This is a genomic window from Capnocytophaga sp. oral taxon 863 str. F0517 (assembly GCF_000466425.1).
Taxonomy (GTDB): domain Bacteria; phylum Bacteroidota; class Bacteroidia; order Flavobacteriales; family Flavobacteriaceae; genus Capnocytophaga.
Window position 1 is genome coordinate 1 of the sequence record NZ_KE992152.1, and the last position, 82,994, is coordinate 82,994.

The 82,994-nt window shown below is 42.1% G+C and carries 73 protein-coding genes and 4 tRNA genes; 46 read left to right on the plus strand and 31 right to left on the minus strand.

Annotated elements, in window-relative coordinates:
* A partial coding sequence (locus HMPREF1551_RS06365) for a SusC/RagA family TonB-linked outer membrane protein (RefSeq protein ID WP_021628254.1) occupies window positions 1-2,551 on the plus strand: 2,551 nt, incomplete at its 5' end.
* 11 nt (window positions 2,552-2,562) lie between these two features.
* Complete coding sequence (locus HMPREF1551_RS06370; RefSeq protein WP_021628255.1) at window positions 2,563-4,056, plus strand: RagB/SusD family nutrient uptake outer membrane protein; 1,494 nt, start codon at window positions 2,563-2,565, stop codon at window positions 4,054-4,056.
* A gap of 49 nt (window positions 4,057-4,105) precedes the next feature.
* On the opposite strand, the gene HMPREF1551_RS06375 is transcribed toward HMPREF1551_RS06370, so the two are convergent.
* The 10 genes from HMPREF1551_RS06375 to HMPREF1551_RS06420 form a co-directional block, all read right to left on the minus strand.
* Window positions 4,106-4,177, minus strand: a tRNA-Arg gene (locus tag HMPREF1551_RS06375).
* 97 nt (window positions 4,178-4,274) lie between these two features.
* Window positions 4,275-6,995, minus strand: coding sequence for a calcium-translocating P-type ATPase, PMCA-type (locus HMPREF1551_RS06380; RefSeq protein WP_034544418.1), 2,721 nt, complete (start codon window positions 6,993-6,995; stop codon window positions 4,275-4,277).
* Window positions 6,996-7,045: 50 nt separating this feature from the next.
* Window positions 7,046-8,554 (minus strand): helix-hairpin-helix domain-containing protein, encoded by a 1,509-nt coding sequence (locus HMPREF1551_RS06385; protein ID WP_021628257.1) that lies wholly within the window; start codon window positions 8,552-8,554, stop codon window positions 7,046-7,048.
* A gap of 3 nt (window positions 8,555-8,557) precedes the next feature.
* Window positions 8,558-9,940: a PP2C family serine/threonine-protein phosphatase gene (locus HMPREF1551_RS06390; RefSeq protein WP_021628258.1), complete on the minus strand. Its 1,383-nt coding sequence runs from the start codon at window positions 9,938-9,940 to the stop codon at window positions 8,558-8,560.
* Window positions 9,940-10,983: a TerY-C metal binding domain-containing protein gene (locus tag HMPREF1551_RS06395; RefSeq protein ID WP_021628259.1), complete on the minus strand. Its 1,044-nt coding sequence runs from the start codon at window positions 10,981-10,983 to the stop codon at window positions 9,940-9,942. The genes HMPREF1551_RS06390 and HMPREF1551_RS06395 overlap by 1 nt, the downstream gene beginning before the upstream one ends.
* A gap of 11 nt (window positions 10,984-10,994) precedes the next feature.
* Window positions 10,995-11,633 carry a vWA domain-containing protein gene (locus HMPREF1551_RS06400; protein ID WP_034544420.1) on the minus strand — a complete coding sequence of 213 codons (639 nt, stop codon included), beginning with the start codon at window positions 11,631-11,633 and terminating at the stop codon, window positions 10,995-10,997.
* A gap of 3 nt (window positions 11,634-11,636) precedes the next feature.
* Window positions 11,637-12,275 (minus strand): vWA domain-containing protein, encoded by a 639-nt coding sequence (locus HMPREF1551_RS06405; RefSeq protein WP_034544422.1) that lies wholly within the window; start codon window positions 12,273-12,275, stop codon window positions 11,637-11,639.
* A 1-nt stretch (window position 12,276) separates the two neighbouring features.
* Entirely contained in the window at window positions 12,277-12,948 is a 672-nt protein-coding gene (locus HMPREF1551_RS06410; RefSeq protein ID WP_021628262.1) for a TerD family protein, read from the minus strand.
* Between the two features lie 18 nt (window positions 12,949-12,966).
* Window positions 12,967-13,521 carry a TerD family protein gene (locus HMPREF1551_RS06415; protein ID WP_021628263.1) on the minus strand — a complete coding sequence of 185 codons (555 nt, stop codon included), beginning with the start codon at window positions 13,519-13,521 and terminating at the stop codon, window positions 12,967-12,969.
* 9 nt (window positions 13,522-13,530) lie between these two features.
* Window positions 13,531-14,106, minus strand: coding sequence for a TerD family protein (locus HMPREF1551_RS06420; protein ID WP_021628264.1), 576 nt, complete (start codon window positions 14,104-14,106; stop codon window positions 13,531-13,533).
* Between the two features lie 132 nt (window positions 14,107-14,238).
* On the opposite strand from HMPREF1551_RS06420, the gene HMPREF1551_RS06425 reads away from it, so the two are divergent.
* On the plus strand, window positions 14,239-14,616 hold the full coding sequence (locus HMPREF1551_RS06425) for a helix-turn-helix domain-containing protein (protein WP_021628265.1): 378 nt from the start codon (window positions 14,239-14,241) through the stop codon (window positions 14,614-14,616).
* A gap of 20 nt (window positions 14,617-14,636) precedes the next feature.
* On the opposite strand, the gene HMPREF1551_RS13450 is transcribed toward HMPREF1551_RS06425, so the two are convergent.
* The 5 genes from HMPREF1551_RS13450 to HMPREF1551_RS06445 form a co-directional block, all read right to left on the minus strand.
* The gene (locus HMPREF1551_RS13450) at window positions 14,637-14,774 is read right to left on the minus strand and encodes a hypothetical protein (protein ID WP_021628266.1); all 138 of its coding nucleotides are present in this window, start codon (window positions 14,772-14,774) and stop codon (window positions 14,637-14,639) included.
* Entirely contained in the window at window positions 14,774-15,016 is a 243-nt protein-coding gene (locus HMPREF1551_RS06430; RefSeq protein WP_021628267.1) for a hypothetical protein, read from the minus strand. The genes HMPREF1551_RS13450 and HMPREF1551_RS06430 overlap by 1 nt, the downstream gene beginning before the upstream one ends.
* A 41-nt stretch (window positions 15,017-15,057) precedes the next feature.
* Window positions 15,058-15,498: a hypothetical protein gene (locus tag HMPREF1551_RS06435; RefSeq protein WP_021628268.1), complete on the minus strand. Its 441-nt coding sequence runs from the start codon at window positions 15,496-15,498 to the stop codon at window positions 15,058-15,060.
* A gap of 63 nt (window positions 15,499-15,561) precedes the next feature.
* Window positions 15,562-16,236, minus strand: a complete 675-nt coding sequence (locus HMPREF1551_RS13455; RefSeq protein WP_021628269.1) for a hypothetical protein — start codon at window positions 16,234-16,236, stop codon at window positions 15,562-15,564.
* 50 nt (window positions 16,237-16,286) lie between these two features.
* The gene (locus HMPREF1551_RS06445; protein WP_021628270.1) at window positions 16,287-16,532 is read right to left on the minus strand and encodes a helix-turn-helix domain-containing protein; all 246 of its coding nucleotides are present in this window, start codon (window positions 16,530-16,532) and stop codon (window positions 16,287-16,289) included.
* Between the two features lie 189 nt (window positions 16,533-16,721).
* Between HMPREF1551_RS06445 and HMPREF1551_RS06455 the strand changes: the two genes are divergently transcribed.
* Window positions 16,722-17,027 (plus strand): hypothetical protein, encoded by a 306-nt coding sequence (locus tag HMPREF1551_RS06455; protein ID WP_155851613.1) that lies wholly within the window; start codon window positions 16,722-16,724, stop codon window positions 17,025-17,027.
* A 146-nt stretch (window positions 17,028-17,173) separates the two neighbouring features.
* Here HMPREF1551_RS06455 and HMPREF1551_RS06460 read toward each other — a convergent pair whose 3' ends face one another.
* On the minus strand, window positions 17,174-17,869 hold the full coding sequence (locus HMPREF1551_RS06460; protein WP_034544424.1) for a DNA alkylation repair protein: 696 nt from the start codon (window positions 17,867-17,869) through the stop codon (window positions 17,174-17,176).
* Between the two features lie 163 nt (window positions 17,870-18,032).
* Between HMPREF1551_RS06460 and HMPREF1551_RS06465 the strand changes: the two genes are divergently transcribed.
* From HMPREF1551_RS06465 to argS, 9 genes are all read left to right on the plus strand, one after another.
* On the plus strand, window positions 18,033-18,278 hold the full coding sequence (locus HMPREF1551_RS06465; RefSeq protein WP_021628274.1) for a hypothetical protein: 246 nt from the start codon (window positions 18,033-18,035) through the stop codon (window positions 18,276-18,278).
* Window positions 18,259-18,561, plus strand: a complete 303-nt coding sequence (locus tag HMPREF1551_RS06470) for a type II toxin-antitoxin system RelE/ParE family toxin (protein ID WP_021628275.1) — start codon at window positions 18,259-18,261, stop codon at window positions 18,559-18,561. Before HMPREF1551_RS06465 ends, HMPREF1551_RS06470 begins: the two co-directional genes overlap by 20 nt.
* A 36-nt stretch (window positions 18,562-18,597) precedes the next feature.
* On the plus strand, window positions 18,598-19,170 hold the full coding sequence (gene msrA, locus HMPREF1551_RS06475) for a peptide-methionine (S)-S-oxide reductase MsrA (protein ID WP_021628276.1): 573 nt from the start codon (window positions 18,598-18,600) through the stop codon (window positions 19,168-19,170).
* Entirely contained in the window at window positions 19,142-19,369 is a 228-nt protein-coding gene (locus HMPREF1551_RS06480) for a DUF2007 domain-containing protein (RefSeq protein WP_021628277.1), read from the plus strand. The genes msrA and HMPREF1551_RS06480 overlap by 29 nt, the downstream gene beginning before the upstream one ends.
* A complete protein-coding gene (locus HMPREF1551_RS06485; protein WP_021628278.1) occupies window positions 19,366-20,169 on the plus strand; it encodes a Cof-type HAD-IIB family hydrolase in 804 nt (267 codons plus the stop codon). Before HMPREF1551_RS06480 ends, HMPREF1551_RS06485 begins: the two co-directional genes overlap by 4 nt.
* A 202-nt stretch (window positions 20,170-20,371) precedes the next feature.
* Entirely contained in the window at window positions 20,372-21,031 is a 660-nt protein-coding gene (locus tag HMPREF1551_RS06490; RefSeq protein ID WP_021628279.1) for a hypothetical protein, read from the plus strand.
* Window positions 21,032-21,253: 222 nt separating this feature from the next.
* Entirely contained in the window at window positions 21,254-21,847 is a 594-nt protein-coding gene (locus HMPREF1551_RS06495) for a hypothetical protein (protein WP_021628281.1), read from the plus strand.
* Complete coding sequence (locus tag HMPREF1551_RS06500) at window positions 21,840-22,130, plus strand: winged helix-turn-helix domain-containing protein (RefSeq protein ID WP_021628282.1); 291 nt, start codon at window positions 21,840-21,842, stop codon at window positions 22,128-22,130. Before HMPREF1551_RS06495 ends, HMPREF1551_RS06500 begins: the two co-directional genes overlap by 8 nt.
* Before the next feature lie 120 nt (window positions 22,131-22,250).
* Window positions 22,251-24,029, plus strand: coding sequence for an arginine--tRNA ligase (gene argS, locus HMPREF1551_RS06505; RefSeq protein WP_021628283.1), 1,779 nt, complete (start codon window positions 22,251-22,253; stop codon window positions 24,027-24,029).
* A gap of 83 nt (window positions 24,030-24,112) precedes the next feature.
* Here argS and HMPREF1551_RS06510 read toward each other — a convergent pair whose 3' ends face one another.
* Entirely contained in the window at window positions 24,113-24,649 is a 537-nt protein-coding gene (locus tag HMPREF1551_RS06510; protein WP_021628284.1) for a DUF3575 domain-containing protein, read from the minus strand.
* Between the two features lie 58 nt (window positions 24,650-24,707).
* The gene (locus HMPREF1551_RS06515; RefSeq protein WP_021628285.1) at window positions 24,708-25,523 is read right to left on the minus strand and encodes a hypothetical protein; all 816 of its coding nucleotides are present in this window, start codon (window positions 25,521-25,523) and stop codon (window positions 24,708-24,710) included.
* A 137-nt stretch (window positions 25,524-25,660) separates the two neighbouring features.
* On the opposite strand from HMPREF1551_RS06515, the gene HMPREF1551_RS06520 reads away from it, so the two are divergent.
* From HMPREF1551_RS06520 to HMPREF1551_RS06560, 9 genes are all read left to right on the plus strand, one after another.
* Window positions 25,661-28,063 carry an efflux RND transporter permease subunit gene (locus tag HMPREF1551_RS06520; RefSeq protein ID WP_021628286.1) on the plus strand — a complete coding sequence of 801 codons (2,403 nt, stop codon included), beginning with the start codon at window positions 25,661-25,663 and terminating at the stop codon, window positions 28,061-28,063.
* Complete coding sequence (locus HMPREF1551_RS06525) at window positions 28,060-28,665, plus strand: DUF502 domain-containing protein (protein ID WP_021628287.1); 606 nt, start codon at window positions 28,060-28,062, stop codon at window positions 28,663-28,665. The genes HMPREF1551_RS06520 and HMPREF1551_RS06525 overlap by 4 nt, the downstream gene beginning before the upstream one ends.
* A gap of 25 nt (window positions 28,666-28,690) precedes the next feature.
* Window positions 28,691-29,380, plus strand: coding sequence for a 5'-methylthioadenosine/adenosylhomocysteine nucleosidase (locus tag HMPREF1551_RS06530; RefSeq protein ID WP_034544426.1), 690 nt, complete (start codon window positions 28,691-28,693; stop codon window positions 29,378-29,380).
* A 6-nt stretch (window positions 29,381-29,386) separates the two neighbouring features.
* On the plus strand, window positions 29,387-30,397 hold the full coding sequence (asnA, locus tag HMPREF1551_RS06535; protein ID WP_021628289.1) for an aspartate--ammonia ligase: 1,011 nt from the start codon (window positions 29,387-29,389) through the stop codon (window positions 30,395-30,397).
* Between the two features lie 24 nt (window positions 30,398-30,421).
* Entirely contained in the window at window positions 30,422-30,949 is a 528-nt protein-coding gene (locus HMPREF1551_RS06540) for a methyltransferase (RefSeq protein ID WP_034544427.1), read from the plus strand.
* Between the two features lie 97 nt (window positions 30,950-31,046).
* Entirely contained in the window at window positions 31,047-32,891 is a 1,845-nt protein-coding gene (glmS, locus tag HMPREF1551_RS06545) for a glutamine--fructose-6-phosphate transaminase (isomerizing) (protein WP_021628291.1), read from the plus strand.
* 143 nt (window positions 32,892-33,034) lie between these two features.
* A tRNA-Met gene (locus HMPREF1551_RS06550) sits at window positions 33,035-33,107 on the plus strand.
* Window positions 33,108-33,258: 151 nt separating this feature from the next.
* The gene (locus HMPREF1551_RS06555; protein WP_034544428.1) at window positions 33,259-34,587 is read left to right on the plus strand and encodes a TrkH family potassium uptake protein; all 1,329 of its coding nucleotides are present in this window, start codon (window positions 33,259-33,261) and stop codon (window positions 34,585-34,587) included.
* Window positions 34,588-34,589: 2 nt separating this feature from the next.
* Entirely contained in the window at window positions 34,590-35,240 is a 651-nt protein-coding gene (locus HMPREF1551_RS06560; protein WP_021628293.1) for a potassium channel family protein, read from the plus strand.
* On the opposite strand, the gene HMPREF1551_RS06565 is transcribed toward HMPREF1551_RS06560, so the two are convergent.
* Both HMPREF1551_RS06565 and panC read right to left on the minus strand, forming a co-directional pair.
* The gene (locus HMPREF1551_RS06565) at window positions 35,237-36,025 is read right to left on the minus strand and encodes a TrmH family RNA methyltransferase (protein ID WP_021628294.1); all 789 of its coding nucleotides are present in this window, start codon (window positions 36,023-36,025) and stop codon (window positions 35,237-35,239) included. The two genes, HMPREF1551_RS06560 and HMPREF1551_RS06565, sit on opposite strands and share 4 nt — an antisense overlap.
* Before the next feature lie 2 nt (window positions 36,026-36,027).
* Window positions 36,028-36,873, minus strand: coding sequence for a pantoate--beta-alanine ligase (gene panC, locus HMPREF1551_RS06570; RefSeq protein ID WP_021628295.1), 846 nt, complete (start codon window positions 36,871-36,873; stop codon window positions 36,028-36,030).
* Window positions 36,874-36,964: 91 nt separating this feature from the next.
* Between panC and HMPREF1551_RS06575 the strand changes: the two genes are divergently transcribed.
* Window positions 36,965-37,771, plus strand: a complete 807-nt coding sequence (locus HMPREF1551_RS06575; RefSeq protein WP_021628296.1) for a glycogen/starch synthase — start codon at window positions 36,965-36,967, stop codon at window positions 37,769-37,771.
* A gap of 19 nt (window positions 37,772-37,790) precedes the next feature.
* On the opposite strand, the gene sppA is transcribed toward HMPREF1551_RS06575, so the two are convergent.
* The 3 genes from sppA to HMPREF1551_RS06590 all read right to left on the minus strand — a co-directional run bounded on the left by sppA (window position 37,791) and on the right by HMPREF1551_RS06590 (window position 42,174).
* Window positions 37,791-39,581, minus strand: coding sequence for a signal peptide peptidase SppA (sppA, locus tag HMPREF1551_RS06580; RefSeq protein WP_021628297.1), 1,791 nt, complete (start codon window positions 39,579-39,581; stop codon window positions 37,791-37,793).
* Between the two features lie 21 nt (window positions 39,582-39,602).
* Window positions 39,603-40,928 carry an anaerobic C4-dicarboxylate transporter family protein gene (locus HMPREF1551_RS06585; RefSeq protein WP_021628298.1) on the minus strand — a complete coding sequence of 442 codons (1,326 nt, stop codon included), beginning with the start codon at window positions 40,926-40,928 and terminating at the stop codon, window positions 39,603-39,605.
* A 73-nt stretch (window positions 40,929-41,001) separates the two neighbouring features.
* Entirely contained in the window at window positions 41,002-42,174 is a 1,173-nt protein-coding gene (locus tag HMPREF1551_RS06590) for a 5-(carboxyamino)imidazole ribonucleotide synthase (RefSeq protein WP_021628299.1), read from the minus strand.
* A gap of 459 nt (window positions 42,175-42,633) precedes the next feature.
* On the opposite strand from HMPREF1551_RS06590, the gene HMPREF1551_RS06595 reads away from it, so the two are divergent.
* The gene (locus HMPREF1551_RS06595; RefSeq protein ID WP_021628301.1) at window positions 42,634-44,010 is read left to right on the plus strand and encodes an anaerobic C4-dicarboxylate transporter; all 1,377 of its coding nucleotides are present in this window, start codon (window positions 42,634-42,636) and stop codon (window positions 44,008-44,010) included.
* Between the two features lie 162 nt (window positions 44,011-44,172).
* On the opposite strand, the gene HMPREF1551_RS06600 is transcribed toward HMPREF1551_RS06595, so the two are convergent.
* The 3 genes from HMPREF1551_RS06600 to HMPREF1551_RS06610 are packed head-to-tail and all read right to left on the minus strand — an operon-like array spanning window position 44,173 to window position 47,636.
* A complete protein-coding gene (locus HMPREF1551_RS06600; RefSeq protein ID WP_034544429.1) occupies window positions 44,173-44,925 on the minus strand; it encodes a succinate dehydrogenase/fumarate reductase iron-sulfur subunit in 753 nt (250 codons plus the stop codon).
* A gap of 7 nt (window positions 44,926-44,932) precedes the next feature.
* Entirely contained in the window at window positions 44,933-46,960 is a 2,028-nt protein-coding gene (locus HMPREF1551_RS06605) for a fumarate reductase/succinate dehydrogenase flavoprotein subunit (RefSeq protein ID WP_021628303.1), read from the minus strand.
* 4 nt (window positions 46,961-46,964) lie between these two features.
* On the minus strand, window positions 46,965-47,636 hold the full coding sequence (locus tag HMPREF1551_RS06610; protein ID WP_021628304.1) for a succinate dehydrogenase cytochrome b subunit: 672 nt from the start codon (window positions 47,634-47,636) through the stop codon (window positions 46,965-46,967).
* A gap of 253 nt (window positions 47,637-47,889) precedes the next feature.
* Between HMPREF1551_RS06610 and mfd the strand changes: the two genes are divergently transcribed.
* The 12 genes from mfd to HMPREF1551_RS06670 all read left to right on the plus strand — a co-directional run bounded on the left by mfd (window position 47,890) and on the right by HMPREF1551_RS06670 (window position 63,534).
* Complete coding sequence (gene mfd / locus HMPREF1551_RS06615; protein WP_021628305.1) at window positions 47,890-51,219, plus strand: transcription-repair coupling factor; 3,330 nt, start codon at window positions 47,890-47,892, stop codon at window positions 51,217-51,219.
* Window positions 51,220-51,294: 75 nt separating this feature from the next.
* A complete protein-coding gene (locus tag HMPREF1551_RS06620) occupies window positions 51,295-53,328 on the plus strand; it encodes a M13 family metallopeptidase (protein ID WP_021628306.1) in 2,034 nt (677 codons plus the stop codon).
* Window positions 53,329-53,429: 101 nt separating this feature from the next.
* Window positions 53,430-54,008 carry a flavin reductase family protein gene (locus HMPREF1551_RS06625; protein WP_034544430.1) on the plus strand — a complete coding sequence of 193 codons (579 nt, stop codon included), beginning with the start codon at window positions 53,430-53,432 and terminating at the stop codon, window positions 54,006-54,008.
* Window positions 54,009-54,081: 73 nt separating this feature from the next.
* Window positions 54,082-56,553, plus strand: a complete 2,472-nt coding sequence (locus HMPREF1551_RS06630; protein ID WP_034544431.1) for a M1 family metallopeptidase — start codon at window positions 54,082-54,084, stop codon at window positions 56,551-56,553.
* Window positions 56,553-57,104 carry a GNAT family N-acetyltransferase gene (locus HMPREF1551_RS06635; protein ID WP_021628309.1) on the plus strand — a complete coding sequence of 184 codons (552 nt, stop codon included), beginning with the start codon at window positions 56,553-56,555 and terminating at the stop codon, window positions 57,102-57,104. Before HMPREF1551_RS06630 ends, HMPREF1551_RS06635 begins: the two co-directional genes overlap by 1 nt.
* Window positions 57,105-57,130: 26 nt before the next feature.
* Window positions 57,131-57,712: a hypothetical protein gene (locus HMPREF1551_RS06640; protein WP_021628310.1), complete on the plus strand. Its 582-nt coding sequence runs from the start codon at window positions 57,131-57,133 to the stop codon at window positions 57,710-57,712.
* A 372-nt stretch (window positions 57,713-58,084) separates the two neighbouring features.
* Window positions 58,085-58,639, plus strand: a complete 555-nt coding sequence (locus tag HMPREF1551_RS06645; protein WP_034544436.1) for an RNA 2'-phosphotransferase — start codon at window positions 58,085-58,087, stop codon at window positions 58,637-58,639.
* 56 nt (window positions 58,640-58,695) lie between these two features.
* Window positions 58,696-59,646, plus strand: coding sequence for a DUF4300 family protein (locus HMPREF1551_RS06650; protein ID WP_034544437.1), 951 nt, complete (start codon window positions 58,696-58,698; stop codon window positions 59,644-59,646).
* A gap of 31 nt (window positions 59,647-59,677) precedes the next feature.
* Window positions 59,678-60,790 carry a hypothetical protein gene (locus tag HMPREF1551_RS06655; RefSeq protein ID WP_021628313.1) on the plus strand — a complete coding sequence of 371 codons (1,113 nt, stop codon included), beginning with the start codon at window positions 59,678-59,680 and terminating at the stop codon, window positions 60,788-60,790.
* 102 nt (window positions 60,791-60,892) lie between these two features.
* The gene (locus HMPREF1551_RS06660; RefSeq protein ID WP_021628314.1) at window positions 60,893-61,153 is read left to right on the plus strand and encodes an addiction module antitoxin RelB; all 261 of its coding nucleotides are present in this window, start codon (window positions 60,893-60,895) and stop codon (window positions 61,151-61,153) included.
* Complete coding sequence (locus HMPREF1551_RS06665; RefSeq protein WP_021628315.1) at window positions 61,146-61,457, plus strand: type II toxin-antitoxin system YafQ family toxin; 312 nt, start codon at window positions 61,146-61,148, stop codon at window positions 61,455-61,457. Before HMPREF1551_RS06660 ends, HMPREF1551_RS06665 begins: the two co-directional genes overlap by 8 nt.
* Before the next feature lie 40 nt (window positions 61,458-61,497).
* Entirely contained in the window at window positions 61,498-63,534 is a 2,037-nt protein-coding gene (locus tag HMPREF1551_RS06670) for a M13 family metallopeptidase (RefSeq protein WP_034544432.1), read from the plus strand.
* A gap of 101 nt (window positions 63,535-63,635) precedes the next feature.
* On the opposite strand, the gene HMPREF1551_RS06675 is transcribed toward HMPREF1551_RS06670, so the two are convergent.
* The 5 genes from HMPREF1551_RS06675 to HMPREF1551_RS06695 form a co-directional block, all read right to left on the minus strand.
* Entirely contained in the window at window positions 63,636-65,342 is a 1,707-nt protein-coding gene (locus HMPREF1551_RS06675) for a DUF4302 domain-containing protein (protein ID WP_034544438.1), read from the minus strand.
* Between the two features lie 2 nt (window positions 65,343-65,344).
* The gene (locus HMPREF1551_RS06680) at window positions 65,345-66,403 is read right to left on the minus strand and encodes a substrate import-associated zinc metallohydrolase lipoprotein (RefSeq protein WP_021628318.1); all 1,059 of its coding nucleotides are present in this window, start codon (window positions 66,401-66,403) and stop codon (window positions 65,345-65,347) included.
* An 11-nt stretch (window positions 66,404-66,414) separates the two neighbouring features.
* Window positions 66,415-67,956 (minus strand): RagB/SusD family nutrient uptake outer membrane protein, encoded by a 1,542-nt coding sequence (locus HMPREF1551_RS06685; protein WP_021628319.1) that lies wholly within the window; start codon window positions 67,954-67,956, stop codon window positions 66,415-66,417.
* A gap of 20 nt (window positions 67,957-67,976) precedes the next feature.
* A complete protein-coding gene (locus tag HMPREF1551_RS06690) occupies window positions 67,977-71,135 on the minus strand; it encodes a SusC/RagA family TonB-linked outer membrane protein (protein ID WP_021628320.1) in 3,159 nt (1,052 codons plus the stop codon).
* Between the two features lie 231 nt (window positions 71,136-71,366).
* Window positions 71,367-71,437 (minus strand) — tRNA-Gln (locus HMPREF1551_RS06695).
* 146 nt (window positions 71,438-71,583) lie between these two features.
* On the opposite strand from HMPREF1551_RS06695, the gene HMPREF1551_RS06700 reads away from it, so the two are divergent.
* The 10 genes from HMPREF1551_RS06700 (at window position 71,584) to HMPREF1551_RS06745 (ending at window position 82,447) form a co-directional block, all read left to right on the plus strand.
* Window positions 71,584-74,823 carry a DUF2723 domain-containing protein gene (locus HMPREF1551_RS06700; RefSeq protein WP_021628321.1) on the plus strand — a complete coding sequence of 1,080 codons (3,240 nt, stop codon included), beginning with the start codon at window positions 71,584-71,586 and terminating at the stop codon, window positions 74,821-74,823.
* 131 nt (window positions 74,824-74,954) lie between these two features.
* A tRNA-Gly gene (locus HMPREF1551_RS06705) sits at window positions 74,955-75,027 on the plus strand.
* Window positions 75,028-75,273: 246 nt separating this feature from the next.
* Window positions 75,274-75,516 carry a hypothetical protein gene (locus tag HMPREF1551_RS06710; RefSeq protein WP_021628322.1) on the plus strand — a complete coding sequence of 81 codons (243 nt, stop codon included), beginning with the start codon at window positions 75,274-75,276 and terminating at the stop codon, window positions 75,514-75,516.
* A 2-nt stretch (window positions 75,517-75,518) separates the two neighbouring features.
* A complete protein-coding gene (locus tag HMPREF1551_RS06715; RefSeq protein WP_021628323.1) occupies window positions 75,519-75,935 on the plus strand; it encodes a type II toxin-antitoxin system VapC family toxin in 417 nt (138 codons plus the stop codon).
* 152 nt (window positions 75,936-76,087) lie between these two features.
* Window positions 76,088-77,233 (plus strand): PD-(D/E)XK nuclease family protein, encoded by a 1,146-nt coding sequence (locus HMPREF1551_RS13135; RefSeq protein WP_021628324.1) that lies wholly within the window; start codon window positions 76,088-76,090, stop codon window positions 77,231-77,233.
* A 16-nt stretch (window positions 77,234-77,249) separates the two neighbouring features.
* Window positions 77,250-80,102, plus strand: coding sequence for a carbamoyl-phosphate synthase large subunit (gene carB / locus HMPREF1551_RS06725; RefSeq protein ID WP_021628325.1), 2,853 nt, complete (start codon window positions 77,250-77,252; stop codon window positions 80,100-80,102).
* A 16-nt stretch (window positions 80,103-80,118) separates the two neighbouring features.
* Window positions 80,119-80,472: a hypothetical protein gene (locus HMPREF1551_RS06730; protein WP_021628326.1), complete on the plus strand. Its 354-nt coding sequence runs from the start codon at window positions 80,119-80,121 to the stop codon at window positions 80,470-80,472.
* A 44-nt stretch (window positions 80,473-80,516) separates the two neighbouring features.
* Window positions 80,517-81,005: a hypothetical protein gene (locus HMPREF1551_RS06735; protein ID WP_034544442.1), complete on the plus strand. Its 489-nt coding sequence runs from the start codon at window positions 80,517-80,519 to the stop codon at window positions 81,003-81,005.
* A 39-nt stretch (window positions 81,006-81,044) separates the two neighbouring features.
* The gene (locus HMPREF1551_RS06740) at window positions 81,045-82,190 is read left to right on the plus strand and encodes a DUF2931 family protein (RefSeq protein WP_021628328.1); all 1,146 of its coding nucleotides are present in this window, start codon (window positions 81,045-81,047) and stop codon (window positions 82,188-82,190) included.
* Window positions 82,191-82,201: 11 nt separating this feature from the next.
* Window positions 82,202-82,447: a hypothetical protein gene (locus tag HMPREF1551_RS06745; protein WP_021628329.1), complete on the plus strand. Its 246-nt coding sequence runs from the start codon at window positions 82,202-82,204 to the stop codon at window positions 82,445-82,447.
* Window positions 82,448-82,994: the final 547 nt, after the last annotated feature.

An 82,994-nucleotide genomic window follows, 5' to 3' on the forward strand; every position in this document is an offset into this window, starting at 1 on the left:
AAAAGTAACTTTCTTATATCGAACTCACGTTAAGATAGGGTTCAACTCACGTCTTTTGCCTCGCTATGAGGTAATCAGCAGTCCAGAGGAATACGTAGAGATAGGCTGGAGTGCGATGAGCCAGCGTGGAGTTTTGGAACAACAAAGAAATAGACGAGGCTTTGATCGCAATTATTCCAGTGTGGAGGACTTTGCTAACAAGAATTTCTTTGGAGATGATGGCTTTGCTCCTAAATATAATATGTGGAATGTAGCTACCGAGCAGCTTATAGACCCTACGACAGGGAAGATACGCTCAGGTGTTACCCGCAAATATACGCCTGAAAAATGGTCAGATTATGCTTATCAGGCATCGGTGCGTTCAGAATACAACCTTAGTGTCAGTGGCGGAAATGACAAGACCACTTACTATACCGGTTTGGGCTACTTGGATGATGTAGGGTATGCGCTCAACACCCATTTCCAACGTTATTCAGGACGTGTGAATGTCTCTCACCAAGCCAAACCTTGGCTCAAAGGAGAATTTAACTTGGGTTATGCTCATTCCAAGAGTAGAGAGAATGGCCAGACTGAGGATGTGGATAACCTCTTTTGGGTAACGGATAACATGCCACCGCTCTATCCTTTATTCTTACGCGATGAGAATGGGAATAAGATAGCCGATAAGTATTATCCAGGCAATTATGTATATGACTTTGGAGATGATCGAGGCTTCTCTGGTACCACCAATGCGGTAGCCCAAGGGATGTATGATAGAAAAGATAGAACTCGCAATGAGCTGAATGCCAATGTGTTTTTCAAGATAGACTTTCTTAAAGAACTATCCTTCGAGACCCGCTTGGGAGGACAGTACTATAATAAGAATAAGGATAATATCACCAACCCCTATTATGGAGCAGAAAAAGGGGAGAAGGGACGTATCGTAAAGTATCGTCAGGAACTTTTGAACTATACCTTCCTACAGCTTTTGCGCTATACCCAATCCTTTGGAAGCCACAATCTACAAGCCTTTGCGGCTCATGAAAGTACCACCTATGATTGGACTACCTTAAGTGGAAACAAGAGCGGCTTGATAGACCCCAATGGGACAGAGCTTAACAATGCCATCAAGTTGGCAGGACTTAACTCCTATACCATAGGGTATCGCTTGGAGAGCTACTTTGGCCAGTTGATGTATGACTATGAAGGTCGTTACCTCTTCTCTGCCTCTTTACGTCGCGATGGTTCCTCTCGTTTCCTTAAGGATAAATGGGGTAATTTTGCTTCAGCTGGTATAGGCTGGGTAGTGAGCCGAGAAAAATTCTTGGAGAACAACAAATATGTACCTTACCTTAAGCTAAAGACCAGCTATGGAACTGTAGGAGACCAAAATACCAACTATTACGCTGGTTATGATGTCTATAATATAGACAATTTCATGGGGCAACCTGCCGCGAGTTTCCGTCGTATAGGTTATCCAAACTTGACTTGGGAAAAATCAAAGATCTTCCAAGTAGGAACTGAGTTCAGTTTATTAGAAAAGAGAGCGGTAGATATACAATTGGATTACTATCACAAGACTACCGATAACCTCATCTTTGATAGTACCTTGGCGCCTTCTTCAGGTAACAATGTATATAAGGTTAATGATGGCTTGCTCATCAATCAAGGATTGGAGTTCACCCTTACCAGCCACTTGGTTAATCGAGAAGACTTCAAGTTAGACTTGGGGCTTAATGGGGAAGTACTTTCCAACAAGCTCACCCGTATGCCAATAGATAATACTACAGGGAAGCCTAAAGTATTGGATAACTTAGGGGGCTACGCTCGGACAAAGGATCATTCTATCTTTGATTTCTATATGCGAGAATACAGAGGGGTGAATCCTGATACAGGAGCTGCTCAATATACCTTGCACTATCAGGATCGCAACAACAACCAGCAGTATGATACAGGGGAAGAAATAGCCTCTCTCTATGAGTTCGAACACGCCAATCCAGGGGTAGCGGTACAGGAGACTACTACAGAGACCTATGCTTTGGCTACTCAAAAATATGTAGGAAAATCCGCTATACCCGATGTACGTGGAGCGGTGACCCTAAGGGCTGCTTACAAAGGCTTTTCTTTCAGTACCCAATGGCTCTATGGCGTAGGAGGCTATGCATATGATAATATCTACGCGAGTATGATGACCAATGGAAATATAGGTAGTAACATATGGCATGTGGATGTGCGTAACCGTTGGCAAAAGCCAGGCGATCAGACCGATGTGCCACGTCTTTCCTCTAATTTTAGTGCCAATGAGAGAAATTCCTCCAGCCAATCTACACGCTTTTTGACTAAAGCCGACTATTTGGCCTTGAATAACATCACTTTAGGTTATGACTTGCCCAAGGAAGTATGTGAGAGTGTAGGATTCTCAGGGCTTACCTTTACCTTATCAGGAGATAATCTATGGATACTTACCCATCGCCGTGGGTTCAACCCTACCACCTCAGAGATAGGTAATTCCGGACGTTACCAATATGCACCTCTTTCAACCTTTACCTTAGGGGTAAAAGCTAATTTCTAAAAACAACAACCATGAAAAAAAAGATATATATAGGATTATTGGCAGTGAGTATGGCGCTTGTCGGCTGCCAGAAAGATTTTTTGGAGACCACCCCTACTGAGACTCTCTCGGATGCTGCGGCACAAGCGAAGCTCAACGGGCTGTATGTACTGCTGGCCAAGCCTGGTTCGGCCAATACCCGTCCAGGGAAGGCCTCTCCCAGGGCGGAGGACTTCGGACAGAAGAGTTATGACATCTATATGGATATGCTCTCGGGCGATATGGCCTTTGTGCGTACCTACTATCGTTGGTTCTCCAATGTGGCCAACTTGCAAACCGCACAGGACTTTACTGTATCGGAGAACTATACGCCTTGGCGCTATTACTACAAGGTAATCTATACTGCCAATGAACTGATCCAGCAGGTAGGTACGCCTCAGGATGATGAGCAGAAGTATATTGTAGCCCAAGCCCATGCCCTTAGGGGATATGCTTACTTCTATTTGCTACAGCTCTTTACCACCGAATATGACCCTAATGCGCTCTCTATTCCTATCTATACCCAAACCGGAATGGCGGGAGCCTCCAAAGCACGCCAATCAGAGGTATACGCCCTTGTGGTAAGTGATCTTACCCAAGCCATTAGAGATCTTGAGAATTTTGTTCGCCCCAATAAAGGCGTGATCGATAAGTACGTAGCCGAAGGACTTTTGGCCTATGTATATGGAGCGATGGGACAGACAGAGGAGATGACCAATTTGGCGTTGGATATTGTTCGTAGTGATAAATACCCCCTTACCACTCGTGAGCAAATCTGCTATAATCCAGATACGAAGTTAGGAGGAGGCTTCAATGATCTGAGTACCCCTAGCTGGATGTGGGGCTTGGATATCACCGCAGAGAGTGATATATCCGAGGTTTCCTGGTGGTCACAGGTAGATGTCTTTACCTATGGTTATGCGGATGCCAATGAGATCAAGGCAATAGATAGCCGCCTCTATAGTCAGATAAGAGACAGAGATTTGCGCAAGAAACAGTTCAATGATAACGATGTGGATGTTAATCCATCACTTAATAATCGTCATCGCCCAGTGAATAAGTTCTTTGCTCCAGGGCGTAAGCGCAAGGGACAGATGGTGGTGACCACCGACTATATCTATATGCGAGTGGATGAGTTCTATCTTTTGGCTGCCGAAGGATTGGCCAAGGCAAATAATCTATCAGAAGCTAAGCGTTACTATAAGCAACTACTTACGCTGCGCTATCCAGAGGCTACTGCTGATGCCGATGTGGCCTATGTAGATGGGCTATCGAAGGAAGCCCTGCTGGATGATATCTACCTTAACACTCGTATAGAGCTATGGGGTGAGGGAAAGAGTTATCTCTCGCTCAAGCGTAATCACAAGAGTGTCACCCGAGGGGACAACCATATGCGCTACAAAGGGGAAACCTTCCAGTACAACGATCCTAAGATCACCCTACTGATCCCTGAAGATGAAATCAATAACAATCCTAATATCAGATAACCCAAGAAGATGAGAGGCTGCCCGCAAGGACAGCCTCTTTTTTGTAAAGTGGTCTCACCAAGAATCGAACTTGGATCAAAAGTTTAGGAAACTTCTATTCTATCCGTTGAACTATGAGACCCCCTTTGAGTTTGCAAAGATACAAAAAATAATGATTAATGGTTAACGGCTAATTGTTAATTGTTAATGGTCAATTGTTAATAGGAATCCTGATGGAATTAAGAGCGAATGGCTCTTCGGAGCTCACCAATCCAAAGTACAAAGCTGGTGGCACCGATGATAATTGCCCAATCTACTAATTGTAAGGGTCTTACGCTGAACATATCTCCACCGAAGGAGGTGATAAAGAGCTGTCCTAAGATGATGGCAGCAGCAATCATCAAGAATCCTTGGCTCTTGCCTATGTGATGGAAGGCGCTCTTGCCAGTACGGTAGGCCTTGGCATTGAACATATTCCAAAATTGTAAGAATACAAAGATGGAGAAGAACAACGACAATTCATAAGCCGATAGGCTTCCTTGTGGGGCACCAAAGTGGAAGAAGTGGCTAAAGTAATCCCCTAAGGAGAACTGAGTTAGGCTTGTAATATCTTCATTCTTAAAGTATTGTATAAATCCAAAGAGCAAGAGCACGAAGAATCCACCTACCCCAAAAATTCCTTTGGCCATGGGTTGGCTGATGATATTGGCCTTTCGCGGACGAGGTTTGTCATACATCACACTATGGCTTGGCGGTAAGGAAGCCAAGGCTAAGGCGGCAAAAGTATCCATGATGAGGTTCACCCAAAGCATTTGAGTTACGGTCAAGGGTGATTCCACGCCTAAGAAAGCCCCAATGAGCACGATAATACAAGCGGCCACGTTGATGGTCATCTGGAAGAGGATAAAGCGCTGGATGTTCAGGTAGAGCGAGCGCCCCCACATGACTGCCTTTCCGATACTGCTAAAGGAGTTGTCCAAGATGGTGATATCGGAGGCTTCCTTGGCCACAGAGGTACCATCACCCATGGAAAGACCTACCTGAGCAGCCTTAAGCGCAGGGGCATCGTTGGTACCATCACCGGTTACAGCTACTACTTCGCCTTTTTGTTGGAGCAAATTCACCAAGCGTGCCTTATCGAGCGGACGTGCACGAGAAATTACGCGTAGGTCACCCACACGTTCTAAGAGGTCGGCATCGCTCATAGCGGCAAACTCAGCCCCAGTGATATGGTTACGGTCGGTACAGCTCTCATCCCATAGGTGTATCTGTCGGGCAATCTCCTTGGCGGTACCTGGGGTATCACCTGTTACGATTTTCACCTGAATACCCGCCTGCATACATTCCTCAATAGCTGCAGGTACATCGGGGCGAACAGGGTCAGAGATAGCAGTGATACCGATAAAGTGTAATCCCTTGACTACCAACTTGCCATTTTCGGAGATAATAGCTTTAGGATCGTCTATTTCCTTGTAGGCAAAGCCGATGGTACGCATGGCTTGGTTTTGGTATTGGAGTAGCTTGGCTTCGAAATCCGCTTGGGAGATAGTGGAGTTTAGTTTTCCTTCTCTCTGACAGAAAGTCATTACAATCTCAGGGGCTCCTTTTACGTATAAGATATTCTTTTTCAGGGTAGGCGAGTAGATGAGGGTCGCCATATATTTGCGTTCGGTGGAGAAGGTAAGTTGTTGTAATACTTCACTTTCCTCACGGATAGGCAGGTAGTTGGTACCCTTGCTATAGAGCCAAAGCAGGAGCGCCCCTTCGGTAGGGTTGCCCAGCACACTGGGTTTGTCCTTCTCGGAGAAGTCAAGGTAAGCGGTGGAATTGACCGCCATAGACTCTGTAATGAGTCGGTCGGCTAAGGAACTATCCGCAAAGGAGTTGAAATACGTCTCGTAGATAGTCATTTGGTTTTGGGTAAGCGTACCTGTTTTGTCGGTACAGATCACTGTAGTAGCCCCCATAGTCTCGCAGGCGTGCATCTTGCGCACGAGGTTGTTGGTAGCCATCATACTACGCATGCTATAGGCCAGGCTCAGGGTCACACTCATCGGCAATCCTTCGGGAACAGCTACCACCACCACTGTAATGGCAATCATTACGGTATTGAGCAGATATCCTCCGAAGGACACCCAGTCAATACTGTCAAAACTATGGGTAGGATTCGCGAAATAGACGATCAATCGGCCTACAATCACAAGGGCTGCAATCCCATAGCTTACCTTGGTGATGAGGTCGGCTAAGTTGTCCAACTGTTCGTTAAGGGGTGTTTTCACCGAATCATCGATCTGTACCCCCTCGAAGACTTTTCCGTATTCGGTCGCATCGCCCACCTTTTTCACCTCAAAGATACCATGTCCGTCGGCCACGGAAGTGCCGCGACATACATAGTTGGTAGGGTAGGTGGCTTCGGCCTCGAAGTCTTCAGGGTGCGTACTTTTGTGCACCAGAGGTTCGCCGGTGAGGGTGGATTCGTTTAGGTGTAGAGATACCGCTTCCAGCAGCTCGCCGTCGGCAGGGACTTCCTCACCTGTTTCGATAATCACAATATCCCCTACGACGATGTCCTTTTTGAGTACTTGGGTAATGCGCTCATTGCGAATGACTTTGTAGTAAATATCGTCATTGACCTGATTGAGGATTTCAAATTGTTTGTTAGCTTTTTGCTCAAAGTAGAAAGCGACTCCGGTGGCTAAGAGTACCGCAAAGAGGATACCCACCGGCTCCAAGAAAGCATGGAGCCCTGTATCATGGACGGTATATTCGTAGAAGGAAACACCAAAGGAGAAGACAAGGGCTACCAGCAGAATGATGATGATAGGGTCTGTAAATTTCTCCAAGAACTGCTTCCAAAGCGGTTCGCCCTCCACGGCAGTGAAGGTGTTTTCGCCATACTTTTGACGGCTTTCAACAACTTGGGCATCAGTAAGCCCTTTGTAGTGATGTTTTTCAGACATAGTATTCATTTGAAGATGCAAAGTTATATTTTTTTGTCGATATAAAAAAATTAATTCAAAAGAGTAATATATAATAATCGACTACCTTCCTCATCAGAAAGCATAATTTTTTTCTCATTAGTCAATTCTACCATAGAGTTTATGGGGATATCTTTGTTAAGAGTTAGGTCTTTCATTTTTCTAAGAGATTGATTAACAAGAACCCATTTGTCTTTATAAATTGTGAAGTATCCTACAGGTTTTTTGTCGTCATCAATAAGATTCTCATTCCTTAATACTTTTCGGGATACATGCCATTTGAAAAGATATTGGTTATGATATATCATAATTCTATGGTTTTCTGGTTTCCATATATTTTTACCTGAGTTATAATATAAATCAGCGATAGGGAGACTTCCTTTATGAGGAGTTCCACAAAAAGGACATTTAGGACGAGCTGTATTATCAAAAACATACCACTTTTCATTGCAATTGGGATTATTGCAAGGTTGTATTAGGTCAACGGTTTTCAAGAGTGCTGTTTCCCATTCATTAGCAATAGGGCGGAGCATAGGGTTATGTAGTCCATCTACAAAAGCTCTTTTAAATAAGTCTGTCAAATAAGGTCCTGCTATAGTATAAGGGAGTTTATTAGGATCTCCCCAAAATAGATCCCACTTACGGAGTTGGCTAGATTTTACTCTATTGATGGAATTATTGGGATCTTCAATAAAGACAGCTTTTTCACCCATAGATAAGCGGTCATCCTTGAGAGGATCTAAATCCCAAACTTTACTACCTTTGAGAGGATGCCTCCTAAATAAATACATGTATATTAGTACGGCTAAAGCATGTAAATCAGTCCTTTGATTAGGGAGATTTTTATTCTTATCCTTGAAATCCAAGTGCATTGTTTTGAGTACTTCAGGAGCAATAAAATCAGGCGTACCATATACTTCAGGAGGGAATAGTCCAGGAACGACTAATCCATCTAAATCAATAATATTGGCTGATTTAGTGATAGGATCAATTAATATATTGTTGTATGATAGATCAGAATGGGCAAGTCCCATTTGATGCATTTTTTTAACACCTCTACATATATTAATAGCTATTTGGAAATAGCTTAGCCAATCTCCTAATTCAGATTTGTCTAGACAAAGAGGGTATTTAGTATCTCGAAAAGAAGGAGTAGTGTACCATTTTCCCTTTTTTTCCTCTCCTTTTAATCCATCATCAGCAATACGTCCTTTTGTAAAGAAGAATTTTTTATCATAGATGGGTACAATGACACCTGTTTTACCCTCTTTTTCTACAGTATCATAAGGCCAACGAAAAATATCATTGAGGAAATAGTTGGGAGCATTTCCTTTTTTTATATTCTCTAGATATAGGGATACAATACGTTTTATACGTTCCTTTTGATTAAAATCCAAAGTCTCTCTGAAGAAAGCAACAACATATTTACGATCAGGAGAAAAATATACATCTTTAACGCCACCTTGTTTGGGATTACCATCATCTATGTATTCATAGCTTTTTGAATTATCAATAGTAGAATATACTTTTATAGTCTTCATATGTTAATAAATTATAGCTAGTGTTCTATCATCTGAATTTCCTTTGCTCCAAAAATCTAACCAATGGAGTAATTGTTCTGCTATATTTTCATCATTTTGAAAATCAACTTTTGCAAGATCTTCATTTTGTCCATTCAGATCATTTAAGAAGTCTTTCCATTTATCTATTTGGGTAAGATTATTTTCAACTACAAATTTAGGATCATAAATGCCATCTGTCATTAGAAATAATTTTGAAAAGTCTTCAAATTTATATATACCAAACCTCTTTCCTATAGGGATACTAGCTTCATTGGAATATATTTCAGGCATTGTGACAAAGCGTGTTCCACCTCCAAATTCTCCAATATCTAGGGTATTTAATAGTTCTACTTTATTTTCTTCCTTGTCAAGAATACAGATAGGACAATCTCCAACTCCGAAAGTTAAGAAGACATATCCAAAGGAGAATTTCTTAGATAAAGAAAATATAAGAGTAGTGTGTAGGTCTTTGATTGTAATATTTTCGTTTTCAGAGATACCCTTTAGATGTTTGTACAAAAGATCTCTAACTTTAGGAAAGATAGTATTTATAAGGTCATTCTTACATTTTAATAATTCTTCTTGAGTCAGTTCCTCTGAGAAATATTTTATGACAAGTTTATTAATGGAGGATATAAAAATTTCATCATTGAAGCTATTACAAATATACTTAGTAGCCTCCTCAGAACCTTTTCTAGCGAACTTAGCAGATCCAGCACCATCAGCAACAGCTATAGTTTCCCACTCATTAGGGAGTTTTAAAGAGTAAAAATCATCATCTCGAGAAGTTCCTTGATGTGCATGGGAACGTCCTCTTTTAGAGGCTATTACGATTTTTTTATCTAAGAAAGTTCCTGAGTAGGAATCTTCATCTTTTTTATAAAAAAGAGAATCCTTAGGGAAAGGTGTATTTTGCCATAAATCCTTAGGATCAGCATTGATTATAAATGGAATAGTCTTTCGATATATTGTTTTTGTATCATCGGTTATACAATAGAAATAAATCTCTAATTGAGTAGTTGCCGCAATTAGAGGTTTTCCAGTAATGGTATTGCTTTGATTATCAAAAGATAAATTAAATACTTCAATATTATTTATTTTTGTAATTTTTATATTAGGAAATTCTTGTAGATCGAAGGTAAAAGAATAATCTTTTTTAGCATTAGCATTTGTTATAGGAAAATACTTTTCTTGGAAAGATTCTATTTCATAATTTATATTATATTTTTCTTTCACTTGTTCACTAAAAAGGTTAAAGCTATCTTTGATCTTTTCTGAATTTGTGAGTATGGAAAGTATTTTATCAAAAATCTTACCATGTTTCTCGTTTTCTTTTTTTAACATTGTTTTTATAATCTCTTCCATTATCCTAAAGTTCGATTAATATTAAAATCTTCGTCTGTTGCTCCATAATAAGCTGTAGTATTACACCAAGGACAAGTATTTTCACCTTCTCCAGATATACAATGTACTCCTCCACAAGAGCAAGTAGCTAATGCATAATTATTTTCACAATAAGGACAAGATGGATTTCCTACAAGTGCTTCAGCTGATATTTTTAAATTATAATTAGTTCTCTCTGAGAATTCTTTATAAGTTTTTTCTTCTATCTTATAAGTACCTTCTATGGTATATATAATCGTTTTCATACCATGGAAAAAAGAATTTTTTAAATTTTTTTTGAACTTAATAAGATATAGTTTGTCTGTATTAGTGCATTTTCCACATACAACAACAAAATTTTCATCGGGTATTTTATGTTTTTTATTTAAATCTATAGTTTCTATAGTATCATCAACTGTTTTAACAATATTAATTCCTTCTCTATTTGTATGGTTTATCTGTTCACTAGTTGTTTTTATAGATGTTGATATCCATTTAAAAAATTCTTTATATGAATTGGAGTCTGAATTATTAAATTGAAGTACATTTTCAGAAAGTTGTCCTATAAGGTTATAATTTGTATTATTACCTATGGAGATTATAATCAAATTATTATTCTTTCGATAATGATCATTCCAACGCTTGATAGCATTAGAAGTATCATCTGTAGGAACTCCATCTGTAAGAAGGAATATAAGAGGTTTCCAATCCCCTTTACGCCCTAGAGTTGTTTTAGTAACCTCTTTATCAATAGTATTCATAAGTGTATCTAATCCTTTTGATAAAGAAGTACCACTTCCGATAGGTATTTTAGGAGGATAGAAGGTAATAATATCTTGTAAAGGGGAAATCACTTTACTCTTACCTGCGAAACCAATAATTGAAATCCAAACAGTCTCTAAGGCAAAAGAGTCTGTTTTGAGTTCTTTGATAATGGTGGCTATACCTTCCTCTATCTGTTCAATAGGCTCTCCGACCATTGAATCAGAAACATCTATTAGGAAAAAAACAGGTAACCGTCTCATACTTTATATTTTTATACGATCAAATTTAATTCAGAGGGAGGGGGAGGAAGAGGCATAGCTTGTCCTGTTCCTTGAGATTTTCCTCCCATTTCAATAGAAGAACTTACCCATTTAAAAAAAGAGGTAAGCATATTGGCATCAGTGGTATCCAACTTTACTACATCATGAGTAAGTTCTTGTAAATAAGATATCTCTGCTTTAGGGCCGGCAGCACAACCTACTATGACACCAAAATCTAAAGCTTTTACCTTAGGAATATATTCTCTATATTTTTGAATGTCAGAAGGTTTCCCGTCGGTAAATATAAATAGTAATGGTTTCCAGTCTCCTTTTTGATTAACAGAACCTTTGACGAGATCTCTATTAACTAGCTCACAAAGTATTTTCAGAGCTTCTCCTGTATGAGTAGGGCCACTTTCAGGGCATGTGATTTCTAAAGGTTGGAAAGAGGCTAAATCAACTAAAGGTATTAGGTTATCTACTTCTCTATCAAAAGTAATGACACTTATGTATAAAGAATCCATAGCCTGAGGATCTGTTCTAAGCATATTGATGAGCCCATAGAAGCCATTATTTAAGGCTTGTATAGGCTCACCACTCATTGAACCAGAAGTGTCTAACAAGAAGTATGCTAATAAGCGTCTATTCATTGGTTAAGCAATAATGACCAATTCACTTGGAGGAGGAGGTAGTTGATCTTTTTTAGTAAGATCTATACCTGTTTCTTCTACTTTAGTAGAAGAAGTAGCAATAGAGGCTGATACCCATTGGAAAAATTTGGCTATACTCTCAGCATCTGTATTATTAAGTCGCACAACAGAGTCTGAAATTTGTTTTAAAACTTGATCATCAGCTCCATTTCCTGCCGCACAGCCTACCACAAGCCCTTTATTTACTGATTTTAGTTTATTTAAGCCAAGTTGCCAATCGTCTGTTGGGACTCCATCTGTCATGATAAAAATAATAGGCTTCCAATCTCCCTTTTGTTCGAGGGTAGTCTTAGTTACTTCGTTTTCAAGTTTGTCAGCTAATAGATTAAGAGCTGCTCCTAAGGAAGTCATGCCACTAGCCTTGATATCAACCATCTGAAAAGAAGCTAAATCAGTAAGAGGTATAATCTGCTGAGCATTTGAATCAAAGGTAATAATACTTACAAAAGCAGTCTCAATAGCCTGTGGATTTTGACGTAATGAATGTATCATCATCTGTACTCCATTCTTTACAGCTTCAATAGGTTCACCAGACATAGATCCAGAAGTGTCTAGTAATAAATATACGGGTAATCTTCTCATTTTATAAATAATTTTTTAGTATACGTTGAATAGTCTGTCCAATAAAAATGTCATCAGTAGGATCTCCTATAGCATCAAACTTCCATTCATCATTCTTTTTGTATAGTTTGGCTAAAATAAGAGATCTTTTTCCCTTAAAAGAAGGTTCTGCTGATACATTATAAGATGCAAAAACAGAATTAACACGTTCAGGAGATCCTTCAAACATACGTATTTTAGCATAGGGAATTTGAGAAAAATCTTCTTTTCCAACATTATTAAGAAAGAAAAAAATCTTAGAAACTCGAGGGTTGACTCGTTTTAAATCAACAGTAATAATTTCATTATCAAGTTCATCATCACCCCCTTTATCTCCTTCTAAGTCATCTCCTGTGTGATGTAGTGCCCCATCATTGGTTGTCAATTTACCTTTTGGTAAGTTGTAGTTCCTAAGAAGAGCTGTGTTGTATAAAGGGGAATATAGATGATCATAAAGTTTATTATTTTCATCAATAACTATACAGCTGAGATCTAAGTCTACATCAATAGTTTCTTTTTTGGATGCTAGGCCAAAAAGAATTTTAGAAGTTGTTTCTATGGCACCCCAATTGGCCCCAATACAAAAGTTCTGTAATCGATCTCCTGTATCTTTTCTTAGGTCTATTTTTTGACCTTTTTGTAAATTAATTGCCATACCTAAAATATTTTGTTTTTAGTTATACTTGTTTAAGTAATCTTTTAGTCCTCCTTTCATACCCATACCTACAGCTTCAAATTTCCATTCTCCATTACGTTTGTAAATACGTCCAAATTCTACAGCAGTTTCTATAGAAAAATCTTCTTCAAGTTCGTATTTTAATAACTCTTCATTACTATTTGTATCAAAAATTCGTATAAAAGAATTGCGCACTTGCCCAAAATTTTGTCCACGTATATCTGCTTCATGAATTGTAACAACAATACATATTTCAGAAGTTTCACTTTCTATCTTTGATAAATCCACAATAATTTGTTCATCATCACCTTCGCCTTCTCCTGTACGATTATCTCCAGTATGTATAACAGCTTCATTAGGAGATTTTAAATTATTATAGAAAATAAAATGCTTATCTGAAAGAATTTTTTTATTTTCACCTAGGATAAAAGCAGAGGCATCTAAGTCAAACTCACTTCCTGTAGAGGTGTTGTTGGTATCCCAGCCTAATCCTATAGTAAATTTGGGAGCTTTGATACTTTCTCTTTGTCCTTTTTGTAAGTTGATAGCCATAGTTTTGGATTATTTAATAATCTGTCCTTTATAATATTTAGACAAGAAGAAAGCTAAATCTTCTTTATAACCAATACCTGAAGCTTCGAATTTCCATTTGCCATTGTGTTTGTATAAACGGCCGAATTCTACAGCGGTTTCTATGGAAAAATCCTCTCCTAATTCATACTTAGCAACTTCTTGCCCAGTAGTGTTATCTACAATACGAATATAGGAGTTGCGTACTTGCCCATAATTTTGTTTGCGAGTCTGCGCTTCATGAATAGTGACAACAAAGAGAATTTCTTGAATACGATTGTCTACCTTAGATAGATCAATTTCAATACTTTCATCATCCCCATCTTCACTATTTCCTCCTGTTGGGTCATCCCCTGTATGGTGTAAAGCGCCATCAGGAGAATCTGTGTTGTTATAAAAAACAAAGAAAGCTTCTGCAGGCATGAGCCTTCTGTTATCAATCATAAAAGCAGAGGCATCCAAGTCAAAATCATATCCTGTTCCTTCATTAGGATCCCAACCTAAACCAATAGTCATACTTTGTAAACCTATATCGATTTTCTGACCTTTTTGTAAATTAATTGCCATAAAATTTTATCTGATTTTGAAAGTACAAAGTTAAAACATTTAACAAATTATTGAATAAACTTTTACGAGAAAATTTTTACTTTTTCATTATTTTTTTATACTTTTGCCCTTGAAATATTAACTTTAAGTGTCGTGGAAATAGAAAATGTAATTAATAAAATTGTGCAAGGGAGATTAAGGAAGGGATATTCCTATGAGAATATGGCGGAAGAATTGCACCTTTCGGTACCTGCGTATCGTAAATTGGAGATAGGGGAGACTAAATTGTCAGTAGAGCGGCTTTTTCAAATATCAGTTATTTTGGAGATGCCCTTGAGTGAATTGTTGGACATTGATGACGAATGTATGGTGCAGCATAATTATCATAATGATACAGTCTACCAACAAAAGATAGAACATTTTTATCAAGAAAATAAGGAAATAACGGAGCAACTTATCAAGGCCAAAGATGAACTGATTCTTCAGTTACAGAAAGAAGTGGAATTTCTAAAGAGTAAAATCTTATCATAGAGCTTATAGAGGGACTCAATTTACTTAGCTATGATTTCTAAGAACTGTTGCGGGGATAGTACAGAGAGGTCGTCCACGGCAAAGTCTTTGATATTGCGAGTAATGAGAAAGGGTATATGGTGATCAAGAATATTTGTATCTATAAACACTTGTTTCATTACGCTAATTCTTTCTCTTCAAGATATTTATATCGTTCAACTTCTAAGTCCATTCCTTTTAATAGTCCTTTTAGTTTTCTAAAAGCAACCATTCTATCAGCATGATTTAATTTTGGAGTGTGAATAGATATGAATTCCTCCAACTTTTCTATTATATATTCATTCAAATCAAAGTCATTTTCCTCAGCACATTGTTGAGCCTTTTCAAGTGTAACGGGGTCTATGTCTATAGTGTATTGCATGATTTCAGTTTTTAGTTTAAATATGGTGTAAATATACGATTTTAATCATCATCACCCCACCAGAGTTCATGACTAGATTCACTATGATGATTCTCAGACGTATAGTTCTGGTGATAGTCAATAAATTTTTTGATAGAAATCCCTGTAGCAGCTACAGAAGCCAATAGAGAAAGAATAAGGACTCCCTTGGCTAAGCCATAAATGAAAGCAAAATATAGCCCTACTCCCGATAATAAAATGACTACAACCCCTCCTACAAAAGCTATTTCTCCTAAGAAAGGCAATAGAGAGGCTACAAAAACAAATAAAGCCAATATCCCTACGATAACCCCTAAGAGCGCTACAAGGGTTTTCTTCGTGCCTTGAGCACGAGAAGGGGTAAGCTGTTTTTCCACGTATTTGTTGAAGTCTATGCCTTTTTCCTGCGCATAGAGCTGTGCTTTCTGGAGAATAATAGGGTCTATGTCAATAGTATACTGCATATCTGTAAATATTTGTGGGGCAAATATACCACTTTTTTAGGAGATATAATAGCAAAAAAAATCTTATTTCACTTCAGACTCACTGCGAATACCTTTTTCATCAATTTGGCAACACCATTTCACATAGGGATAGTATCCTGTTCTGTTTGCCGTTACATAGCCACTGGCAACGAGGTCATCACGGTTACCCTTGTCGTCTCCGTCGCCCATATAGATATCTACTTTCAATCCTTCGTATAAGGGTATAGGCTCTCCGCATACATTCTCTCGCTCATCTTTTTGAGAAAACAGTACTAAATCATGCGCCATTAGTTCGTTGAAATCTACAGAAAAAAGCAGGCGAGTGTCTGTCTTTTCCCATAAGTTTTTTACAAAGGGATAAGCTACTTCATTCTCAGGTTTTATCTGTTGGAGCGTAGTGGGCAGATACCAGCCACGACCGCCTATTTTTAGGTGGTCATAGTAGGCAAGGGGCTTTACCCGACAGCCATGGGTAAACCAGTGCAAGGGGTGCTTTTCATAATCCTGCAACAAGCGGGGCATATCCTCCACTGCTGCCAAGGCTACTACTTGCGCCCCATAACGTACCAACACCAAATCACCTACAAGGAGTTTGCCAAAGGTTTGTACGACCTTGCCCGAGCAACCTATATAGCCTGTGGCGATGATATGGCGGCTATCTTCTGCTGTCCAAGTAGTAGCCCCTGTGGGGTGTAGCTGCATATGCCAGAGATTCATAAGGTGGTTTTTGGGCAAAGTTAAGGCTTTTTTAGTAAATAAGCAATGCTTTATTTTTCCACTATTTTTACCATATTGTTTGCTACCAAATCGCTTAGAGACACTTCCAAGGCTTGAGCTATGCGATAGAGGGTTAGTAAGGTTGGGTTGGTGCGGCCTTGCTCTATGCGGGAGATATTGGTGGTATCAATATTTCCCTCGATACGCCCTACCAAATCCACCTGGGAGAGGCCTTTGCCGATGCGTATTTGCTGGATATTACGGCCTACTTGTTTAAAAATTTCTAACTTTTCCATGTTTTTGTTTGGTAGCTTCAAAAAAAGTGTTATTTTTTCAATTCATAAATTAGCTATATTTTTATCTAAGAAGATAGATAATCAAGGTGAAAAAATACTATTATTACAAACTTTTAATATCTTGAAGATATTTATTATAATTTGCAAAAATACAAAGATTATTTGTAATAGGCAATGAATTTTATGATTATGGAACTTATACACACACTTTATTTCTTAAAAAAAATAAAAAATAAGGATTTATTACGAGATATTTGGAAACGTTATATTGATGTGCAAGAAAAACTATTACAAAGGAGGTCAATTCCAATAAACATCATTCCAGAATCAGTTAGAATAGTTGATAAAAAATTGAAAATAACAGTTGATGAATATGATAAAACATCTGAAATTCTTGATGTAATCAGTGAAAAATTTTATTTACAGGAAGATGAAATATGTATAGAAAAATCATATTTTTTAGCAGATATAGATATTATAGTCAATCATATTTAGAATGTGAATAAAATACCAATAAATAAGGCAAGGGATTCAACTCTAATATACTCTTTTTCAAGGGCTAATTGCCATTAGCCCCTACACCTGCTCATGCTAATTTTTCGCAAACCATTTCTGTTTGACTATAAATGGAAGCAATAATTTTATGAAACCCTCCACCTGACCAGCATCTCCTTCACTTCCTGCGTAATTCTCCTGCTTTCACGGGCTTTTTGGATGGCTTTGTTTTGGACAAAAGGGGAGAGGGTTTGGCTTTGGATAAGGGGTAGAGTCGCTTCGTACTGCTTGGCCAAGGCAGTGGCCAGATACCAAGCAATCATCATATTGACATAATATTCGTCCGACTGGATGTCGGCCACCAAGGAGAGCATCTCGCTCTCAAAGTAGTCATCTAAGTAGTTGGACAGCAGCAGCCCTATACCATAGCGAATGGTATAGGGCTGCGGGCTTTGGAGCCACTGGAGGATATGGGTATAGGTCTCTTTCGGATGCTTTAGAAAAAGCTTAGGGGAAAAGGTATCACACACCGCCCAATTGTCTATATAGGGTAGGAGGGCTTCGGTATAGGCGATGGCCTGGTCGAAGGTTTTGATTTGTTCTATGAGAAAGCCATGTAATAGGTTTTCCTCATGATAGTGGTGGGGAAGTGTATTGAGGAATTGCGCTACGGCTTCGGGTTGTTGCTTGGTGAGGTCTTTGGCTAACTTGCGTAGTGCAGGCAGGCGTACCCCAATGATACGCTCGCGGGAGAGCGTAGGGATGAGCTTATGGGTAAAATCGCCATAGGGGACATCCTGCAAGGCAAATAACAAAGAGGTAAAGGAGTTGTCTTGGAGCATGATACGGGGGTTAGTTATAGCAGACAAAGGTATAAAAAAATAAGGACTTTTTGGGGATTGTTTACTATTAATTTCGTACATTTGCCGAAAGTTTAGAGATTAAGGGGCAGTGATTGGCTTTTGAGAAACTTTATTATTTTGATAAAACTATAAAGATAGAGTAATGAGTACAAATACAATACAATTAAAAGAAAAACTAAATTTCCATCAGTATCAGATGATTGTGAATTTTCTAGAGGAGATAGGTATTGAAGTATTACCTCCACAAGAAGATCCTTATGATGGTCTTTCTTTGGAAGAATTACAAAAAATAGAAGAGTCTAGAGAACAGATTAAGCAAGGTCTTTTTTCTACTAATGAAGAAGTTCTAAGAAAAGTAAAAGAGAGATATGGAGCTAATTTGGTCTAAAAATGCAGAAAATAGTTTTCTAGAAACACTTGATTTTTGGTATGAACATAATGGTTCTTATGAATATCCTAGGAAAATAATCATAGAAACAGAGAAAGCAATAGAGGAGATTAAGAAATATCCTTATTCAGTCAGATATTTGGCTGAATTAGGGTTACATAAAAAAGCAATAATGAAAGGAAGATTTCTTCTATATTATCAAATTAGAGAAGCGGATGCAATGATAGAACTTCTTTACTTTAGGAGTTCTAAACAGCAGCCTTTGGAAGAGATTTTAAGTTGAGAAGATAATAAAAAATAGCATAAGGAAGAAAAATTGATGGAACAAGCGATTATAGCAGCAGGTTGTTTTTGGTGTACAGAGGCGATTTTCAAGCGGCTGATAGGTGTGGAGCAGGTGGAAGTGGGTTTCACAGGGGGTACTGTACCTCATCCTACCTATAAGGAGGTATGTACAGGGCAGACTGGTCATGCGGAGGCAATTCGTATCACCTATGACCCGAAGGTATGCTCTTATTTGGATATATTGGAGGTCTTTTGGCAAGCGCACGACCCTACTACCCTGAACCGCCAGGGGGATGATGTGGGTACCCAGTACCGCTCGGCTATCTTTTACCTTAATGAAAGCCAACATCAGGCTGCTTTGCTTAGCCGAGAGCAGGTAGCTAAGCTATGGGAGGCACCTATAGTGACCGAAATTGTGCCAGCGTGGGAGTTTTATCCCGCTCAGGAGGATTATCTGATCAATTATTACGAAAATAATACCGACAGAGGTTATTGTATCTTTACCATTGCCCCGAAAATCAATAAGATACATGATCTTTTTATACAAAAAATAAAACCTATTTATCAAGCCTTAGAACATGAAAACAGAACTCAAGAAACTCTATGAGGGTGACCTTTCCACGGTAACCCTATTGAAGGCCGCTTTGGAAGCGGTGGAGATTACCCCTATTGTCAAGGATCCTATGGCTTCGGCTACCATCGCAGGTTATGGAGCCTTGGGAGGAGCGCAGCAGGTCTTTGTCTTCGAAGACCAATGGGAGCAAGCCACGACAATACTGAGAGAACTAAACCTCAACGAAGGATGATCAAACTTATTATTTCCGATATGGACGGGACACTCCTTAATAGTCAGCATGAGTTGCCCCGGGACTTTATGTATGTATTCGAGCAATTGGAGCAGCGAGGTATCTATTTCTGTGCGGCCAGTGGGCGGCAGTACCTGAGTTTGCTACAGTTCTTTGCTCCGGTGAAGGATCGCATGGCCTTTATTTCTGAAAATGGTGCCTTTGTCAATGTAAATGGAAAGGAGGTCTATCAGAATGCTATTGCGCCTTATCATATACAGTTGGCTTTGGAGCGTAGCAAGAGCTTTTCTGGTATGGCGATAGGGCTTTGTGGCAAGAAGGCTACTTATCTCTTTCCTACAACCCCTTATGCAGAGCAGCAGGTGCGCATATACCATCATACGGTGGTGAAAGTGACTGATTTCTCTGAGATTCAGGATGATATATTCCAAATTACGCTTTTTGATCCTCAGGGGGCACGCGAGCGTTCTTTCCCTGCTTTTGCTTCCTTTTCTCAAGAGGGACTTAAGGTGACCATCTCGGGGGCTTATTGGATTGATATCACCAATGCAGGGGTCAATAAGGGAGTAGCGGTAGAAGCGCTCCAAGCATCCTTGGGCATCACTCCTGATGAGACGATGGCTTTCGGGGACTATCTCAATGATTTAGAGATGCTTACAAGAGCTACCTATAGCTATGCTATGAAGAATGCCCAAGAGGAAGTCAAGCAAGTGGCGGCTTACCAGACGGAGGAAGACAATAATAATGATGGGGTGTTAAAAACTATTGTCAAAGAGTTAAAAATTACTTTTATTTCCTAAGGAGATAAAAGGAATTTCTTTTTTGAATTTGTTGTTTTTATTAATAAATTCGTTTTTCCAAACAAAATTAAGGGATTAACTAAACTTTAATCAGCTATATTGCTTTATTACTGAAAAAACGTACTTTTGCCCCTGTGAAATTTTAAGCACTTCTTGCTAACAGTTTTTAGCAAGGAGGTCAGTCTTAAAGAAAAAACAGAAAATGCTTAAGAACAAGAAAAAGTACCTTTCTATGGCCAAGGATTTTCTCTTTCCAATGGGAATATCTGCTGTAGTAGCCACCCTTTTAACACCCTCTTTAGGCACTCAAAAAGACCTTCACGCCAGCCTAAGGGTAGAAACGTCTCAACAGGTGAGCGTAAGCCCAGTAGCCGACAACTCACCAAGGGTTTCTCCTATGAATCATCGCAATGATTTTATAGGTTTTAAAGAAAAAATGGGCTATCGAGAGTCTCGCAACAACTACTTTATTACCAATCCGTATGGACATGTAGGCAAATACCAGTTTGGCAAATCAGCCTTGAAGTTTTTCGGTGTTTCCCAATCGGAGTTTCTCAACAATCCTGCCTTACAGGAGAATGTTTTTTATGCTAGCTTGGCACACAATAAGTGGAAGCTCCAGTATGAGATACGTACCTTTGCCGGTAAGAATTTTGCCGGTATCCCGATCACCGAATCAGGGATTTTGGCCGCTGCTCACCTCTTAGGTACCGGTAGTGTGAAGTCCTTCTTCAAGTCCGATGGGAAAACGGAATTCGCCGATGCCAACGGCACCAGTATCATTAATTATATGAAGAGCTTCCAGCACTTCGACCTCTCTGGGATTAAGCCCAGCAAATACGATGGACGAAAACTCATATAATTAGTGACTAACGACGAGCGACTAACAATTAGTGACTAATAACAAGCACCAATAATGAACTATCATTATTGGTGCTTTTCTTTTTATTACGGTATAGACAATTAATAATCAATGTATTGAAAAAATCAATTAGAAATAAAAAATATTTCAAAAAATATTTGGTTTATAAGATAAACTTGTTTATCTTTGCGGTGTATTTCAAACCTTATAAATTATATCATCATGGAACTACAACCCGCCGATAGCTTGAAGCTCATTCAGGCTATCATTCGTCAAAGGAAACAAAAGTATGAAGAAAATGGTTTCTTCTTGATTTTTTGGAGTGTATTGGTTTCCTTCTCTGGAATCATACAATTTGTAATGCTTGCCACGGATTACTATCCTCGCTATTCTTGGATAGGCTGGGGCGTACTGATGCCCTTAGGGTTTCTTATCACGTTCTTTACCAAGATGAAAGAGGGAATCAGAACCCGAAAAGAGAAAAAAAGTACCGACTCGCTCGACTGGCTTTGGCTGGTAGCTGGTTTAGGGGCTATCTCTTGTTTTTGCTTGCCTTTTAGTAATTGGAAGAATTATGAGATTGCGATGCTGGTGATTTATCTACCGTTCTCATTTGTATCCTTGGCGATCGCCCTATACCTAAAGGCGTCCTTATGGGTGGTTACTTCTATAATAGGAATCATACTCACTTATAGTGTGTTGTTCTTCCATTATGGGATAGCCTTACCGCTACTTAGTGCCGTATTGGCCTGCTTGTTATTCCTTATCCCAGGGATTCAGTTCTATACTAACTACAAAAAGCAAATGAATGTTTAGTGATTTAGACCCTATCTTGCACTCCCAGCTTAGATTGGCGATAGTCTCCTTGCTTATAGCAGAAGAAAAGGCTGATTTTGCACGGATAAAGCAAGCTACTAAGGCCACTTCAGGAAATATCTCGGTACAGATACAAAAATTGGAAACCGCAGGCTATATCTCAGTCACCAAGTCCTTCAAGGATAATTACCCCAATACCGAAATCACCCTCACCCATAAGGGACTGTTAGCCTTTGAGAGTTATGTGGAGGCGCTAAAGAGTTATTTGGTTATTAATAATTAGTGCTTAATTTGTCAATTTGCTAATGAACTCATTGGCAAATTGACAAATTATTCTTATCTTTGCAACTTAATTAGCAAGCGGCAGATTTCGTGCCTTTGCGCTCTTTAAATTAAGTACCTCATGTCATTACAGGAAATTCTTTTAGAAAAAACCCAAAAGGCGATAGCTGAGCACTATGGCCAATCAATAGAAAATATAGAAATCCAGCTTACTCGTAAGGAGTTCGAGGGGGATTATACCATTGTACTTTTTCCTTTGTTAAAGCTCATTAAGGCCAAGCCCGAACAAATAGGGGAGGTCTTAGGTGTTTATCTGACTGAGCATGTGGCGGAGGTTACAGCCTACAATGTAGTCAAGGGCTTTCTAAACCTGAGTATTGCCGATAGCTATTTCCTTTCTTTCTTTGGCGAAATAGCCGCCCAAGAGCGCTATGGCACCACTCCCGTTACAGCCGAATCGCCGGCGATGATCGTGGAGTATTCCTCTCCCAATACCAACAAACCTTTACACTTAGGGCATATCCGTAACAATCTCTTGGGCTTTGCCATGGCTAAGATCTTGGAGGCTACCGGTAAGCGAGTGTATAAGACCCAGATTATCAATGATCGAGGTATTCATATCTGTAAGTCCATGGTGGCTTGGCAACGCTTTGGAGAGGGGGAAACCCCAGAGCGCACGGGCATAAAGGGGGATAAACTGGTTGGGAAGTATTATGTACTTTTTGACAAGGCTTATAAGGAGGAAATCGCACAGCTTATAGCCGAAGGGAAAAGCAAGGAGGAGGCCGAACGTGAAGCCCCTATCTTCTTAGAAGCACAGCAGCTACTCCGCCTATGGGAACAGGGAGATGCGGATACCTTAGCCCTTTGGAAAAAAATGAACCAATGGGTGTATGATGGTTTTGAGGTTACTTACCATAACTTAGGGGTGAGCTTTGATCGTAACTATTATGAGAGTGAGACTTATCTTTTAGGGAAGGATATCGTGCAACGAGGCTTAGAACAAGGGGTGTTCTACCGCAAGGAGGATGGTTCCGTATGGATAGATCTTACTGCGGATGGCTTGGACGAAAAGCTCGTACTCCGTTCCGATGGTACTTCTGTCTATATCACCCAAGATCTCGGTACAGCTACTAAGCGTATAGAGGAGGACTTCCCCAAGGTGGAGGGCATGATCTATACCGTGGGCAATGAACAGGATTATCACTTCAAGGTGCTCTTCCTTATCTTACAGAAACTGGGTTTTGCTTGGGCTAAAAAACTTTACCACTTAAGTTATGGTATGGTGGAGCTACCCAATGGCAAGATGAAGAGCCGAGAGGGTACCGTAGTCGATGCGGATGACCTAATGGAAGAAATGGTACAAGTAGCTGAGGAACTCTCCCAAGAATTAGGCAAGCTCGATGGTTATACACAACAGCAGAAACAACAGCTCTATAGGGTGATAGGTTTGGGGGCACTTAAGTACTATATTCTCAAGGTAGATCCTAAGAAGAAGATTGCTTTTAATCCACAGGAGTCTATTGATTTCCAGGGAAATACAGGCCCTTTTATCCAATACACCTATGCTCGTATTCAGTCTATCTTACGCCGAGCTGGGGAGCTACCTCAGCTGCCTACCATAGGAGACTTGCATCCAAAGGAAAGGGAGCTTATCAAGCAATTGTCTCTTTTTGCAGGAGTGGTACAGCAAGCAGCCGATACCTATAGTCCGGCTCTTATCGCCAATTATGTCTATGAATTGGTCAAAGAGTTCAATTCCTTCTACCAGAATGTCTCCATACTTGGAGAAGAAGATGCTACAAAGCGTGCCTTGAGGATTCACCTCTCCCGCAAGGTAGGGGAGGTCATCGCTACGGGCTTTGGCCTATTGGGGATAGAAGTGCCTGAAAGAATGTAATTATTTAAGTTGTTAATAAAAAATAAGCTATATCCCCTCGGGGGTATAGCTTATTGCTTATAAAAAAATAAAACTATGAATGACTAAAAACGGAAACCTAAGCGAACACCAGCGTTAGGTTCTACAGCCCAAAATCTTTCATTAACTGCAGAACTGAAGTTACGCCCAATATTTGCATAAGGAGCGACCACGAACTTGCTGTTGAATACCCAAGTGTATCCTACCCCAACCCCAATGATAAATGCACCTAAATTAGTCTCTTCATCATACTTTGTATTATCCTTTGTTTTCTCTTCAGTGTATTTTCCAAAACGGGTTTTTAGGAAAGGATTAATGTAAAAACCTACCGCATCCGAAGAGTCAAAGTAGTAATTGTACCCTACTTTAATACTGGTAGCAGAGAATTTACCATCTCCCTTAGGCCAATAAGAGAATTTGTCCAAGATCACAAGTTCTCCATCTACAGATTGGTTGTCATCTAAGTAATATTCGTATCCTAATTCTATAGAAGGACGCGCTATTACATTGAGGATGTTGAGCTTAATCTCATTCTTGTAAGTCTGTGCAAAGGCCCCCAAAGATACCAAAGCCATTGCTATACTCAAAAACATTTTTTTCATAAGTAAATGATTTATATTATCGGCGCAAAAGTAATACTTTTCTAATTAATATGCAAAATTATAGACGGAAAATCCAACCTACTGATAGCATTGTTTCAAAGAAGAAGAAATCATGGTGTGCTCGGTCTGTTTTACTTATAGTAGTGCGAACATCGTACATGTTGAGATAACCTCCACGGAGCTCACCTACCATCATAAAGTGCTTGAAGAGGAAGAGGTGTAAGCCGGCTTTGGCATGCATACCCACTCCTGCTACATGGAACTCATCATAACGCTCACGGTTGAGTATCTTGGTATTAGTCTTAGGATATACCACTCCGAAACCAGCCCCTTCGGTAAGGTTTACTTGGAAGATATCCGTATTGCGGATTCCAAAGAGGGAGGAAATGTCATCCACACGAGCTCCTTCTAAGAGGACATAGTTGAGTCCATCGGTATGTTCGAAGGTAAGGAAGTCTTCGGTAAGGGTTTTATTTACCCCATTGTAGATTCCGTCATGGGAAGTGCCCGCATTCACCTGTCCATTCATTTTGACAGTTTGGTCTTGTACCATCACATACTTCATATGATCCACTCCAGCCGAGAGTGTCCAGTTTTCTCCTAAGTAGTACCCTAAGCGGAAGTTCGTCTGTGGGATAGTCATTCGAAGCGGGTTGATATAGTCGATATGCCAACCTTTCGGCTTATCCACGGCCTCTACATCGGAGAGTGTGAAGTTGTAATCGCTACCTCTGAAGGTAATATCGGAGTTGGTATAGTACCCGCGATTTCCACCCCAGAAGACGAAGATTTTGCCCTTATTATTTTTGGTATAGTCCTGTGCGTAAGAGGCTATTCCACAGAAAAGGGCTACAAAAAGCAATACTTTTTTCATGTGTAAAAGTTTATAAAATCGGGGTGCAAAATTACTATTTTTATGCTTAAATACAAATAAAATAAAAAAAAGAAAATTCAGGCCTAAAAATTGTGTATCTTTGCAGCGGGTTAAGCCTATAACTGAAAGAAAAGAAAGTGAGAAAGTTATTAAATAATTTTTGGGTATTTGTAGCGCGCCTAGTGCTGCGCAATCGCTATATATTTTTAGGGGTATTCTTAGGAATTACGGTGCTTTTGGCCATGCAATGGAAGTATATCCGCATGACTTATTCCGAGGCCAATATGCTCCCTAAAGATAGCCCTATCAGCAAGGAATATGATAAGTTCCTTAGTATATTCGGGGAGGAGGGCAACCTAATTGTCATAGGGGTAGAGGCTGATAAAATCACCCAGGCGGGAGGTTTTAACCGCTGGAATCAGCTGGCAAGCGAGCTACAGAAATTCCCACAAGTGGAGGGAGTACTCTCCCTCAATACGATTAAGGAGTTGTACAAGGATACAATCCATCAGCGCTTTGCAACACGTAACTTTTTTCCTCAGGAGGTAGCCACCCAAGGGGAAGTGGACAGCCTTTTTCCGAAACTGTTCAACCAAACCCCAGTCTATGAAGGACTGTTATATAACAAGGCACATACTACCCTGCGTATGGCTATTTCTCTGCGAAAGGATATTGTCAATACTGCTATACGTAAGGATTTTATTCTCAAGGACTTAAAACCACTAATTGAGCAGTGCCAAACAGACTTGGGAGTGCCTATCCATGTATCGGGTATGCCCTATATACGCACACTTAGCACTGAGATTATTACCGGAGAAATAGGCTTTTTTATTGTCGGAGCGCTGTTGGCGACCTGCTTGGTATTGCTCTTTTTCTTCCGTTCGTTCAGGGCTATGTTTATTTCCATGTGTACAGTATTGGTGGGTGTGATGTGGGCTTTTGGTTTCTTAGGGCTATTCCATTATGAGATTACGATACTTACAGCAGTCATTCCGCCACTGGTGATCGTTATAGGAGTGCCTAACTGTGTATTCCTTATCAACCGTTACCAACAAGAAATACAAAAGCATGGTTACAAGGCTATGGCGCTCCAGCGAGTCATTACCAAGGTGGGTAATGTCACGCTGCTGACCAACCTGACTACGGCAGCGGGTTTTGCTACCTTCATCATCACCGAGAGTAGTATCCTCAAGGAGTTCGGGATTGTCTCCTCCATTAGTATCATGTGCTTATATGTGATTTCGCTCTGTGTGATTCCTATCATCTATAGCTTTATGCCATCTCCTAAGCCCCGCCACCTCAAGCACTTGAGTAAGCAATGGATAGGGGGACTTTTGGAGGGAATTGAGCGTATTGTTAAGAAACATCGCTTTGCCACCTTCTCAGTAGCAGTAGCTCTTTTGGTGGCCAGTATCATAGGGATTTATCGTATCCATATCTCCGGCAGCGTGATTGAGGATATGCCCAAGGGGGAGACCTTCTATGACGATATTCTTTACTTTGAAAAAGAGTTCGGTGGGATTATGCCTTTGGAAATTACCATCAATATAGGTAAGAAAAACGGAGTGATGCGTCCCTCTACTTTGCAGAATATGGCCAAGCTGGAGGAATACTTGGCCGATATACCCGAAATATCCCAACCCATCTCGGTAGTAAGGCTTGTGAAGTATGCCCGACAGGCTTTTTATAATGGCAAAGCAGAATATTTTGACCTGCCAACAGCTCAGGAACGGCCTTTTGTGCTCTCTTATGTTAAAAATTCGGATGGAAAGGCTGATATGCTACGTAGTGTAGTAGATAGCACAGGTCAAATAGCTCGTATTACCGTCTTTATGAAGGATATCGGTACCGAAAAGATGCATCATATAGAGGAGACTATTGCTAAGCAGACCGACAAACTCTTCCCTTCGGATCAGTATACCGTACGCCTTACAGGTAAGGCCTATATGTTTACCAAAGGAACCGACTATTTGGTAGGCAACCTCATTCAGTCCTTATTGCTTACTATAGTGATTATCGCTGTGATGATGTTCTATATGTTCCGATCTTTCAAGATGGTAATTATTTCGCTGATACCCAACTTGCTACCTTTGGCAATTACCGCAGGGGTGATGGGGTATGTGGGGATACCGCTCAAGCCCTCAACTATATTGGTCTTTGGGATAGCTTTTGGGATTTCCATAGATGATACCATCCACTTCTTAGCCAAATATCGTCAGGAACTGATGGCCAATCACTGGAAGGTAAAGCGTTCGGTCTATGCTGCTTTGCGAGAGACGGGCATTAGTATGTTCTATACCTCGGTAGTGCTGTTCTTTGGGTTCTCTATCTTTACCTTATCCAGCTTTGGGGGGACTAAGGCCTTAGGCGGGCTTATCTCCACTACCTTGTTCTTTGCCATGTCCAGCAACCTGATTTTGCTTCCTTCCTTGCTCATTGCCTTGGAGAAGAGCATAGCTAATAAGAAAACCCTGATAGAACCTCATATAGACGTCCTTGGAGAAGACGAAGAGGAAGAAGTGAAAAATGAAAAACGATGAATAACTATATACGTTCCTTATTAAAATATTTCCTACAAGGAGTAGTCATCATAGGTCCTTTGAGCACCACCATTTGGATTCTTTGGTCTATCTTCTATAGTGTAGACAACCTGATTCCACATCTCTCGGAGCGTTTCCCTGGCTTGGTCTTTGCGATCATCTTGGTGGGGACGACACTAATCGGCTATTTGGGAAGTCGCTTTCTTATAGGAAAATTTGTCGTAGAAGGGCTGAACTATATACTGGAACATACTCCAGGGATTAAGTTTATTTACAAGACCATACGTGATGTGATAGGTTCCTTCGTGGGCGATAAGCAGAAGTTCTCCCATCCGGTGTGGGTCAAGGTACAAGAGGCGCCTGAGCTATGGCGTATAGGCTTCTTGACCCAAGAGGATATGTCCTTTGCTTCTTTTGCAGATAGTGTCAGTGTCTACCTACCACACTCCTACGCCATATCAGGTTGGGTGATTGTCGTTCATAAGGATCAGATAAAGCCCGCCGAAGGCTTCACCGCCAAGCAAGCTATGGAGTTTGCTGTAAGTGGAGGAACTGTAGGGGTGAGGAGTGAAAAGCGAACCATGAAAAGTGAAGAATCCTAAACACAAGAAATTAGAACTTAAAACTATGAAAATTGGAATTATAGGAGCTATGGAGAGTGAGATACAGCTCCTTAGAGAATATTTAGGAGATCCTGTCCCTACCCAGCTGCAACGTTATGCCTTCTATGAGGGGCAGATAGGAGCCCACCAAGTGGTGGTACTTCTCTCGGGTATTGGGAAGGTGAGTGCTGCCGTGGGTACGGCCTTACTGATAGATCACTTTGCCCCTGATTTGATTATCAATACCGGTACTGCAGGCGGACTACAACACAGCAAGGTTTTTGATATGGTATTGGCCACAGAAGTAGCCTATTATGATGTTGATGTAACTGCCTTTGGCTATGCCTTAGGACAGCAAGCCCAAATGCCTGCCAGCTATCTACCATCGGAGCGATGGTTTGCCCAGGCACAAGCCTCCGTGGCGCGGTATACGAATCAGCTGCATTGTGCTCCTATTGTCAGTGGAGATGCTTTTGTTAGCGATCCCAAGAAACGTCAATGGATAGAGGCGCATTTTCCTAAGGCCGTAGCAGTAGAGATGGAAGCCGCCGCCATTGCCCAAACTTGTTATCTGTTGAATATCCCTTTTTTGATCCTTCGTGCCGTCTCGGACAATGCAGGAGAGGGAGATACCATCTCCTATGATACCTTTGTAGCCCAAGCCGCAGCCCTCTCGGCTCAAATGAATATTGATTTTATAAAAAACTTAGTATAACCACTTATGTCAGCATGCAGAATTCCTCAAGGCTATGACCCTAAATATGGTATCATGGATACCGAAAGAGCCATCAAGCGCATCAAAGATTTTTTTGAGACGGAGCTATCCAGAGCACTCAACCTCTCCCGTATCTCGGCACCTCTCTTTGTAAAGAATACCACAGGACTTAACGACAATCTCAATGGCGTAGAGCGACCAGTCTCTTTCCAAATGAAAGATGCTCCAGAGGATACCATAGAGATAGTACATTCCTTAGCCAAATGGAAACGCTTGGCACTCAAGCGCTATAATATTCCAGTAGGAGAAGGTATCTATACCGATATGAACGCCATCCGTCGCGATGAAACCTTGGACAATACCCATTCTATCTATGTAGATCAGTGGGATTGGGAGAAAATTATTACCAAGGAGCAACGTACCTTGGATTATCTGGAACAAACCGTTCGGAAGATATACCAAGTATTCTTGGCTACCGAGGCCGTTATCACTCTTGAATACCCGCTACTGACACCCTTCTTACCCAAGGAAATTACCTTTATTACCTCTCAAGAGCTGGAACATAAGTACCCGACACTGTCTCCAAGCGAGCGTGAACAGCGTTTTGCTAAGGAGAAAGGGGCTATTTTTATCATGCAGATAGGTGGCGCCCTGCTCTCTGGCGAGAAACACGATGGCCGTGCCCCTGACTATGACGATTGGCAGCTCAATGGAGACTTGATTCTATGGAATCCCGTTTTGGAAAGTGCCTTGGAACTCTCCTCCATGGGGATCCGTGTTGATGAGGTCTCTCTTATGGAGCAGCTCAAAATAGCCAATTTAGAAGAACGCCAACACTTAGACTACCATCAAATGCTCCTTCAGGGCAATCTTCCGCTTACCATAGGGGGAGGGATTGGGCAATCCCGCATCTGTATGTTCTTCCTTCAGAAAGCCCATATAGGGGAGGTACAAGCCTCTATCTGGACAGAGGAGATACTCGACCTATGTGCTCAACATCATATCGATCTATTGTAAAATAATCGACGAAAGATGGAATCCATGTACCGTATTTATCCCGAAAAGCGCTATAGGAAAACCTTGGCTATCCTCAAGCAATTCGTTTCCTCTGGTACCACCATTTTGGACTTAGGGGTTCGCAATCCTTTTTCCGAAGTGATGGAAAAAGAAGGCTATAGGGTTATCAATACCCAAGGAGAGGATTTAGATCTTTTCCCTGAAAAACTAAGGAGTTACCAGGGAGAAATGGTTACCGCCTTGGAGATATTAGAGCACTTGGTCAATCCCTTTGGAGTACTACAACAGCTTCCAGCGCAGCGCCTCTTGGTAACAGTCCCTCTACGCTTATGGTTTGCGACAGCTTATCGCAATGCTAAAGATCCAAGAGATTGTCATTATCACGAATTTGAGCCTTGGCAGCTTGATATGCTCTTAGAGAAAGCAGGTTGGCAGATAAAATACCGAGAGAAATGGACACATCCCGTAGGGAAAATAGGACTTCGTCCGCTGCTTAGGTATTTTGTACCTAGATATTATGCGGTATACGCCGAGAGAATGACCAATGACTAATTCTATGGTTAGTCATTAGTCACTAAAGAGTTTTTTTTCTGAATAAAAAAAGGTATATTTGCACCGAATTTTGTAACTAATAGAAACCATATAAATTATGTGTGGAATTGTAGGATATATAGGAAATAAAGAAGCATATCCCATTGTGATCAATGGGCTAAAACGCTTGGAATACAGAGGCTATGACAGTGCAGGTTTTATTGTCAATGCCGAAAAATTTGTCTGTGAAAAGACCAAGGGAAAAGTATCTGACTTGGAAGAGAAAGCCGCAAAGGATACGATTCCTGCTGCTACCTTTGGAATGGGACATACTCGCTGGGCTACTCATGGAGTGCCTAATGATAAAAACTCTCATCCACACCTATCCAACTCCGGTAAGTTGGCTATCGTACACAATGGGATTATAGAGAACTATCTGCCTATCAAAAGACGTCTTCAGCAAGAAGGTTATGTATTCCATTCCGATACGGATACCGAGGTACTTGTCAATTTTATAGAGTATATCAAAGATAAGAAACAACTTCCCTTAGAAGAGGCGGTACGCTACGCCCTCAATGAAGTAGTAGGCGCCTATGCAATCGCAGTGATGGAGGAGGCCAACCCTTCAAAAATGGTAGTAGCACGCTTGGGAAGTCCTTTGGTGATAGGGGTGGGAGCAAATGAGTTCTTCATAGCCTCCGATGCCACTCCTTTTATAGAATATACCCAAAATGCCCTTTATCTTGAAGATGGGGAGATGGCTACTATAGAACTCAACAAGGACTTACAGGTGCGTAAGATATATAACAATGAAGAGGTAGACCCCACCATACAAGAGCTAAAACTTAGTATAGATGCTATAGAAAAAGGAGGTTATGAGCACTTTATGCTTAAGGAAATTTTCGAGCAGCCACTCTCTATCCAGGACACCATGCGTGGCCGCCTTTTGGAGGATGGAACTACCAAGATATCAGGTATCAATAACAACCTTAAGCAATTCCTTAGTGCCGACCGCATTATCATTGCGGCTTGTGGTACCTCATGGCATGCAGGTTTGGTAGGGGAGTATCTATTTGAGGAGCTAGTGCGTATCCCAGTAGAGGTAGAATATGCCTCAGAGTTCCGCTATCGCAATCCGGTGATCAACCCTTCAGATATAGTGATGGCAATCTCTCAATCAGGAGAAACAGCCGATACCTTAGCTGCCCTAAAATTGGCTAAAGAACGTGGCGCCTTCATCTATGGGATATGCAATGTAGTAGGCTCTTCCATAGCGCGCCTTACCGATTCGGGTACTTATACCCACGCAGGGCCAGAGATAGGAGTGGCCTCTACCAAGGCTTTTACAACTCAACTTGTTGTACTAACGCTTTTAGCCTTGCACTTAGGTCATAAAAAAGGAACCATAAACCATGACACCTATAAAAAACTTTGTAAGGAGTTGGCTCGTATCCCTGATTTGGTAGCCAAGACCTTGGAAATGAACAAAGATAAGGTCTTAGAGATAGCCAATGTATATAAGGACGTATCCAACTGCATCTACTTAGGAAGAGGCTATAACTATCCAGTGGCCTTGGAAGGCGCCTTGAAGCTCAAGGAAATCTCCTACATACATGCTGAGGGCTATCCAGCTGCTGAGATGAAGCATGGCCCTATTGCTCTAATTGATGAGAATATGCCAGTGGTATTCTTGGCACCCGCCAAAGGGCATTATGAAAAAGTGGTTTCCAATGCCCAAGAGATAAAAGCCCGCAAAGGAAAGATCATAGCTGTGGTAACTGAGCATGATACTCAGATGAGTGCTTTGGCGGATCATGTCCTAGAGATCCCAGAGGTAGAAGAGGTATTCTCTCCTATACTTAGTGTGATACCATTACAGTTGCTTTCCTATCATATCGCTACTATGCGCGGATGTAATGTAGATCAGCCTCGCAATTTAGCCAAATCGGTAACAGTAGAGTAAGAAAATTTGATTCATATAGAGACATTGCTAAAGATTTTTCTTTAGCAATGTTTTGTTTTTCAGAGAGTTGAAATAAAAAGAGAATAAAAAGTGATTTTTATTTTGCCAATTGGAAAAAAAGTTGTACCTTTGCACCTGTAAATCGCGGGATAGAGCAGTAGGTAGCTCGTCGGGCTCATAACCCGAAGGTCACTGGTTCGAGTCCAGTTCCCGCTACTTGATAAGCGTAATTAATTGTCATTCAATTAATTGCGCTTAAATTCTTTAAAATTACGAGCCAAATATCATACCATATTGTTATGGGTTAGGATCAGCTAACGTAAGAATAGAACAGATTATAGAAGCCTTATTCAAAAACTAAACGATTGTGCTGCGAAATTGCTCTCCTTATACCATTATTATAATCTCTTTCCTCTTTCTGATATGTGTAGGGGCGGGGCTGTTGATGATGCCTTTTACGCATAGCACGGGGAGCGGGTTTACTTTCTTTGAGGCACTTTTTACCGCTACTTCGGCGGTTACAGGTACAGGTTTCTCTATCTGTGATATGCATGGTATACTCTCGGACTATGGGCAGGTGTGTATTTTGCTATTGATACAACTGGGAGGCTTGGGAATACTGACTTTTTCTTCAGTGATTGTGCTGCTTATTACTAAAAAAATAGGCTTCTATACCAAGCGATTGATCTCTGAGGGTATGAACCATGAGGCTAAGATAGACTTGTATTCTCATATCAAAAAGGTAGTTTTCGTCGTTTTGCTCATAGAAGCTATAGGTGCTTTTCTGCTTTTCTTTGTTTTTATCAAGCAATATAGCTGGTACAAAGCTCTTTTCTATGCAATTTTTCATTCGGTATCGGCTTTTTGTAATGCAGGGATTGCTCTCTATCCCAATGGTTTGCAAGATTATACCTTCGATATTCCTATGAACCTCATTATTATTCTATTGATGTTCTTAGGAGGTTTTGGTTTTACTGCTATTATAGAACTCTTTGAGTATATCAGGGGAAAGCGTAGAAAAATCAGTGTCAATTCTAAGTTTTCCAGCATCATCACCCTGATTCTCTTAGGGGCAGGTGCTTTGCTATTCTTTGTTTTAGAATACAATCATATGGACGCTTATGCGGTACACTCTGTGGGTAATAGGCTGCTTATTAGCTTCTTCCACTCAGCTACGCTGCGTTCGGTGGGCTTCAATACCATACCTATAACAGAGATTTCAGGAGCAACGGCTTTTTTGTGTATTTTACTAATGTTCATAGGTTCTTCGCCTAATTCTACAGGAGGAGGGATAAAAACTACTACTCTTGGTGTTTTATACTTAGGGGTACGTACCTCTTTGCTCAATAGGCGGTATATAGAGTATTCTAAGCGACATATCTCATGGCAGCTGTTCAATAAGGCCTCTACCTTGGTTTTTATAACTCTGTTGTATGTCTTTCTTGCTGCATTACTTATAACTTACTTTGATCCAAAGGTGGAAATTCTAAAGATCCTCTTTGAGGTTATCTCGGCTTTCTCTACCACAGGGCTTTCCATGGGGATTACCAATTCTTTGAGTACAGCCTCTCAAACCATCTTACTCTTTACCATGTTTTTGGGTAGGGTAGGGCCGCTTACAATTGTATTGGCTTTTTCTCGTGAGAGAATAGTAGGTAATTATAAATACCCTAAAGAAGATATATTAATCGGATAATTATGAAAAGTTTTTTAGTCATAGGCTTAGGGGAATTTGGCAAGTCGGTAGCCAAGACCCTTTATAAGAATAAATCCACTGTATTGGCAATTGACTCAAATGAAGAGTTGATCAAGCAAGCTCTCAATGAGGGGATTATAGACGATGCGGTGATCTTAGATGCTACTGATGAGATTGCCTTGAAGAATGTGGTGAAGGACGACTTCGATATGGCCTTTGTCAGTGTAGGAGACAATATACAAGCGAGCATATTGATTACTTTACACCTAAAGGAGTTAGGCGTGAAAGATATCATCTGTAAGGCAGTGAATCACACCCAAGGTCGTGTTTTGGAGAAAATTGGAGCTACCCAAGTGGTCTTTCCAGAAGAGTCCATGGGAGAAAAAATAGCCTATTCCATGCTACATCCCACTATTATAGAATACTTTAAGTTCTCGGAGGACTATTTTATCTACGAGGTCAAAATTCCAAAGAGCTATATAGGCAAGTCGCTTATGGAGCTGAACTTAAGGCATAAGTATGAGATCAATATATTGGCGGTCAAGCATGGTGATGGCAAGATGAATGTAACTCCAGATCCGAATCTTCGCTTGGATAAGGAAGACTTACTTATTGTATTGGCCAGGGAGAACTCTATCGGGAAGATCGTTTAGCTTTTTCGCTGGCGCACAGCTTCAAAGATGAGAATGGCGGCACTGACCGATACATTCATCGAATCTATCTTGCCTTGCATAGGAATGATGATATTTTGAGTAGAAGCCTCCAGCCAAGAGGGGGAGAGCCCCGTATCCTCGGTGCCGACTACGATAGCGGTACGCCCCTTGTAGGACACCTCATCATAAGGCAGTGAGGCCGAAAGGGCAGCACAGTAGATGGAGAAATGCTCCTTTTGCAGAAAGGAAATAATCTCCTGGCTACTTCCTGTAAAGATAGGGAGCGTAAAGATGGTACCTATACTGGAGCGGATAATATTGGGGTTGTATAGGTCAGTCTTTGGGTTGGCGATACATACCGCATTTACTCCAGCGGCATCGGCTGTACGCAGCAAAGCCCCTATATTACCAGGTTTTTCAGGAGCTTCGGCTACCAAGATCAGTGGATGCGCTTTCTGGAGATGTAATCCAGAAAGCGCATGTTCTTTGCATTGTGCCAGCGCCAATACCCCCTCGGTAGAAGAGCGATAGGTGAGCTTTTCATATACCTGAGGGGATATAGCGGTACATCTATATCCTGAAAAGCAATGTGCTACCTCCTGCTGTGTGAGGATCGTAGGGCAGAAAAACAACTGTTCGATGAGGTAGCCTGCTTCTATGGCCAGGCTAATCTCTCGTTTTCCTTCTATAAGAAACTGTTGGTGGTCTCTGCGCTGTTTGGATTTTTGAGTAAGCGTAAAAAGATGCTTAACGAGGGGGTTCTGTAGGCTGGTAATCTGTTGCATGGTTATAGGGCAAGGTTATCAATCAGGCGTACGCCTTCTATATAGGCTGCTACAAAGGCACGATAGGCCTTGTGGGCTTCTTTCTGCTGGGCTTCCTGTAGGGTGTTCTCATCTACAATGAGGAAGTATTCTAACTGAAAATCAGAATTTTGAGTAAACTGTTCTTCTACAAAAGCCTTTATTTGTGCGATAGGCTGGCTGGCAAATCGCGCCTTAGCTTCTTGCAGTACTTTATAGATAAAGGCAGCCTTTTGGTGTCCTTCCACAGAGAGGCGCTCGTTGCGAGAACTCATTGCCAGGCCACTTTCTTCCCGAATAATGGGACAAGGGACAAGTAGGACGGGGAGCTTTCTTTCGGCAACCATACGCTTGATGATGAGTATCTGCTGGTAATCCTTCTCTCCAAAATAAGCACGAGTAGGGGTGACTAAGGTAAAGAGTTTCTCCACTATGGTAGCTACTCCCTCAAAGTGTCCTGGCCTGAAGGCTCCTTCCATCACTTTGTCCAAACCTTGAAAATCGTAACTTCCAGAGCGGGGTGTTCCCTGATACATTTCAGAAATTTCAGGAGCGAAAAGTACTATTTTGTCCGACAAACTTGCGATTGTTTCGGCATCCTTCTGTAGGTTACGAGGGTATTTTTCTAAGTCTTCAGTATTGTTGAACTGAGTGGGGTTCACAAAAACACTTACTACCACCTGATCATTCTCTTCCAAGGCTTTTTTCATCAGCGACAGATGCCCCTGATGTAGCGCTCCCATAGTAGGGACGAGGCCAACAGTCTTGTTTTCTTTCAAGAGAGGAGCTAAGAAAGCTTGTAAATCTAATCTCTTATTAAAAATCTGCATTTTTTATAAATTTAAATAAATGTTTTTTGTTGTATATAATTTTTTTTGTAACTTTGCAGCTCAATGATTTATCATCTAAAATAAATACGCTATGAAAAACAAAAAGATACTTTATGTTTCTTCAGAGGTGCTACCTTATCAGGCAGAGACAGAGATAGCCAAGCGTTCTTTTGATTTGGCACGAGCCCTGAATACCACGGGAGGACAATTGCGTATTTTTACGCCCCGCTATGGGGATATCAATGAGCGTCGCCATCAGCTACACGAAGTGATACGCCTTTCGGGTATGAACTTGGTGATCAATGATGTGGATATGCCACTGATTGTCAAGGTAGCTTCTATTCAAAAGGAGCGTATGCAAGTATACTTCATTGATAATGACGAGTATTTCAAGCAAGAAGATGCCTTCGATGATCAAGGAAAGCTATATGCAGACAATGACGAACGTTGTATATTCTTTGCTAAGGGGATCATGGAGACTGTTAAGAAACTGAATTGGTCTCCTGATGTTATCCATATACAGGGTTGGCTGGGAGCGCTGCTTCCTCTCTATCTGAGGACTTACTACAAGGATGAACCTATTTTCTATCATACCAAAACTATCACCTGCTTTTTACGTCCTCCCTTTGAGGGATCTCTTGATAGTGAATTACTCTCTAAGGTAGGTTTTGATGAGATTACCGAAAACGAAGCTCCAGAGCTGAAAGAACCTCATAGTATGAATCTGATCAAAATTGCGGCTCGCTATTCGGATGCCATTACCACTATCAAAGGGGTACTTCCTCAAGAGGCTATTTCCTATATAGAAGGTACCACTAAGCCTTTCCTATATGGAGAGACTATAGAGACTACTTGTAAGGCCTATCCCCAGTTCTATAAGGAGCTGATGAGTAAGTAATCTCTATAGCCCCTTCTAATTATTTGATATATACATCATAGGGTATACGTGCTTGTAGGAAAGCAGCTGAAGTAGGAATTGTTCTTCGCAGCTGTTGTACCCCTTCGTATGCTTTAGCACCTATTTCCTCTCGGAGCATTGCATTAAGCTCTGCTTGAGTAGAGGCACGAAATCTTTTCTTCATATAATCGGAAAACTCTATTTCTATCACAGGATAGGCCAAGAGGTCATATGCCCCTTCGGAGAGATTATTCTCCTTAGCAGCGTAGGCGATGGCTTGTTGGAGGTTTCCTATCTCATCTACTAAGCCTTTTTCTAAGGCATCAGCTCCTGTCCATACCCTTCCTTGAGCTAAGGCATCCACCTGCTCCCAAGTCATTTTGCGTCCGTCGGCTACTCGTTGGACAAACCTTTTGTAGAAGAGTTCGATCCCTTCGGTGATCACCTGGCGGGTCTTTTCAGGGGTTTTCTCAAACAAACTGTAAGTGAGTGCATACGGATGGGTCTGTACCTGTTCGCTGTTGACTCCCCATCTGTCGGCCAGTTCCTTAAGGTTAGGAATCATCCCAAAGACCCCAATGGAGCCGGTAAGGGTCTGCTTATCAGCAAAGATACGTTTGGAGTTACAAGCGATATAGTATCCGCCAGAGGCTGCCAAGTTCCCCATAGAGGTATAGACGGGCTTTACCTTTTCGGTAAGCGCTATCTCTCTGTGGATTAGTTCCGAAGCCAAGCCACTTCCTCCGGGGGAGTTGATACGCAATATGATTGCTTTTATGGATTCCTTATCTCGGGCTTGGCGCAAGGCCTCTATGATGGACACATTTCCTACCAATCCTTCTTGGGACGGTCCCTCGACGATTTCTCCATTACAGAAGATAACAGCTATTTGCTGCTCTTTTTTCTCTCGAAGTCGTTTTTCCTTATAGTCGAGTGCCACTTTTTTAGTATATTTTTCTATAGGGACTAAGTGGAAATCCTTTACTTTTTGGGTACCGGTAGCCTTGCAAAGGCTCTTTTCGAACTCATCTCGGAAGGCGATCTTATCTACCAAATGATGAGAAAGCGCCAGCTCAGGGGTACGCCCCCAGAGGCTATCGGCAATCTGATTGAGCGCATCCACGGAGATTCCTCTGCTTTGGGCTACATCAGCGGCATAGCTATTCCATAGGGAGCTGAGATAAGCCTTTATCTGCTCGCGGTTGGCCTCACTCATATTGTTTTCAAGAAAAGGCTCTACAGCACTTTTGTACTTACCGTGGCGGAAAATCTCCATATGGATGCCGGTGTTCTCCTGCAAGTCCTTGTAATAGAGTACTTCTGCGCTAAGTCCCTGAACTGATATTTCGGAAAGGGTGCCCACGAAAATAGAGTCAGCCACACTTTGTAATAGATAGTCCGATTGGGTAGCTCCTTCGCTAAAAGCATAGACAAACTTGCCAGAAGCTTTGAAATCCTCTACCGCTTCGCGGATATTTTGCAAATGTGCACGCCCTTTGACACCTTTAGTACTTCCCAATACGATTCCTTGTATATTGGAATCCGTTTTAGCCTCTTTGATAGCTCTTAGGACAGCCGTCAGGGTGTTTTCTTGCTGCATATCAAAGTCAAAGTCTTTGATGTGTATGGGGTTGCTGTATTCGTATACCTCTTTCTGAAAGTCTAAAGAGAGAATAGAGTGTTCCTTTATCTCAAGCGAATCTTCCTTAGGCGCAAAGAAAGAGGCTATAAGGATGAAAAACAGCAATGAAATAAAGAAAAAACAAAAGCAGCCTACGATGACAGCTAAGACGATTTTGAAAAATTTCATATATTATAGTTTAAAGATCCATTACATAAAAGCGATAATCATATATCCCACGATGATGGCTACGATGGTAGCTACAAAGCCAGGGATCTGGAAAGAGTGGTTGAGTACATATTTTCCTATTCGAGTGGTACCTGTACGGTCAAAGTTGATCGCAGCCACCACAGTGGGGTAGTTTGGAATAAAGAAATACCCATTAACCGCTGGGAACATAGCCACCAAGGCAAGCGGAGAGATTCCCAAGCCGAGCGCCAAAGGATAGAGTGTACGTACCGTTGCCGCCTGGCTGAATAAGAAGATAGACATAACAAAGAGAGCCACTGCAAAAAGGAAAGGATACTGAGTGACGATCTCAGCGATATGCTCTTTGAAAAACTCAATATTGCCATTGAAGTAGGTATCTCCCATCCAGGCAATTCCAAAGATAGCAATCACAGCCTGCATCCCAGCGATAAAGACAGAGCCTTTGACAGCCTTGTTAATATCAGCCTTAGAGAAGATGAGCATAAGGCCTGCGGTGGCCATCATTACAATTTCGATGGTCTGGGTCATACCCAACTGTACGAGCTTACCCTCTATCATAAAGGAAGGGCGAAGGCTATCCACCGAACCGAAAAGTACAATGGAGAATACCCCCAAAAGGAATATAATTACTGAGGCTTTGGCACGTCGCTGTTCTTCAGGGCTTGGTGCTACTTTTTCACTTTTGTCTTGGCTTAGAATGCCTTCCTGTATGCGGCGTAAGTATTCAGGATCTTTTTCCAAGGGGACTCCTACAAAATTGACCGCAATGGCACCTATAATCACCCCGATAAGGGTGGAGGGGATACATACCATTAGGATATTACCTAAGGTGATTCCTTTGTCTCCTAAAAGCTCTGCCGAGAGCAGGGCGGCTGTAGCTGCCGAGATAGGGCTAGCGGTAATAGCCTGTTGGGAGGCAATCACCGAGATAGAGAGGGGACGCTCGGGGCGTACCTTGCTATCGGTGGCAATCTCCGAGATAATAGGCAGTAGGGAATAGGCAATATGTCCTGTTCCGGAGAATAGGGTAAAGAAATAACACACCACAGGCGCCAAGAAGGTGATCATGGCAGGGTTCTTTCGCAGGATCTTCTCGGCTATTTTGACCAAATAGTCCAACCCTCCTGCCGCTTGCAGGGTAGCTGCTGCAGTGATTACAGCTACTATAATCAACATCACATCAATAGGTGGGTTGCCAGGCTTGAGTCCAAAGCCAAAGACCAAGACTCCCATTCCCATCATACCGAAGATACCCAAACCGATACCTCCTACCCTTGCACCAATGAATATAGCGGCAAGGACAACTAATAATTCCATGTAAATCATAGCAATAAATTTAGAGTGCTTTTGTCAAGTGACAAAGATACGAATTAAATGACGAATGACCAATGATTAATGGTTAATTATTAAGGAGAGGCTTATCGCTCACTACTTTAATCGTTTCCTTTACCTTCTGGGCCAGTGAACGGGCTTGTTCTATATCAGGATGGGTAATGGTGATATGCCCCATTTTCCGGAAAGGGCGTGTTTGTCGCTTTCCATAGATATGAGGGGTTACGCCAGGGAGGGAGAGGACGTCCTCTATATGTTCATACACTACATCACCGGCATAGCCTTCTGCCCCTACCAGATTGACCATAACACCGGCTACCTTGCTTTCGGTGCTGCCCAAGGGCAAGTCCAAGATAGCTCTTAGGTGCTGCTCGAACTGTGAGGTATAGCTCGCCTCAATAGAGTAGTGGCCTGAGTTGTGAGGACGAGGGGCCACCTCATTGACCCATATCTCTCCCTCTTTGGTTAGGAATAGCTCTACCGCTAAAAGGCCTATGCTGCCAAAGGCTTGGGCTACCTCAAGGGCTATCTGGCGCGCTTTCTGGCTGATAGCCTCTGGGATACGAGCCGGACAAAGTACATATTCCACCTGATTGGCTTCGGGGTGGAACTCCATTTCTACCACAGGGTAGGTAGCCACTTCTCCCTTGGGGCTACGGGCAACAATCACGGCTAGCTCCTTGTCGATATCGGCACAGACTTCGGCTATGCAAGCCCCTTCGGGGAGTGCTTGTAGGTCTTGTGCGGAGCGAACAATCTTAACGCCATTGCCATCATAGCCGAAACGGGTACTTTTCCATACAAAAGGATATGTCCAGCGGCCTTCTGTGACCGCAGTGGCCAAAAGGGTAGGGGAGTCAAAGGCTTCAAAAGGAGCCGTAGGGATCTCATGTTCTCTATAGAAAACTTTTTGGGAACCCTTGTCCTGTATGATGCGCAAGCTCTTAGGGGTGGGATATACCTTGACCCTTTCACGCTCCAGCTGCTCAAGGGCATCTACATTGACATTCTCTATTTCAAAGGTAACCAGATCAGCCTGTTTGCCAAATTGGTATACAGTATCGAAGTCCATCAGGTCACCCTGAGAAAAAGCATGACAGCCAAAGCGAGCGGGCGCCTCCCGACTGGGATCAAGCACGATAGTGCGAATATCATATTTGAGGGTCTCACTAAGGAGCATCTTTCCCAGTTGCCCCCCACCGAGGATCCCTAAGGTGAAATCAGTAGAAAAATAAGACATTTTTTAATGGTTAATGATTAATAGTCAATGATCAATGAATTTTTAGTGAGCTGCCTTGTTTCTAATTTTTTGTATTACAGTCTCTTTCATTGTTTTATTAGTTTATTTTAGTCGGAATAATTCCTTATTTTCCCGACAAAGATAATTTGTAACTTTCTCCTTAAAGAGGCAGTCTGTAAAATGACTTTGCAAATATACGAAATTATACCTAGATGTGGTATTTTTCTTGGTCTATTTTTTATTGCCTATTTAAAAAGAGGGCTTTATCGTTTTCTATGTTGAAAAAAATGTAGTGTAGGCATGAAAAAAACTTATTTTTTGTTTTGTGGTTTTAAGGAAAAAAAATATCTTTGCGAAAAATTAAAGGATAGCCACCTAAGTCGTTTGATGGAAATATAGTGTCTTTTTGGGCAGAGGAGTGGCTTGACCAAATTGCAGAAAAGTATAATTTATATTGCTATGAACACTTATGTATTAGTTTTAGAATTTCTGTTCCTCTTGGGGATGCTCTATGCAGGGAGCCGCTATGGAGGAATAGGATTGGGTGTTGTCTCCGGTATTGGGCTGGTGATAGAGGTATTTGTCTTTCGAATGCCTCCTGCTTCGGCACCTATTGAGGTGATGCTCATTATTTTAGCAGTGGTGACCTGTGCTTCTATCTTGGAGGCGGCAGGGGGACTGAAATTCATGCTCCAAGTAGCTGAGCGGATTCTGCGAAAGAATCCTAAGCAGATTACCTTCCTGGGGCCTATTGCCACTTATATGCTGACCTTTATGCTCGGAACAGGGCATGCGGTGTACTCTATCATGCCGATTATTGGGGACATCGCACTGAAGAACAAAATTCGCCCCGAACGGCCTATGGCAGCAGCCTCCATTGCATCACAATTGGCCTTGACAGCCAGCCCTATCTCGGCAGTGGTAACTGTGTATTTGGGCAAGGAGCTTTTGGATCTCTTCCACTTGCAAGGAGGTGCGAACCTGACACTGCTGAATATACTTTCAGTAACCTTCCCTGCTACCTTTTTAGGGATGCTAGCCATGTCTCTCTACAGTCTTCGTCGTGGCAAGGAACTGGAGAATGATCCTGAATACCAACGTCGCTTGCAGGATCCTACTTACCGTGAACAGATTCTCAACAGTACCAAAACAACTCTAAACGAAATTATTCCCCAACATTCTAAGAATGCGGTATACATCTTCCTTTCTTCTATTTTGGTCATAGTAATCTTAGCGCTTTATCCTGAAATTCGTACCTTTGATATAATCAAAGATGGAGTAGCTAAGGCCACTCAGGTACCGATGGGGGTTATTATCCAAATGGTGATGCTCTGTTTTGGGGGAATTATCTTGATTACTTGTAAAACACCGGTGAAGTTGGTGCCTGAGGGTGTGGTATTCAAGTCCGGTATGGTTGCTTGTGTGGCCATTTTTGGGATTGCTTGGATGAGTGATACTTACTTCTCCTATGCTATGCCATACTTCAAGGAAGGAATTACCTCTATGGTACAGGCTTATCCTTGGACATTCATCTTTGCTCTTTTTGCTGTGTCCGTGGTGATCAATAGCCAAGCGGCTACCGCTAAGATGATGCTTCCGGTGGCCATCGCTATGGGACTTCCAGTGCCTCTTCTGATAGGAATCATGCCGGCTACTTATGCTTATTTCTTCATTCCTAACTATCCTTCGGATATTGCAACGGTCAATTTTGACCCTACAGGCACCACCAAGATTGGGAAGTATTACTTCAACCACAGCTTTATGGTACCAGGGCTTGTAGCGGTTACCACCTCATGTTTGGTAGGTATAGGTTTGGCCGAGATACTTATCCGATAAAAAACCAAGTATGTATTTTCATTAAGCCTTTAAGGCAATAGGGGAGCTTTCAGAGTTCCCCTATTTTTATGGTCTAAAGGCAAGTATATCTAAAAAAACTGCCTCAAAACCTAAGGCTTGAGGCAGCTTGATTAACAAATTAGCAAATAGATTGTTGGCAAATTATTTAATACTTGCTTTGAGATATTCGCGATTGAGTCGGGCGATGTTCTCCAAGGAGATACCCTTAGGACATTCTACCTCGCAGGCTCCGGTATTGGTACAGTTACCAAAGCCTTCGTGTTCCATTTGATTTACCATGTTAAGTACACGCTCGGTGGCTTCTACTCTACCTTGAGGAAGGAGAGCGAACTGGGATACTTTGGCAGCCACAAAGAGCATTGCTGAAGAGTTCTTACAAGTGGCTACGCAAGCGCCACATCCGATACATGCAGCGGCATCCATGGAGCGGTCGGCATCGTACTTAGGGATAGGGATAGCATTGGCATCCTGAGTATTACCAGAGGTATTAACAGAGATATAACCACCAGCTTGTTGGATACGTTCGAAGGCACTTCTATCGACCATAAGGTCTTTGATGACAGGGAAGGCAGTAGCACGCCAAGGTTCGATGGTGATGGTGTCACCGTCCTTAAACATACGCATATGCAGCTGGCAGGTAGTTATACCACGGTCAGGCCCATGCGCCTCTCCATTGATAAAGAGGGAACACATCCCACAAATACCTTCACGGCAATCGTGGTCGAAGGCTACCGGTTCTTCACCTTTTTCGATGAGTTGTTCGTTGAGAATATCCAGCATTTCCAAAAAAGACATATGATCGGAAATGTTATTGACTTTATATTCTACCATGCGACCTTTTGATTTGGCATCTTTTTGTCGCCATATTTTGAGAGTAAGATTCATTGTTGACATATGACTACTATTTGTAACTACGTTGTTTAAGTTCAATATCTTTGAATTCGAGTTTTTCCTTGTGGAGCACCTCTTCGCTAGGGTTGTAAGTATTGACGATTTCTTTAGGATCACCAGTGTACTGCCAAGCGGCTACGTAGGCGTAATTTACGTCGTCACGGAGGGCTTCACCTTCGGGAGTTTGATACTCTTCACGGAAGTGACCACCGCAGGACTCATTGCGTTCGAGGGCATCTTTGGCGAAAAGCTCACCAAGCTCTAGGAAGTCGGCTACACGGTTGGCTTTTTCTAGCTCCACGTTCATGCCGGTGAGTTCTCCAGGGACTTTTACATCACGCCAGAACTCTTCACGGATTTCACGAATTTCTTTGATGGCTTCCTTGAGGCCTTTTTCGTTACGAGCCATACCTACTTTGTCCCACATTACTTTGCCGAGTTTTTTGTGGAAGTAATCTACAGAATGGGTTCCTTTGTTGTTGATAAAGTAAGCCAAACGTTCTTTTACCACTCTTTCGGCTTCGTCAAATTCAGGGGTGTTGGTAGGTATTTTTCCAGTACGGATATCGGCAGCGAGGTAGTCACCGATGGTGTAAGGCAATACGAAGTATCCGTCGGCTAGTCCTTGCATAAGGGCAGAAGCTCCCAAGCGGTTAGCCCCATGGTCGGAGAAGTTGGCCTCTCCGATGGCATAAAGGCCAGGTACAGTAGTCATTAGGTTGTAATCCACCCAAATACCACCCATGGTGTAGTGGGTAGCTGGATAGATCATCATTGGGGTTTTGTAAGGGTTTTCTGCTACGATTTTTTCATACATTTGGAAGAGGTTACCATACTTAGCGGCAACGATTTGCTCACCGCGTTTGGTGACTTCTTCTTTGGTAGGCTCTACCCCGTGGATTTTACATTGTTCCTTACCATAACGCTCAATGGCGGAGGCAAAGTCGAGGTAAACAGCTTCACCAGTTTCATTAACTCCATACCCTGCATCACAACGTTCTTTAGCAGCACGAGAGGCTACGTCACGAGGCACGAGGTTACCGAAGGCTGGGTAGCGGCGTTCCAAGTAGTAATCACGATCTTCTTCGGGTATTTCAGTAGGTTTTTTACGTTTTTCACGAATAGCGATTGCATCCTCCATTTTTTTAGGTACCCAGATACGTCCGTCGTTACGTAAAGACTCGGACATCAAGGTAAGTTTGGACTGATAGTCACCAGAGCGAGGGATACAAGTAGGGTGAATTTGGGTAAAACAAGGGTTGGCAAAGAAAGCACCTTTTTTGTGTACTTTCCAAGCAGCAGAGGCGTTACAGCCCATGGCGTTGGTAGAGAGGAAATATACATTACCATATCCACCGGAGGCGATTACTACCGCGTGAGCAGAGTGGCGTTCTATTTCTCCTGTGACAAGGTTACGAGCGATGATGCCACGTGCCTTACCGTCCACAATAACTACATCCATCATCTCATGGCGGTTGTACATGTCTATCTTACCACGAGCGATTTGTCGGTTCATAGCCGCATAAGCACCCAAAAGGAGCTGTTGCCCGGTTTGTCCTTTGGCATAGAAGGTACGTGATACGAGTACCCCCCCGAAGGAGCGGTTGTCGAGTAATCCACCGTAGTCACGAGCAAAAGGAACCCCTTGCGCCACACATTGGTCGATGATGTTTCCAGAAACTTCTGCCAAGCGGTATACATTAGCTTCGCGGGCACGGTAGTCACCTCCTTTTACGGTATCGTAGAAGAGGCGATAGTTGGAGTCGCCATCTCCCATATAGTTTTTAGCAGCGTTGATCCCTCCTTGCGCGGCGATAGAGTGCGCACGACGAGGAGAATCTTGGTAAGCAAAGGCCTTTACATTGTACCCGAGCTCGGCAAGGGTAGCAGCAGCAGAGCCCCCAGCCAGTCCTGTTCCTACCACGATAATGTCAATATTACGTTTGTTGGCAGGGTTTACAAGATTGATATGATCTTTATATTTAGTCCATTTGTCCGCTATAGGGCCTTCTGGTATTTTAGAATCTAATGTACTCATGGTATTAAACTGTTAAATGTTTTACAAAATGGAAAAGGGCAACAAAGATAAAGCCTCCACAGATGATGTAGGAATACCAATTGCCAAGACTGCTGATAAGTTTTTTGCGTTTGTCATCCTTTAGACCTACAGATTGGAAGGCGGATTGGAAGCCATGGAGCAAGTGCAAGCACAAGAATACGAAGCAAAGTACATAGATTCCTACACGTACAGGGCTATGGAATCTTTCTACGAGTTCCCCATAGTAGCGGGTTTCATCGGCTGGGAGCGCTTCTATATACTTGTAGTTCATCTCAGGCGCCCAAAAGTCAAACAAGTGTAGTGCTAAGAAGCCAAGAATCACCATCCCGGTGATAGCCATGTTTCGGGACATCCAAGAGGCGTTGGCAGCCCCATTGTAGCTGTAATAAGGCTCACTACCACGAGCTTTTTTGTTTTGCAACTCCAAAACAAAGCCCATCACAAAGTGGAAGATAACCCCAACAAGGAGTACAGGTTGCATGGCAAACTGTATCAGAGGGTTGGTTCCCATGAAGTGAGAGAGCATGTTGAAGGTGCTCGGACTTAACACCGACATAAAGTTCACTGCTAAGTGAATCACTAAGAAAATGATGAGAAAAAATGCCGAAAGTGCCATCGCCACTTTTCTCGCAACGGAAGTTTTAAATATTTGCATATCCTTAAAAATAAGTTCCTAAAAATGATTGAATTGCCTAAAAAACTTTAGTGCCACAAAGATACGAATATTTGCTTTTTTTCACAACTAAAACAGAGAAAATATTGTAATTTATAGTTAGTTTAAATTAGGTAAAAGTGAAGTGTGAAAAATGAAAGGGAGGTAATTTTTCACTATTCACTTTTCACTATTCACTAAAAAGTCGTACTTTTGCCACACTCTAAGAAATTAGAAGTGAAGATAGAGAAAAATAATGAGTAAAGAACTATTGCTTTCTTCTTTTTTACAAGGAAAGCCTTACCTGAAGTTATTACAATATATTAAAGAAAAGACACCTTGTTATACTAAGGGACTTATAGGCTCGGGACTATCATTTGTCCTGGCGGATCTCTTTAAGCAAACCGGTCGTACGCTTCTCTTTATAGGGGATGATAGGGAGAAGGCTGCCTATCTGCTCAATGACTTGGAACTACTTCTGGGGCAAGAGCAGGTGCTTTTCTTTCCCAGTAGCTATCGGCGTCCTTACCAAACGGAGGAGACGGACAATGCCAATGTCCTTCTAAGGGCGGAGGTTCTCTCACGCCTTGAGCAAGGGGTGAAGGTGGTGGTATCTTATAGCGAAGCCCTTTTCGAGAAGGTACTCACTCGCCAACAGTTGGACAAAAATACCTTGACCCTTAAGCGAGGCGAACACCTCTCTTTGGATGTGCTCAACGAGACCCTCTTCGAATATCAATTCCATAGGGTAGATTTTGTAAGTGAGCCAGGGGAGTTCTCCGTACGAGGGGGGATAGTGGATGTCTTTTCCTTCTCCAACGATACCCCTTATCGCATCGAGTTTTTCTCCGATACGGTGGAGAGCATTCGTACTTTTGATGTAGAGAGCCAGCTCTCCCTACAGCAGGTGCCTTCTATTGTGATCATTCCTAATATAGAAAACAAATTGGCAGGAGAACAGCGGACTTCTTTTTTGTCGCTTTTGCCTGAAAACACGATTGTTTTCGCCCAAGATTTTGAACTTTTCGCTCCTAAGTGGGAGCGTATGTACCAGAAGGCACAAGAGGCTTTCGAGGCGCTCCAAGGAGAGATCGCGCACCTGCCTCCAGAGGCGCTTTTTGCGACTGCATCGGAGACCACCAGGGAGCTACTTGGTCGCCATTTGGTAAAAATCAACCCCTATACACCAGGGCAGGAAGAGGGGCAGGAGGTGGATTTTGCCTTGCGCCCCCAGCCTTCGTTCAACAAGCGTTTTGAACTACTCATTGAGCACTTCCAAGAAAAATATAAGGAGGGCTATACCAATTATATCTGTTGTGTAAGCGAACAGCAAGCCCAGCGCTTCTTGGATATCTTCGAGGAACTGCATCAAGAGGTGCCTTGTAGCCTGATTGAGCTCTCCCTCTCTGAAGGTTTTTCGGATACGGAAAGCAAAATCAACTGCTATACCGACCATCAAATATTGGAGCGCTACCATAAGTTTAATATCCGCAATGGCTATGCCAAGAAACAGGCCATCACCCTCAAGGAATTGCAGCAACTCACCATAGGGGACTATGTCACCCATATTGACCATGGGATAGGTAAGTTTGCCGGCCTACAAAAGATAGACATAGACGGCAAGCAGCAGGAGGCTATCAAGCTTATCTATGGAGACAGAGATGTGCTCTATGTCAGTATCCATTCCCTACACAAAATCAGTAAATACAACGGCAAAGATGGAGCAGCCCCTAAGCTCTATAAGTTGGGTAGTTCGGCCTGGAAAGCCCTCAAACAGAAGACCAAGGCAAGGGTCAAGCAAATTGCCTTCAATCTCATCCAGCTCTATGCCAAGCGCCGAGAAGCGGTGGGTTATGCCTTTGCCCCAGATTCGTTTCTACAGAAGGAGCTCGAGGCCTCCTTTATCTATGAGGATACGCCCGATCAGAGCAAGGCAACCTTGGAGGTAAAACAGGATATGGAGAGTGCGCGCCCTATGGACAGGCTTGTCTGTGGCGATGTAGGCTTCGGAAAGACGGAAGTGGCCATCCGTGCGGCTTTCAAGGCTGTGGACAACAGCAAGCAGGTGGCGGTGCTCGTGCCTACGACCATCTTGGCATTCCAACATTATCAGACTTTCTCTCAGCGCCTCAAGGGGTTACCTGTTAGGGTAGAATACCTCAATCGTTTCCGTACCACCAAGGAGAAAAACCAGATATTGGCCGACCTGGCTCAGGGCAAGGTGGATATCCTCATTGGTACCCACCAGATTGTCAATGAAAAGGTGAAATATAAGAACTTAGGCTTGCTGGTAATTGATGAGGAACAGAAGTTTGGAGTAGCGGTGAAGGACAAGCTCAAGACCCTGCGGGAGAACATAGATGTACTGACCCTTACGGCGACCCCAATTCCGCGAACCTTACAGTTCAGCCTGATGGCTGCCCGAGACCTTTCGGTCATTACTACCCCGCCGCCTAATCGTTATCCTATTGATAGCCAGATTATCACCTTCAACGAGGAGGTGATACGCGATGGAATTGCCTATGAGCTACAGCGTGGCGGACAAGTCTTCTTTATCCATAATCGTGTGGAGAATATCAGGGAAGTGGCCGGAATGATCCAGCGCTTAGTACCCGATGCCCGTATCGGTATCGGTCATGGGCAGATGGATGGGAAAGACCTAGAGGAGGTGATGCTCGCCTTTATCAACGGGGACTACGACATCTTGGTTTCCACGACCATTATAGAAAGCGGCTTGGATGTGCCCAATGCCAATACCATCTTTATCCACAACGCCCAATACTTTGGTCTTTCCGACCTGCACCAAATGCGTGGTAGGGTAGGGCGCAGCAACAAGAAGGCTTTTTGCTACTTTATCACCCCTAACCTCTCAGACTTGCCGGAGGATGCGCGCAAGCGTATGCAGGCTATTGCCCAATTCACTGATTTGGGAAGTGGTATCCATATTGCTATGAAAGACTTGGAGATACGCGGGGCTGGAGACCTACTCGGGGGCGAGCAGAGTGGATTTATCAACGATATAGGCTTCGATGCTTATCAGAAGATACTCCAAGAGGCCGTTACGGAGCTCAAAGAAAACGAGTTCGCCGACCTCTATACCGATACCCACCAAGAGCCTGTCTACCTGACAGACACCCAGATAGATAGTGATTTCGAGCTGCTCTTTCCGGATAACTATATCAACAATATCACCGAGCGCCTCAACCTATACAATGAGCTGAGCAACCTCAAGAACGAGGCCGAACTCGCCCAGTATGAGTATCGACTTACTGACCGCTTTGGCCCCTTACCCCCTCAGGCTAAAGACCTGCTCAACTCGGTGCGTATCAAGTGGCTGGCTACCCAGATGGGGATAGAGCGCTTGGTAATGAAGCAAGGCAAAATGATAGGCTACTTTATTGCTGACCAGCAGAGTAAGTTCTACCAAAGTGGAGCTTTCCAGCGGGTATTGGATTTCGTACAGCGCAATACAGATAAGTGTCATCTTACCGAAAAGGAGACCCGCAATGGGCTAAGGCTCATCATTACCTTTGACCAAATCACCACTATAGATAAGGCACTTAGAATCATTAGTAGCCAACAGTAAGGGAGTCATAACTATTCGTGCCAACAGTAAGAACAAAAAGACAATTTGCCTAAATAATTAAAAAACAACAAGAAAATGAAAAAAATCTATTTATTAGCTACAGTAGCCCTTGCTGCCTCCTGTGGCACGCACTCTTCCAAGAAGAATGAGCCCGTGGAGCGGGGGCTTGACCTCTCGGCTATGGATACCTCCGTACGCCCACAGGACGATTTCTATACCTTTGCCAATGGGGGCTGGATGAAAACCGCCCAGATTCCAGCCGACAAATCCTCTTGGGGGTCTTTCAATATGCTCCGCGAAAAAACCGATGAGGATTGCTTGGTACTCCTAGCACAACTGCTAAAAGAATCTTACCCTCAAGGCTCCGAAGGTCAGCAGATAAAAGACCTATACGAAACCTTCCTTGATTGGGATAAGCGTAACCGCGAAGGACTCTCCCCGTTACAGGGAAGATTACAAGCAATAGACCAGATCAGAAGCCTTGCCGACCTACAAAAATACTTAGAAAAAACGACTCCAGAGGGGAGCAACCCCATCTGTGATTGGGGTGTGTCTGCTGATAAGAAAAATTCCCAAATGAATGCTGTCTATTTAGGAGGATTCTCTCTGGGGATGGGGCGCGATTACTATCAAAAAGAAAGCAAAAGCAATAGTGAAGCCCTCGCTAAGTATCAGGAGTATATAACTACCCTCTTTACCCTGCTCAAAGAAACTCAGCCCCAAGAAAAAGCCAAGCAATTGGTGGATTTTGAGCGTAGTGTAGCCCGACTGATGCTGACCAATGAGGAAAAACGCAATCCCAATAGCAGCTATCACCCCAAGACCATGGCCGAGCTAAAAGCATTGGTCAAAAACTTAGACCTACCGGCCTATTTACAAAATGTTGGGGTGCATACCGATAAGGTGATCATAGGGGAGTGGCGCCTCTATCAGCAGTATGACCAGTTCCTCACAGAGGCCAATCTTCCTTTGCTTAAGGATTACCTCAAGATACAACTGCTTTCTCAGAATACCCATACTCTTGACCAAAACTTAGATAAATTGGCCTTTGATTTCTTTAGCAAATACCTTCGCGGTCAGCAGCAACAACGGCCGATGGATAAGCGCGCCTTAGGGGTGATCAATGGACTTCTGGGAGAGGCCTTCGGTAAGCTATATGTAGAAAAATACTTCCCTGCCAAGGCTAAGGAAGAAATGTTGGTACTGATCGATTACCTTAAGCGCAGCTTTGCCCAACATATCAAAGCGCTCTCTTGGATGTCTCCAGTGACTAAAGAAAAGGCCTTGGCTAAGCTCGGCAAATTTGGTCTCAAAGTAGGTTATCCTGATAAGTGGCAGGACTACTCACGCCTTGTGGTAAGGCCTGCTTCAGAGGTTTCTTACTATGAGAATATCAGCCAGATACGTGCTTGGCGCTACCAAAAACAATTGGAAGAAGTAGGTCAAAAAGTAGACAAATCCCGCTGGAGAATGACCCCTCAGACAGTCAATGCTTATTACAGTCCTATGAATAATGAGATTGTCTTCCCTGCGGCCATCCTCCAATCGCCTTTCTTTAGCTTTGAGGCCGATCCTGCGGTCAACTTCGGAGGAATAGGCGCGGTAATTGGTCATGAGATGAGCCACGGTTTCGATGATAGCGGTGCTGAATACGATGGGGATGGCAACCTGAAAAACTGGTGGACTGCTCAGGATAAAGAGAACTTTAAAAAGGTAACCCAGGCCTTGGCTGCTCAGTTTGACAAATACGAACCTGTGAAAGGACATTTCGTTAATGGTACTTTTACCAATGGTGAGAATATAGCAGACCTCGGAGGCGTTAATATTGCTTATGATGCCCTACAACTGTACCTCAAAGAACATGGAAAGGTAGGAAAAATCAGTGGTTATACCCAAGACCAACGCTTTTTTCTCTCTTGGGCAACGGTTTGGAGAGCTATAGCGAAGGAAAAACACCTGATCAATCAGGTGAAGACCGATCCCCATACTCCCCAGTTTATCCGCGCCTATGCGCCACTGCTCAATGTGGATGCCTGGTACAAAGCCTTTGACGTAAAAGAAGGCGACAAGCTCTATAAGAAACCAGCTGAAAGAGTGAAAATATGGTGATAGGGGCTAAAGAGGAGTGACTAAACACAAAAAAAGCATTACTCGCTTGTCACTTGTTATTAATTTCGTACCTTTGTGTCCTAAATTAAAATTTTAATCATATGCAATCATTTTTACCAAACATGTTTTATTATGGGTTTCCAGTAGTGTTACTCAGTACTATAGATGAAAAGGGAAAGGCAGATGTCACTCCCATTAGCTGTACTTTTACCTTGGGTACCAATGCAGTGATCGCCTTGGTAAAGCTCAATCAAGCCTATGAAAATGTGATGGCAGTGCCAGAGGTAGTGCTAAACTTGCCTAACGCCTCCATGTGGGAGCAGGTGGAGAAAATTGCGCCCTATACAGCCAAAGATCCTGTACCTGCACAGAAGGCGGCCAAATACACCCATACTGATGACAAGTTTGCCCTTGGTGGCTTCACTCCACTTGCCTCCGATAAGGTACGCCCCCCTCGTGTGGCTGAATGCCCTATCCAAGCAGAAGCTAAGGTAGTCAATGTCAACGACCGTAATGGCTATGTACTTGTAGAGTTGGAAATAGTACAGGTGCATGCCCAGGATCACTTGGTGATGGAAGGAAATAAGATCAATCCACTCCAATGGGAACCACTGATCTATAACTTCAAGCACTATTATGGTATAGGCGAACACAAAGGACTTAACTTCACGATTAAGTAATAAAAAACGAAAAGTGAAGAGTGAACAGTCGCTCTTCACTTTTTACTAATTATGAACCATTAACCATTGACCATTGAAAAGAATATTCCTATTAGCGTTGAGCTTGATAGCTACAGGCTATACCTACGCACAAACCGACACCTCAGGTAGAACCTTCTATCGGGCTACCTCTGAAAAGAAAACTGCTCTGAAGCATACCAAACTCAGGGTGAGTTTTGATTTTGCCAAGCAAACCCTCGCCGGAGAAGAGTGGCTCACAGCCGCTCCATTCTTCTATCCTTCTGATAGCCTCGTTCTCGATGCCAAGGCGATGCTCATTCACAAGGTAGCACTCCAAGAGCAGGGCAAGCAGCAAGCCCTCCCTTTCAGCTATAAGGAAGATATACTACGAATTAAGCTCCCCAAAACTTACCAGAGGGGGGAAGATTACACCGTTTATATAAAATATACAGCTCAGCCTGAAAAGGTCTCAGATAAGGGGGGACGAGCCATCACCGATACCAAGGGACTTTATTTTATCAATCCCGAAAACAATCCTCAAGGACCTATGCGCCAAGTATGGACTCAAGGAGAATCCGAAAGCTCCTCCTGCTGGTTCCCTACTATAGATAAGCCCAACCAGAAAACAACCCAAGAGATCGAGATGACTGTGCCAGATAGCTTTGTGACCCTTTCCAATGGGCTACTTAAAAGCTCTCAGAAAAAAGGCGACTTACGTACCGACCACTGGGTAATGGACAAGCCTCATGCCCCTTATCTCTTCTTCATGGGAGCGGGTGAGTTTGCCGTAGTCAAGGACACTCCTTGGCGTGGTAAGGTGCCTGTGGAATACTATGTAGAGAAGGAATATGCCCCTCTTGCCAAAAGGCTCTTCGGGAATACTCCAGAGATGCTCACCTTCTTCTCCGAACGCTTCGGCTATGACTATCCTTGGGCAAAGTATGCACAAATCGTGGTACGTGACTTCGTCTCAGGAGCAATGGAGAATACCACAGCGGTGAGCCATTCTGAAAGTGCCTATCAAGGTGAAGAATACCTCAATGACCAAAATTATTGGGATTACATCATCGCCCATGAGCTGGCACATCACTGGTTCGGTGATTTGGTTACTGCCGAGAGCTGGGCAAACCTTACTGTAAATGAATCCTTTGCCAACTATAGTGAATACCTATGGATCGCCCATAAGCAGGGGAAGGATGCGGCAGATTATCACCTGCTGAACGACACTCAGGACTATCACAAGCGCCCAGATGATTTCAAGAAAAACTTAGTGCGCTTTGACTACCTCCTCACCGATGATATGTTCGATGCGGTTTCCTATAACAAGGGAGGGGCTATTCTGCATATGCTCCGTCGCTATCTCGGCGATGCGGCATTCTTCCAGGGAATTACCGACTATCTCAAGGCTCATGAATATAGTACAGGGGAAGCCCATCAGCTGCGCCTTTCCTGGGAGAAGATAAGTGGTAAAGACCTTAGTTGGTTCTTTGACCAGTGGTATTTTGGTCATGGGAACCCTACAGTGAAAGTAGAAAAAGAGTACAACGCAGCCAAAAAGCAACTTGTGGTAAAGCTCACCCAGCTCCAAGGTGAAGATCTCTACTTCCAATTCCCCTTGGATATTGACATCTATCAGGATAATAAGCCTACTCGCCATACCGTATGGGTTAGGGCACAACAGGAAAATGTCTTTACCTTCTCTGAAAATAAAGCTCCTGTCTTGGTTAATATCAATCCCGAAGGAGTGATCGTGATGCAGGAACAGTATCCTAAAACTACCAAGGAATACCTCCACCAAGTACAGTATGCCCCTGATCTAAAAAGTCGCCTGGAGGCCATCATCTCACAGGAGGTAGGCCAAGGAAAAGAGGTGATCATGGCTGCCCTCAAAGATCCTTATTTTATGATACGTAAGATTGCTTTGGAATTTCTCGAAGGCTACCAGCTTACCAAAAAAGATTTGGCTCAGGTGGAGAAAATGGCTACTTCTGATCCGGAAAACCTTGTTCGTGCAGCTGCTATTTGGGTTCTGAATGGCCAAGAGGACAAGCGCTATATCTCCCTCTATGAAAAGGCACTGACCGTTCCCTCAGGAGCTATTAAGAATGCCGCACTCGAGGGAATATCCCGCACCAACCCTAAGCGTGCTAAGTCATTCTTGGAAAAAGCCGATCCCTACGATCTTGAAGCCGATCAGCTCTTAGGACTAACGGGAGTGATTACCGATAATAAAATGGACAAATTCCTTCCTTTGCTGATACCTTATGTTGTCAACTATCCTTTTATCGAAAAAGAAGAGCCTCAAAGAGCTGCTGATTTCAAGAAAACCTATCTATGGGCAATGAGCTTGGATGATAAAAGGCTCGTACGACTTGTGCAAACCTCCTTCAATGACTTTACCCAAGACGAAAATGACCCCCAAGCCAAACAAACTCTTTGGAAAGTCATAGACGAAGGGATTGCTCAAAAGAAAAAACTTCCCGAAAGTCCTTCGGTGAAGGAGCAAATCAAAATGCTGGTAGAGCTTAAGAGTAAGATAAGGTAATGAAAACACTTCACACGACAAGTCTTTTGCTTCGTCCTTGGGAAGTTTCCGATGCCCAGGCGCTATATACACAAGCACATAACCCTATTATAGGCAAGCGGTGTGGTTGGATGCCCCACAAAAGTGTAGAAGAGAGCCGAGAGATTATTGAAAACGTACTTCGCAAACCTCACTCTTTCGCTATTTGCCTATCTGATAACACCCTTATAGGGAGTATCAGCTTGCTTTTTCAACGAGAAAGCCTACTTTTTCAAGGAGAAAGTAGGCTCTCTGTAGGTGAAAATGAAGCCGAAATAGGTTATTGGTTAGGAGAAGACTTTTGGGGCAAAGGGTATATGACAGAAGCTGCATTACAAATTATACGCTATGCCTTTGAGGAGTTGTCTCTTACTCAGTTGTGGGCGGGTATATACAAGGAAAATATAACCTCACAGCGGGTCATTGAAAAATGTGGTTTTCGCTATCATCATACCCTTGAAGATTTCTTGTTTCCACTAATAGGGGAGCGACATACAGTCCTGGTTTATACACTTCAAAAAGATATGCAGTAATCCAGTTTTAGATTAAAGGTGATATAATGAAAACAGTTCTTTTATTAATTTTTTTAGCTATAACTTTGTGTGGTAAATCTCAAACTATACAAAGTAAATTAGACTATTGTGCTGTTTTTATTCCTGATGAAAACTACAAAGATTATTGTATTGAGGACTATAAGGCACATCATAAAGCGTTTATAATGACAGAGAAAAAGCTCTTGAATGATGAGCTGAAAATCTTCAGTCATTCTGATTTAATCTTTGACAATGATCCCAAATGTAGTGTTACAAAGGCTTTAGAAAAGAAGTTGAAGCCCTTAGAGGATATTGAAATTCAATTCAATGGGAAATCTATCATTATTGATACTACCTTTGTAGAGCTGGGTACTGAGATGATGATTCCCTACAAGGTAAGATATCAGAAAAAGAAAAAAGAAACCCTGATAAAGCTATCCTTTGAGAATGTTTTATGGACATCAGCAGGGGGATTTCATCGCTATGATATTTATTTGGTAGCTGAGAATGACCAATTGATAGTATCTAAGATAAAGGCTTTTTATATTTCAAAAGAGTTTGACAGCTATGGTAAAGAGAAAACACAGGTGATTTACCCTACCAAATGAGAATTATACAACAAATATTAGAGTCATTAATCGTTGAATTATGTATTTTGCAAACACTTGACACAAAAGTTTTAATTTTGTAATCACTCCTGAGGAGTTTGAAATGGTTTTCAGTAGAGATGATTATGAGTTTGTAACAGTCAAGCAGTGCAATTGCTCAAACCTGATTTTTGGATTTCCGACAAAGCAAAGGAGCAAGTAGGGAAGAACTATTACTTACAGAAAATAGGATTGGTGTTTGTTTAAAGGATATTAGGGGTTAGTGTAAATACATCTTACATGTTAAAATATAACTAAAAAAGCGTGCAAAAGAGCCTGAAAAGCGCGCAAAAAGCGTGCAAAAATCCCGCAAAGCGCGCAAAACATAGAATAATGTCTAAAGAAGAAAAGTATAAAAAAGAGAGCAAGTTCCTCAGTTTGGTATTGCGACACCACCCTGAGGCAATTGGTATTACCCTCGATGCGCATGGTTGGGCTGAGGTAAATATACTCATTAAGCATATGAAGCGTAAATTCCCAGTGTTCAGCCTTAAAATGTTGGAAGAAATCGTCGCTACAGATAACAAACAGCGGTATGCTTTTAGCGAGGATAACACAAAAATACGCGCCAATCAGGGACATTCGATTGCTGTAGAGTTAGAATTACTACCCCAAATACCCCCCGAATGTTTGTACCACGGTACTGCCAGCAGGTTTGTAGAGAGCATTCTCAAAAGCGGACTCCAAAAGCAAACACGCCAGTATGTACACCTTAGCAATGATATAGAAACAGCCACTAAGGTAGGGAGCCGACATGGCAGCCCTATAATTTTTAAAGTAAATACAATGGCAATGTATAATGAAGGTTTTACTTTCTATCTCTCTGCCAATGGAGTATGGCTCACGGATAAGGTACCACCAAAGTTTTTGGAGTTAGTTGAGTCGTAGCATATTAGGTAAGTGAGGCAATTTGCCTCCAAAAGTATAAAAAATAGATGATAAAAATGAGAAAAATTGTATTGACCCTACTTTCTTTGGCGGCTATAGCCTGCCAAGAAAAGAAAGCCCCCACTACAGCAGCGGCGGAAACGCCACAAGTGGCTCAAGAAAAAGCCGTCCCAACGCTGACCTACTCTAACTTAGTGGATACACCTACTCAAGAAAAAGTGCAGCAAGCCCTTATAGCAGCTGGCATATCTGCTTCTAATGCTTCCGCTTTCTTGGAGAGTGTAGCACTCTTCAACCAAACCGCTGGAGCGAAAGCAAACCTTGTCCCAGAGGGCTTTGTAACCATTGATAGCCTCCTGCCCAAGTATGATGAGGTAGCTATACAAACCGACTGGATGGCCAAATACTCTACCTTTCAGGGGTATAATTGCCGCTTGACTTCCTTTACCCTTTTGCGTGATTTGATCGCTTTTCCCGATAAGAAGTTTGCCAGCAAGGGAGAAGATGAGGTGCTCTTTATAGACCGTGAGTCTTTGCGCAATGCTCCTAAAAAGCTCTTTACCCCAGCCGAGGAAAACGACTTTTTTGCGCTCTTTACCGAAGTGCCTACCACCAATACCAAGGATATCCATATCCATTTGCAAGCCATGCAACGTGCATGGAGGGAGCGTGGTATCACTTTCCGCTATAAGGACGACCCTACCAAGGCATCGCTTATCTCGGCTGTTTTTCATTCTCAAATCACCCCTGAGGAGAATATGATTTTTGTGGGGCATGTGGGGGTATTGGTCCCCTTCGAAGGTAAGCTGCTCTTTGTGGAAAAACTCGCTTTCCAAGAACCCTACCAAGCCATTATCTTTGCCAACCGTACTGAGCTAAGCGATTACCTGATGAACCGCTACGATGTGGAATGGGAGCAACCCAATGCGATTCCCTTTATCATGGAGAATGACTCCCTGATGGACGGCTATCGCCCTAACCCTTATAAAGGAGCGAAAAGTGAATAGTGAAAAATGAATAGTTACTTCCCTAACCCCTATGAAAAAGATATTCCTTATCCTTTTAGCCTTGGGGCTTTTTGCCTGCAAGCAAACAACTCCTATCACTGAGCAGCCTATGAGCCCAGAGATAGAAGCAAAGCTCTATGAACTCCTCAAAAGAGTACCCTATACCTCTCATGAAGACCCTGATAGCGGATTTTTCTATAGTGGCAGTGTTGTAGATACCGCCGCACGTCTGGATCCTGTCTTTGGGAGGGTGGACATTTCTCTACTCCCCAAGACCATAGAGTTCAATCCCTATATTTTGAGATTTTTTACCTATGACCAGTTACTACTGAGTGAGCACCTCACTCCAGCGATACATAAGCTCACTCCTGAGGAAATCGCTCGCTATTTTGATGTATATATCTCGGCTATAGACAACCAATACTTTACAGGAGAAAAAGGAGAAAAGGCCAATCCTGAGAAGGGTTCTGTCTATCTTCCTTTTAAGGAGGTAACCTATTTGCTCAAAGATGGCGTATGGAGCAAAGGAGCCACTTTCTCCGCTACTACAAGAGAAGAAGTCGGAAACCTTGTGATCAACCAAACAGAATATATGTTGGGCATCATTGCCCCTTACAAGGATATCTGTCAAGTGGATAACCTCAAAGAACTATCCAAGAGAATCATTCGCTTGGGAGCATATGACTTAGAACAACGGCTCTATGGTTGTGACCTCAATGGGGATGGTAAGCCAGATCACCTCTTTTCCTTTGTCGAACAAGAGGATAGTCCTAATGCAATTAGAAAGGTCGTATTGCTTCTTAGTCAGGAAGGAGAACATAAGTATAAGCTCCTGATAGCACCTGATTTTTGTTATAAGGACTGGCCACTTCACCAAATCGTCTGCAAAAGGGAATACTTTACCTTGGAGTTCAAGGGAGACAATTTTCCGGCGGAGGCCTATATCACCTTCAAGTACAACAAACATGCAAATGATTTCTTTCTCCATCGCTATGGGTATATTGACCTAAGCAGAGGAGAACAAGGGGCTAAAAAGGAAGTACAACTTACAACGAAAGACTTTGGAGAGGTTTACTTTCAAGATTTTTATATAGAAGAATTTGACCATATGATTGATAGCCAATTCTCGGGCGAAGAGGAATAGAAAACATTTTAATGATTGGATAGAAAGATTGAAAAGATAATTATGATTTAACTTTTTTATTTTAAACTTTCTTTGTAATTTTGCTCTTTAAAACAAGAAATTATGGCGACAACAACGATACAAGCAACGATTGACAATGTGGATATTCCCCTATTTCAAGCCCTTTTTGAGAAGTTTAGGGTTAAAATGACTGTAGTAGATACCCAAAGAACTTACCCCATAGAAAAGGCTATACCTAATAAAGAAACTATAGAGGCTATAGAAGAGGGGAAAAAATTGATTGAAAAACACAAAAAGGGTCTTATAAAGGGGCATAAAAGTGCTGAAGAATTGTTCAATGAAATATTGTCAGAAGATGAATGATATAGAAGAACAAGAAGAGCATTTGTATGAATTATATTATGCTACAATATTTAAAAAAGAACTCAAGAAATTTAAAAAACAACCTAATAAAATTGAAAAGATATTAGCTGTTGTAAAACTATTAGAAAAGGGAGGAGTCTCTGAGATTCCTAAGAAGATGAAACCACACATGTTGATAGGACAATATCAGGGATGCTTAGAGTGTCATATAGAGGGAGATTTACTCCTTATATGGCAACAAGATGATGAAGAAATGGTAATTGTATTGGAACGATTAGGTTCGCATTCAGAACTTTTCAGTTAATAGAAGAACTCAAAACTAACAACTCAAAACTTAATAGCATATGAATAAAATTCACTTGTATTCCTGCCTAGCCCTAATGGTGGCTTGTGGCAATCCTACTAAAAAGAACGACATGAAAGCAGAAACAACTGACAAAGGACTTGATCTCTCGGCAATGGATACCTCTGTGCGCCCGCAAGATGATTTCTATAGCTATGTCAATGGAGGGTGGATGAAAACCGCTAAAATCCCAGCCGACAAACCCTCTTGGGGTACCTTCTATATGCTCCGTGAGGAAACCGATGAGCAGTGCCTCTCCCTTTTGGATAACCTCCTTAAGGAAAGCTATCCCGATGGTTCCGAAGGACAGAAGATCCAAGCTATTTACAAAACCTATATGAATATGGATGCCCGTAATAAGGCAGGATTGGAGCCGCTTCAGCCTTATTTGAAGAAGATTGAAGCTATCAAGACCTTGGCCGACTTACAGGCTTATTTGGAAGAGGTGACTCCACTGGGAGCAAACCCTATCTGTGGCTGGGGGGTCTATGCTGATATGAAGGATTCTAACCAAAATGCAGTATATTTGAGTAATTTTGGCTTAGGGCTTGGTCGTGATTACTACCAAAAGCAAAGCGAAAGCAATACCGAAGCTATTAATAAGTATCAGCTCTTTGTAGCCGATATTTTCAAGCTCCTTGGTGACCCCGCTGCTGATGAAAAGGCTCAAAAACAGGTCGCTTTTGAAAAGGATTTGGCCAAACTCATGCTTACCAATGAGGAAGATCGCGATCCCAATCTTAGCTACAACCCACAGACCATGGCGGAACTCTCCAAATTGGTAAAAAACCTTCATCTTCCTGCCTTGCTCCAAAAAGTGGGTGTGAATATTGATAAGGTAATTGTAGGGGAAATACGTTTGTACAAAGAATATGACAAGTTTGTCAATGAGAAGAACCTTTCTTTACTTAAGGATTATCTCCGTTATAACTTAGTGGCAAGTAATGCAGAAAATCTTAACGGAGCTTTGGACGAACTTTCCTTCAACTTCTATAGCAAGTACCTCAATGGACAGCAGGAACAACGCCCCATGAATAAGCGTGCCCTTTCCTTGATCAATGGAGTTGTAGGGGAGGCTTTCGGGAAGCTCTATGTAGAGAAGTATTTCCCTGCTAAGGCCAAAGAAGAAATGGTAACACTGGTGGATTATCTTAAGAAAAGTTTCGCCGAGCATATCAAGAACGTTACTTGGATGAGTGATGAGACCAAGGAGAAAGCACTCCATAAGCTTGGTACTTTCACGGTAAAAGTAGGCTATCCAGATAAGTGGGAGGATTACTCTAAGCTGACCCTTTCTGCCGATGCTTCGCTCTTTGATAATTTAGTGAAGGTAACCCAGTGGGCTTATCAAAAAGAGTTAGACAAAGTGGGTAAGCCTGTGGATAAAACCAAATGGGAAATGACCCCACAGACAGTGAATGCCTATTACAATCCGCTCTATAACGAAATCGTGTTCCCTGCGGCTATTCTGCAAGCGCCATTCTTCAGCTTTGAGGCCGATCCTGCGGTGAATTTCGGAGGTATAGGAGCGGTAATCGGCCATGAGATGACCCACGGCTTTGATGATAGTGGTGCCCAATTTGATGCGGATGGAAACCTACAAAACTGGTGGACTCCTGCCGATAAAGAGAACTTTGATAAGGTAACCAAAGCCTTGGCGGCTCAGTTCGACAAATATGAACCTGTGAAGGGTATCTTCGTCAATGGCACCTTTACCAATGGGGAAAATATCGCTGACCTCGGAGGGGTGAATATTGCCTTTGATGCGCTCCAGTTATATCTCAAAGACCATGGTGCTGTAGCTGATATCAGTGGGTATAACCAAGATCAACGTTTCTTCCTCTCTTGGGCAACCGTATGGCGTACGCTCTCTACGGATCAGTATATGATCAATCAGGTAAAGACAGACCCTCATACCCCAGGCTATTTCCGTGCTTTTGCTCCTCTGACCAATGTAGAGGCTTGGTACAAAGCCTTTGATGTAAAAGAAGGTGATAAACTCTATCGCAGGCCAGAAGACCGCGTAAAAATATGGTAATAGACTCTAGTGACCAATACTAGTGCCTAATAAAAAGAGAAGTGACGAGTGACTAATAACCACTAAGGGATTAGTCACTCGTCACTTGTTATTTGTCACTATTATTGTTCTCTTGTATAGAACCAGATGTCAGGATTCTTGGCGCTAACCCAACCTATGTAACCATTATTATAATCATACATGATATAGGGAGCATTGTTGGTGAAAATTTCTACCAAAGGTGCCAAATAGGGGTAGTACTTCCAATTGGTGTTTTGGTCAATATTGCTCTTCTCTACCATATTTAATTGGTTGGTAGCACAAGCTACCCCGAGGTAATCCATATTGAGGACAACATTCACATTGGTACCTCGACCTCCAGAGGTAGGGGTACGAGTAATACGGAAGGAAAAACCTGAATTATTATCTTGTTTTCCAAAATATACCAATGGATTAAGATCCTCTCTCACCCTAACGTTGTTCACGGTACGGGTACGTCGCTTTATGCTATTATAGGCCGTTAGCATAGCATCACAAACGTAGTTGGTAGTGAAGTTGATGGAGGTACGTTTGTTAGTGAAGTTGTACGGTAAGCGAGGTTGGTTAGGGGTAGTGAGAAAGCTTATTTGGCCATCCTTGGTACTTACCCATCGGTATTGGGAGCCATCTTGGTTCACATCGATGACCTCGTAGGGAGCATATCGGATAAGAGCCTCTACGATGGGATATAGGTTGGCAAACACATTCCAGTTGAGACTACGCACTCCTTCTACAATATTCACCTGATTGGGATGTCCTGCTACAGGAAGGAAGTCCAAGGTATAGCGGGTTTTGGCATCAGTCCCTTGATAGAAGCTAAAGGCAATAGAGCGCTCATTGGAGACGGAGCCTATACGTACTCTCGGGTTGGCACTATAGGAGTAGCCATCATAAGAAAAGTTCTTATACTGGTCAAATAGTCGGGTAAAGGTGGTATTAGCCGAGCAGTCATCAGCGGTAAGATAGAACCAAAGCGAGCGGGTATTAAGGTCGTAGGGTAGGGTATAGCTAAGGGCACTCCTATAATTACCATCGATGGTGGAGAGCTCTTGGTAGTCCTCCGAGAAGGCCAGTTCGGTAAAGGTATAACCTGCTATGGTAGTGGGTTCATAGAGCTTTAGTCCTCGATCGCTATAAGCATAGGCCACCTTTTGAGTGTTCCCCTCTACAGTTAGGCTTAGCTGATGAAGTGTAGGGTGGAGGGTAAGCTGAACTTGTTTTTCGTTAATGGTCATTGGAGCAATACCAACAGACTTCAAGCGAGAAGCGCGCTCACGTATTTTTTCTAAATAGGCAGTTCTATCCCCTTCGAAGCGGCTGAGGGTGACTAAGTTGTTGGAACGCTTACCACGAAGGGTGAATACCCCATCCTGGTAGGACTGCAATTCGAACTGGTTGTCCCCTTCCTTTCCATGAGGGAAAAGGAAGGATGGTTCTACAAAGTAGTGTAATACCTTATTGTAAGTATCGAAAGAGAGAATGGTTTTCTCGCCAAAGAGGAGGGAGAAATCGGAGGTATCTGCCTCTGGCACCACTTCGGAGACAGCAGTTACCTTTCCTTGGGCGAAGGACACCAATACATTGTATCCACCATAAGACTGATTTCCTCCCGCATAGAGGGTCAATAGCCAGCCATTGGGGGCGTTCTCAAGTGTGGAGACATATCTGTCAATGGTTTCGTTAGTGCGTTGTACATAGCTGCTATCCTTTCCATAGACAGCATCTTCTTTTTGATCACAAGCCCCTAAGAGTAAGAGGGCAGTAAGGAGTATATAGGTTTGTTGTTTCATAATTACCATTCGTATTGAGAAAAATCTTTGGTTTGCAAGAGGGCATGTCGCCTATGGATTTCATCGCGGAGGGCATCAAGGTTAATATTCCATTCCCCTTGGAGGTAGTTCTTGACCATAGAGATCTTCTGTTCCAAGATTTGCTTTCCGGTATAGGTAGCCTCTGTGTTATTCTTTCCATTGGCTTTCTCGAGTTCCTCTTCCCAGATGAATCCTTTTTGATATATAGCCCTTTTCCAAGTGTTGTAAGCGGTATCATCCAGTCCATCACCATTGGCATCATGTGCTGTATCCGCAGCCGGACAGTCACATTGGTTCTTTTGGTAGTAGATGATATAGCGGGCGATGGTCTCCACAAAATCCTCATGGATATTATCGCTGGCATAAGCACTGATAAAGCCTGACTTGAGGTAGGTCTCTCCGCGCCAAGCACGAGTCCAACCCCCTCCTTTATAATCAGCTATGGAGAGTTGTTCAAATTCCTTAGGCACTACCTTCACTTGTTCTAAGAGGTGAGACGATTCGTGATAGATCAGTCTCAGTACTCGGTTGTCTATATTCTTGATCTCGGTAGGGTCGCTGGTATTGGGATTCATATGATTGATCCCCAATATTTCTATCTTTACAGCATTGGTAGCCAGTCCATTATAGGCCGTACCGCGGTCGGAGAAAGCACGAGAGCCTATGAAAACCAATTCCTTAGGGGAATAGTTCTGTAGGAAGCCCGTAGGGGTGAACATGGTATAAGGCTCATAGTACATGTACTTGAGGAAGTTAGCCATTTGTAGGGCTTTTTCCGAAGAAGGTGGAGCCACATAGGGGAACATATTGCGGCTGATATGGTCTTCGGAGAAGCGATATACCATATTCACATTGTAGGGACGGGTGAATTTTGCTATGATATATCGGTCTAAGTCTGTTTGGAATTTCTTTTCTGCTGGAGAGGAGAATTCCACTACACTTTTGTCTTTGTTAGGATTGTCTTTGTTCAGCTCATCCTTATTACAGCCTATATAGGAGAAGGCAATCAGCAGAGGGAGGTACCATTTTATCTTATTCATAAGCTTTGTTTTTATCGATCATTTTGTTGCATTCCTGCCGCTACTACTTCTACAGGAAGGGGGAGGGAGCGGCGTTTGTCATCTTTGGAGAGTACGGCTTTCACATAAGCGGTTCCCTCACTGTTGAGTTGGTGTCGATAGATTTCGATACCATAGCGGCGGATATCATACCAGCGCAGCCCTTCGCCAAGGGTGAGCAATCTACGGCACTGCAAGAGGAAGTGAAGTAGGTTCTCTTGGGTACTATCTATAGCAAAGTCGGGATAGAGTCTTTTCTTCTGAGTGGCTCGACTTAAGAGGGAATGCTCATCATATTCGCTATAGGCAATATCGCTGTAATGGCGGATGATATCTTCTTGACTGAATTCTTGCCCTGAAGTAAGGTAGTTTTTGGTGAATAACTTCAGGTCGGCTACCCCTTCTGCATACTTCTGTTGGAGGATACGAGCCTCGGCACGAACCAAGAGGGTTTCGTCGGTAGAGAAAAGGACAATTTGAGATCGGTTATCTACATAAGTAGGATACTTGGTATAGATATATTTGCTAATTTCAGTACGATAGCGTTCAAAAGGTTTGTCCTTGTAGTTATTCGGCCTCCATATATTTTTCTCATTGCGGAAGGTTTCTCTTAGACAGATCGCCTCTCCGTGGCTGAATCGTCCTATGATAGAAGCCCCATCTATATAAGCGGTGGCGTTGGTATTAACCGTAGCGAGCATGAGGTTGGCATCGATATCATCACGAGTATATTCCTTAGCATGAGGGTCTTCTCCAGAGAGAGGTTGGAAGGCTGCCCAATTGCGCAGTGTGGTAGGGGTTTCTCCCAATACAGCAGTGGCCATCTGTTCGGCTTTGTCCCATTTTTGATAATAGAGGAAGAAGCGTGCGGCGAAGGCCTGTGCTGCCTTTTTGTTAAAGTGTAATTTGGGCACCTTGTAATAACTATCATTGATTAGCTCAAGTCCTTGGGTAAGGTCTCGCTCGATACGTTGGTAGACATCGGCTACCGTATTGCGAGGTCTTTGAGCTTGGAAGTCATTGATAGGCTCCTCTATATAAGGAATACCGGGGTCAGTGGTACTGGTTTGGGTATTATAGTGTTTGCCAAAAAGATTGACCAATACAAAATGGGCATAAGCACGTATGGTGAGCGCTTCACCACGAGCAGCCTGTAGGGTAGGGGTATTACCACCTAAGCGGTCGATAGCCTCTAAGGCTATATTGGCATGATAGATCATGGAATAGTTGTCATTCCAAAGATTGCGCAAGCCATCACGGGCACCATATTCGTGAAAGTCTCGATCCCAATAGACCAATTCTTTGACAAAAGGTATAGTACGACGGTTATTTTCCCCGATGTCATCTATATTATCAGAGGAAAACTCTGTAACTACGGCCGCGGTACGATTCGGATAGGCATTGACTAAGAGTTTCTGTATCTTCTCGGGTGAATCCAGTTCTACACGACTGTCCGGATTCTTGTCTAAGAATTTGCTGCACCCTACTAAGCTAAGCAATAGTAAGGCAAACAAAGCTATGTAATTTTTTTTCATAAAATATCGTTATTAGAGGGTTATAGTCCTACACGCAAGCTAAAGGTGAGTTGCTTGGGATTGGGGACAAAGGTAGTGGCGGTAGAGTATTCAGGATCTGCCCCATTGAGCTTCTTATCGGCATAGAGTAAGAAGAGGTTGGTGGCTTGTAGTTTTACTCCTAATCGCTTTATTTTCATGCTTTTAAGCAGATCTTTGTCAAAATCATAGCCTATAGAGATTTCTTTCAGGCGGATGAAGTCTCCTTTGGCAATGCGTACATCAGAATAATTGTAAGCAGTGTAGGCATATTGCAGATTAGGCATTTGGTCTCTTTGGTAAGGGGAGGCAATCGCAGGTATTTGGGTAAGGTGCTCATCACCAGGCTGCATCCAGCGGTTGGCAAATTCCTTAGGCAGTGCTAAGGCATCATTGTCATAATTGGCCTTAAAGGCGGTAGGTAGGCGTAGTACATTGCCAAAGGAATAAGTTAGCAATACATTGAATGAAAGTCCCTTATAAGTAAAGAGGTTACCGAGGCTACCCACATCGGTGGGTATGGTTGTGCCGGAGTAGGTAAGGAAGTCCAAGTTCTCTCTCTGGTCGAAGCGGAGTCCATCGACAGTGGTATTACCATCGGAGTCCGCAAAGGTAGGAAGCCCGTTGCTGTTGAGCCCTCGGAAAGGAATAGAGAAGATGGAGCTTACCGGATAGCCTTCCTTGGAGAAGCCACTACCGCGCACCATATCGGAAATGGAAGCATCCACATAGAGCTTGGTAATTTTGTTCTCATTCTTGGCATAGATAAGAGTTGTAGTCCAAGAGAAGTCCTTGAGCTTGATATTTTGGGTCTGTAGGCTCAGGTCTAATCCGTAGGATTTCATTTCAGCCACATTGCCCACTCTTAGAATATTTCCACTGAGGCCTTGGGTAGGCACACGGCCTATTAGGTCATAGTTGTATCGGGTATAGCCATCGAGGGCAAGATTGATGCGGTTGTGGAAAAAGCCCATTTGTACACCTATGTTCAGCTCTTGTTTTTTCTCATAGGTAAGGTCATGACTTGCTGGCTCACTGATCTTAAGGGCTGTTTCACGGGTACGAGTATTGCTACGCCAAGGAACATCCCCCATGATCTTCACCAAGGAAGTAGGCGCATTAGGGCTCTCAGGGATTACCCCAAAGGAAGCCTTAAGGGCTAACTGAGAAAGGGCTCCTGTATTCTTAGGGAAGAAGGCCTCCTTGGTCACATTCCAAGAGAAGGCGAGGTTCCAAGTAGGCATCCATCGGATGTAGTGAGAGGCGCCGAATTTGTTAGTACCATCGTATCGGAGGATACCATCCAAGGTATAGCGATCTAGAAAGGTATAAGAAGCATTGGAGAAGATCCCAACATTGCGAGTGGTAGTATGGGCAACGGTATAGTAGTTGGATGACTTGCTCTCTTGTAACTGCTTGAAAGCCTCATAAGAGAAATAAGAGATCTCTCCTAGGTCATAGATCATTCCAAAGAGCCTTCCCCAGTCTTTGCTGCGATAAGTGTCGTTGGTTTCCATACCGCCTAAGAGCTGGAGCTTGTGCTTTCCTTCGCTAAAAGCATCTTTATAGCTCAAGGTAGCACGGAAATCTTTTCCAGAGAGGAAACTCTCACTTTTCTCACGGATTCCCCCTTCAGGAAGTACAGTACGTTTTACATCGAAATCATCATAAGGATCTTCGTATAGAAATTCATTGTTTTTGAGCATATTTAGGTTATCCGCGGCACGGTAAGCCTTAGCTATATTGGAGTACTCGGTTTGGTTGAGTTCGTGGGAGGCACTTTGGTACTTGATAGCTCCTAGGGCTGTGGCCTCCACTTTTGGGGTAATGAGCCAGGAGAGCTGTCCTTGTACCTTAAGATCGCCTACATGAGTATCGGTATAGTTGTTTTCCAGCTCCTCGAAGATATTCATAGGTGCATAGCGATAGCGATAATAGGCCTTAGGGTCAAGGGTACGAGAGGCATTGATCGCATAAGAATAAGGATTGAGTCCCAGTTCGGAGGACACCTTTCCGGTCAAAGGATCTACATCTCCAGGGGTACGCCCTTTGCGATAAGCTCCATTGAGAATAAGATTGAAACGTACCTTGGAGCTAAGGCGATAGTTAGCATTGAGATTGGCCGTATAGCGATCATTATGACTAAACTTCATCCATCCTGGGTCAGAAAGAACACTAGCAGAGGCGTAATAGGAAGCCTTGTCGGTACCGGTGGAGATACTTACAGCGTGATTCTGCATAACCCCTGTTTGGAAGAGCTTGGCCAGCCAGTTCGTATTGCGGTATTCGGCAGCTCTAAGGAAAGCGGTTTTGGCCTCCTCAGTATTTTCCAAGGCGAAACTACCATCAGGGCCTATGGTGTTGAGCAGCTCGTACATACGGCCGAACTCTCCTTTGTAGCGACGATTGGTAAGGGTCTCATAGGCAAAATTACCTCTACGATACATCTCCATAAAGAAGTCCATTTGCTCCTGAGAGTTCATGATATTGAAATTGTCATAGGAGGGGATCATTCTGAAGGTGGACTCGTTGGTATAAGTGATGTTATTAGTGCCTTTGGTACCTTTTCGGGTGGTAACAGTCACCACTCCGGCTACAGCACGAGGCCCATAGATAGAGGTAGCGGAGGCATCTTTGAGTACCTTGAAGGAAGCAATATCGTCGGAGGAGAGACCTCCGAGCGCAGAGGCGATGAGCAGCTTGGCATCGGAGGAGGAGAGCGCATCGGGGGAGAGATCGACCCCATCGTCAAGGATTACTCCATCCACAACCCATAGCGGTTTGCTATCACCATAGATAGAGGAAGGCCCTCGCACATTGGTACGCGCCACGCCCTGAGAAGAGGTGGTAGGCTGAGGGCTTGCCTGAGGGGTCTCCATTACCACATCCAAGGTAGTAGAAGTCCCTAAGGGTCGTTCTATATTGCGGTATCCCAGAGCAGAAAATATGATAGTGCTACCCTCTTTGACAGAGAGTGAATACTGACCCTGTGCATCTGTCAGGGTAGTCGAGGAAGTTTCTCCTTTGAGGGAGACAGTCACTCCAGAGAGCGGTCGTCCTTGCACATCTTTGACGGTTCCTCGGAGTGTGTGTTGCTGAGCCCAGCTGTGAAAGCTGCCCAGTAACACCCATAACAGGCAAACACTTGTCTTTATTTGCATATATATCAGTTTTTGTTTTCACAAGGCAAAGATACGAGAAACAATAAAAATATAACGTTAAAAATATTTAAATTATAATGTGTGAAGTAATAAAAATAATAGGATAAAAATCATTAGGGATAGAGCTGTGTAGATCATATAATAAAAAAAGCTACCCATCTTAGGTAGCTTTTTAGATAACTTTAAACTATAATAATATGATTAACCCAATTCAGAAGAATTATTTAAAAGTTGGTCTACAAGGACTCGAACCTTGAATAACAGAACCAAAATCTGCTGTGTTACCATTACACCATAGACCATCTCTCAATTGCGGTGCAAAGGTACAACTTTTTTTTTAATCTGCAACACTTTCGAGAAAAAAATAGAAAAAATTTTTTCTCCTGATTTTATTAGGTAGTTCAGATAAAAATGCTTAACTTCGCTCCGTTTTTTTAAAAAGATAAAAATGGACTTACAGAAGCACTTTCATAAGTATAATCTCTTTGTAGGATGGGGGGTCTTTCTCATCGCCTTGCTTACCTATGGACTGTCGGTGGAGCCTACCGTAAGTTTTTGGGACTGTGGGGAATACATAGCTACTTCGGCTAAGCTGGAGGTAGGACACCCACCGGGGGCGCCTTTCTTCCAGATGGTAGGGGCTTTCTTTGCCTCTTTCTCGCCTTCGCCAGAGATGACTGCGCTTTTTGTGAATTTCATCTCGGTGTTCTCCAGTGCTTTTACTATATTATTCCTTTATTTTATTATAGTCAACTTCACCCAAAAGATTGTTCTTGCTAAGGGGGATACCCTGACCAATGGGCAAGTAATTGCTATATATGGCAGTGGGGTAGTGGGTGCTTTGGCTTATACCTTCTCCGATAGCTTTTGGTTCAATGCTACCGAAGCAGAGGTGTATGCCATGGCGATGCTCTTCATGTCAGCTATGTTCTGGCTGGGGCTTAAGTGGACGGACAATCTCGATAGTCCTCGTGGGGATAAGTGGCTGTTGCTCATCGCTTTAGTGGTAGGACTTTCCTTTGGGGTGCATTTTATGGCATTGCTTACCATCCCTGCCATTGGGATGCTCTACTTCTTCCAGTCTCATTTTAAGAAGAATGTGAAGAACTTTATCTTGGCCAATGTGATCTCTATCTCGATATTACTATTGATATTCAAGCTGATACTCCCTTATACTTTGGCCTTGTTTGGTCATACGGAGGTCTTCTTTGTCAATACATTACACCTGCCTTTCAATTCGGGAACTATCTTCACTGGCGTATGGATTATAGCTGCCTTTGCCTTTACCTTGCGAAAAGCCCAAAAACATCAGAAGCGTTTGCTACAGACCGCTACGCTTTGTTTGCTTTTTGTTTTTGTTGGTTTTTCCTCTTGGCTGATGATTCCTATTCGCTCCAATGCGGGAACGGTGATCAACGAGAACAGCCCTACCGATGCTCGTTTGCTCTTGGCTTATTATAACTTGGAACAGTACCAAAAGACCTATCTTTTCAAGGGGCCTATGTACTCCGACCAGTTTGCTCCTCCGGTAGACTATACCGATGAAAAGCCTAAGTACGAGCGGGACTACAAGGCTCATAGGTATATCATCGTCAATAACTATAAGGATGCCTTGGAAGCCCCCAACCCCAATCATATAGGGCTATTGCCCCGTATGTGGAGTGGGGAGCATGCGGCCAACTATATGAGCCTGACTACTCCGCTGAAGTATAGAGTCAATCCTAAATATATGGGTAGCCAAGAGGTGGAGTATATGAACCAAGAGTTGCAAGCGGCTTTGTATGCAGGTGATCTGGAGAAATATACCAACAAACTCCGTGACTATCAGCTTTTCTTTATCGTAGAGAAGCCTTCTTTCTGGGACAATCTAAGTTTTATGTTCCGCTATCAGTTCGACTATATGTATTTGCGCTACCTGCTATGGAATTTTGTAGGGCGTCAGGACGATATACAAGGGAAAATTAGCAATAATCATGGCAATTGGATTTCAGGAATTTCCTTCATAGACGAATGGCATACAGGTTATCCACAGGATCACCTTCCTTCCGATGCACAAAATAACCGTGGACGCAATACCTATTTCTTTTTACCATTGCTATTAGGATTGGTAGGTTTGTTCTTCCAGTTCTCCTCTAGCAAACGCCAGTGGTGGGTGGTCTCCGTGCTCTTCCTCTTTACAGGCTTGGCACTGAAGGTCTATCTTAATGAACGGCCTTTTGAGCCTCGTGAGCGTGATTATGCCTTGGTGGGCTCCTTCTTTACCTTTGCCATCTGGATAGGGATGGGGGTATATGCGCTTTATTCGCTTTTGCAGGAAAAGTTATCTTCCAAATGGATAGCCCCAGGGGTAGTGCTCTTGTGTGTTTTGGTAGTACCTGCCCGTATGCTGACCGAAAACTGGGATGACCATGACCGATCTAATCGCTATACCGCTCGTGCGCTGGGTAAGAGTTACTTGGATTCGGTTTCCAAGGATAACGGAGCGATGATCTTCTCCATAGGGGACAATGATACCTTCGGGATGTGGTACATGCAGGAGGTAGAGCACTATCGTACCGATGTAAGGGTTATCAATACCTCTCTGCTGGGAACCGATTGGTATATTGATCAAATGAAATGTAAGGCCTACACCAGCGATCCGATTCCCTCCCAGTTGGAACACCGCCAATATGCCTATGGGGTGCGAGATGTGATCTACTTTGATAAGAAAACTAATAGTACTTGGCCTATAAAAGACCTTATGAAGTGGGTGAGCAGTGATGATCCTAAGGATCAATTAGAGAAAAAACGTGATAATGCGCCCTCTATCTTCTATTCCAGCTATCCTATTAATAAGATACGTATCCCTGTCAATAAGGAAAACGTTCTTAAGAGCGGGATTGTAAAGCCTGAGGATGCGGATAAGATTGTCGATTATATAGATATCAGGCTTCCCTCATATGGAATGGGTAAGAATAGGCTTCTGATGCTGGATATTATAGCCAATAATGACTGGAAACGACCTATTTACTTCACAGGAGGTAGCTATAGTGATGAGGAATATATTTGGATGCGCGATTACCTACAGCTCGATGGAATGGCCTATAAGTTGGTGCCTATTAAGACTCCTATTGACAAGGATAATCCTTATGATATGGGGCGTATAGATGGAGACCTGATGTATGATATTGTCAAGAGCTGGGACTGGGGGAATATGGACGATCCGAATATATACCATGATCCTGAAACCCGCCGCAATACTATTGTGTTCCGAGGCAACCTAGCTCGCCTTACCGAAACCCTTATCGCAGAGGACAAATTGGATAAGGCCAAAGACATCATTGATATAGCCACCACGCGCATTCCTATCAACCATATAGGTTATTATTTCACCTTGGAGCCTTTTATATCAGGCTATTATGCAGTGAAAGAGCCGGAGAAGGCGCGCCAGCTATTCCTTGAGGTAGCACGCAAGTATCAGGAAAAAGTCGAGTATTACCTAACCTTCTCTCAGCTAAACTTCATCAGACTTTCCGATGAAATTGCCTATGACCTAAGGCGTTATCAGGTATTGCTCCTTTCGCTTATAGAGGATAGGGCATTCTCCGAGGAACAGAAGGCCATCTATGATGATTATATAGATCGCCTAAAAAAATTAGGAAAGGCCTACGGCTTTGCCACCGAAGAGGAACCGAGCGCGAACGATTAGGAAGACTCCTTACAAGCTCCTGATACAGAGGACTCCACTAATTTAGGCCTCTGAGAGAATGGTAGATAAGATTTTGAAGAAAAAAGCCTCTATTTAAAAAATAATTAGTACCTTTGTAGCGTAAAAGGTAAGCGAAAATAGCTCAGTTGGTAGAGCGCAGCCTTCCCAAGGCTGAGGTCGCGGGTTCGAACCCCGTTTTTCGCTCTTTCTTAATAATCATAGCTATATTTTTCATCTGAAAAATGTAGCTTTTTTCTTATCTTCTTCATAAGGTAAACACTCTTATTACTGTTTTTATGTCTTGTTACTGTTTGGGCAACTTGTTAGCTACCTCTGCAAGGGATTCCTTACTTAACACACCTTAGCATCATGGAGGATAAGATTTTTAAGGAAAGTAGGTCTTTTATCTCAAAAATAATTAGTATCTTTGCCCCATAGAATAGTTAGGTTATGAATGCTTTAGATATAAATTCATCTATTTTGGAGAAAGCAAGGGGTTGTGAAGAGGATAATAACCTGAATGAAGGTCAGTTAGAATTACTTTATGCCCAAGAAGAAGAATGGAGAGAGCGGATGAAACACACTGATTTAGAAGCTCTTTTTGAACGACTTAATGAGCTTGTTCCCCAAGAAATAGAAATAGATGTAGAGGCTGCAAAGTTTGATTATCTTATGAAGAAATATTTGGCATAAAGATGAAAAGAATTTTTGTAGATACTAATGTGCTATTAGATCTCTTATTGAGGCGTAGGAATTTTAGTAAAGACGCAGGAAGACTATTTAGCTATTGCAAAAAGAAAGATATAACACCACATATATCATCTTTGTCAATAGCAACTATAAACTACGTCTTGTCTAAAATTTTTTCTGAGAAAGAAGTAAGAGAGAAGTTGGAGATTATTTATCAATTAGCTTCTATTCTTCCTTTTAATAAAGAAATAGTTTTTTCAGCCCATCATTCTTCTTTCAAGGATTTAGAAGATGCTTTTCAGTATTTTACAGCTAAAAAATATAATATTCCTGTTATAATTACGAGAAATCAGAAAGATTTTTTGGTAGACGATATTTCAATAGTAGATATCAAAGAGTTTTTCAATACCTTGGCAAAATAATTATTGATATTTAATGAACTCACTTAATATTACTTCACAAACTCCCTTAAGTCGTATCTGCGAGAGCTACGAGGGGATATTCTTTTTTAATAATACAATAGCTATATTTTTCGTTTGAAAAGTATAGCTATTTTTTAAATAGGTAATACAATATGGATATTAGAAATTTCATCTTACATCAAAAATTTGAAAATATAGATAAAGAAGTTGAGAGAATTGAACGAGAAAAGCAAAATAATGGGTTCAATCTTTTTACTATTTCTTCTTATAATTCTTACTTAGAGAACTTTCATAGTGATGTGATAGCTCTTTTACTGAGTCCAAAAGAAAGACATCTTCAAAAAGAAAAGTTTTTTAAGTTGTTTTTATCTTTTTTGATTGAAAAATATGGTGCTATTATTGATGAAAACAATTATCAGAACTATCAAGTTTTAAGAGAGAAGGGTAAAATTGATATTTGGATAAAAGATGAAACTTCTAAAAGATGTATCATTATAGAAAACAAAATCAATGATGCTGTGGATATGCCTAATCAAATAGAAAGGTATTATGATTATGCTTCTGAAAAAGGGTATTTAGTGGACAGTATTGTCTATTTAACTTTAAATGGAAAGAAAAATGCTCCAAAAGTAGGAAAAAAAGAAATAGATGACAAAATAATTGATATTGTTGCCTTTGCAAAAGATGAAAAAAATCTTTGTAATGGTTGGCTCTTTAATTGTTATATAGAAGCAAAAATGAAAAATGATGACGATAGTTCTACTTTTATTTATCAATATATGAAACTTATTAAACACTTATCATTAATTGTTATGGATAACGAATTGAAAAAAGATTTCTATGAAGTTGTAAGTGATGAACAGAATAGAAAAAAAGCACAAATATTAGTCTCTCTTTTAAACGAATTACAGCCTTATAGAATGGATTTGTTTATGGAGAAAATAGGAAAGGATTATGCGCCTTTTACAAACATATATCGCTATAGACCTCATCATCAGCTTTTTGAAGGATATGAAGAAAGAGGGATAGTCTATAAATTGGATGTACATTTTTATGAAGATAAATCTTGTTTAGACTTTTGGTGTCCCAATATAGAAGAGGATAAGTGCACACAATTTATTTCTGATAGACTTTCAAGGATACAATTGCTTGAAGAGTTTACACTAGGAGGATTTGGAGGAGGAATGTTCAAATGGTTTACAATAGAAGACTATCATAATATAAAAGAAATAGATAAGGCTGTATATACTTTCGTACATAACTTTTTCGTAAAACTTAGAGAAACACACAACTCATAATTAGAACAAAGAAAAAATGCCAAAAAGAAACGACCTCAATTGTGTTCTGCTTATAGGGTCAGGACCTATTATTATCGGGCAAGCCTGCGAGTTCGATTACTCAGGCTCGCAATCGTTACGCTCTTTGCGCGAAGACGGTATCAAAACCGTACTGATCAACTCCAACCCTGCTACCATTATGACCGACCCTTCCATGGCGGATGTGGTCTATCTCAAACCCCTTACCACTAAATCATTGGTGGAAATCCTCAAGGCTCACCCCGAAATAGATGCCGTACTGCCTACTATGGGCGGACAGACTGCCCTGAACCTTTGTATAGAGGCAGACGAAAAAGGTATTTGGAAGGACTTCGGAGTGGAAATCATCGGGGTGGATATTGATGCAATCCAAATCACTGAAGACCGCGAGAAATTCCGAGTGTTGCTTGACGAAATAGGAATCCCTATGGCTCCTTCGGAGACCGCTACTTCCTTCCTCAAAGGGAAAGAAATTGCCCAACGCTTTGGTTTTCCACTCGTAATACGTCCGTCCTTTACCTTGGGTGGTACAGGAGCTTCTATCGTTTATAAAAAAGAGGACTTCGATATGCTGCTTAACCGTGGTTTGGAGGCTTCTCCTATCCACGAGGTGCTCATTGATAAGGCACTTTTGGGCTGGAAGGAATATGAACTGGAACTCTTGCGCGATAAGAATGACAATGTAGCCATTATCTGTACCATTGAAAATATGGATCCTATGGGTATCCATACGGGTGACTCTATCACGGTAGCTCCTGCAATGACCCTTTCCGATCGCACTTTCCAGCGTATGCGCGATATGGCTATCAAGATGATGCGCAGCATAGGTGATTTCGCCGGTGGTTGCAACGTACAGTTTGCCGTATCTCCTGATGAAAAAGAAGATATCATCGCTATTGAAATCAATCCACGTGTATCGCGTTCGTCCGCCTTGGCATCTAAAGCAACCGGTTATCCTATCGCTAAGATAGCGACGAAATTGGCTATTGGCTATCATTTGGATGAATTGCAAAACCAAATTACCAAATCCACCTCCGCTTTCTTTGAACCTACCTTGGACTATGTGATCGTGAAGATACCGCGTTGGAACTTTGATAAGTTTGAAGGCTCAGACCGTACTATTGGCCTGCAAATGAAGTCGGTAGGGGAGGTCATGGGGATAGGTCGTTCTTTCCAAGAAGCCTTACAGAAAGCTACCCAATCGCTCGAAATCAAGCGTAATGGTTTGGGAGCTGATGGTAAAGGAGAGAAGAACTACGAACAAATCATTGAAAAACTTACTTACCCCAGCTGGGATAGGGTATTTGTGATATACGATGCCGTACAGATGGGTATTCCGCTAAGCCGTATTCATGAAATCACCAAGATAGACATGTGGTTCCTCAAACAATACGAAGAACTCTGTGCCCTTGAGAAAGAAATATCCAACTATAAGATAGATATACTACCTAAGCAGCTCCTTTTTGAAGCTAAGCAGAAAGGCTTTGCCGACCGACAAATAGCTTATATGCTGGGTTGCTGGGAGAGTGAGGTACATAAGAAGCGTGAGGAGTTGAATATACGTCGCGTATTCAAATTGGTAGATACCTGTGCAGCCGAGTTCAAGGCGCAGACTCCTTACTATTATTCTACCTTCGAAGCGCCTATCCGCACCGCAGACGGCAAGGAGTATGTAGCCAATGACAGTGTGGTTACTGACCGCAAGAAGGTAGTGGTACTCGGTTCAGGGCCTAACCGTATCGGGCAGGGGATTGAGTTTGACTACTGCTGTGTACATGGGGTATTGGCAGCGGAAGAATGTGGCTATGAGACTATTATGATCAACTGTAACCCAGAGACGGTATCTACTGACTTTGATACTGCTGACAAGCTCTATTTTGAGCCTGTATTCTGGGAGTATATCTATGATATTATCCAACATGAGAAGCCTGAAGGGGTCATCGTGCAGCTCGGTGGACAAACCGCCTTGAAGTTGGCCGAGAAATTAGACAAATATGGTATCAAAATCATAGGTACCAGCTTCCAGTCGCTCGACTTGGCAGAAGATAGAGGTAGTTTTTCAACTCTGCTGAAAGAGAACAATATTCCTTACCCACGCTTTGGCGTAGCTGAAACCGCTGATGAAGCACTGAAACTCTCAGACGAATTGGACTTCCCGCTACTGGTGCGTCCTTCCTACGTATTGGGCGGTCAGGGTATGAAGATTGTTATCAACAAGGAAGAGCTGGAAGCCCATGTGGTAGACCTCTTGCGTAAGATACCTAATAACAAGCTCTTGCTTGACCACTATTTGGACGGCGCCATAGAGGCCGAAGCCGATGCGATATGCGATGGCGAGAATGTGTATATCATTGGTATTATGGAACATATAGAGCCTTGTGGTATCCACTCGGGCGATAGTAACGCGACCTTACCACCGTTCAACTTGGGTGAGTTTGTGATCCAACAGATCAAAGACCACACCCAGAAGATAGCCTTGGCACTCAATACCGTGGGGCTTATCAATATACAGTTTGCTGTAAAAGATGATGTAGTGTATATCATCGAGGCCAATCCACGTGCTTCGCGTACAGTACCGTTTATCTCCAAGGCCTACCAAGAGCCGTATGTGAACTACGCTACTAAGATTATGCTCGGTGAAAAGAAGCTAACAGACTTCTATTTCAACCCGCACTTAGAGGGCTTTGCTATTAAGCAACCTGTATTCTCATTCAACAAATTCCCGAATGTAGATAAGAAGCTCGGCCCAGAGATGAAATCCACTGGTGAAAGTATTTTGTTTATAGATAGCCTTAAAGATGATGCTTTCTACGATATTTATACAAGGAGGAAGATGTATTTGAGTAAGTAGTCGCAAGACTTACTGATTGATAAAAATACTTTGTCAAAATCTTGATTTTGGCAAAGTATTTTTTGTATATTTGCGAGATGAAAAATATAATTTGATGTCTCGTAGTTATAGGAAAGCTATTTTTAAGGATAAAGGGATAGGTAAAAGAGCTTATCATCGTATCATAAGGAGGCATAATGGTACTATCTTAAGAACAAAGATAAAGGCTAATATCGTTTTAGATGATGTAGAAATAGAACTTGATTTGAAAGATAGTAAGTCCATTGTCAATGATTATAATTACTGTGACTATAAAACTAATTGGGAACAGAATATAACATTAAGAAATATTCTTACTAAAGAAGAATTGAAAAAATGGCAGAGAAAATAGTTTTTAAGAAAAAACAATCACGTACTATGACACTATTAAAACCTATGTTCCGTTTATTCTTCCTTCTCCCTTGTCTTGCACTGGTACAATATCCTAAAGCAATGGATTTTAGCAAACTCTATCAGGGGAAATTAGACAGTGTCGCAGTTGTACATCGTACGGGCTGGACAAAAGAAACTTCGTGGTTTGGTGCTCCAGAAGAAGAACGTATTACTGAGAAACGAAGAAGGCTTCCTCTATCCAAAGGAAAGCGATTGCTTAAAATATTGCAAGATAAAACAGTTTATAAAGAAGAATATCCTTGGGTGATTGATGTCGTAAGTAGTTTCCTTTTCTATGCAAATGGCAATGAAGTGCTTACCTTGCATTTTTCAACAGCAACCAAACAGCAGAGAATCTACAAGGGGGAAGAACTTATCTTTGCAGGAATGAGTAAAGGGAAACTTACTAAAAAGCTCATTCGTTATCTGTATCCTAATCTCTCTGCTGAAGAACTGTATATAAATTTCTTTATTCTATGGGAGGAGTTGTAACACACAGGTTGCTATTTAAAACGATAAAAACCTATTCTTATGATAAAAACCACTATTTTCATCTTGTTTATACTTATAGCCTTATGGCTTACGGGCTGTTGGGGGTATAAAGCAAAACAAAATAAGGCTAATGCTAATGCCCAGCCTGAATATAAATGGGGAGTAGCCGTGAATACCCCTATAGGTTACCCTATACGTTTTTACGCTGGAAGAGTAGGAGGAATGTCTATAATAGGTGAGCTTTACTCTATAACAGAAGAACCTGATTGGGGATGTGCTATGGGGTATGAAAGTCGTTCAATGGAAGAGTTACCCCAAAATGTAGATATGGTATGGCTGTCGTATAAAGAAGATTGTTTTTATAGGCTCAAAACCGCTATTGATTACGAAAAGATAGCAAAGCTTTTTAGAGAAGGTTTTAATCAAAGAGTACCTAATGGAGAAGTAAGACATAAAACCTATGATACTATAGTAGTGGGTATTGCCCCCGGTGGCGTAGTAGTGTTATGGGTGGGGTATGGTTATTTGCCTCTTACAGAAATAGGAAGATATCAAGCTGATAAAATAGAGCTTAGAGAACCTGAAGGATTAGACAATCACCAAAAACTTATATTTAGTAAAAAGGATAGAGAAGAGGTTTTAAATAGTAACACCATCATTCCTGAGGATTTTCGTGAGGCAAACAAAAATAAACCTATTCCCTTCGGTTTATGGGATAGTTATAGAAACCATCAGTACCAATGGTATCCTACTTTTGAAATTCCTAATGGAAAAATGGGAGATGTGCATTATCAATATTGGAATGGAGAAGGATCTTTCTTTTTTTTCACAGACTTTATAGCTTTAGAAGAACATAAAAATGTTTTTGCTCCCCAAGAATTGTATCACAATATAAGAAAACTTCCTTTGTATAAGGAAATAAGTTTTACTTATAAGGCTGAAGATGGCATAAAATATGGAGTGGGACTTCAGTTTGATTGGGAAGATACTTTAGAAGCCTATAAAAAAGTATTTGGAGAACATCCTGATGAAGTAAAAGCGCATTTGGATATTCGAATGAATCGCATCAATTCTTATCTTACAGTTCGTTTAGTGGGAGATAATGGGAAAGAGGCTTTTATAGAACCTAAATTAATTGACATAGGGGAAGCAAATCAAAAATATGCACCACCTTTTGATAACTAAAATATAAGGCTATGAGCAAAGTATATGTACGTAATTCAGGAAAACAAAAAGAAATTGACTCTGAAATAATTTATTTGGAGTTTGGACTTTTTTTTGATGGAACTACTTATCTTTTAGATAATTATGATTTAAGAAATGATTATCCTAATGCTATTATATTTTTTGAACATAAAGCTTTTGATATATACGGAAGAGACTTAGCGGGTGTTGCTAATGATATTACATCTGATAACGCGGTTATATTTGCTGAAACATAGAGAAAAAAGACTACGGCAGTTCCCCCGCTGGCGCCAGCTTGTAGCTCGTGCCTATTATAATAAGAGCTTATAGCTTACTACTTGGGTGTTTGGTAATGTATCAGATGTGTTGTTAAAATTTCAATAGCTTTACAATCAATACAATACAAAAGAACTGCCCCACTATATTCCTTTTACCCGCCATAGAGAAAAGAGTTTTTCAAGCAAGCCTATAAAGCGCTATAAATAGTGCGAGGGGAATTGGCAAATTATGAATTTTGAATTTTGAATTGGGCACAAGCTGCAAGCTTGCGCCAGCGGGGGTATTGCATTATTTGCAATGTTTCGATATTTTTGTTGCTGATTTGATAATAGATTTTGTTGAGGCTTCCTGTATTCTTCCTATATCCATTATATATCCTTTCTGTACTGAAGATATAATTGCGGTATTTTTAATAAAGTGTGTAAATGTTTGCTGATATTGCATTTTATATTAGGCAGTATTATGTAAAAAATTACTCATTTATACTTGTGTATTTAAAATAACGTGAGTTCGACTTAAGCGGCA

What these genes read in the sequence shown, in the direction of transcription:
- HMPREF1551_RS06370 (WP_021628255.1), top strand. Translation starts at nt 2,563, where the DNA reads ATGAAAAAAAAGATATATATAGGATTATTGGCAGTGAGTATGGCGCTT.
- HMPREF1551_RS06380 (WP_034544418.1), bottom strand. Translation starts at nt 6,995, where the DNA reads ATGTCTGAAAAACATCACTACAAAGGGCTTACTGATGCCCAAGTTGTT.
- HMPREF1551_RS06385 (WP_021628257.1), bottom strand. Translation starts at nt 8,554, where the DNA reads ATGAAGACTATAAAAGTATATTCTACTATTGATAATTCAAAAAGCTAT.
- HMPREF1551_RS06390 (WP_021628258.1), bottom strand. Translation starts at nt 9,940, where the DNA reads ATGGAAGAGATTATAAAAACAATGTTAAAAAAAGAAAACGAGAAACAT.
- HMPREF1551_RS06395 (WP_021628259.1), bottom strand. Translation starts at nt 10,983, where the DNA reads ATGAGACGGTTACCTGTTTTTTTCCTAATAGATGTTTCTGATTCAATG.
- HMPREF1551_RS06400 (WP_034544420.1), bottom strand. Translation starts at nt 11,633, where the DNA reads ATGAATAGACGCTTATTAGCATACTTCTTGTTAGACACTTCTGGTTCA.
- HMPREF1551_RS06405 (WP_034544422.1), bottom strand. Translation starts at nt 12,275, where the DNA reads ATGAGAAGATTACCCGTATATTTATTACTAGACACTTCTGGATCTATG.
- HMPREF1551_RS06410 (WP_021628262.1), bottom strand. Translation starts at nt 12,948, where the DNA reads ATGGCAATTAATTTACAAAAAGGTCAAAAAATAGACCTAAGAAAAGAT.
- HMPREF1551_RS06415 (WP_021628263.1), bottom strand. Translation starts at nt 13,521, where the DNA reads ATGGCTATCAACTTACAAAAAGGACAAAGAGAAAGTATCAAAGCTCCC.
- HMPREF1551_RS06420 (WP_021628264.1), bottom strand. Translation starts at nt 14,106, where the DNA reads ATGGCAATTAATTTACAAAAAGGTCAGAAAATCGATATAGGTTTACAA.
- HMPREF1551_RS13450 (WP_021628266.1), bottom strand. Translation starts at nt 14,774, where the DNA reads ATGAAACAAGTGTTTATAGATACAAATATTCTTGATCACCATATACCC.
- HMPREF1551_RS06430 (WP_021628267.1), bottom strand. Translation starts at nt 15,016, where the DNA reads ATGCAATACACTATAGACATAGACCCCGTTACACTTGAAAAGGCTCAA.
- HMPREF1551_RS06435 (WP_021628268.1), bottom strand. Translation starts at nt 15,498, where the DNA reads ATGCAGTATACTATTGACATAGACCCTATTATTCTCCAGAAAGCACAG.
- HMPREF1551_RS13455 (WP_021628269.1), bottom strand. Translation starts at nt 16,236, where the DNA reads ATGAATCTCTGGCATATGCAGCTACACCCCACAGGGGCTACTACTTGG.
- HMPREF1551_RS06445 (WP_021628270.1), bottom strand. Translation starts at nt 16,532, where the DNA reads ATGGAAAAGTTAGAAATTTTTAAACAAGTAGGCCGTAATATCCAGCAA.
- HMPREF1551_RS06455 (WP_155851613.1), top strand. Translation starts at nt 16,722, where the DNA reads ATGGAACTTATACACACACTTTATTTCTTAAAAAAAATAAAAAATAAG.
- HMPREF1551_RS06460 (WP_034544424.1), bottom strand. Translation starts at nt 17,869, where the DNA reads ATGCTCCAAGACAACTCCTTTACCTCTTTGTTATTTGCCTTGCAGGAT.
- HMPREF1551_RS06465 (WP_021628274.1), top strand. Translation starts at nt 18,033, where the DNA reads ATGAGTACAAATACAATACAATTAAAAGAAAAACTAAATTTCCATCAG.
- HMPREF1551_RS06470 (WP_021628275.1), top strand. Translation starts at nt 18,259, where the DNA reads ATGGAGCTAATTTGGTCTAAAAATGCAGAAAATAGTTTTCTAGAAACA.
- msrA (WP_021628276.1), top strand. Translation starts at nt 18,598, where the DNA reads ATGGAACAAGCGATTATAGCAGCAGGTTGTTTTTGGTGTACAGAGGCG.
- HMPREF1551_RS06480 (WP_021628277.1), top strand. Translation starts at nt 19,142, where the DNA reads ATGAAAACAGAACTCAAGAAACTCTATGAGGGTGACCTTTCCACGGTA.
- HMPREF1551_RS06485 (WP_021628278.1), top strand. Translation starts at nt 19,366, where the DNA reads ATGATCAAACTTATTATTTCCGATATGGACGGGACACTCCTTAATAGT.
- HMPREF1551_RS06490 (WP_021628279.1), top strand. Translation starts at nt 20,372, where the DNA reads ATGCTTAAGAACAAGAAAAAGTACCTTTCTATGGCCAAGGATTTTCTC.
- HMPREF1551_RS06495 (WP_021628281.1), top strand. Translation starts at nt 21,254, where the DNA reads ATGGAACTACAACCCGCCGATAGCTTGAAGCTCATTCAGGCTATCATT.
- HMPREF1551_RS06500 (WP_021628282.1), top strand. Translation starts at nt 21,840, where the DNA reads ATGTTTAGTGATTTAGACCCTATCTTGCACTCCCAGCTTAGATTGGCG.
- argS (WP_021628283.1), top strand. Translation starts at nt 22,251, where the DNA reads ATGTCATTACAGGAAATTCTTTTAGAAAAAACCCAAAAGGCGATAGCT.
- HMPREF1551_RS06510 (WP_021628284.1), bottom strand. Translation starts at nt 24,649, where the DNA reads ATGAAAAAAATGTTTTTGAGTATAGCAATGGCTTTGGTATCTTTGGGG.
- HMPREF1551_RS06515 (WP_021628285.1), bottom strand. Translation starts at nt 25,523, where the DNA reads ATGAAAAAAGTATTGCTTTTTGTAGCCCTTTTCTGTGGAATAGCCTCT.
- HMPREF1551_RS06525 (WP_021628287.1), top strand. Translation starts at nt 28,060, where the DNA reads ATGAATAACTATATACGTTCCTTATTAAAATATTTCCTACAAGGAGTA.
- HMPREF1551_RS06530 (WP_034544426.1), top strand. Translation starts at nt 28,691, where the DNA reads ATGAAAATTGGAATTATAGGAGCTATGGAGAGTGAGATACAGCTCCTT.
- asnA (WP_021628289.1), top strand. Translation starts at nt 29,387, where the DNA reads ATGTCAGCATGCAGAATTCCTCAAGGCTATGACCCTAAATATGGTATC.
- HMPREF1551_RS06540 (WP_034544427.1), top strand. Translation starts at nt 30,422, where the DNA reads ATGTACCGTATTTATCCCGAAAAGCGCTATAGGAAAACCTTGGCTATC.
- glmS (WP_021628291.1), top strand. Translation starts at nt 31,047, where the DNA reads ATGTGTGGAATTGTAGGATATATAGGAAATAAAGAAGCATATCCCATT.
- HMPREF1551_RS06560 (WP_021628293.1), top strand. Translation starts at nt 34,590, where the DNA reads ATGAAAAGTTTTTTAGTCATAGGCTTAGGGGAATTTGGCAAGTCGGTA.
- HMPREF1551_RS06565 (WP_021628294.1), bottom strand. Translation starts at nt 36,025, where the DNA reads ATGCAACAGATTACCAGCCTACAGAACCCCCTCGTTAAGCATCTTTTT.
- panC (WP_021628295.1), bottom strand. Translation starts at nt 36,873, where the DNA reads ATGCAGATTTTTAATAAGAGATTAGATTTACAAGCTTTCTTAGCTCCT.
- HMPREF1551_RS06575 (WP_021628296.1), top strand. Translation starts at nt 36,965, where the DNA reads ATGAAAAACAAAAAGATACTTTATGTTTCTTCAGAGGTGCTACCTTAT.
- sppA (WP_021628297.1), bottom strand. Translation starts at nt 39,581, where the DNA reads ATGAAATTTTTCAAAATCGTCTTAGCTGTCATCGTAGGCTGCTTTTGT.
- HMPREF1551_RS06585 (WP_021628298.1), bottom strand. Translation starts at nt 40,928, where the DNA reads ATGATTTACATGGAATTATTAGTTGTCCTTGCCGCTATATTCATTGGT.
- HMPREF1551_RS06590 (WP_021628299.1), bottom strand. Translation starts at nt 42,174, where the DNA reads ATGTCTTATTTTTCTACTGATTTCACCTTAGGGATCCTCGGTGGGGGG.
- HMPREF1551_RS06595 (WP_021628301.1), top strand. Translation starts at nt 42,634, where the DNA reads ATGAACACTTATGTATTAGTTTTAGAATTTCTGTTCCTCTTGGGGATG.
- HMPREF1551_RS06600 (WP_034544429.1), bottom strand. Translation starts at nt 44,925, where the DNA reads ATGTCAACAATGAATCTTACTCTCAAAATATGGCGACAAAAAGATGCC.
- HMPREF1551_RS06605 (WP_021628303.1), bottom strand. Translation starts at nt 46,960, where the DNA reads ATGAGTACATTAGATTCTAAAATACCAGAAGGCCCTATAGCGGACAAA.
- HMPREF1551_RS06610 (WP_021628304.1), bottom strand. Translation starts at nt 47,636, where the DNA reads ATGCAAATATTTAAAACTTCCGTTGCGAGAAAAGTGGCGATGGCACTT.
- mfd (WP_021628305.1), top strand. Translation starts at nt 47,890, where the DNA reads ATGAGTAAAGAACTATTGCTTTCTTCTTTTTTACAAGGAAAGCCTTAC.
- HMPREF1551_RS06620 (WP_021628306.1), top strand. Translation starts at nt 51,295, where the DNA reads ATGAAAAAAATCTATTTATTAGCTACAGTAGCCCTTGCTGCCTCCTGT.
- HMPREF1551_RS06625 (WP_034544430.1), top strand. Translation starts at nt 53,430, where the DNA reads ATGCAATCATTTTTACCAAACATGTTTTATTATGGGTTTCCAGTAGTG.
- HMPREF1551_RS06635 (WP_021628309.1), top strand. Translation starts at nt 56,553, where the DNA reads ATGAAAACACTTCACACGACAAGTCTTTTGCTTCGTCCTTGGGAAGTT.
- HMPREF1551_RS06640 (WP_021628310.1), top strand. Translation starts at nt 57,131, where the DNA reads ATGAAAACAGTTCTTTTATTAATTTTTTTAGCTATAACTTTGTGTGGT.
- HMPREF1551_RS06645 (WP_034544436.1), top strand. Translation starts at nt 58,085, where the DNA reads ATGTCTAAAGAAGAAAAGTATAAAAAAGAGAGCAAGTTCCTCAGTTTG.
- HMPREF1551_RS06650 (WP_034544437.1), top strand. Translation starts at nt 58,696, where the DNA reads ATGAGAAAAATTGTATTGACCCTACTTTCTTTGGCGGCTATAGCCTGC.
- HMPREF1551_RS06655 (WP_021628313.1), top strand. Translation starts at nt 59,678, where the DNA reads ATGAAAAAGATATTCCTTATCCTTTTAGCCTTGGGGCTTTTTGCCTGC.
- HMPREF1551_RS06660 (WP_021628314.1), top strand. Translation starts at nt 60,893, where the DNA reads ATGGCGACAACAACGATACAAGCAACGATTGACAATGTGGATATTCCC.
- HMPREF1551_RS06665 (WP_021628315.1), top strand. Translation starts at nt 61,146, where the DNA reads ATGAATGATATAGAAGAACAAGAAGAGCATTTGTATGAATTATATTAT.
- HMPREF1551_RS06670 (WP_034544432.1), top strand. Translation starts at nt 61,498, where the DNA reads ATGAATAAAATTCACTTGTATTCCTGCCTAGCCCTAATGGTGGCTTGT.
- HMPREF1551_RS06675 (WP_034544438.1), bottom strand. Translation starts at nt 65,342, where the DNA reads ATGAAACAACAAACCTATATACTCCTTACTGCCCTCTTACTCTTAGGG.
- HMPREF1551_RS06680 (WP_021628318.1), bottom strand. Translation starts at nt 66,403, where the DNA reads ATGAATAAGATAAAATGGTACCTCCCTCTGCTGATTGCCTTCTCCTAT.
- HMPREF1551_RS06685 (WP_021628319.1), bottom strand. Translation starts at nt 67,956, where the DNA reads ATGAAAAAAAATTACATAGCTTTGTTTGCCTTACTATTGCTTAGCTTA.
- HMPREF1551_RS06690 (WP_021628320.1), bottom strand. Translation starts at nt 71,135, where the DNA reads ATGCAAATAAAGACAAGTGTTTGCCTGTTATGGGTGTTACTGGGCAGC.
- HMPREF1551_RS06700 (WP_021628321.1), top strand. Translation starts at nt 71,584, where the DNA reads ATGGACTTACAGAAGCACTTTCATAAGTATAATCTCTTTGTAGGATGG.
- HMPREF1551_RS06710 (WP_021628322.1), top strand. Translation starts at nt 75,274, where the DNA reads ATGAATGCTTTAGATATAAATTCATCTATTTTGGAGAAAGCAAGGGGT.
- HMPREF1551_RS06715 (WP_021628323.1), top strand. Translation starts at nt 75,519, where the DNA reads ATGAAAAGAATTTTTGTAGATACTAATGTGCTATTAGATCTCTTATTG.
- HMPREF1551_RS13135 (WP_021628324.1), top strand. Translation starts at nt 76,088, where the DNA reads ATGGATATTAGAAATTTCATCTTACATCAAAAATTTGAAAATATAGAT.
- carB (WP_021628325.1), top strand. Translation starts at nt 77,250, where the DNA reads ATGCCAAAAAGAAACGACCTCAATTGTGTTCTGCTTATAGGGTCAGGA.
- HMPREF1551_RS06735 (WP_034544442.1), top strand. Translation starts at nt 80,517, where the DNA reads ATGTTCCGTTTATTCTTCCTTCTCCCTTGTCTTGCACTGGTACAATAT.
- HMPREF1551_RS06740 (WP_021628328.1), top strand. Translation starts at nt 81,045, where the DNA reads ATGATAAAAACCACTATTTTCATCTTGTTTATACTTATAGCCTTATGG.
- HMPREF1551_RS06745 (WP_021628329.1), top strand. Translation starts at nt 82,202, where the DNA reads ATGAGCAAAGTATATGTACGTAATTCAGGAAAACAAAAAGAAATTGAC.